Source organism: Agrobacterium sp. 10T429, from assembly GCF_056393925.1.
In genome coordinates, this window is record NZ_JBFTGV010000004.1 from 113453 (window position 1) to 228795 (window position 115343).

General features: G+C 58.8%; 91 protein-coding genes, 1 pseudogene and 2 riboswitches (2 of these 94 running past the window's edge). Of the genes and pseudogenes, 48 read left to right on the top strand and 44 right to left on the bottom strand.

Going from position 1 to position 115343, the window contains the following annotated elements; translation table 11 throughout:
* The 9 genes and pseudogenes from proB to AC1DCP_RS11965 form a co-directional block, all read left to right on the top strand.
* A protein-coding gene (proB, locus tag AC1DCP_RS11925; RefSeq protein WP_065688708.1) for a glutamate 5-kinase crosses the window boundary here: on the top strand, window positions 1-162 show its final stretch. It extends 1008 nt beyond the left edge of the window; the window shows 162 of its 1170 coding nt (coding positions 1009-1170); its start codon lies off the left edge, out of view; it ends in the stop codon at window positions 160-162.
* Window positions 155-1441, top strand: coding sequence for a glutamate-5-semialdehyde dehydrogenase (locus AC1DCP_RS11930; RefSeq protein WP_065688707.1), 1287 nt, complete (start codon window positions 155-157; stop codon window positions 1439-1441). The genes proB and AC1DCP_RS11930 overlap by 8 nt, the downstream gene beginning before the upstream one ends.
* 42 nt (window positions 1442-1483) lie before the next feature.
* Window positions 1484-2068, top strand: a complete 585-nt coding sequence (locus AC1DCP_RS11935) for a nicotinate-nucleotide adenylyltransferase (RefSeq protein WP_075807713.1) — start codon at window positions 1484-1486, stop codon at window positions 2066-2068.
* Between the two features lie 94 nt (window positions 2069-2162).
* A pseudogene (gene rsfS, locus AC1DCP_RS11940) lies at window positions 2163-2607 on the top strand (ribosome silencing factor).
* A 158-nt stretch (window positions 2608-2765) separates the two neighbouring features.
* Window positions 2766-3248, top strand: coding sequence for a 23S rRNA (pseudouridine(1915)-N(3))-methyltransferase RlmH (rlmH, locus tag AC1DCP_RS11945; protein ID WP_003516464.1), 483 nt, complete (start codon window positions 2766-2768; stop codon window positions 3246-3248).
* A 160-nt stretch (window positions 3249-3408) separates the two neighbouring features.
* Window positions 3409-4815: a murein hydrolase activator EnvC family protein gene (locus tag AC1DCP_RS11950; RefSeq protein ID WP_065660031.1), complete on the top strand. Its 1407-nt coding sequence runs from the start codon at window positions 3409-3411 to the stop codon at window positions 4813-4815.
* On the top strand, window positions 4805-6130 hold the full coding sequence (locus tag AC1DCP_RS11955) for a S41 family peptidase (RefSeq protein ID WP_003516467.1): 1326 nt from the start codon (window positions 4805-4807) through the stop codon (window positions 6128-6130). Before AC1DCP_RS11950 ends, AC1DCP_RS11955 begins: the two co-directional genes overlap by 11 nt.
* A 63-nt stretch (window positions 6131-6193) precedes the next feature.
* Window positions 6194-7393 carry a divergent polysaccharide deacetylase family protein gene (locus AC1DCP_RS11960; protein WP_476774297.1) on the top strand — a complete coding sequence of 400 codons (1200 nt, stop codon included), beginning with the start codon at window positions 6194-6196 and terminating at the stop codon, window positions 7391-7393.
* A gap of 58 nt (window positions 7394-7451) precedes the next feature.
* Window positions 7452-7964 (top strand): RNA pyrophosphohydrolase, encoded by a 513-nt coding sequence (locus AC1DCP_RS11965; protein ID WP_013636972.1) that lies wholly within the window; start codon window positions 7452-7454, stop codon window positions 7962-7964.
* 48 nt (window positions 7965-8012) lie between these two features.
* Here the strand turns inward: AC1DCP_RS11965 and bfr are convergent, their stop codons facing one another.
* The 4 genes from bfr to AC1DCP_RS11985 all read right to left on the bottom strand — a co-directional run bounded on the left by bfr (window position 8013) and on the right by AC1DCP_RS11985 (window position 11069).
* The gene (gene bfr / locus AC1DCP_RS11970) at window positions 8013-8498 is read right to left on the bottom strand and encodes a bacterioferritin (RefSeq protein ID WP_003516472.1); all 486 of its coding nucleotides are present in this window, start codon (window positions 8496-8498) and stop codon (window positions 8013-8015) included.
* A complete protein-coding gene (locus AC1DCP_RS11975; RefSeq protein WP_013636971.1) occupies window positions 8464-8775 on the bottom strand; it encodes a (2Fe-2S)-binding protein in 312 nt (103 codons plus the stop codon). Before AC1DCP_RS11975 ends, bfr begins: the two co-directional genes overlap by 35 nt.
* 262 nt (window positions 8776-9037) lie before the next feature.
* Window positions 9038-9763 (bottom strand): acetoacetyl-CoA reductase, encoded by a 726-nt coding sequence (gene phbB / locus AC1DCP_RS11980; protein ID WP_065688705.1) that lies wholly within the window; start codon window positions 9761-9763, stop codon window positions 9038-9040.
* A gap of 127 nt (window positions 9764-9890) precedes the next feature.
* On the bottom strand, window positions 9891-11069 hold the full coding sequence (locus tag AC1DCP_RS11985; protein WP_038492527.1) for an acetyl-CoA C-acetyltransferase: 1179 nt from the start codon (window positions 11067-11069) through the stop codon (window positions 9891-9893).
* Window positions 11070-11310: 241 nt separating this feature from the next.
* Between AC1DCP_RS11985 and phaR the strand changes: the two genes are divergently transcribed.
* Entirely contained in the window at window positions 11311-11886 is a 576-nt protein-coding gene (gene phaR / locus AC1DCP_RS11990; protein WP_065688704.1) for a polyhydroxyalkanoate synthesis repressor PhaR, read from the top strand.
* A gap of 51 nt (window positions 11887-11937) precedes the next feature.
* On the opposite strand, the gene AC1DCP_RS11995 is transcribed toward phaR, so the two are convergent.
* Both AC1DCP_RS11995 and AC1DCP_RS12000 read right to left on the bottom strand, forming a co-directional pair.
* On the bottom strand, window positions 11938-13314 hold the full coding sequence (locus AC1DCP_RS11995; RefSeq protein ID WP_065688703.1) for an MFS transporter: 1377 nt from the start codon (window positions 13312-13314) through the stop codon (window positions 11938-11940).
* A 108-nt stretch (window positions 13315-13422) separates the two neighbouring features.
* A complete protein-coding gene (locus AC1DCP_RS12000) occupies window positions 13423-18183 on the bottom strand; it encodes an NAD-glutamate dehydrogenase (protein ID WP_065688702.1) in 4761 nt (1586 codons plus the stop codon).
* A 541-nt stretch (window positions 18184-18724) separates the two neighbouring features.
* Between AC1DCP_RS12000 and AC1DCP_RS12005 the strand changes: the two genes are divergently transcribed.
* Entirely contained in the window at window positions 18725-19294 is a 570-nt protein-coding gene (locus AC1DCP_RS12005) for a CarD family transcriptional regulator (protein WP_003492641.1), read from the top strand.
* A 62-nt stretch (window positions 19295-19356) separates the two neighbouring features.
* Here the strand turns inward: AC1DCP_RS12005 and AC1DCP_RS12010 are convergent, their stop codons facing one another.
* Window positions 19357-19860 carry a L,D-transpeptidase family protein gene (locus AC1DCP_RS12010; protein WP_112153256.1) on the bottom strand — a complete coding sequence of 168 codons (504 nt, stop codon included), beginning with the start codon at window positions 19858-19860 and terminating at the stop codon, window positions 19357-19359.
* Between the two features lie 286 nt (window positions 19861-20146).
* On the opposite strand from AC1DCP_RS12010, the gene AC1DCP_RS12015 reads away from it, so the two are divergent.
* Window positions 20147-20830 (top strand): response regulator transcription factor, encoded by a 684-nt coding sequence (locus AC1DCP_RS12015; protein ID WP_003492637.1) that lies wholly within the window; start codon window positions 20147-20149, stop codon window positions 20828-20830.
* A 117-nt stretch (window positions 20831-20947) separates the two neighbouring features.
* Window positions 20948-21403, top strand: coding sequence for a cyclic nucleotide-binding domain-containing protein (locus AC1DCP_RS12020; protein ID WP_013636965.1), 456 nt, complete (start codon window positions 20948-20950; stop codon window positions 21401-21403).
* An 18-nt stretch (window positions 21404-21421) separates the two neighbouring features.
* On the opposite strand, the gene AC1DCP_RS12025 is transcribed toward AC1DCP_RS12020, so the two are convergent.
* The 6 genes from AC1DCP_RS12025 to tesB all read right to left on the bottom strand — a co-directional run bounded on the left by AC1DCP_RS12025 (window position 21422) and on the right by tesB (window position 28937).
* A complete protein-coding gene (locus AC1DCP_RS12025) occupies window positions 21422-22225 on the bottom strand; it encodes an exodeoxyribonuclease III (RefSeq protein WP_013636964.1) in 804 nt (267 codons plus the stop codon).
* 164 nt (window positions 22226-22389) lie between these two features.
* On the bottom strand, window positions 22390-23064 hold the full coding sequence (locus tag AC1DCP_RS12030; protein WP_013636963.1) for an outer membrane lipoprotein carrier protein LolA: 675 nt from the start codon (window positions 23062-23064) through the stop codon (window positions 22390-22392).
* A gap of 155 nt (window positions 23065-23219) precedes the next feature.
* Window positions 23220-25895, bottom strand: a complete 2676-nt coding sequence (locus tag AC1DCP_RS12035) for a DNA translocase FtsK (protein ID WP_476774298.1) — start codon at window positions 25893-25895, stop codon at window positions 23220-23222.
* 217 nt (window positions 25896-26112) lie between these two features.
* Window positions 26113-27462 (bottom strand): ammonium transporter, encoded by a 1350-nt coding sequence (locus AC1DCP_RS12040; protein WP_003516494.1) that lies wholly within the window; start codon window positions 27460-27462, stop codon window positions 26113-26115.
* Window positions 27463-27490: 28 nt separating this feature from the next.
* On the bottom strand, window positions 27491-27841 hold the full coding sequence (locus AC1DCP_RS12045; protein ID WP_019565993.1) for a P-II family nitrogen regulator: 351 nt from the start codon (window positions 27839-27841) through the stop codon (window positions 27491-27493).
* A 211-nt stretch (window positions 27842-28052) separates the two neighbouring features.
* Complete coding sequence (tesB, locus tag AC1DCP_RS12050; RefSeq protein ID WP_003516499.1) at window positions 28053-28937, bottom strand: acyl-CoA thioesterase II; 885 nt, start codon at window positions 28935-28937, stop codon at window positions 28053-28055.
* Between tesB and AC1DCP_RS12055 the strand changes: the two genes are divergently transcribed.
* The 4 genes from AC1DCP_RS12055 to fdxA all read left to right on the top strand — a co-directional run bounded on the left by AC1DCP_RS12055 (window position 28886) and on the right by fdxA (window position 34703).
* Window positions 28886-30238 carry a ubiquinone biosynthesis hydroxylase gene (locus tag AC1DCP_RS12055; protein WP_404944509.1) on the top strand — a complete coding sequence of 451 codons (1353 nt, stop codon included), beginning with the start codon at window positions 28886-28888 and terminating at the stop codon, window positions 30236-30238. The genes tesB and AC1DCP_RS12055 overlap by 52 nt on opposite strands.
* A gap of 461 nt (window positions 30239-30699) precedes the next feature.
* Entirely contained in the window at window positions 30700-33786 is a 3087-nt protein-coding gene (locus AC1DCP_RS12060) for a helicase-related protein (protein ID WP_065688699.1), read from the top strand.
* A gap of 3 nt (window positions 33787-33789) precedes the next feature.
* Complete coding sequence (locus AC1DCP_RS12065; RefSeq protein WP_003516506.1) at window positions 33790-34206, top strand: RNA-binding S4 domain-containing protein; 417 nt, start codon at window positions 33790-33792, stop codon at window positions 34204-34206.
* A gap of 158 nt (window positions 34207-34364) precedes the next feature.
* A complete protein-coding gene (fdxA, locus tag AC1DCP_RS12070) occupies window positions 34365-34703 on the top strand; it encodes a ferredoxin FdxA (RefSeq protein ID WP_003516508.1) in 339 nt (112 codons plus the stop codon).
* Between the two features lie 86 nt (window positions 34704-34789).
* Here the strand turns inward: fdxA and holA are convergent, their stop codons facing one another.
* The 3 genes from holA to leuS are packed head-to-tail and all read right to left on the bottom strand — an operon-like array spanning window position 34790 to window position 39007.
* A complete protein-coding gene (holA, locus tag AC1DCP_RS12075; protein WP_003516510.1) occupies window positions 34790-35827 on the bottom strand; it encodes a DNA polymerase III subunit delta in 1038 nt (345 codons plus the stop codon).
* An 11-nt stretch (window positions 35828-35838) separates the two neighbouring features.
* Window positions 35839-36330, bottom strand: a complete 492-nt coding sequence (gene lptE / locus AC1DCP_RS12080; RefSeq protein WP_003516512.1) for an LPS assembly lipoprotein LptE — start codon at window positions 36328-36330, stop codon at window positions 35839-35841.
* 46 nt (window positions 36331-36376) lie between these two features.
* Window positions 36377-39007 carry a leucine--tRNA ligase gene (gene leuS / locus AC1DCP_RS12085; RefSeq protein WP_003516514.1) on the bottom strand — a complete coding sequence of 877 codons (2631 nt, stop codon included), beginning with the start codon at window positions 39005-39007 and terminating at the stop codon, window positions 36377-36379.
* A 193-nt stretch (window positions 39008-39200) separates the two neighbouring features.
* Between leuS and AC1DCP_RS12090 the strand changes: the two genes are divergently transcribed.
* On the top strand, window positions 39201-39860 hold the full coding sequence (locus AC1DCP_RS12090) for a YggS family pyridoxal phosphate-dependent enzyme (protein WP_476774299.1): 660 nt from the start codon (window positions 39201-39203) through the stop codon (window positions 39858-39860).
* 106 nt (window positions 39861-39966) lie between these two features.
* On the opposite strand, the gene AC1DCP_RS12095 is transcribed toward AC1DCP_RS12090, so the two are convergent.
* The gene (locus tag AC1DCP_RS12095) at window positions 39967-40671 is read right to left on the bottom strand and encodes a DUF1013 domain-containing protein (protein WP_003516519.1); all 705 of its coding nucleotides are present in this window, start codon (window positions 40669-40671) and stop codon (window positions 39967-39969) included.
* Window positions 40672-40903: 232 nt separating this feature from the next.
* Here AC1DCP_RS12095 and acs point away from each other — a divergent pair, with 232 nt between their 5' ends.
* Window positions 40904-42859, top strand: a complete 1956-nt coding sequence (acs, locus tag AC1DCP_RS12100; RefSeq protein WP_003516521.1) for an acetate--CoA ligase — start codon at window positions 40904-40906, stop codon at window positions 42857-42859.
* A 105-nt stretch (window positions 42860-42964) separates the two neighbouring features.
* Here acs and AC1DCP_RS12105 read toward each other — a convergent pair whose 3' ends face one another.
* The 6 genes from AC1DCP_RS12105 to AC1DCP_RS12130 all read right to left on the bottom strand — a co-directional run bounded on the left by AC1DCP_RS12105 (window position 42965) and on the right by AC1DCP_RS12130 (window position 49586).
* On the bottom strand, window positions 42965-43972 hold the full coding sequence (locus AC1DCP_RS12105) for a TRAP transporter substrate-binding protein (protein WP_003516523.1): 1008 nt from the start codon (window positions 43970-43972) through the stop codon (window positions 42965-42967).
* A gap of 36 nt (window positions 43973-44008) precedes the next feature.
* A complete protein-coding gene (locus AC1DCP_RS12110) occupies window positions 44009-45286 on the bottom strand; it encodes a TRAP transporter large permease (protein ID WP_019566002.1) in 1278 nt (425 codons plus the stop codon).
* Between the two features lie 4 nt (window positions 45287-45290).
* The gene (locus tag AC1DCP_RS12115) at window positions 45291-45821 is read right to left on the bottom strand and encodes a TRAP transporter small permease (RefSeq protein WP_003516529.1); all 531 of its coding nucleotides are present in this window, start codon (window positions 45819-45821) and stop codon (window positions 45291-45293) included.
* 116 nt (window positions 45822-45937) lie between these two features.
* Window positions 45938-47098 carry a fumarylacetoacetate hydrolase family protein gene (locus tag AC1DCP_RS12120; protein ID WP_065688698.1) on the bottom strand — a complete coding sequence of 387 codons (1161 nt, stop codon included), beginning with the start codon at window positions 47096-47098 and terminating at the stop codon, window positions 45938-45940.
* A 206-nt stretch (window positions 47099-47304) separates the two neighbouring features.
* On the bottom strand, window positions 47305-48021 hold the full coding sequence (locus tag AC1DCP_RS12125; protein WP_003516533.1) for a FadR/GntR family transcriptional regulator: 717 nt from the start codon (window positions 48019-48021) through the stop codon (window positions 47305-47307).
* Between the two features lie 119 nt (window positions 48022-48140).
* The gene (locus AC1DCP_RS12130) at window positions 48141-49586 is read right to left on the bottom strand and encodes an FAD-binding oxidoreductase (RefSeq protein ID WP_003516535.1); all 1446 of its coding nucleotides are present in this window, start codon (window positions 49584-49586) and stop codon (window positions 48141-48143) included.
* Window positions 49587-49786: 200 nt separating this feature from the next.
* On the opposite strand from AC1DCP_RS12130, the gene denD reads away from it, so the two are divergent.
* The 4 genes from denD to AC1DCP_RS12150 all read left to right on the top strand — a co-directional run bounded on the left by denD (window position 49787) and on the right by AC1DCP_RS12150 (window position 54568).
* Window positions 49787-50773, top strand: a complete 987-nt coding sequence (gene denD / locus AC1DCP_RS12135) for a D-erythronate dehydrogenase (protein WP_038492495.1) — start codon at window positions 49787-49789, stop codon at window positions 50771-50773.
* Entirely contained in the window at window positions 50770-51672 is a 903-nt protein-coding gene (locus tag AC1DCP_RS12140) for an NAD(P)-dependent oxidoreductase (RefSeq protein WP_065688697.1), read from the top strand. The genes denD and AC1DCP_RS12140 overlap by 4 nt, the downstream gene beginning before the upstream one ends.
* A 9-nt stretch (window positions 51673-51681) precedes the next feature.
* Window positions 51682-53466 carry an IlvD/Edd family dehydratase gene (locus tag AC1DCP_RS12145; protein WP_003516539.1) on the top strand — a complete coding sequence of 595 codons (1785 nt, stop codon included), beginning with the start codon at window positions 51682-51684 and terminating at the stop codon, window positions 53464-53466.
* Window positions 53467-53593: 127 nt separating this feature from the next.
* A complete protein-coding gene (locus tag AC1DCP_RS12150; RefSeq protein ID WP_013636952.1) occupies window positions 53594-54568 on the top strand; it encodes a threonine ammonia-lyase in 975 nt (324 codons plus the stop codon).
* A gap of 12 nt (window positions 54569-54580) precedes the next feature.
* Here the strand turns inward: AC1DCP_RS12150 and AC1DCP_RS12155 are convergent, their stop codons facing one another.
* Window positions 54581-55684 carry an NAD(P)/FAD-dependent oxidoreductase gene (locus tag AC1DCP_RS12155; protein WP_013636951.1) on the bottom strand — a complete coding sequence of 368 codons (1104 nt, stop codon included), beginning with the start codon at window positions 55682-55684 and terminating at the stop codon, window positions 54581-54583.
* Between the two features lie 452 nt (window positions 55685-56136).
* Window positions 56137-57315: a M20 aminoacylase family protein gene (locus AC1DCP_RS12160; protein WP_003516543.1), complete on the bottom strand. Its 1179-nt coding sequence runs from the start codon at window positions 57313-57315 to the stop codon at window positions 56137-56139.
* A gap of 567 nt (window positions 57316-57882) precedes the next feature.
* Between AC1DCP_RS12160 and AC1DCP_RS12165 the strand changes: the two genes are divergently transcribed.
* Complete coding sequence (locus tag AC1DCP_RS12165; RefSeq protein WP_019566007.1) at window positions 57883-66378, top strand: glycoside hydrolase family 94 protein; 8496 nt, start codon at window positions 57883-57885, stop codon at window positions 66376-66378.
* Between the two features lie 416 nt (window positions 66379-66794).
* Here AC1DCP_RS12165 and AC1DCP_RS12170 read toward each other — a convergent pair whose 3' ends face one another.
* On the bottom strand, window positions 66795-68558 hold the full coding sequence (locus AC1DCP_RS12170) for a glucan ABC transporter ATP-binding protein/ permease (protein ID WP_013636948.1): 1764 nt from the start codon (window positions 68556-68558) through the stop codon (window positions 66795-66797).
* Between the two features lie 337 nt (window positions 68559-68895).
* On the opposite strand from AC1DCP_RS12170, the gene AC1DCP_RS12175 reads away from it, so the two are divergent.
* The 6 genes from AC1DCP_RS12175 to AC1DCP_RS12200 all read left to right on the top strand — a co-directional run bounded on the left by AC1DCP_RS12175 (window position 68896) and on the right by AC1DCP_RS12200 (window position 77449).
* The gene (locus AC1DCP_RS12175; protein ID WP_003516548.1) at window positions 68896-69633 is read left to right on the top strand and encodes a LuxR family transcriptional regulator; all 738 of its coding nucleotides are present in this window, start codon (window positions 68896-68898) and stop codon (window positions 69631-69633) included.
* Window positions 69634-69739: 106 nt separating this feature from the next.
* Complete coding sequence (pyc, locus tag AC1DCP_RS12180) at window positions 69740-73201, top strand: pyruvate carboxylase (RefSeq protein WP_038492474.1); 3462 nt, start codon at window positions 69740-69742, stop codon at window positions 73199-73201.
* A gap of 144 nt (window positions 73202-73345) precedes the next feature.
* The gene (locus AC1DCP_RS12185) at window positions 73346-74146 is read left to right on the top strand and encodes a DeoR/GlpR family DNA-binding transcription regulator (RefSeq protein ID WP_065659965.1); all 801 of its coding nucleotides are present in this window, start codon (window positions 73346-73348) and stop codon (window positions 74144-74146) included.
* Window positions 74147-74158: 12 nt separating this feature from the next.
* Entirely contained in the window at window positions 74159-75349 is a 1191-nt protein-coding gene (locus AC1DCP_RS12190) for an MFS transporter (protein WP_065659964.1), read from the top strand.
* Window positions 75350-75469: 120 nt separating this feature from the next.
* Complete coding sequence (ispG, locus tag AC1DCP_RS12195; protein ID WP_038492469.1) at window positions 75470-76720, top strand: flavodoxin-dependent (E)-4-hydroxy-3-methylbut-2-enyl-diphosphate synthase; 1251 nt, start codon at window positions 75470-75472, stop codon at window positions 76718-76720.
* 66 nt (window positions 76721-76786) lie between these two features.
* The gene (locus AC1DCP_RS12200) at window positions 76787-77449 is read left to right on the top strand and encodes a YiaD family glycine zipper/OmpA-like lipoprotein (RefSeq protein WP_003516557.1); all 663 of its coding nucleotides are present in this window, start codon (window positions 76787-76789) and stop codon (window positions 77447-77449) included.
* Window positions 77450-77481: 32 nt separating this feature from the next.
* Here the strand turns inward: AC1DCP_RS12200 and AC1DCP_RS12205 are convergent, their stop codons facing one another.
* Window positions 77482-78396 (bottom strand): polyprenyl synthetase family protein, encoded by a 915-nt coding sequence (locus AC1DCP_RS12205; protein ID WP_065688696.1) that lies wholly within the window; start codon window positions 78394-78396, stop codon window positions 77482-77484.
* A gap of 135 nt (window positions 78397-78531) precedes the next feature.
* Here AC1DCP_RS12205 and mtgA point away from each other — a divergent pair, with 135 nt between their 5' ends.
* Window positions 78532-79278, top strand: a complete 747-nt coding sequence (gene mtgA / locus AC1DCP_RS12210) for a monofunctional biosynthetic peptidoglycan transglycosylase (RefSeq protein WP_081308600.1) — start codon at window positions 78532-78534, stop codon at window positions 79276-79278.
* Between the two features lie 15 nt (window positions 79279-79293).
* Here mtgA and AC1DCP_RS12215 read toward each other — a convergent pair whose 3' ends face one another.
* Complete coding sequence (locus AC1DCP_RS12215) at window positions 79294-80313, bottom strand: aldose epimerase family protein (protein ID WP_065688695.1); 1020 nt, start codon at window positions 80311-80313, stop codon at window positions 79294-79296.
* A 74-nt stretch (window positions 80314-80387) separates the two neighbouring features.
* Entirely contained in the window at window positions 80388-81314 is a 927-nt protein-coding gene (gene metA / locus AC1DCP_RS12220; RefSeq protein ID WP_003516567.1) for a homoserine O-acetyltransferase MetA, read from the bottom strand.
* Between the two features lie 82 nt (window positions 81315-81396).
* Window positions 81397-81473, bottom strand: a riboswitch (SAM riboswitch).
* Between the two features lie 90 nt (window positions 81474-81563).
* On the opposite strand from metA, the gene AC1DCP_RS12225 reads away from it, so the two are divergent.
* From AC1DCP_RS12225 to AC1DCP_RS12255, 7 genes are all read left to right on the top strand, one after another.
* Window positions 81564-82217: a thiamine diphosphokinase gene (locus AC1DCP_RS12225; RefSeq protein WP_065659962.1), complete on the top strand. Its 654-nt coding sequence runs from the start codon at window positions 81564-81566 to the stop codon at window positions 82215-82217.
* Between the two features lie 4 nt (window positions 82218-82221).
* Window positions 82222-84048, top strand: a complete 1827-nt coding sequence (locus AC1DCP_RS12230) for an ABC-F family ATP-binding cassette domain-containing protein (protein ID WP_065688694.1) — start codon at window positions 82222-82224, stop codon at window positions 84046-84048.
* 91 nt (window positions 84049-84139) lie between these two features.
* Window positions 84140-84532 (top strand): VOC family protein, encoded by a 393-nt coding sequence (locus AC1DCP_RS12235; RefSeq protein WP_065659960.1) that lies wholly within the window; start codon window positions 84140-84142, stop codon window positions 84530-84532.
* Between the two features lie 45 nt (window positions 84533-84577).
* Window positions 84578-84688: riboswitch (TPP riboswitch) on the top strand.
* Window positions 84689-84726: 38 nt separating this feature from the next.
* Window positions 84727-85740, top strand: coding sequence for a thiamine ABC transporter substrate binding subunit (gene thiB / locus AC1DCP_RS12240; protein WP_065659959.1), 1014 nt, complete (start codon window positions 84727-84729; stop codon window positions 85738-85740).
* A gap of 19 nt (window positions 85741-85759) precedes the next feature.
* Window positions 85760-87385 carry a thiamine/thiamine pyrophosphate ABC transporter permease ThiP gene (thiP, locus tag AC1DCP_RS12245; RefSeq protein WP_065688693.1) on the top strand — a complete coding sequence of 542 codons (1626 nt, stop codon included), beginning with the start codon at window positions 85760-85762 and terminating at the stop codon, window positions 87383-87385.
* The gene (locus AC1DCP_RS12250; RefSeq protein ID WP_013636936.1) at window positions 87382-88098 is read left to right on the top strand and encodes a thiamine ABC transporter ATP-binding protein; all 717 of its coding nucleotides are present in this window, start codon (window positions 87382-87384) and stop codon (window positions 88096-88098) included. Before thiP ends, AC1DCP_RS12250 begins: the two co-directional genes overlap by 4 nt.
* Before the next feature lie 307 nt (window positions 88099-88405).
* The gene (locus AC1DCP_RS12255; RefSeq protein WP_041694569.1) at window positions 88406-89866 is read left to right on the top strand and encodes a M48 family metalloprotease; all 1461 of its coding nucleotides are present in this window, start codon (window positions 88406-88408) and stop codon (window positions 89864-89866) included.
* A gap of 61 nt (window positions 89867-89927) precedes the next feature.
* Here AC1DCP_RS12255 and leuC read toward each other — a convergent pair whose 3' ends face one another.
* The gene (leuC, locus tag AC1DCP_RS12260; RefSeq protein WP_019566018.1) at window positions 89928-91337 is read right to left on the bottom strand and encodes a 3-isopropylmalate dehydratase large subunit; all 1410 of its coding nucleotides are present in this window, start codon (window positions 91335-91337) and stop codon (window positions 89928-89930) included.
* Between the two features lie 428 nt (window positions 91338-91765).
* On the opposite strand from leuC, the gene AC1DCP_RS12265 reads away from it, so the two are divergent.
* Entirely contained in the window at window positions 91766-93043 is a 1278-nt protein-coding gene (locus AC1DCP_RS12265; RefSeq protein ID WP_013636932.1) for an MFS transporter, read from the top strand.
* Window positions 93044-93166: 123 nt separating this feature from the next.
* On the opposite strand, the gene AC1DCP_RS12270 is transcribed toward AC1DCP_RS12265, so the two are convergent.
* The 4 genes from AC1DCP_RS12270 to rplS form a co-directional block, all read right to left on the bottom strand.
* Window positions 93167-94129, bottom strand: a complete 963-nt coding sequence (locus AC1DCP_RS12270; RefSeq protein ID WP_019566020.1) for a hypothetical protein — start codon at window positions 94127-94129, stop codon at window positions 93167-93169.
* A 180-nt stretch (window positions 94130-94309) separates the two neighbouring features.
* Window positions 94310-95623, bottom strand: coding sequence for an HlyD family type I secretion periplasmic adaptor subunit (locus AC1DCP_RS12275; protein ID WP_019566021.1), 1314 nt, complete (start codon window positions 95621-95623; stop codon window positions 94310-94312).
* Window positions 95616-97280, bottom strand: a complete 1665-nt coding sequence (locus AC1DCP_RS12280) for a type I secretion system permease/ATPase (protein ID WP_236759198.1) — start codon at window positions 97278-97280, stop codon at window positions 95616-95618. The genes AC1DCP_RS12275 and AC1DCP_RS12280 overlap by 8 nt, the downstream gene beginning before the upstream one ends.
* 321 nt (window positions 97281-97601) lie before the next feature.
* Window positions 97602-98141, bottom strand: coding sequence for a 50S ribosomal protein L19 (gene rplS / locus AC1DCP_RS12285; protein WP_003492508.1), 540 nt, complete (start codon window positions 98139-98141; stop codon window positions 97602-97604).
* 267 nt (window positions 98142-98408) lie between these two features.
* Here rplS and AC1DCP_RS12290 point away from each other — a divergent pair, with 267 nt between their 5' ends.
* Complete coding sequence (locus AC1DCP_RS12290; RefSeq protein ID WP_003516607.1) at window positions 98409-99155, top strand: sulfite exporter TauE/SafE family protein; 747 nt, start codon at window positions 98409-98411, stop codon at window positions 99153-99155.
* Here AC1DCP_RS12290 and trmD read toward each other — a convergent pair.
* From trmD to ffh, 5 genes are all read right to left on the bottom strand, one after another.
* Window positions 99152-99841 (bottom strand): tRNA (guanosine(37)-N1)-methyltransferase TrmD, encoded by a 690-nt coding sequence (gene trmD / locus AC1DCP_RS12295; RefSeq protein WP_038492438.1) that lies wholly within the window; start codon window positions 99839-99841, stop codon window positions 99152-99154. The two genes, AC1DCP_RS12290 and trmD, sit on opposite strands and share 4 nt — an antisense overlap.
* A gap of 4 nt (window positions 99842-99845) precedes the next feature.
* Window positions 99846-100412: a ribosome maturation factor RimM gene (gene rimM / locus AC1DCP_RS12300; protein WP_003516610.1), complete on the bottom strand. Its 567-nt coding sequence runs from the start codon at window positions 100410-100412 to the stop codon at window positions 99846-99848.
* 204 nt (window positions 100413-100616) lie between these two features.
* The gene (rpsP, locus tag AC1DCP_RS12305; protein ID WP_003516612.1) at window positions 100617-100994 is read right to left on the bottom strand and encodes a 30S ribosomal protein S16; all 378 of its coding nucleotides are present in this window, start codon (window positions 100992-100994) and stop codon (window positions 100617-100619) included.
* 33 nt (window positions 100995-101027) lie between these two features.
* On the bottom strand, window positions 101028-101345 hold the full coding sequence (locus tag AC1DCP_RS12310; protein WP_013636924.1) for a chorismate mutase: 318 nt from the start codon (window positions 101343-101345) through the stop codon (window positions 101028-101030).
* 11 nt (window positions 101346-101356) lie between these two features.
* Window positions 101357-102928 carry a signal recognition particle protein gene (gene ffh, locus AC1DCP_RS12315; protein ID WP_003516616.1) on the bottom strand — a complete coding sequence of 524 codons (1572 nt, stop codon included), beginning with the start codon at window positions 102926-102928 and terminating at the stop codon, window positions 101357-101359.
* 282 nt (window positions 102929-103210) lie between these two features.
* Between ffh and AC1DCP_RS12320 the strand changes: the two genes are divergently transcribed.
* The 7 genes from AC1DCP_RS12320 (at window position 103211) to AC1DCP_RS12350 (ending at window position 110637) form a co-directional block, all read left to right on the top strand.
* Window positions 103211-104326, top strand: coding sequence for an MBL fold metallo-hydrolase (locus AC1DCP_RS12320; RefSeq protein ID WP_065688691.1), 1116 nt, complete (start codon window positions 103211-103213; stop codon window positions 104324-104326).
* A gap of 121 nt (window positions 104327-104447) precedes the next feature.
* A complete protein-coding gene (gene dapF, locus AC1DCP_RS12325) occupies window positions 104448-105350 on the top strand; it encodes a diaminopimelate epimerase (RefSeq protein ID WP_025594586.1) in 903 nt (300 codons plus the stop codon).
* Complete coding sequence (gene mtaB, locus AC1DCP_RS12330; RefSeq protein WP_065688690.1) at window positions 105347-106621, top strand: tRNA (N(6)-L-threonylcarbamoyladenosine(37)-C(2))-methylthiotransferase MtaB; 1275 nt, start codon at window positions 105347-105349, stop codon at window positions 106619-106621. The genes dapF and mtaB overlap by 4 nt, the downstream gene beginning before the upstream one ends.
* Window positions 106622-106651: 30 nt before the next feature.
* Window positions 106652-108082, top strand: coding sequence for a signal recognition particle-docking protein FtsY (gene ftsY / locus AC1DCP_RS12335; protein WP_065688689.1), 1431 nt, complete (start codon window positions 106652-106654; stop codon window positions 108080-108082).
* A gap of 2 nt (window positions 108083-108084) precedes the next feature.
* Entirely contained in the window at window positions 108085-108735 is a 651-nt protein-coding gene (locus AC1DCP_RS12340) for a septation protein A (protein ID WP_003516625.1), read from the top strand.
* On the top strand, window positions 108732-109328 hold the full coding sequence (locus tag AC1DCP_RS12345; RefSeq protein ID WP_003516627.1) for a DUF2585 domain-containing protein: 597 nt from the start codon (window positions 108732-108734) through the stop codon (window positions 109326-109328). The genes AC1DCP_RS12340 and AC1DCP_RS12345 overlap by 4 nt, the downstream gene beginning before the upstream one ends.
* A gap of 121 nt (window positions 109329-109449) precedes the next feature.
* Complete coding sequence (locus tag AC1DCP_RS12350; protein ID WP_065688688.1) at window positions 109450-110637, top strand: GGDEF domain-containing protein; 1188 nt, start codon at window positions 109450-109452, stop codon at window positions 110635-110637.
* Between the two features lie 18 nt (window positions 110638-110655).
* Here AC1DCP_RS12350 and AC1DCP_RS12355 read toward each other — a convergent pair whose 3' ends face one another.
* From AC1DCP_RS12355 to ccmA, 5 genes are all read right to left on the bottom strand, one after another.
* A complete protein-coding gene (locus AC1DCP_RS12355) occupies window positions 110656-111261 on the bottom strand; it encodes a DsbE family thiol:disulfide interchange protein (protein ID WP_065688687.1) in 606 nt (201 codons plus the stop codon).
* Window positions 111258-111431: a heme exporter protein CcmD gene (gene ccmD / locus AC1DCP_RS12360; protein ID WP_013636916.1), complete on the bottom strand. Its 174-nt coding sequence runs from the start codon at window positions 111429-111431 to the stop codon at window positions 111258-111260. Before ccmD ends, AC1DCP_RS12355 begins: the two co-directional genes overlap by 4 nt.
* 4 nt (window positions 111432-111435) lie before the next feature.
* Window positions 111436-112197 (bottom strand): heme ABC transporter permease, encoded by a 762-nt coding sequence (locus AC1DCP_RS12365; protein WP_065688686.1) that lies wholly within the window; start codon window positions 112195-112197, stop codon window positions 111436-111438.
* 74 nt (window positions 112198-112271) lie between these two features.
* A complete protein-coding gene (gene ccmB / locus AC1DCP_RS12370; RefSeq protein ID WP_003516632.1) occupies window positions 112272-112931 on the bottom strand; it encodes a heme exporter protein CcmB in 660 nt (219 codons plus the stop codon).
* 202 nt (window positions 112932-113133) lie between these two features.
* Window positions 113134-113775: a heme ABC exporter ATP-binding protein CcmA gene (gene ccmA / locus AC1DCP_RS12375; protein ID WP_038492420.1), complete on the bottom strand. Its 642-nt coding sequence runs from the start codon at window positions 113773-113775 to the stop codon at window positions 113134-113136.
* Between the two features lie 272 nt (window positions 113776-114047).
* Here ccmA and acnA point away from each other — a divergent pair, with 272 nt between their 5' ends.
* On the top strand, window positions 114048-115343 hold the 5' portion of the coding sequence (acnA, locus tag AC1DCP_RS12380) for an aconitate hydratase AcnA (protein WP_003516634.1). 1398 nt of this gene lie beyond the right edge of the window; only the first 1296 of its 2694 coding nucleotides appear in the window; it begins with the start codon at window positions 114048-114050; its stop codon lies beyond the right edge, outside the window.

Here is a 115343-nt window from a genome sequence, read left to right on the forward strand (position 1 = left end):
GATGCGGAAGAGGCGCGTCTTATCATCGGTCACAAGTCGAACGAGATCGAGGCGATCCTTGGTTATGTCGGGCGTGCGGCGATGATCCATCGCGACGATCTGGTAATGACGGGTGCCGCCGTGAAAGTTAAAAATAGTGAAAAGGATGAGGTCCATGCCTGAACAGGCCGTGAAGCAGAGCCATGATATTGATGCACTGATGATGACCATCGGTGCACAGGCAAAAGCTGCTTCGCGACCGTTGTCCATAGCAGGTACGGATCAGAAAAACCGTGCGCTTCTCGCCATGGCGTCCGCCATCGAGGCGTCGAGGGAAACGATCCTTGCCGCCAACAGGAAAGATCTGGCGGCGGCGGATAATAGCGGCCTTGCCGCTTCCTTCATCGACAGGCTTACGCTTGACGATTCGCGGATCGCCGGTATCGCCGAAGGCATCCGCTCGGTTGCCGCGCTGGCTGATCCGGTTGGCGAAGTTATTGCCGCCTGGGATCGCCCGAACGGTCTGAAGATCGAGCGCGTGCGCACGCCGCTTGGCGTCATCGGCGTGATTTACGAAAGCCGCCCGAATGTGACGGCAGATGCCGGAGCGCTCTGCCTCAAGGCGGGCAATGCGGTCATCCTGCGCGGCGGCTCGGATTCGCAACATTCATCGCGTGCTATCCATGCCTGCCTCGTCGAGGGCCTGAAGATCGCCGGTCTTCCCGAGCACGCTATCCAGCTGGTGCCGGTCACCGACCGCGCTGCCGTGGGCGCGCTTCTTGGTGGATTGAATGGCGCGGTTGACGTGATTGTGCCGCGCGGCGGCAAAAGCCTGGTTGCGCGGGTGCAGTCTGAGGCGCGGGTTCCGGTCTTTGCGCATCTGGAAGGTATTTGCCATATCTATGTCGACGGATCGGCCGATCTCGACATGGCGAAACGCATCGTCGTGAATGCCAAGATGCGCCGCACCGGCATTTGCGGCGCGGCGGAAACATTGCTGGTGGATGCCGCTGTTGTTGCCACGCATCTTGAACCGCTCGTCAAGGGCCTGATCGAGGCCGGTTGTGAAGTGCGCGGTTCGCAGGCCGTGCGTAATGTTGTCGAGGGCTTGAAAGCCGCAACCGAAGATGACTGGCGCACCGAATATCTCGATGCGATCATTTCGGTTGCTGTCGTGGACGGTATTTCCGGCGCGATCGACCACATCAGCACCTATTCGTCCAACCACACGGAGGCGGTGATCGCCGAGGACCCAGCGGTGGTCGAGCGTTTCTTCAACGAACTCGATTCGGCCATTCTGCTGCATAACGCTTCCACGCAATTTGCCGATGGCGGTGAATTTGGAATGGGTGCGGAAATCGGCATCGCCACTGGCAAGATGCATGCACGCGGCCCGGTTGGTGTCGAACAGCTCACGTCGTTCAAATACCGCGTGCATGGCACCGGTCAGACGCGGACCTGATAGTTGCTGGTCGAAACACGCCTCGATAGACGTTATCTCACCATGCCGCATGCGGAGCGCGGCATGGTCGTCGGGCTGTTTGGCGGCTCCTTCAATCCGCCGCATGCCGGCCATGCCCTTGTTGCCGAAATAGCGCTTCGCAGGCTGGGTCTAGACCAGCTCTGGTGGATGGTGACGCCAGGCAATCCGCTGAAAAGCCGCTCGGAACTGGCGTCTCTGGAGGATCGTATCGCTGCCTGCGAAAGGCTGGTCAGCGATCCCCGCATCAAGGTGACGGCTTTTGAAAAATCGCTGGGGATCAGCTACACGGCCAATACGCTTGCCAAGGTGAAAGCAAAAAATCCGCATGTTCGCTTCATCTGGATCATGGGAGCCGACAATCTGAAAAGCTTCCATCGCTGGCAACAATGGCGAAGGATCGCCGAGACCTTTCCGATTGCGGTGATCGACCGGCCGGGTTCCACCCTCTCCTACCTCTCCTCCACCATGGCGCAGGCCTATAGCCAGGCGCGGATCGATGAGGATGATGCGGGTGTTTTGTGGAAAAAAAAGGCGCCTGCCTGGGTCTTTATCCATGGTCCGCGTTCGACGCTCAGTTCGACGGCGCTCCGCAATAATCACAAATGATGTATGCGACAGCCGTTGAAGGCTCCATATCTTGAAAAGTTAATGCTTTGGTGCCACCTTAATCTAGTGACGCACAGATTCGCGTCGCCAGTGCCTGTTTTGTCATTCTTGGAAAGGGAAAACCTCTGACAACAGTACACGCCAAGGGAAGAGCATTTGTTGCTATCCCGAAGGGTCAGGACAGTGGCGCCGATGCCGCCGACCACGCCCTCGAAACCGTCCTCGCGAGCCTCGAGGACTCCAAGGCTGAAGATATCGTATCTCTCGACATTGCCGGAAAATCGGCGCTTGCGGACTACATGGTGGTGGTCTCCGGGCGATCGAACAGGCATGTCTCGGCGATCTGCGAGCATCTTCTCAAGGATATGAAGGATGAAGGGTTTGGAAGCGCCCGCGTCGAAGGTCTCGAGACCGGAGATTGGGTGCTGATCGATACCGGCGATATCATCGTTCATGTGTTCCGTCCGGAAATCCGTGTCTTCTACAACATTGAAAAAATGTGGGCGACGCCGGAAATGCCGGAAGACACGCTGCATTGATGCGGTGAGCCTTTGACGTCGCACATCGGGCCTCCCGAATATCATTTTTGATTTCGGGTCGATGTGTGTGGTCGGAAAGAAAGCCGGCCGCATAGGAATCCGTGGGCTATGCTGTTAAGAGCGTGACCCTGTTGGGTCACGATGGATGCAGGTTTGCGATGCGGATTTCGATTTTTGCGGTGGGACGGCTGAAATCCGGCCCAGAAAAGGATCTTGCGACCCGTTATATCGAACGCCTTGCCAAGACCGGCCCGGCGATCGGGTTGGAGTTTTCGCGCGTGATCGAGGTCGCGGAAAGCCGGGCATCGAACGCGGAGACGCGCAAGCGCGAAGAAGCGGCGATGCTGGAAAAACATCTGGCTGATGGTACCGTGCTCGTGCTGCTGGACGAGCGCGGCAAGGCGCTGGATAGCCCGGCCTTTGCCTCGTTTTTTGGCGATCTGCGTGATAGCGGCAAGCGCGACCTCGTGATCGCGATTGGTGGCGCCGACGGCCTAGATCCTGCACTTTACGACAGAGCGGCGGCCGTTCTTAATCTCGGCAAGCTCACATGGCCGCACCAGATCGTTCGTATTCTGATCGCCGAACAGCTTTACCGCGCCGTCACCATCCTCTCCGGTCATCCCTATCATCGCGTTTGAGCGTGATCTTCATGTGGAAAATTGTCTCAATTTCAACATGAAGCTTCGCGAGACGGAAAGGCGTGGAAGGCTTTGCAGCCAGCCTGTTTCTGGCCTCTTGGAAGATTGGGGCAAAATCCCTAATATCGGCGCTCCTGCTTCGGCGTCAAAGAAAGTTCAAATGGACAAGAGGTCTCAACGAAAACGCCACGCTGCCCTTGCGGGCGCGGTTTTCGCTGTCCTTGTCCTGGGGATTTCCCCCGTTGAACGCGCCTTTTCGCGCGATGATGCGGGTGCTGCGCCTGCTGGTGAGGGTGATTCGTCGCCGGAGGCGCTTCAGACGCTGGAAAAGCGCCGTGATCAGAACCGCCAGGATCTGGAGGAGCTGGTCGACAGCATCGGACTTTCGGAAGACAAGACCCGAAATCTCGAGGAAAGCATTGCTTCCCTTAATCAGGATAGCGCCCGTATCCGCGACGAGCTGATAGCGTCGGCTGCGCGCCGCAAGGCGCTGGAAACCAAGATCAGCGATGGCGAGGATCGTCTGGCCAAGCTTTCGGTCCGCGAAGATGGCGTCAAGGCATCCCTGCGCGAGAGGCGTGGTGTGCTGGCGGAGGTTCTGGCGGCGCTGCAGCGTATGGGCAGAAACCCTCCCCCCGCCCTTCTCGTTTCGCCTGATGATGCGCTGGCTTCGGTGCGCAGCGCCATTCTTCTCGGCGCCGTCGTGCCCGGCATTCGCGGTGAGACCGACAAGCTGGTTTCTGCTCTCAAAGAATTGACCGACGTCAGGCAGGCAATCGCTCGCGAAAAGGACGATCTTACGGGTATGATGACGGCAAGTCTGGAAGAGGAAAAACGCCTCGACCTGCTGCTTGCTGAAAACGACCGCAGAAATTCGCAGACGGCCGCGGCGCTGGAGGCGGAACGCAAGCGATCCGAGGAGCTTGCAAGCAAGGCGACCAGCCTCGAGGGTCTGGTCGGTTCGCTTGAAAGTGAGATCAGTTCGGTGCGGGAAGCTATGGAAAGGGCGCGTGCGGAAGAGCAGCGCGTGGCCCGTCTTTCCGAAGCGGAACGTGAGAAGGAGCGTGCCGCAGCCGAGGCGGGAATGCCCGATAAAAACCGTATTGCGCCCGCATATCCCTTCGCGAGTTTGAAGGCAAAGCTGGACCTGCCGGTGGCTGGAGATGTGTTGCGCCGGTTCGGCGATGCGGATGGTACGGGCCACTTTTCCAAGGGAATTGTCGTCGCGACCGGACCTGAGGCCATCGTGACGGCACCCGCAGACGGCTTTGTTGTATTTGCCGGAGATTTTCGCAGTTACGGCCGAATGATCATCCTCAATACGGGTGACGGATACCATGTGGTCATGACGGGAATGGACAATGTGAGGACACGGCAGGGAATGTTTGTGTTCTCCGGAGAGCCAATCGCCTCCATGGGTGCAAAAAGAGTAGCGAGTGCAGCAGCATTGGCGCTGGAAACCGACCGGCCAACGCTCTACATTGAGTTCAGGAAAGATGGTGTGCCGGTTGATTCCCAACCTTGGTGGACCGCAAAAAATACCGGAAGGGCGCACAATGATTCGTAAGGTTTCGCTTCTCCTTATCGGTGGGCTTATGGGCGCCACGGCGATGAGTGTGATTTATTCGGCGAGCATGCCGGCACAGGCGGCCGGGCCTTCGACCTATAAGGAACTGTCAATCTTTGGCGACGTGTTCGAACGTGTGCGTGCGCAATATGTGACGCCGCCGGATGACGAGAAGCTGGTCGAAAATGCCATTAACGGCATGCTCAGCTCGCTTGATCCGCATTCGAGCTTCATGAATGCCAAGGACGCCAACGACATGCGCACCCAGACCAAGGGTGAGTTCGGCGGTCTCGGCATTGAAGTGACCATGGAAAATGAACTGGTCAAAGTCATCTCGCCGATGGACGACACGCCGGCTTCGCGCGCAGGCATTCTTGCTGGCGACTATATTTCGGAAATCGACGGTACGCCGGTTCGCGGTCTGAAGCTGGAGCAGGCGGTCGAGAAGATGCGCGGCGCGGTCAAGACGCCGATCAAGCTGACGATCATCCGCCAGGGCGCCGACAAACCGCTCGAATTCACCGTCATGCGTGATGTCATTGCCGTACGTGCGGTCAAGTCCCGTGTCGAGGGCGATGTCGGTTATCTCCGCGTCATCTCATTTACCGAGAAGACCTATGACGATCTCGAAAAGGCGATCAAGAAGATCAAGACGGATGTGCCGGCTGACAAGCTGAAGGGCTACGTGCTCGATCTGCGTCTCAACCCCGGTGGTCTGCTCGATCAGGCGATCAATGTTTCCGACGCCTTCCTCCAGCGTGGCGAAGTCGTTTCGACCCGTGGCCGTAACCCGGACGAGACCCGTCGCTTCAATGCAACGGCTGGCGATCTGACCGATGGCAAGCCGGTTATCGTGCTCATCAACGGTGGCTCTGCTTCGGCGTCTGAAATCGTCGCCGGTGCGCTGCAGGATCTGCGTCGCGCGACTGTGGTCGGCACGCGCTCCTTCGGTAAGGGCTCGGTCCAGACGATCATCCCGCTCGGCGAGGCCGGCGCGCTGCGTCTGACCACGGCGCTTTATTACACACCGTCTGGCAAATCGATCCAAGGCACGGGCATTACGCCTGATATCAAGGTCGAACAGCCGCTGCCGCCGGAATTGCAGGGCCGTGTTACGACCGAAGGTGAATCCAGCCTGACCGGCCATATAAAGGGCCAGAGCGAAACGGACGAAGGTTCGGGTTCTTCCGCTTACGTTCCGCCGGAAGCCAAGGACGATATCCAGCTGAATTATGCGCTGGATCTGTTGCGCGGTGCCAAGACCGATCCGTCGTTCCCGCCGAACCCGGACAAGGCTGTGGTCAACAAGCAGTAAGATGGATGCGCCGGCCAGCCGGCGCATTTTCTCGATTGCCTAACCGTTTGGACGGATCGTTCATTGCCTTCTGACCTGCGAAAACCGCTTCTGGGTCGACAGAAAAAAAGCGCCGGTATCAACCGGCGCTTTTCCGTCATTATGGTTCTGTCCGCGCTTGCAGTTCTGACGATCGGCGGGCTTTCCGTCTATACGGCCCTGTCGCCCGGCAATCTGCAGAAGACGGCTTCCGGGCCGGACACCCAGCCCCAGCTCCCCGAAGATGCTCCGAAAACAGCAGCAGCCGATGTGGCGGATCCCAACGACACGGCTGGTCTGAAGCCGGAAAGCGGCCGCTCCGGCGCCAATATAAATCGGGCGACGATGCCGGATGGCAATGTGGTATCGGTCTATTCTCCTCGCCCCCGTGACAGCGACGGACCGGTGCTGATGAKCGGCCAGACCTACGGTCAGGATCCGCGCATGGCCACGCGGCCGAATGATGCATTGCTGGAAGAAACCGCATTCGGCAGATTGCCGGTCGTCGGTGCCGATGGTTTGCGGCCGATGGAGCAATATGCCCGGCCATGGTCCGGCGCACGCGGCACCCGGGTGGCGATCGTGGTCGGTGGTCTCGGCCTCAGCCAGACGGGTTCGCAAAAGGCGATCCGGGAACTGCCGCCGGAGGTGACGCTCGGTTTTGCTGCAAGCGGCAACAGCCTGCAGCGCTGGATGCAGGAAGCGCGCCGTGAGGGGCATGAAATCCTTCTCCAGATACCGCTGGAGCCCTTCGGGTATCCCGGCACCAATCCCGGCCCGGACACGCTGCTGGCGGGCGATCCCGCGAAGGTCAATATCGACCGGCTGCATCGCTCCATGGCGAAAATTACCAATTATACTGGCATCATGAATTATCTCGGCGGGCGTTTCCTTTCCGAGCAGGCGGCGCTGGAGCCGGTCATGCGCGATATCGGCAAGCGCGGGCTGCTTTTTCTGGACGATGCCTCTTCGGCGCAGTCGCTGAGCGGCGGGATTGCCAAAGCCATTTCCGCGCCGCAGGGCTTTGCCGATGTTCTGCTTGACGGTGAGGTCACCGAAGCCACTATCCTGCGCAAGCTGGACGAATTGGAGCGGATCGCGCGACGTAACGGTCAGGCGATCGGCGTTGCCTCGGCTTTTGACGAAAGCATCGCTGCAATCTCGAAGTGGTCGCGGGAGGCGGGCGGCCGCGGTATCGAGATCGTTGGTGTTTCTGCGCTTGTTTCGCAGCAGGCGGGGCAGTAAACCTTCTGCGCGGCCATTCCTTAGCGCCTTTTCGGCGCGCAGACAGTGCGGGTTTCCAATGACAATCAAAGCAGAAGATTTGCCTTACCGTCCCTGTGCGGGGATTATGGTTCTGAACGCCGAAGGCCTTGTCTGGGCCGGCCGGCGCATCAGGGAAGGCAATTCGGAATATGACGGTTCACCGCAATTGTGGCAGATGCCGCAGGGCGGCATCGATGACGGTGAACGGCCTTTGACGGCCGCCATTCGCGAACTTTACGAAGAGACGGGGATGAAAACGGTGACGTTGCTGGCGGAAGCGAGCGACTGGATCCATTATGATCTGCCGCCCGAACTGATCGGCATCGGCCTGAGAGGCAAGTATCGCGGGCAGGCGCAACGCTGGTTTGCCTTCCGTTTCGATGGCGACGAAAGCGAAATCCAGATCGACCCACCTCCAACAGGGCATACGGCTGAATTCGACGCCTGGGACTGGAAGCCGATGGAAAGCCTGCCAGAGCTCATCGTGCCCTTCAAGCGCGCGGTCTACGAGAAAGTGGTTGCGGAATTCCGGCACCTTGCCGGCAAGTAATAAAAAAGGCGGCCACTGGCCGCCTTTTCTTTGGTCGATTGCGAAAGCTTATTCTGCTTCGTTGGCGGAATCGGCGTTGAGTTGGCCGTATTTTTCCGCACCGATCTTGCCGAGCAGTTCGAGCTGGGTCTCAAGGAAGTCGATGTGACCTTCCTCGTCGATCAGCAGTGCTTCGAAGAGCTTCATCGAGACATAGTCTCCGGCCTCGGAACAGATGTCGCGCGATTTCTTGTAGGACGTCCGTGCGTCATATTCGCCCGCCAGATCGGCTTCGAGCACTTCCTTGACGTTCTGACCGATGCGCAGGGGAGCCAGGGTCTGGAGGTTGGGATGACCTTCCAGGAAAATGATACGATCGATGATCTTGTCGGCGTGCTGCATCTCTTCGATGGATTCCGCACGCTCCTTCTTTGCAAGCTTGGTGTAGCCCCAGTCATTCAGAAGTCGGTAGTGAAGCCAATACTGGTTTACCGCACCGAGTTCTAGAAAAAGGGCTTCGTTAAGCCGCTCGATGACTCTTGTGTCGCCTTTCAATGTCCGCTCTCCTGTTCTCTTCATGGAATCGCTTCAAGCGGGACATAAAATCAAAAACATCTGCTTCCGTCGAGTGGCGACGGGCGTGATATTCTTCGGTTGTCTGTATGATCAGGTCGACGACAGTCGGGAAACAGCCGCAGCAGCGGCCACGTTTTTCCATGGCATGATACACTTTTGCCGGAACGATAAGCTGCCAACAGTCCTCATCAAGGAGCTCGTTAATGACGTCCCGGATATCGTGGTCGGTGATGTAATTGCAGCTGCAAACCAGCATGATCGACTGCCTGTATGACGCAACACGTTGTTTTCGTTCTTAAACCAAAACAGGACACCCACTGTCAAGAAAAACCTCCGAGGATATCCGAAAGTGAACTCTGGATTCATTCTAAACTATACGAAAACTGTCGTATTTTCATTAGTTTAGCAGTTCCTATATTGCGGTATTTTTCGATCAAGTTTTTGTGCGTGGCGATATTACCAGGGCGGATATCACGAAAAGTTTACCTGCTTCCTTCCCGTTAGAAGGGGTCCCGATCTCAGGCGAAATATTGCCCGCCATTTGCGGTCATCGTGGAGCCGGTTATGAAACCAGCCTCGTCCGACACGAGAAACAGAACGCAGCGCGCGATTTCTTCCGGTTCGCCCAGGCGCCCGACCGGGATTTGCGGCACGATCCGCTCGGCCAGCACTTTCTCCGGTATAGCCCTCACCATCTCCGTGCCGATGTAACCGGGGCAGATGGCGTTGACGGTAATGTTGCGGCTTGCGCCTTCCTGGGCGAGCGCCTTGGTGAAGCCGATATCGCCAGCCTTTGAGGCGGAATAGTTGACTTGGCCAGCCTGGCCCTTCTGGCCATTGATGGAGGAAATATTGACGATGCGACCGAAGCCGCGGTCGCGCATACCCGGCCAGACGGGATGCGTCATGTTGAAGACGCCGGTGAGGTTGGTGTCGATCACCTCGCGCCATTGCTGCGGTGTCATCTTGTGAAACATCGCATCGCGGGTGATGCCGGCATTGTTGACGAGTACCTCGACGGGGCCGAAGACCTCTTCAACCTGGGCTATGCCTTTTGCGCAGGCATCATAGTCTCGCACGTCCCACTGAAACGCGGGTATGCCGGTTTCTTTCTGGAAGGCCTCTGCCCTATCGGTCGTGAAGGCGTAGTTGACGGCCACCTGGTAGCCGGCTGCCTGCAAGGCGCGGGCTATTGCTGCGCCTATGCCGCTTGTCCCGCCCGAAATCAACGCAACCCGGCTCATATGGCCTCCATTTCCTGAACTATTTTAGCCGTGCTCAACGGCCACAGAAATGCGGCCAATGGGAGACCGCTTCTACCCTATTGGCCGCTGAACCGGAATTGCTTTTTGGAAGGCCGCACGGCGGTTTTCAGAGCGCCTCGATGCACATGGCAACACCCATGCCGCCGCCGATGCAGAGCGTTGCGAGGCCCTTCGATACGTTGCGGCGGCGCATCTCGAAAATCAGCGTGTTCAGCACACGGGCGCCGGATGCGCCAATCGGATGGCCGATGGCGATCGCACCGCCATTGACGTTGACGATATCAGGATCAAGACCAAGCTCACGCACGACAGCGCAGGACTGGGCGGCAAAGGCTTCGTTGGCCTCAACGAGGCCGATATCGCCGATCGACCAGCCTGCCTTGGCCAGCGCCTTGCGTGAGGCGGGGATGGGGCCGGTTCCCATGATCTGCGGATCGACACCCGCCGTCGCCCAGGAGGCGATGCGCGCCAGCGGTTTGATACCGCGCTTTGCCGCTTCCTGCTCCGACATCAAAAGTGTGGCAGCAGCGCCATCATTGAGGCCGGAGGCGTTGCCGGCCGTTACCGTGCCCTCCTTGTCGAAGGCGGGGCGCAGCTTTGCCATGGTTTCCAGCGAAACACCGGTACGGATGTGTTCGTCAGCATCGATGATAATATCTGCCTTGCGGCCCTTGACCGAGAAAGCCACGATCTCATCTGCAAAACGGCCGGCGCTCTGCGCGGCTTCGGCCTTGTTTTGCGATGCGACAGCGAACTGGTCCTGTTCATCACGGGAAAGCTGCCATTGCCGGGCGATGTTCTCGGCGGTTATGCCCATGTGGTAGCCGTAAAAGGCATCCGTCAGGCCGTCTTTCAGCATGGTGTCAATCATCTTGAAATCGCCCATCTTCACGCCACCGCGCAAATGGGCGCAATGCGGCGCCATGGACATGGATTCCTGCCCGCCGGCAATGATGATGGCCGCGTCGCCGGTAACGATCTGCTGCATGCCGAGTGCGACAGCGCGCAGGCCGGAACCGCATAGCTGATTGATGCCGAAGGCGGTTGCTTCCTGCGGAATGCCGGCTTTCATTGCCGCCTGCCGCGCCGGGTTCTGCCCTTCGCCTGCCGTCAACACCTGACCGAGGATGACCTCATCGATCTCATGGGCTGCGACACCGGCGCGCTCCAGGACGGCGTTGATGACGGTTGCCCCAAGCTCGTGGGCGGGCGTATTGGCAAAGCCACCATTGAAAGAACCGACGGCAGTGCGCGCAGCGCTGGCAATCACGATTGAAGGCGTCATATGTTTCTCCTCACTTGCGGGCGGAGACTGGCAAAGCTTTGAATACAAGTCAAATGCCGAAAGTTGCTTTAAAAGATGTTGCTAAATCAAGCCGGAATCTTGCGGAAAATTGCTGCGCAAAAAACAAACTGTTGCGATGCACAAAACATTTGTCACGAGGCTTGTTTTGCGCATACACTTCGCGCGGGAAGAGCAATAACACCAAAAAACAAGAAAATACCATCATCGCGAGGAGGCGGGCATGGCAAAACACGACGGCGAAACAATCATTAAAAAATATGCCAACCGGCGGCTCTACAACACCGGAACCAGCACCTATGTGACGCTGGATGATCTGGCGCAGATGGTTAAACGCGGCGAGGACTTCAAGGTTCAGGACGCTAAATCATCCGAAGACATCACCCATGCGGTTCTGACGCAGATTATTGTTGAACAGGAAGCCAAAACCGGCAATACGCTTTTGCCAACGGCGTTTCTGCGGCAGTTGATCTCCTATTACGGTGACCAGATGCAGATGGTCGTTCCGACATTTCTCGAACATTCGATGAAAACCTTCTCCGATCAGCAGAGCCAGATGCAGGAGCATATGACCAAGGCGTTCGGTGACGGGTCGCTTGCCCGGAATTTCCAGGCTCCACTGCAAATGATGGAAGAGCAGATCCGCCGCAATACGGAACTGTTCCGGCAGGCAATGCAGGGGTTCACGCCTTTTGCAATGCCGCAGGCGCCCAAGGAAACGCGCAAGCCGAATGCATCCGAAATCGATGAGCTGAAGTCGCAGCTGCGCGCATTGCAGCAAAAACTCGATCAGCTCTGAAGGAGGCTGGAGCATTTCGGGTGAGACCCCTCAAATGCTCTCTCCGGTTCTTCAGTTTGCTGCCCGTTCCGGGACGCGCAGCAACAGAACAAACCCCAACCCCAGAAACACGATGAGGGTGGCCATGCCGATGTGTGCGGAGCCACTAAGGTAGGTTGCTATTGAAAAGGACAGCGTCGCCATGAAGCTAGTGGCGCGGCCCGATAGCGCATAGATGCCGAAGTAGCGTCCCGCCTCGGCAATGGTGATGTTGCGCGCCAGATAGGAACGCGACGAGGCCTGAACGGGACCGAAGGCGAGGCCAATTAATATGCCATAGAGCAGATAGGCCTTTTCCGCGCCGGTTGCGAAGATGCCGCCATTGTCCGCTGTCGGCAATTGGATCCAGCCAAACAGTGTCGAGCCCTTTCCTGTCGAGACGATGCCGACCGTCGCGATGAGCAGAAGAACCAGGCTGATGAGGATGGTGATCCGCGAGCCAAGTTTCTGATCGACGCGCCCGGCCGCAAAGCAGCCCACGATGGCGACAACGTTGAGCAGGATGCCGAAGAGGCCGATTTCCATCGTCGCCCAGCCGAACATTCCCGCCGCAAATACGCCACCCAGAATGAGCACGCCGTTGACGCCGTCCTGATAAAGCATACGTGCAATCAGGAACCGCAACAGGACGGGTCTGTCTCGAAGTTCGCGCAGGGTTGTCTTGAGCTCCGCAAGGCCAGAGCGGATCGCCGCTCCGAAGGGTAGGCCGCTGTCCGCATCCGGGGTCAGCAGAAACATCGGCAGAATGAAGAGCAAATACCAGATTGCGGCTATCGGGCCGGTTATTCTGGCGTCCTCGCCGGTTGCGGGATCGAGACCGAAAAGCGGCTTGATACCGGCGATAGTCAGCCCTGTCTGTGGATTTGCGGCCAGAAGCGTCACCACGGCAATCAGCACCACCATGCCGCCGAGATAACCGAGCCCCCAGGCGAGATTGGAAATGCGTCCGACATTCTGCGGATTGGTCAGTCGCGGCATCATGGAATCGTTGAAGACGATCGAAAACTCCGCCGCGATGGATGCGAATATCATGCAGACGATGGGCAGAATGATCGGCGAACCCGGTGCTGCAAACCAGAGGAATAAAAGACTGACGATCTTGATGGCGGCAAAAAAGGCGATCCACGGTTTGCGCGCGCCGGACTGGTCGGCAATGGAGCCGAGGATGGGCGAGAAGAGGGCGATGATGATCGAGGAGACCGTCGCCATATTGCTCCATGTCGCCTGCGCCGAAATAGGATCATCGGTGAGGCGGGCGACAAAGTATGGTCCGAAAACGAAGGTCGTAACGACCGTGAAAAAGGGCTGTGCCGCCCAATCGAACATGACCCAGCCCCAGATGCCGCGTTTGGCAACCACTGTTTCCGCATTTGGGGAGGGGACAGTCATTCATCGTCCTATCGGATATGGGGGGGATAAAATGCGTGATGCCGGCGCAACCGCTTCATTTATGGCCATCCGGGCCAGTCACCCGGATGGTGTTTTTCGAATGGTCGATCAGCGCGTCTGAACGATATCACCAAGCAGCCCCGCCGCCACTGTCAGGCGGGCGAGATTGGTATCGCCGCTTTCGCTCAGTGCACCGAGTTCCGAGACGATGCGATTGACGCGCACGCGGTCGGCCGCATACCAGGCCTGAACCGGGTCCTTTTCCTTCGCATACTCGGTTAGGGCCGAGATGACGATCCGGCGTCTCGACAAGGCGATCTGGTCCTGGCTGCGCAGAAGAGCCAGGCTCTCGTAGTGATCGGCCGGCGTGATGCGCTGGCTGGCATCCAGCAGCCGCGCGACACGGAAGGTCGATGAGACCGTGGCGTAGCTTTCGGCGGCGCGGGCAAGCGTCGTGCCCGCATTTTCGGCGATACGCATGATCTCTGGCACATAGACCAGCAGGGAAAGCGTATCCAGCTCTTCCAGAAGGCCAGAGGGAACACCGTCGATTTCCGTGACCCCAAGCTCGCGGCGATATTTCGCCGCTGCCGGCGATAGCGTCTTGATGGCAGTTTTCAGGCGCTCGATTTCGGTTGCCATGTCGCTCGTTCCAGCGCCCACGCTCCCGGTTTGCAGATAAAGCCTGCTTGCATCGGAGTAGATGCGGGTGATCGTGGCATAAAGTCCGTTCTGGACTTCTCCGCCGATTTTTCCGTCAAGCGCGTCGACCTCGCTCCAAAGACGTTTGAGGCCGAAACCATCCTCCACGATCACCGCTGCCTTGACGACATCGGCCGACAGGAGGCCGCTCGCATCGGCGAGTTTCTGCACGAAGCCAGGGCCGCCGCGGTTTACCACGGCATTGGCGAGCGCTGTCGCAACGATTTCGCGGTGTAGGCGATGCGCCTTGATATCGTCTGCATAGTTCTTCTGCATCTTGGCCGGGAAATAGTCTGCGAGCAGATGCTGGAGATAGGGTTCGTCGGGCAGCGGGCTTGCCACCAGAGCGTCGAACAGCGTCAGCTTGGCATAGGAAAGCAGCACGCCGATTTCCGGCCGGGTCAGCGGCTTGCCGGTGGCATATCTTTCGCTGAGCTCGGCATTGCTCGGCAAGGTTTCGACCTTGCGGTTCAGTTGGCCGGTTGCCTCCAGCGCGCTCATCAGGCGGCCGAGTTCTTCCCGGTTTGCAAGCCCAAGCCGCTCCGTCAGCGAGATTGCCAGCGATTGCAGGTAGTTGTTGCGCAGCACCAGCTGCGCCACTTCCGGCGTCATGGAGGCAAGAAGCTGGTTGCGCTTCGGCATCGTCAGGCGACCGCTATTGACCGCGGAGGCGAGGGCGATCTTGATATTGACCTCGACGTCGGAGGAATTCACGCCGGCCGAGTTGTCGATGGCGTCCGAATTGCAACGCCCACCCGCCAGCGCATAGGCGATACGGCCCTTCTGGGTAATGCCGAGATTGGCGCCTTCGCCGATGACCTTGGCGCGCAGCTCGGTGGCGTTGACGCGGATGGGGTCGTTCGCCCTGTCACCCACCTCGGCGTTGGTTTCCACCGCCGCCTTGATATAGGTGCCGATGCCGCCGAACCACAGAAGATCGGTTGGCGCCTTCAGAATGGCGGTCATGATCTCGAAGGGTGTAGCGACGGATTTGTCGATGCCGATGGCAGCGACGGCTTCCGGTGTCAGCGTCACCGATTTTTCGGAACGCGAGATGATCATTGCGCCTTTAGAGAGCGTCGAACGGTCGTAATCCTGCCAGCTTGAGCGTGGCAATTCGAAAAGCCGCTTGCGCTCAGCGAAGGATTTGTCGGTATCGGGATCCGGATCGATGAAGATATCGCGATGATCGAAGGCTGCGATCAGCCTGATCTTTTCCGATAGCAACATGCCGTTGCCGAAAACGTCGCCGGACATGTCGCCGACACCTGCCACTGTGAAGGGCGTGGTCTGGATGTCGGTGTCCATTTCGCGGAAATGACGCTTTACCGTTTCCCAGGCACCGCGTGCGGTGATTCCCATCTTCTTGTGGTCGTAACCGGCGGAACCACCCGATGCGAAGGCATCGTCCAGCCAGAAGCCGGCGTCGTGGGCGAGGCCGTTTGCCGTATCGGAGAATGTCGCGGTCCCCTTATCGGCGGCGACGACGAAGTAGGGATCGTCCCCATCAAGCCGCAACGTATCGGCCGGCGGTACGACGGCGTCGTCGACGATATTGTCGGTGATGGACAGAAGAGTGCGGATATAGGTCTTGTAGGCTTCACGGCCTGCATTGAAGACCTCGTCGCGAGAGCCGCCAACAGGCAGGTTCTTCGGGAAAAAGCCGCCCTTGGCGCCAACGGGAACGATCACCGCATTCTTGACCTGCTGCGCCTTGACGAGACCGAGCACCTCCGTGCGGTAATCCTGGCCGCGATCCGACCAGCGCAGACCGCCGCGCGCCACTTTGCCAAAGCGCAGATGCACGCCTTCTACTTCGGTTCCGTAGACGAAGATTTCGCGGAAGGGACGCGGATCGGGCAGGCCGTCCAGATGTTTGGGATCGAACTTGAACGCCAACAGGTCACGCGGCGTGCCATCGGTGTTTTTCTGGAAGTAGTTGGTACGAAGCGTGGCGTCGATGGCGTTGACATAACGCCGCAAGGTGCGGTCTTCATCGAGATTGGGAACACCGCTCAATGCCGCTTCGATCGTCTTGTGCATCTCTGCCAGTTTCTTCAGCCGCTTCTTCTCGTCGATGGACGGATCGAAGCCAGCCTTGAACAGCGCGAAAATATTCCGTGAAATGGCCGGATATTTAAAGAGCGTTTCGGAAATATGCTCCTGGGAATAAACGATTCCGGTCTGGCGCAGATAACGGGCATAGGCGCGCAGGACGGACACTTCGCGCACGGTAAGGCCGCAGGCGAGGATCAGCCGGTTGAAGTTGTCATTATCGACCTTGCCCGAGAAGGCAGCAAGGAATGCTTCTTCGAGTTTCTGTCCGTATTGCGGCAGATCCAGCGTCACGCCCTTGGCGACGGCGAGTTCCATATCATGCAGCACGATGTCGCGCTTTTCGCCATCCGAGATGACACCGATGTCGAAGGTGCGCTCACTGATGACGTTGAAACCGAGGTTTTCCAGCAGCGGCACACGGCGCGACAGTGGCAGATGGCCATCCCGATGGAAGATTTTCAGCGACAGCGTCTCAGCTGACTGACCTTCCTGCTGGTAAAATTCGATGCGGACCGGCTCACCCTTCACAGTGGCCAGAATATCCGCCATGTCGCCAATCGCCTCTTCCGGCGTGAAGGCTTCCTGATAGGCCTGATCCACCTCCAGCACCGGTGCACCCGGTTCGGAAAGGGCAACGAAATGGTCTATCCAGCGTGCTGCGATATCGCTGACGGCATCCTCCAGCTTGTCCTGCGCGATACGCGGCGTCTTGCCTTCCGTGCGGCCGACGATGAAATGGACGCGGGCGACAGCGCCTTCCGGGAAGGCCGGGTAATAGGCGGAAATATGCCCGTCATAGACCTTGCTAAGATAGTCGCCGATCTTCTCGCGCACATAGGAATTGTATTCCTCGCGCGGCACGAAGATGATGGCCGAGACGAAGCGGTCGAAACGGTCGATACGCGCAAGGACACGCACGCGTGGCCGGTCGCTCAGTTCCATGATTTGCTCGATGAACCGGATCAGAAGATCCGTTTCGATCTGGAAGAGATCGTCGCGCGGATAGGCTTCCAGCGTGTTCTGCAGGATGCGGCCGGAGTGGCTGTTCGGATCAAAACCGAAATGCCGCTCGACATCCGCAATTTTGGCACGCAGCAGCGGGATGTGCTTTACCGAACGCGTATAGGCGGTGGCGGTGAAAAGGCCGACGATGCGCAATTCACCGATGACATTGCCATCCTCGTCGAAGCGCTTGATGCCGATATAATCCATATAAGCGCGGCGATGCACGATGGACTTCACATTTGCCTTGGTGACGATGAGGAAATCCGGACCGTCGAGGAAGGCGAGGATTTCAGGCGTCGTCGTCACGGCGTCCTTGCCAAGGCGCAGCACGCGCACATCCGGATCGCTCAAACTGCCGAGGCCGACGCCGTCACCGCGTTCGATTTTCGCGTTCTTTCCCGTTCCGGAATAGGTGTAATCGCGCATGCCGAGGAAGGTGAAATTGTCGTTGCGAAGCCAGTTGAGAAACTCGACGGCTTCCGCGCGCTCGGTCTTGCGCCGCGAGAAGCCGCGTTTCGACAATTCGTCTAGGGCTTCGTCGAGTTTCGACAGCATGGGCCGCCAGTCTCTGTAGGCGGACTGAACCTGCGCCAGCACGAAACGCAATCTTTCTTCCAGCGCCGTTGCGGCCTGCTGGGTCAGTGGGGCGATGTGCAGCTGGATGAGGCTGATATTCCCGGCGGGATCGTCATCAGGCTCCGCAAGGCGATAACCCGCCTGCGCCGTTGCATCCGGCACCAGAATGGGGTGGACCGCGAGATAGAGGCCGCGATAGCTGCTTGTGACCTCACCCATGACGGAATCGTAGAGGAAGGGCATATTGCGGCCGATAATCGTCAGAACCGTTACCGGAATATCCCGCGGGGTGACGCCCTCCACCTGGGCGATGCTGATATGGGGCGCGTCTCCAGTCCAGCGCGAAAGAGCCTCGAAACTGTGCGCCGCGCTTGCGGCCAGCATTTCGGCGGAATAATATTCTATGTCGTCGGCGCTTGCTCTTCCATAGAGTATACCCGGATCAAGAAATGGCGCGTTTTCGGCAATTGCCTGCTGTCGTGCTTTTTCGATCTGTTTTTCGCGTTTTGGATTATTTCTGTAGCCCATTTGATGTGGATTCCTCCAAAAATCACACTTTAACGTAAAAAAGCACCGTCAATTTGCGGATTTTGCCTTTTCATTCGAATCGGATATTGGCGTGTAATTACGAAGAGTTTAAGAGGCTTTCGTGTTTCTTCAGTTGGGAAGTGAAATTTTTTTGCTTCTTATACGGTAGGGACCGGTTACGAAGCATTTGACAGTATTCCGGTAGCCCATTTATAGGTGGTTCTTTGGCCGCCATGTGATGTTGCGGCCACGGTCGAAGCAAATTATTGATTTGTGCCTATTTTTGTGGTACACCAACGATACTGATCCACAGCGTGGCATTTGTGTGCCCAAAAACACCACGAAAGCAACACCTCTTTTGCACGCGGTTTCCGTGACATATCGAGCGTTTACGTTATCGAAGCCCGCAATGCGGGAAGGTGTGTTTTTGCGTGCACGGCTGGACCAGTGCGGAGTCACCTGACGGTTCCCCCGTCTCATCAGGGCCTGACCGACCCAACCCCGGCGTTGCCGGGTATGTAACAGGGAGTTTTTAGAACGAATGACGACCCAGCAGAAGAAATCTCCAGCACATCACGGTTTCAAAACCGGTGAAGCGATTGTGTATCCCGCTCATGGTGTCGGTACCATTTCTGCCATCGAGGAACAAGAAGTTGCCGGCATGAAGCTTGAGCTTTTTGTCATCGATTTCGAAAAAGACAAGATGCGTCTTAAAGTTCCCGTCGCTAAAGCCGTGAGCATCGGCATGCGCAAGCTTTCCGAAGGCGATTTTGTCGAGCGGGCGCTGAAAGTGGTGCAGGGCAAGGCGCGTGTGAAGCGTACCATGTGGTCGCGCCGCGCCCAGGAATATGATGCGAAAATCAATTCCGGCGATCTTATCGCGATTGCTGAAGTTGTGCGCGATCTTTACCGTGCGGAAAACCAGCCGGAGCAGTCCTATTCCGAGCGTCAGCTTTACGAAGCTGCTCTTGATCGCATGGCGCGCGAAATTGCTGCTGTCAACAAGATGTCTGAAACCGAGGCTGTTCGCCTGGTGGAAGTCAACCTTGCGAAGGGTCCGAAGCGCGGCAAGGCCGTCGAAGAGGACGATTCTCAGGAAGAAGCCGCGTAATCACCGGCTTTCTCCTTTTTTAAAAAAACCCGCCAAGAATGGCGGGTTTTTTTGTGCCTGATCTACACGATGCGAATTTTCGTACCCTTGCGCATATAAGGCAGAATGCGCCTCATGTCGCGGGGATGGAGAGCGACGCAGCCGGCGGTCGGCTCATATCCCGGGCGGGTCATATGCATGAAGATTGCCGAACCGCGGTTCCGACTTCTCGACGTGATGTTCCAATCGAGCACGAGGCAAACGTCATAAAGGCCGTCCTTTCGCATCATCTCCTCGTGGCTCAGTGCGAAAGGGGACTTGACCAACCTGTTGTAACTGGCGCTGCGTGGCTCGTCGCACCAAAGCATGGATTGCTGCGTCCGTTGCATCGGCAATGTCGTGGCGATGGCGGGGGTTCGGTCGCCGCGATAAAATCCGTGCAGCAGGCGCGTGACGGAAATCGGTGACTTTCCATCTCCCTCGCGTTTGAGCACGGTACGGCCGTTGCGCCCGATCGCTGCGGGAAAGGTGAGATGCCCGAGCTGAACGATGGCCCGGCTTATTTTCAAAGGCGCCGGCCGAACCATGAGCGTCGATGCGCGTTTATGTTGCTTTACGGGCTGTCTGCTCATGTTTTTCACGAGATTTTGCTTTGCAGGTTATCTAACGTGAAGTCATAGCACTTCGTAATATCATGGCAATGGGTTGACCTTTTATCGGCAAACCGCTGAATTGGCTGACAATTAGAGCGCCGTGCCTTATTTCGGAGGCACAATGGATGCTCTAACTCTTTTAAACTACGCATTGCGCTTTCCGAAAATCAACGGCGATTTTTGGGCCGATGCGCTAAAGTAAGAAAGGCTGAGAATCCGAATGACGGCTCGCACTATCCTTTTGGTGGACGACGACGACGATCTTCGGGAGACGCTGACTGAGCAACTATCTCCCTACGAGGAATTCTCGCTTCTGAGCGGCGCAAACGCTGCGCAGGCGATGCAGACCGCAAAGACTGCCCAGGTCGATCTTCTGATCATGGATGTCGGTCTTCCTGACATGGATGGCCGCGAGGCGGTGAAGCTGCTGCGCAAGGGTGGCTTCAAGGCACCGATCATCATGCTGACCGGCCACGATACCGATTCCGACACTATTCTCGGTCTCGAAGCGGGCGCCAATGATTATGTGACGAAGCCATTCCGCTTCGCCGTCCTTCTGGCCCGCATCCGGGCGCAGCTGCGTCAATACGAGCAGAGCGAGGATGCGGTTTTCACCGTCGGTCCCTATCAGTTCAAACCCAGCCAGAAGCTGCTGACGACTGAAGACGGCAAAAAAATCCGGCTGACGGAAAAGGAAGCGGCGATCATCCGTTATCTGTACCGCGCCGGGAGCGCCGTCGTTACCCGCGACGTCTTGCTGGAAGAGGTCTGGGGTTATAATTCCGGAGTGACGACGCATACGCTCGAAACGCATGTGTATCGTCTGCGCCAGAAGATCGAGCGAGACCCCTCCAATGCCGAAATTCTGGTGACCGAGAACGGCGGATACAAGATCGTTCCCTGAACGAACGCCCTTTCTGCGTCCGAGAGGACGCAGAATATTCTAACATCTTGTATTTTGAAGGCCGATATCCGAAAACCGCTATAGTGGTGCAGGCGGTTTTCTGGAGTAGCAATCGACATGGCCTTGACGGATGACATCATGCTTCTGGGGCAAGTGCCGTTGTTTGCGGGCTTCAGCGACGATCAGTTGCGGCTGATCGCCTTCGGCGCGGAACGCCGCCGCGTGGCGGCGGGTCAGACTTTGTTCCGGGAACATTCCCCGGCCGAGTGCGCCTTTGCGGTGACGTCAGGCCATTTCGAGCTATTTACGGCCGGGCGGGATGGAAAACCCGCGTTGCAGGCGACACCGGGCAAGGGGGCGCTTCTTTCGGAGCTGGCGCTTTTCACGCTCTGTGAGAGGAAATTCACCGCCATTGCCGCGGAGGATTCCGAGGTCATCCGGATAACGCGCATTCTCTTTCACCGGCTGGTGGAGGAGTTTCCCGAGGTTGCCGATATCGTGACGGCACGCATTCGCGATAATATCGCCGCACTCGCTGCGGGCGCGGCCCGTTTGCAGAACCGCTTCTCCTGATTTTAAAGAGCCAGCGCTTCAGAAACGGAAATGGGCCGTAACCGGAACGTGGTCGGATGGCCGGTTCCAGCCGCGTGCTTCGCGCAAGATATCGATCTTTTCAAGCGAAGGGCCGAGATCCTGCGACGACCAGATATGGTCGAGACGGCGGCCACGGTCTGCGGCTTCCCAATCCTTGGCGCGGTAGCTCCACCAGGTATAAATCTTTTCACTATCAGGCACGTTCAGCCGCATCAGGTCGAGCCAGTTGCCCTTCTTCATGATATCGAGCATGCCGTCGGTTTCCACCGGTGTATGGCTAACGATCTTCAGCAGTTGCTTGTGCGACCAGACGTCATTTTCAAGCGGCGCGATGTTGAGATCGCCTACGAGAATGGACGAGGTGCCGGGCACGCCGTCGGCGCGAAGCGCCTTCATCTCTTCGATAAAATCCAGCTTGTGGCCGAATTTCGGGTTTATCGACCGGTCGGGTTCGTCACCGCCAGCCGGAACATAGAAATTATGCAGCCGTATGCGGCGCGATCCAACCTGAAAAATCGCGGAAATGTGTCGTGCATCGCCTATACCGCAATAGTCCTGACGGTGATCTTCTGTCAGCGGAATTTTCGAAGCGATCGCCACACCGTGATAGCCCTTCTGGCCATGGATGATGACGTGCTCGTAACCGAGCGCCTTCAGCGGCTTCATCGGAAACTCGCCATTCGGGCATTTCGTTTCCTGCAGGCAGAGAATGTCGGGTTTGTAACGCACCAGAAACTGCTCCACGATCGGCATTCTGAGCCTGACCGAGTTGATGTTCCAGGTGGTTATCGAAAACGACATGCATGTGCTCCGCTTCTATAGCCTCGAAGCCGATTGTTTCGAGGCATGTTTCCGGGGCGCAGGCTTATAACATCGCGATGAAAACGGGAATGCATTTTAGCGGCAAAATAAAAAAGGCGACCGCAGGGCCGCCTTTTGAACTGTCGCCGTGGACCGCCCGGCCTTTAGCCGCGTTTGCGGACTTCTTCGTAGTTGATGTTGAAAACGCGTTCGTCGAGGTTAACGCCCGTCTGCACGTTGAAGATCATGACAGTCGTGTCCTTGTTCTGGGCATCGGTCGTCGTCCATTGCCTCAGATCGAAGGTTTTCGGGTCAAACATCAGGGTAATGGTGGAATCGCCGAACACGCTTTTGTCACCCAGTACGATGGTGGTCAGGTCCGACTCTTCCTTCACGTTCCGGACCTTCTGGTTGCTCAGATCGATCTTGTCGGACAAAAGTAGGCTTAGCGGGGTCTTTGACAGTGGATACAAATCCCATGTCTTCAGCTTCATGTTGCCGATGACGACATTCTTGCCGTCGGAGATGACCCGCATGGGCGAGGGGTCTTCATAATTGAATCGAAGCTTGCCGGGCCGTTCGATGTAAAATTTGCCGCCGGTCTGTTCACCGCGCGGGCCAAACTGGACAAACTCTCCCATCATGGTTTTGACCGACGAGAAGTGATTGGCAATTTTCTGCGCGGTCGCGCTGTTACCGGCAGCCTGAGCAAATGCGTTGAGCGGCGACAGGCCGGCCATGACCGCAGCCATGGAAAACGCCGTCAGCACGCCACGTCGCGTCACGCCGTTCTCTGGTGTGTTTGCGGTGGCAATCTCGCCGGTAGTGAGGTCGTTCATTCTGTTCTCCTTCATCGCAGCGATTTTCCGCATAAAGGCGGCGGCTTCATGACGTTGAAAGCGTGTATTAACGCTTCTTCGCCCCGCTTGGTTGCCGTCTTCGCCTCACGCATGTCGTTATCCCGAAACCACGACAGCCTTTTGGGCGACGTGCATTACCGCTCGATGATGTCTGCTTCCGTTGGTACGAGTATTTCGCGTTTTCCGGCATGATTGGCGGGGCCGATAATGCCTTCCTGCTCCATGCGTTCGATCAGCGAGGCGGCGCGGTTGTAGCCGATGCCGAGACGCCGCTGGACGTAGGAAGTGGAGGCCTTGCCGTCCCTCAGCACGACAGCCACGGCCTGATCATAGGGGTCTTCCRAATCGGAGAAATTGCCGGCGCCGGCCGGGCCGCCGCCATTGCCTTCCTCATCGTCTTCCTCGGTGATCGCTTCCAGATATTCCGGCGTGCCTTGCGTCTTGAGATAGGCGACGATCTCTTCCACTTCATTGTCGGAGACGAAGGGACCGTGCACGCGCTGGATGCGGCCGCCACCGGCCATATAGAGCATGTCACCCATGCCGAGCAGCTGTTCGGCGCCCTGTTCGCCCAGAATGGTGCGGCTGTCGATCTTCGACGTTACCTGGAAGGAGATGCGGGTCGGGAAGTTCGCCTTGATGGTGCCGGTGATGACGTCGACGGACGGACGCTGGGTTGCCATGATGACATGGATGCCGGCGGCACGCGCCATCTGAGCGAGGCGCTGTACGGCACCTTCGATATCCTTGCCTGCCACCATCATAAGATCCGCCATTTCGTCGATAATGACGACGATATAGGGCAGGGGCTTCAAGTCGAATTCTTCCGTCTCGTACATTGCCTCGCCGGTCTGGCGGTCGAAGCCGGTCTGCACCGTGCGGGTGAGGATTTCGCCCTTGTCGATCGCCTGCTGCACACGGCTGTTGAAGCCATCGATGTTGCGCACACCGATCTTCGACATTTTCTTGTAGCGCTCCTCCATCTCGCGCACCGTCCACTTCAGCGCCACGACGGCTTTTTTCGGATCGGTAACGACGGGGGAGAGCAGATGCGGAATACCGTCATAGATCGATAGTTCAAGCATTTTCGGGTCGATCATGATCAGGCGGCATTGCTCCGGCGACATGCGGTAAAGCAGCGACAGGATCATGGTGTTGATGGCGACCGACTTGCCCGAACCCGTGGTACCGGCAACGAGAAGATGCGGCATCTTGGCAAGATCGGCGATGACGGGTTCGCCGCCGATGGTCTTGCCGAGCGCCATGGCGAGCTTGGCCTTGCTGTTTTCAAAGTCGCGGCTGCCGACCAGTTCACGCAGGAACACGGTTTCACGCGTCTGGTTCGGAAGCTCGATGCCAATGGCATTGCGGCCAGGCACGACTGCAACGCGCGCGGCGATCGCGCTCATGGAGCGGGCGATGTCATCGGCAAGGCCAATGACGCGCGAGGATTTGATGCCGGGTGCTGGTTCCAGTTCGTAGAGCGTGACGACCGGGCCGGGGCGGACGTGAATGATTTCACCCTTGACGCCGAAATCCTCGAGAACCCCTTCCAGAAGGCGGGCATTCTGCTCCAGCACTTCCTCGTTCAGCGTATGGTCGCGAACGACGTTCTTGGGTTCCGCCAGAAGATGCACGGTGGGCAGCTGGAAACCGTCTGCGGCAATAAAGGAGGCCTGCGCTTCCCTTGCCACGCGCTCGCTGGGCTTCGGGCGTGCGGAAGGGGCGGTTATTCTGGGTTGGCCGCGCCCAGGTGCCTGTCTTGCCACGAATTTCGGGTCGTTCTCGTCCAGGCTGTGGTCGTCCGAGAGAATGCCGTTGGGCAATCGCCGACCGTCTGCGTCTAACGACGGTTCGTCGTCCCCGTCCGCATCATGATCGGGCGCGATGGAGGGAGGCGACATCTGGCGACGGGATGCGGCGCGTTCTTCGAAAGACGGTTCCGCGCGCTGGTCGAGGCGGTTGATCGCCGTCTTGAGGCGGGAGGGTTCGTTCAGCGTGCCGAATTCATATTCGTTGAAATCGTAAGGGTGTTCGAATTCGCCGTGCAGGGATTTCGACTTCAGGCCGAACAGGCGGCGAAGGCGGGCCTGCGAGATGTACCAGTAATGTGCGATTGCGCCGAAGGCGAGAATATTTGCGAAGAAGCCTTCGCCCTCGTCATCGTCTTCTTCCTCGACCTGACGGGTGGCGCGGGCCTTGTTTGCGACCGGCGCGCGTTCCTCCTGTTCCAGGTCATCTTCCGGGCGTCCCACGAGACCGGCGGCAAACAGCATCATCAAGGCGGCGGGAGCAGCGAATATAGCGCCCAGCACCGTCGCAATCGTGCCGGTGGGGTAAGCGCCGATGAAGAGAGCTGGGAAGCGCAGGATCATATCGCCGATGACGCCACCGATGCCGTTCGGCAGCGGCCATGTCACGGGCGCGGGAAAACAGCCGAGCGAGGCGGCGCAGACGATGGCGCCGGCGATCCAGGCGACAAGGCGGGCGGGTATCCGGTTGAACTTGCGACCGGCGATCAGGGCGATCGCCCAGGCAATCACCGGCAAAAGCGCGATGATTGCGGAAAGGCCGAGGAACTGCATCACGATATCGGCGAAGATTGCGCCGCCGTAACCGAGAAGATTGGTGGGTTGGTTGCCTGTTGCATAGGACAGGCTCGGGTCCGCCACGTTCCATGTGGCAAGTGCGGTAATCCCCAGCGCAATCGTGGCAAGCAAGGCAAAACCGGCAAGAGCCATGACCTGCCGCACGAAAAACGCCGTCAGCACGAAACGCGTGTGACGACCGTCGAATGTCGGAGAATTCATTCTGCCCATGTCCCTGAACCCGTAGTTTTTGTGGTTTCGGCAAGATCCGGCAGTTGACCAGATCCCGGATTGACAGGGAAAACTAACAGCTTGCTGGTTAATGTCGTGTTAACCATGCGGTTTTTTAAAAGCCGCTTCCGAATTTGCGGCAAAGAAAAGGCCCGCCGAAGCGGGCCTTCTTTTGGGAGAGGGGATGGAGAACCCCTTTTCCCGGATATCAGGAGTGGTAGGCGGCTTCGCCGTGGGTCGCAAGGTCGAGACCTTCGCGTTCCGCTTCGACCGGAACCCGCAGACCAACGATCACGTCGACGATCTTGTAGAGGATTGCCGAGACGACTGCGCACCATACGATGGTGATGGCGACGGCAACGAACTGCGTCCAGAGCTGCGAGGAGATGGAGAAGTCCGCCTTACCCGTGCCGCCAAGCAGCGGAGACGTGAAGATGCCGGTGCCGAGGGCGCCGATGATGCCGCCGATGCCGTGGACACCGAAGACGTCAGCTGTGTCGTCGTAGCCGAACTTGTTCTTCACAACCGAGACGAAGAAGTAGCAGATCGGCGAGACGATGAGGCCGAGAACGATAGCGCCCATGGGTCCGACGGAACCGGCCGCAGGCGTTACGGCGACGAGGCCGGCGATCATGCCCGAAGCTGCTCCCAGCATGGAAGCCTTGCCGCGGGTGAAGCTTTCAACCAGCGACCAGGAAACGATGGCTGCTGCAGTGGCGAGGAAGGTGTTCATGGTTGCAAGAACCGCACCGCCAGATGCTTCGAGGTTGGAGCCGGCGTTGAAGCCGAACCAGCCGAACCACAGCATGGCTGCGCCAACCAGCGTCAGCGTCATGGAGTGCGGGGCCATCATGTCCTTGCCGAAGCCAGTACGCTTGCCGACCATGATCGCGCCGATCAGACCGGCGATACCGGCATTGATGTGAACGACCGTGCCGCCGGCGAAGTCGAGAGCGCCCATGCCGAAGATCAGGCCGTTCGCGTCCCAGACCATGTGAGCGATCGGGAAGTAGACGAAGGTGGCCCACAGGATGGTGAACAGGATGACTGCCGAGAACTTCACGCGTTCCGCGAATGCACCGATGATCAGCGCGGGCGTGATGGCCGCAAAGGTCATCTGGAAGGCGATGAAGGTGTATTCGTAGATCACGACGCCCTGGGAGAAGGTTGCCGAGGTGCTGTCAAGCGAAACGCCGGACAGGAACAGCTTGCCGAAACCACCGAAATACGGGCCGGTGCCGCCGCCGAAGGCGAAGGAGTAACCGTAGATTACCCATACGAGCATCATGACCGCGCCGATGACCGTGCACTGCATGAGAACGGAGAGCATGTTCTTTGTGCGCACGAGGCCGCCATAAAACAGGGCGAGACCCGGAATGATCATGAAAAGCACGAGGATCGTCGCGACATACATGAATGCGGTATCGGCTTTTTCCGGAACGGGGGCCGCCGCTGCTACTGCCGGCGCGGCATCCTGCGCAAAGGCGATTGCCGGGGCCATCAGGGCTGCCACACCGGCACCCAGTTTGCCGAGCGTTGAAAACTTGTTGAGTTGCATAGCTAGAAAACTCCCTGTCAGCCGTGCTTCAAAGCGCTTCTGTGTTGGTTTCGCCGGTACGGATGCGCACGGCCTGTTCGATAGAGTAAACGAAGATCTTGCCGTCACCGATCTGCCCGGTTTTTGCAGCCGACGCGATTGCCTCGACAGCCTTGTCGACGACGTCTGATGCAACCGCGATCTCGATCTTCAGTTTGGGAAGAAAGCTCACCGCATATTCCGTGCCGCGATAAATCTCGGTATGTCCCTTCTGGCGTCCGTAACCCTTTACCTCGGTCACGGTCAGGCCTTGGATGCCGACGCCGGTGAGCGCTTCGCGCACTTCATCCAGCTTGAACGGCTTGATAATGGCCATCACAATTTTCATCTGGTTTCCCATCCTTTGTTTGTCCTCGGCACGGAGCCGACTCTCCTCGCGCTGGCAGATCAGTAACAGCGACTACGGACATACATTCAAAGGGCGTGCCAGTTTTGATGCGGCATCTAAGTTATTGAAATATAGAAATTATATGACAGGCGTCTGAAAAACGGGCATTGGGTGGCGCAATTTTCGTCTATTAAATGTGCGATTTTTTAAAAAAGCGCATTATTTAAGCATTTGCCCTTTTGCGGATCAAACCCTCCTGTGCGACGGAGGCAATCAGTTCACCCTGTCTGGTGAAAATATTGCCACGGGTCAAACCGCGTGCTCCCGAGGCGCTGGGGCTGTCCTGCGTGTAGAGCAGCCAGTCGTCCAGCCGGCAGGGACGGTGGAACCACATGGCGTGATCGAGGCTCGCCACCTGAATGGCCGGATCGAAGATCGTCGTTCCGTGGGCATAGAGCGACGTGTCGAGCAACGTCATATCCGAGAGATAAGCGAGAATGGCTGACTGGAAACGTGGATCGTCCGGCACATCGCCGACAGCGCGAACCCAGATATCCTGCTGCGGTTCCAGCTTTTCCTTCGAAATATAGTGGGTCAGCGAAACCGGCCGGATCTCTATCGGGCGCTTGTTGCTCCAGTATTTGCGGATCGAAGCGGGTGCGTTGGCGAGGAAGGCCGCCTGCATCTCATCTTCACTCATCAGCCTTTCGGGCGGCGTCACATCCGGCATTCTTATCTGATGATCGAATCCGTCCTCGACGATCTGGAACGACGCCGACATGGAAAAGATCGCCTTGCCATGCTGGATGGCGACCACGCGCCGGGTGCAGAAGCTCGCACCGTCGCGAATGCGCTCCACCTGGTAGAGGATGGGCACCAGCGGGTCGCCGGGGCGCATGAAATAGGAATGCAGTGAATGAACGAAACGGTCGTCATCCACGGTTCGTTGAGCTGCGATCAATGCCTGCGCGATCACCTGGCCGCCGAAAACGCGCTGCCAGCCGATTTGCGGGCTTTCACCCCGAAACAGGTTTTCTTCCAGCTTCTCGAGATCGAGTGTGGATATCAGATTGGCCATCGGATCTGACGTTTGCGAGGGATGCGACATTTTTTCGGCCTGCTCCGGCTGTAGGAAGACGTCACATGGTCTATAGTGCGCCGATGATGCGTGCACAAGATTTGAGGAGAAGCGCGATGCTGGACGTGGTGGTGGCAGGCGGCGGTTATGTCGGCCTTTCCGTTGCTGTCGCAATTAAGCAGGCAGCCGGACATCTTAATGTGCAGGTGGTTGAAGCCGCTCCCGGGGATGTCTGGAAGAAGGACGTCCGCGCCTCCGCCATTATCGCGGCGGCCACGCGCATGCTCGACGTTTTCGGCGTATGGAACGAGATCGAGCCGGAGGCCCAGCCGATCCACAAGATGATCGTCACCGATTCGAAGACCGCCGATCCGGTTCGCCCGGTGTTTTTGACATTTGATGGCGCGGTGGACGAGGGCAGGCCCTTCGCTCATATGGTCCCGAATGTCGCGATGGTGGGTGCGCTGCGAGGCCTGTGTGAGCGCCTCGGCGTCGAAATCCGCCATGGTCTCAGTGTTTCCGGCTTTTCCGCCGGCCCGCAATCGACGGCTATTTCACTTTCCGACGGCTCGTCGCTTGAGGCGCGACTGCTCATAGCCTGCGATGGGGTCCGCTCGGCTTTGCGGGATATGGCAGGAATAAAAACCGTGCACTGGAATTACGATCAGTCCGGGATCGTCACCACCGTTGAACACGAGCGGCCGCATGAGGGCTGCGCGGAGGAACATTTTCTGCCGTCGGGGCCTTTCGCCGTGCTTCCCTTGAAAGGGAACCGCTCCTCGCTTGTCTGGACCGAACGTACGGCCGATGCCGACAGGCTGGTTGCTGCCGACGATCTGGTGTTCGAGGAGGAACTTGAACGCCGGTTCGGCCACAAGCTCGGTCCGGTCCGTCCCGTCGGTCCCCGTCGCGCCTTTCCGCTGGGCTTGACGCTGGCGCGTTCCTTCGTCGCGCCACGTTTTGCACTTGCCGGCGATGCGGCGCATGGAATTCACCCGATTTCTGGTCAGGGCCTCAATCTCGGCTTCAAGGATGTTGCGGCACTGGCCGAAACCGTGGTCGAGGCCGACCGCCTCGGCCTTGATATCGGCTCTCTCAACGTTCTCGACCGTTACCAGTCCTGGCGGCGTTTCGACACGTTGCGAATGGGTGTGACGACGGATGTGCTGAACCGGCTTTTCTCCAATGATGTCGGTCCCATTCGCGTCATGCGTGATTTCGGTCTGGGTGTGGTCGATCGTTTGCCGGGTCTGAAATCCTATTTCATCGGTCAGGCTGCCGGTACGACAGATGCGGGCGCGCCGCGCCTGCTTGCCGGCGAGGCGCTCTGATACTGCCGTTCCTGCCTGTGCCGGAGCGGCTTTTCAGCGATTGCCGCTTGACAGTCGATTCCGGTATTTTCCGCCGGAAGCTGGTGCCGCAAAGCTGAATCCGGACAAGGACTTATCCGGATTCACAATCTGGTATAGGGCAGGCATCTGCCAACCAGATGTTGCGGAGAACAAAAGCTGAATCCATTGGAGTCAGCGATTCGTATTCGATTCGTTCGCAGACTGTTCCGTATCCGAATCGATTCCGGTTTCGCCGGATTCTTTTTAATATTTCAACTATCTGAATCAAAAAGGAAAATTCCGGCGGGGAAGGACCTGTTACCACTTTGCGGACAAGGCCTATTGCCTTTGTCGGCGGGCGTTGCCATGTGTGTTGCGTGTGCGGCCCGTATCAGTGAATGGCGGGCGGTACAGCAAGCAGATGAAGTCGATTCACGGATAGTACGTTGAATTTTCGCCCCATGATCCTGAGCGGCCGCGGTGTCACGGCCGTTCTCGGCCCCACCAATACCGGCAAGACCCATTACGCCATTGAGCGCATGGTGGCACATGGCAACGGTGTCATCGGCCTTCCGCTGCGCCTTCTGGCGCGTGAGGTCTATACCCGTCTTGTCGAAAAGGTGGGCGCGCCGAATGTGGCGCTGATAACCGGCGAAGAAAAGATCGCCCCTCCTAAAGCCAAATATTCCGTCTGCACGGTGGAAGCCATGCCGCGCGAGACAACGGCCGCATTCGTCGCCATCGATGAAGTGCAGCTGGCGGGTGATCTGGAGCGCGGGCATATCTTTACCGACCGCGTGCTGCATCTGCGCGGGCGGGAGGAAACGCTGCTTCTGGGTGCGGGCACGATGCGCCCGATCCTCGAAAAGCTGCTGCCGGGAATTACCGTGGTCGAACGTCCGCGCCTGTCGCAGCTTTTTTATGCGGGCCAGAAGAAGATAACCCGCCTGCCGCAACGCACGGCAATCGTCGCCTTTTCGGCGGAAGAGGTCTATGCCATTGCCGAGCTGGTGCGTCGCCAGCGTGGTGGCGCAGCCGTTGTGATGGGCGCGCTTTCGCCGCGTACGCGCAACGCCCAGGTGGGGCTCTACCAGTCCGGCGACGTCGAATATCTCGTGGCGACGGATGCCATCGGCATGGGTCTCAACCTCGATGTCGATCATGTCGCCTTTGCGCAGGACCGCAAGTTTGACGGCTATCAGTTCCGCAATCTCAATCCGGGCGAGATCGGCCAGATCGCCGGCCGCGCCGGCCGCCATCTTCGCGATGGCACCTTTGGCGTGACGGGGCGCGTCGATCCATTTGACGACGAGTTGGTGGAGCGTATCGAAACCCATCAGTTCGACTCGGTGAAGGTGCTGCAATGGCGGACGAAAAATTTCGATTTTTCCTCCATCACCAATCTGCGTCTGAGCCTCGAAGCCGCCCCGGCGATCCAGGGACTGTCACGGGCCTTGCCGGCGATCGACCAGCAGGCGCTCGAATATCTGTCGCGCTACCCTGAAATCATCGACGTGGCGACGACGGAGGCGCGGGTGGAAAAACTCTGGGAGGCCTGCGCGCTTCCGGATTATCGCCGCATTGCGCCCGCTCAACATGCTGATCTGATCTCAACGCTCTATTTCGATCTGGTAAAACGTGGCACGGTGAACGAAGATTTCATGGGCGAACAGGTGCGCCGCGCCGATCGTACCGATGGAGAGATCGATACCTTGTCTGCAAGGATTGCGCAGATCAGAACATGGACTTATGTATCGAACCGCCCAGGATGGCTTGCCGATCCGACACACTGGCAAGAAAAGACGCGGGAAATCGAAGATCGATTGTCCGATGCTCTACATGAAAGGTTGACGAAACGCTTTGTTGATCGCAGGACATCTGTGCTCATGAGGCGCCTGAGAGAGAATGCGATGCTTGAAGCTGAAATCAGTGTAAATGGTGATGTCTTCGTAGAAGGACATCACGTCGGCCAGTTGGCCGGGTTCCGGTTCACGCCGGTGCCGGGAATGGAAGGGCCGGATCAGAAGGCCGTGCAGGCTGCTGCGCAGAAGGCGCTCGCGCTCGAATACGAGGCGCGTGCCGCGCGTCTGCACGCCAGCGGAAACGGTGATCTCGCTTTGAGCTCCGATGGTCTGGTTCGCTGGTTGGGCGAACCGGTGGCCCGCCTTTCGGCAGGCGACAATATCATGAAGCCGCGCGTGATCCTCTTTGCCGACGAGCAGTTGAGCGGCAATGCCCGCGATCATGCGCTGGCGCGCGTCGAACGTTTCGTCAATCATCAGATTGCGACCGTGCTGAAGCCGCTGGACGATATTTCGCGCGCCGAAGACCTTCAGGGTCTGGCGAAGGGGCTGGCGTTCCAGCTGGTCGAAAATCTCGGTGTCCTGTTCCGCCGTGACGTCACCGAAGACGTGAAGTCGCTGGATCAGGATGCGCGTGCCTCCATGCGCCGCTACGGCGTGCGTTTCGGCGCCTATCACGTCTTCCTGCCCGCGCTTCTCAAGCCCGCTCCGGCGGAGCTTGTCACGCTGCTCTGGGCGCTGAAGAACGATGGTCTCGGCAAGCCGGGTTACGGCGATCTCATTCCGGTGCTGGCCGCCGGTCGCACCTCTGTCGTGACGGATCCGACTTTCGAGCGGATGTTCTACAAGCTCGCCGGTTTCCGTTTCCTCGGAAAGCGCGCCGTGCGTATCGACATTCTCGAGCGTCTGGCCGATCTCATCCGTCCACTGTTGCAGTGGAAGCCCGGTCAGCAGCCGCGTCCGGAAGGCGCTTATGACGGCCGCCGTTTCACGACGACGACCGCAATGCTTTCCATTCTCGGCGCAACGCTCGACGACATGGAGGAAATCCTCAAGGGTCTCGGTTATCGTGCCGATCAGGTAACGGCGGAAGAGGCGCAGGCCTTCCTCGCCAACCAGACTGGTGCTGCCGCTCCGGCCGCTTCTGAAGCGGTGACGGAAGACGAGAGCGCAGAGACCGAACACGAGGAACCGGCTTCGGAAGAGCAGGTTTCCGAGACGACGACTGTCGAAGCTGCTGAAGAAGCGCCGGTTGCGGAAGCTGTGGGCCAAGAGGCTGCTGTTAGCGAGGCTGCGCCGACGGAAAGCGCCGAGGCTGCCGAGCCGAAGCCTGTTCTTCTTTGGCGTCCGGGTGGTCGCAACGAAAACCAGCGTGGTGAAAACCGTCGTCCCGGCAACCGCGGTCAAGGCCGTGGCGAGGGTCGCGATCAGGCGCCACGCGAACAGGGTGAACGTCGTGGCGAAGGCCGTCGCGATAATCGTGACGGAGCAAATCGCGAGGCTGCCAATCGTGGCGGTGACGGCGAGCGCAAGCGTGATGGCGGACGTCCCGACCGTGGCAACAACCGCAATAATGATCGTCAGGATCGCGGGGAGCGCAAGGACAGGCCGGACCGCAACGACCGTGGCGGGAAACCGCAGGGTCAGCAGCGTTTCGAAGCCAAGCCGCCGCGTAAGGAAAAGCCGATCGATCCGGATTCGCCCTTCGCCAAGCTTGCTGCTCTCAAGGAGCAGCTGAAGAAGTAAGCTATGGGGAGCAACGAACAGCCACTCGAAAGCACGCGTCAGCGTCTGGACAAGTGGCTGTTCTTTGCCCGCATGGCCAAATCCCGTTCACTTGCCCAGAGCTACATTCAGTCGGGCAAGGTCAAGGTCAACGGTGTCTCCATTCGCCAGCCCAGCCATCTGGTAAAGGCTGGTGACAGGCTCGATATCGGTTTCGAGCGCATGGACAAGGTGCTTGTCGTCAAATCCGGGGGCGAGCGGCGCGGGCCCTATGAAGAGGCCAAACTTCTCTACGACGATCTGACGCCGCCGCGCGAGCCTTCCGACAGGCTGAGCCCGCTGGAGCAGGCGATACGTCAGCCGGGAAGCGGTCGCCCCACCAAAAAAGAGCGCAGGGCGCTCGACAGGTTCCTGTCGGACAGCGACGGAAACAAAGAATAGAATAAACCTTCAAGTCTTAGCGGTTTTTCAGAATTGTTTATCCTTGCTATCTGAAGGCAAAGGCATTACCTCACTTGCAAAATTGCCCTGTCTGAATTCCGGGCGACGGCTTGTGTTCCGAAGCCCACAGACCCGGCCTGCATATTCTGGAGTTCATCATGACATATGTCGTGACCGACAATTGCATCCGCTGCAAATACACCGATTGCGTTGAAGTCTGCCCTGTCGACTGCTTTTACGAGGGTGAAAATTTCCTCGCTATCAATCCTGACGAATGCATCGATTGTGGTGTGTGCGAACCGGAATGTCCTGCCGAAGCGATCAAGCCCGACACTGAGCCGGGTCTCGACAAGTGGCTGAAGCTGAATACGGAATATGCGGCGATCTGGCCGAATATCACCATCAAGCGCGACCCCTTGCCGGAAGCCAAGGAAATGGATGGCGTGACAGGCAAGCTCGAGCTTTATTTCTCTGCCGAGCCGGGTAAGGGCGACTGAGTTCTCAACGACTGGTGTCCTTGGTATCATGATTTTAAAAGCCCTCGCAGCGTCAGCGTGAGGGCTTTTTGCCGACCTTCAGCGAGTTATCCGCCGCGGCCTGATTGCAATGTGGTCGATAGCAGGGTCAAAAGCGCCACGCTGTCTTCCAGGCTTTGGCGCTGGCGGCTTTGCAATATGGCCGCTTGCAGGCGGTTCATCTCACGGGCGATCGCCGCTGGCTGCCAGGTTCGCAGCGCCCTTTCGATAACCGGTTTCCTGCGAAAATGGATGTGGCGTCCAAGCGTTTGCATGACCTGCCCGGCCTGCTGCTTTTTCTCATCCATTTCGGCGCGCATCTGATCCAGCAACTGAAATTGCTTGAGGCATCCCTGAAGCACGAGAAAGATCGGCGTCTTCGACGAGACGATCTTCTGGGTGGCGTGGAAAAAGGCGTTTCTGTCGCCCTTCAGGATGGCATCGACGGCGTCGTCAGCCGAAACCGTGCTGGCATCGCCGATGATTGCCAGCACATCATCTTCCTCGATCACCTCTGCGCCGCGGCAATAGAGCGCAAGCTTGCGGATCTCGTTGCGCGAGGCAATCCGATCGCCGCCCAACTGCTCGATCAGCCTCTGCCGTGCGGCCGGGGCAATGCGCAGATTGTCGGCAGACAGTTCCTGATCGATCAACGCATTCAACGAACGGGCGTCATCCGCATAACACGGGATTGCTGCGATAGAGCGAGCGGGTTCTGCGATCTTGCGCAGGCCCGTGCCTTTTTTAATGTCGCCGGCCTCGATGATGAGGAAGCTGGCTTCGGGCGGCGTCTCAGCCAGAATCTGGAGAGCATCCACCAGCGCCTTTTCAGCCGAGGCACTTTTGATCCAGACGAGTTTTTCGCCACCGAAAAGGCCGATGGCGTTCACCTCGTCGAGAAGGCGGCCGGGATCGCCCTGCAGGTCGGATGCGCTCAGCTTCAACGATGCAAAGGCGTCATCCGGGTCAATGCCGGTCTTTTTGGCGATGAGGTTGGCCCGCTCCGACACGAGGCCGCGATCCGGGCCGTAGAGCACGAAAACGCGAAAGCGCTCCGCCGGATTTTCGGCGAAGCGCTCAAATTCATGCGATTTTATCTCTGCCACGGCCGCCGCTCTCAGCGGCCAAGGGTGGCAGCGATATCGGTACGGATGATTTCAGCCAGTTCCCGGGCCGCACGGTTTTCTGCGTCGCGGATCGCCCTGATCTTGGCGAATTCCTGCTGTGGCAGATCCACCTGCGCCGTTACGCTACGCCGCGCGGAGCGCAGGATCTGGCCGTCGGAAATACGCGTCAGGACGTAATTACCGTTCATCACAACACGGCCTGGGTAAGGGCCGTTATAATTGCTGTTGGTACGGGTCGTCAGATCGTAGTTCTCGACTTCCGTGGACGTGGCGCTCGAGCTTACGGATAACTTGACGTTGTACTGAGCCGTAGCCGGTTCACCCGCACCGCCGGACACCAGGAAGATCAGCTGATTGCGCACTTCCTGCGTTATGCGGTCGCCGGCATTCGAGATGCTGACAGCCGCCAGTCTCTCCTTGGTTCCGGAAGCCTCGCCGTAAAGCGGGCGGACCTGGCAGCCTGCCAGAAGACCGGCCATCATCACGACGGAAACTGCTGCCGCAACGCGGCTCCATCTCGAAAAAACGTCAGACAACAATGTTCACAATCCTCTGCGGAACCACGATGACTTTTTTGGGCTCGCCACCGGCAAGAATGGATTTGACGGCATCCAGCGCAAGGGCGGCCGCTCGGACCGCATCTTGATCCGCATCGCGCGCGATTGTCAATTCGCCGCGCTTCTTGCCGTTGACCTGAACGGGCATGACCACATCGTTTTCCTCGACCAGCGAGGGTACAAAAGTTGGCCACGGCGTCTGGGCGACGAGACCCTCGTTGCCCAGCGCCGACCAGCATTCTTCGGCCAGATGCGGCGTCATGGGGGCAATGATGCGAATGAGGATTTCGACGGCATCACGCGCCGCCGCCTTGACGTCATCAGGCTTGCCACCAGCCGCGACATCCGCCAGCGGAGCTGCGAGCGCGTTGACCAGTTCGTAGATGCGGGCGATCGCCTTGTTGAAGGCAAGCTTGTCCAGATCCTCCTGAACGGCCTTCAGCGTCTTGTGGGCTGCCTTGGATACTGCCAGGCCCTCGCCCTCGCTCGCGGGCTTCGGCGTGACGCTCTTCAGCTCGGTCGCGACTTCGCCGATGATGCGCCAGACGCGCTGTACGAAGCGGTTTGAGCCTTCCACACCGGCTTCGGACCAGATGACGTCGCGGTCGGGCGGAGAATCCGACAGGACGAAGAAGCGAGCGGTATCCGCACCGTAGGATGCGATGATGTCATCCGGGTCGACCACGTTCTTCTTCGACTTCGACATCTTCTCGATCGAGCCGATCTTCACTTCCGCACCGGAGGACAAGAGGAATGCCCGGCGGGCACCGTCAGTCTCTTCGATGCGCAGGTCGGCGGGCGCTACCCATTCACGGGTCAGGCCTTCACCGTGGCTGTAGGTCTCGTGCACAACCATGCCCTGCGTGAACAGGCCCTTGAAGGGCTCCTTGACGCCGACATGGCCGGTCTCGCGCATGGCGCGGGTGAAGAAGCGCGAATAGAGCAAGTGCAGAATAGCATGCTCGATGCCGCCGATATACTGGTCCACCGGCAGCCAGTGGTTTGCGGCCTTCGGATCCGTCGGCTCATCTTCCCAAGGCGCGGTGAAGCGCGTGTAGTACCAGCTGGAATCGACGAATGTGTCCATCGTGTCGGTTTCACGGCGTGCGTCATGGCCGCATTGCGGGCAGGCAACGTGACGCCATGTGGGGTGGCGATCCAGTGGGTTGCCGGGCACGTCGAAGGTCACGTCGTCGGGCAGCTTGACCGGCAGGTCCTTCTTCGGAACCGGAACTACGCCGCAGACTTCGCAATGGATGACGGGTATCGGGCAACCCCAGTAACGCTGGCGGGAAATGCCCCAGTCGCGCAGGCGGAAATTGACCTTGCGCTCGGCCTGCGGCGTGTTGCCCAGCGTCTGGGCAGAGAGCTTCTGCACGACCGCCTCAAAGGCGTCAGTCGTGTTCATGCCGTTCAGGAAGCCGGAGTTGATCATCACGCCATCATCGGTGAAGGCGACGTCTTCAATGGTGAAGCTGGCAGCGTCGGGGCCTTCCGGCGCCACGACGGCCACCACGGGCAAATCGTATTTACGGGCGAAATCCAGATCGCGCTGGTCACCCGAAGGGCAGCCAAATATCGCGCCGGTGCCGTAGTCCATCAGCACGAAGTTGGCGACATAGACCGGCAGTTCCCACGTCGGGTCCAGCGGATGCACGACCTTGACGCCGGTATCGATACCCTTCTTTTCCGCTGTTTCCAGCGCTGCGAGAGACGTGCCATGGCGGCGGCACTCGTCGCAGAACTCGGCAATATCAGGGTTCTTCTCCGACAGCTCTCTTGCCAGCGGATGGTCGGCGGCGATTGCCAGGAAGGATGCGCCGAACAGGGTGTCGGGACGCGTGGTATAAACGGTGATATCGGCAAAGCCTTCCGGCACTGTGCCAGCAACGGTCTGCCAGCGCAGCGACAGGCCTTCGGAGCGGCCGATCCAGTTCTTCTGCATCAGGCGTACTTTTTCCGGCCACTGATCCAGCGTGTCCAGCTCGTCCAGCAGATCCTGGCTGAAATCGGTGATTCGGAAGAACCACTGCGTCAATTCGCGCTGTTCGACCAGCGCGCCGGAACGCCAGCCGCGGCCGTCGATGACCTGCTCATTGGCCAGAACGGTATGGTCGACCGGATCCCAGTTGACCTTGGACTGCTTGCGGTAGACCAGACCCTTTTCCATGAAATCGACGAACAGCGCCTGCTGGCGGTGGTAATATTCCACATCGCAAGTCGCAAATTCGCGGGTCCAGTCCAGCGACAGGCCCATGGATTTCAGCTGGCCACGCATGGTGGCGATGTTCTGATAGGTCCAGTCCTTCGGGTGAACCTTGTTCTGCATAGCCGCGTTTTCGGCAGGCATGCCGAAGGCGTCCCAGCCCATGGGGTGCAGAACGTTGAAGCCGCGCGCGCGCTTGTAGCGCGCCACGACATCGCCCATCGCGTAGTTGCGGACGTGGCCCATGTGAATGCGTCCCGACGGGTAGGGAAACATCTCTAGAACGTAATACTTCTCGCGCGGATCGCTGTTGTCGGTCACGAAAACCTTGTCTTCGTTCCATTTCTGCTGCCAGCGCGGCTCGGCGTCGCGAGGATTGTAACGTTCGATGGCCATTGTTTAGAATTCCGGGTATCGAGGGGAAAAATTTGCGCTGACCTTCACCATGAAACGACCGGGGCGTCAAGTTTGGCGGGGCCTCCGGGCGTTCAATCTTGGCCAGCGTGCCTCAAATGGTGCTAAACCCGCTTGGCATCAAGGCAATCGGCGTCTAGTTAGCGTTCAGAATGTTTCAAATAGAGGTCCTGTGATGGAAATCGAAGCACGTCTTGAGGATGTCAGGCAACGCATAGCGGAGACAGCGGAAAAGTCCGGCCGCAAGGCGACGGATGTTTCTCTCGTCGCCGTCTCGAAGACATTCGATGCGCAAGAGATCCAGCCGGTCATCGACAGCGGCCAGCGCGTGTTCGGCGAGAACCGCGTACAGGAAGCGCAGGGCAAGTGGCCTGCGCTTAAAGAAAAGACATCGGGTATAGAGCTGCACCTGATCGGGCCGCTGCAATCCAACAAGGCGGCGGATGCCGTTGCGCTGTTCGACGTCGTACAGAGCGTTGATCGGGAGAAGATCGCCCGTGCGCTTTCCGAGGAATGCGTCAAACAGGGCCGCAGCCTTCGTTTTTATGTGCAGGTCAATACCGGGCTGGAGCCACAGAAGGCTGGCATCGATCCACGCGAGACGGTCGCCTTCGTGGCTTTTTGCCGGGACGAGCTGAAATTGTCGGTCGAGGGCCTGATGTGCATTCCGCCTGCGGATGAAAATCCCGGTCCGCATTTTGCGCTTCTGGCGAAGCTTGCCAGACGATGCGGCCTCGAGAAGCTCTCCATGGGCATGTCGGGGGACTTCGAGACGGCGATAGAATTCGGCGCCACCAGTGTGCGTGTCGGCTCGGCAATCTTCGGTGCCCGCTAGAGCATTTCCGGTAAAGCGCATAGCCGGTTTACTGGAAGTGCCCTGAAGCTCTGAAAACAAAAACCCGGCACGACGGCCGGGTTTTCATAAACGGAAAGACTTTCGATCAGTAGTGATCGTCCTCGTCTTCGTCCTTCGGAGCCGATTTCAACGAGCTGAGCTTCTTGAAGACGGCGTCCGCGTCGATCTGCTTTTCTTCTTCGTCGCGCTGGAAGTTGTAATCCAGACCTTCCGTCGCCGTTGCCGGCTGCAGCGTGTTGCCAAGCTCTTCTGCTGTCGGCAGCGGGCGGCCGCGCGATGCGCGTTCAACTTCAAGATCGAGATCGATCTGGCTGCAGAGACCAAGCGTTACCGGATCCATCGGGGTGAGGTTTGCCGAGTTCCAGTGGGTGCGGTCGCGGATCTGCTCGATGGTGGATTTGGTGGTGCCAACAAGACGCGAAATCTGCGCGTCCTTCAGCTCAGGATGATTGCGGACCAGCCAGAGAATGGCGTTCGGACGATCCTGACGCTTGGAAACCGGCGTGTAGCGCGGGCCACGGCGCTTGGATTCCGGCACACGAACCTTTGGCTCGGAAAGCTTGAGCTTGTGGTTCGGGTTGCCTTCAGCGCGGGCGATCTCGTCGCGGGAAAGCTGTCCGGTCGCGATCGGGTCGAGACCCTTGATGCCCTGCGCGGCTTCACCGTCGGCGATTGCCTTGACTTCAAGCGGATGCAGTTTGCAGAACGTGGCGATCTGATCGAACGACAGCGCGGTGTTGTCTACCAGCCATACAGCCGTAGCTTTTGGCATGAGCAATTGTTGAGCCATAGATACAGTCCTTCTGTCCGTCCGCGCCGGGGTCGCGGGCGTGGTATCAACCACTGATTTCCGGGATATTGGCGCTCTATAACCGGATTGCATCATAATTGCAATTCTTTGCGAAACAAATGCCTTTGTCTAATTGCCGTGTGCATTTGAACTGCTATGAATTCAACACATGCCTGAGGTGGGAGTCTCAAGGTCGCGCATATCAAGCCATATCTGGTTCCAGGAGGAGTTCATGTCTGCCAAAATCTACCCCGTGCTCAAATCGGCGAAAGCCCGCACGCTCATCGACAATGAGCGTTACCAGAAATGGTATCAGGAGAGCGTCGAGGATCCCGAGAAGTTCTGGGACAAGCACGGCCGGCGGATCGACTGGTTCAAGCCCTATACCAAGGTCAAGAACACGTCCTTCAAGGGAAGAGTGCCGATCAAGTGGTTCGAGGACGGCCTGACGAACGTCTCCTACAACTGTATCGACCGGCACCTGAAGACGCATGGCGAACGCACGGCGATCATCTGGGAAGGTGACAATCCCTATATCGACAAGAAGATCACCTACAATCAGCTCTATGACTATGTCTGCCGCCTGGCGAACGTGCTGAAGAAGCATGGTGTCAAGAAGGGCGACCGGGTCACCATCTATATGCCGATGATACCCGAGGCGGCCTATGCCATGCTCGCCTGCGCCCGCATCGGCGCCATTCATTCGGTAGTGTTCGGCGGCTTCTCGCCGGAAGCCCTGGCCGGCCGCATCGTCGATTGCCAGTCCACCTTCGTCATCACCTGCGATGAAGGCGTGCGTGGCGGCAAGCCGATCCCGCTCAAGGAAAATACCGACAAGGCGATCGATATTGCCGCCAAGCAATATGTCATCGTCAACAAGGTTCTGGTCGTGCGCCGCACCGGCGGCAAGACCGGCTGGGCGCCCGGCCGCGACATCTGGTACCATCAGGAAATCGCCACGGTGAAACCGGATTGCCCGCCGGTGAAGATGAGGGCGGAAGATCCGCTGTTCATCCTCTACACGTCAGGCTCCACCGGCAAGCCGAAGGGCGTGCTGCACACCACGGGCGGCTATCTCGTTTATACGTCGATGACGCATGAATACGTCTTCGACTACAAGGACGGGGAGGTCTTCTGGTGTACCGCCGATGTCGGCTGGGTCACCGGCCATTCCTACATCGTCTACGGGCCGCTGGCGAACTGTGCGACGACGCTGATGTTCGAAGGCGTTCCCAACTTCCCGGATCAGGGACGGTTCTGGGAAGTCATCGACAAGCACAAGGTCAACATCTTCTACACCGCACCGACGGCGCTCCGATCCCTGATGGGGGCGGGCGACCAGTTCGTCACGCGTTCGTCGCGCGAAAGCCTGCGGCTTCTCGGCACGGTGGGCGAGCCGATCAATCCCGAAGCGTGGGAGTGGTATTACCATGTGGTCGGCGAGGACAAGAGCCCCATCGTCGATACCTGGTGGCAGACGGAAACGGGCGGCATTCTCATCTCGCCGCTGCCGGGTGCGACGGACCTGAAGCCGGGTTCGGCGACAAGGCCGTTCTTCGGCGTGCAGCCGCAGCTGGTCGATGCAGAAGGCAACGTGCTGGAGGGGCCGGCCGACGGCAATCTCTGCATCATCGACAGCTGGCCGGGCCAGTCGCGGTCCGTTTACGGGGATCACCAGCGCTTCGTCGACACCTATTTCTCGACCTATAAGGGCAAGTATTTCACCGGTGACGGCTGCCGGCGCGATGAGGACGGTTATTACTGGATCACTGGCCGCGTCGATGACGTGCTTAACGTCTCCGGCCACCGCCTCGGCACCGCCGAAGTCGAGTCGGCACTTGTTTCGCATCATCAGGTTTCGGAAGCGGCGGTCGTGGGTTACCCGCATGCCATCAAGGGCCAGGGCATTTATTGTTATGTCACGTTGATGGCGGGCCAGAGCGGCGACTATGCGTTGCGCGAGGAGCTGGTAAAGCACGTCCGCAACGAGATCGGGCCGGTTGCGACGCCAGACAAGATCCAGTTCGCGCCAGGCCTGCCGAAGACCCGTTCGGGTAAGATCATGCGGCGTATTCTGCGCAAGATCGCCGAGGATGATTTCGGCGCGCTTGGGGATACATCGACGCTTGCAGATCCCGCGGTGGTCGAAGATCTCATCGCCAACCGGCAAAACCGCACGGCGTCCTGATTTTCTGGAAGAGGCTGCTTTGGCAGCCTTTTTCTTTTCTGTATTCGCATAAACAAAAACACCCGGAGGCTGACCTCCGGGTGTTTTAATTTTATCCAGACAGGATTACTGGCCGCGGATCTTCTTCAGGTCCGCCAGAACGGCGTCAACGACGTCGGCACCGATTTCAGCCTTGTGCTTTTCGTAAACGACCATCGACTTTTCGCGGATACGTGCCTGCTCTTCCGCAGACAGCGAGTTCACTTCAAGTCCTGCAGCCTTGATCTTTTCCAGCGACTTCTGGTTCAGTTCGCGGATGACCTTTCGCTCTTCGTCACGGCCGACGACTGCGCATTCGCGCAGGGCCGTCTGTTCTTCGGGCGTGTAGCTGTCGAAGATCGGCTTGGAGAAGAGGAAGAGGAACGGCGTGTAGGCGTGGTTCGTCTCGGTGATGTACTTCTGCACCTCGTAGAACTTGGAGGTGTCGATCGTCACATAGGGGTTTTCCTGTGCGTCGATCGCGTTGGTTTCAAGTGCCGAGAACACTTCACCGAAAGCCATCGGCGTTGCATTGGCGCCGAGGTTCTGGAAGGTGTCGAGGAAGATGTTGTTCTGCATCACGCGAACCTTCAGGCCGGAAAAGTCTTCCCACTTGTTCACGGCGTGCTTGGAGTTCGAGAGGTTGCGGAAACCGTTTTCCCAGTAGGCCAGGTTTACGAGGCCCTGTTCTTCCAGCTTCTTGTTCATCATGTCGCCGAAGGCGCCGTCCATCACGGCATCGGCTTCCTTGGCATTGGAAAACAGGAACGGCAGGTCGAAGACGCCGAGCGACGGGATCAGGCCGACGAGCGGTGACGAGGACGTAACAACCGCTTCCTGAACGCCGGAGCGCAGGGCCTGCGTCGCCTGAAGGTCGCCGCCGAGAGCGCCGCCCCAGAATGCCGTCAGCTTCAGCTTGCCGCCCGACTTGTCGTCGAGGCAGGCCTGCATGGCCTTGATGCCGTTGCCGACCGGGTGGTCCTGGTTGATGCCGTTCGAAACGCGGATGTTGCGGCTGTTGAATTCAGCCATTGCCGGGGCTGCGGCGCCCACCGCGAAAGCGATGGCCGTGGTGGTCAGAAGAAGCTTTCTCATAATATCCTCCCTTGGATTTTGGTTGAGAAGTGGCGATTAACGAAGGTACTGCAACGGAACCATCACGATGTCCGGGAAAACCACGAGCAACGCCAGAACGATGGTTTCTGCAACGAGGAAAGGCCAGACACCGATCGTGACCTTGCCGAGCGGGATGCGTCCGACGCCTGAGACGACGTTCAGCACGACACCGACCGGCGGGGTAATCAGGCCGATGGCATTGTTGATGATGAAGAGGACGCCGAAATAGACCGGGTCGATGCCTGCCTGCTTGACGATTGGCATCAGAACGGGCGTCAGGATCAGGATGGTCGGTGTAAGGTCGAGCGCGGTTCCTACGATGAAGACCAGCACCATCATGGCAACCATCAGAAGCATCGGACGATCGATCAGCGGTTCGATATAACCGGCGACTTCGTTTGGAATGTTCGCAGCCGTGATGAGCCATGCGGAGACGAGGGCTGCGCAGACAAGGAACATGATGATCGAGGTGCTCTTGGCAGCGCGCAGAAGAACGTGGAACAGATCCGCCGGCTTCAGTTCGCGGTAGATCACCATGCCGACGAAAAGAGCGTAGCCGGCAGCGACAACGGCGGCTTCCGTCGGCGTCATGATGCCTGCCTTGATGCCGCCCAGAATGATGACCGGCATGCCAAGCGCCCAGCCGGCGCGGACCGTGGCAACCAGACGTTCCTTGCCCGAGGTCTTGGGCAGCGGCTTGATGTTATCCTTTCGGACCACGATCAGCCAGGCGATGATCAGCGAAATGCCCATCAGAATGCCGGGTACGATACCGGCAAGGAAAAGCTGGGTGATCGAAACGTTTGCGGCGACGCCGAAGACGATGAAGGCCATGGAAGGCGGAATGACCGGGGCAATGATGCCGCCTGCAGCGATGAGGCCGCCGGAGCGCGGAATGTTGTAACCAGCTTTCGCCATCATCGGGATGAGGATCGCGGCAAGGGCTGCGGTGTCGGCAGCGGCCGAACCGGAGATGCTGGCCATGATGATGGCCGCGACAATCGCCACGATGCCGAGACCGCCCCTGATATGGCCCACAAGCGCAATCGCAAAGTCGATGATGCGGCGGGAAAGACCACCGGAGTTCATCAGTTCGCCAGCCAGAATGAAGAAGGGGATGGCGAGCAGCGTGAAGGTGTCCGCGCCCGAGATCATGTTCTGGGCGATGATCGCGGTGTTGAACATGCCCATGTACCACATGAGCACGACGCCACAGAACATCAGCGAGAAAGCGACGGGAACGCCAATCGCCATGGCTCCGAGAAGAGAGCCGACAAAAACGAAAAGTGTCATGGTATCAGCGCTCCGAAAGCTGTTCGATCGTGAGGTTCTCGCCGGCGAACTGGGCGATTTCATCCTCTGTCACGCGGCCCGTCACATAACGGTAGAGGCGTTCCAGAGCGATGATGAACATCAGGCCGCCGGTGAACATGCCGATGCCGTAGACCCAGATCATCGACAGCTTGGTGACAGGCGCATGCATGCTGGCGTTGATGGCGGACTGCTTCCATGTTCCCCAGAAGAAGATGGCGGAACAGCCCAGAATGATAATGTTCGACAAGACCATGCACACGACACGGGCGCGGCGCGACAGGAACATCACGAGAGTTTCGATGCCCATATGGCTGTTTTCACGGAAGGTCAGTACGGCGCCGATGAAGGTCAGCCATACGAAGAAGTATCGCGACAATTCTTCCGAGATATTGATGCCGGAATTCATCGTGTAACGCATGACAACGTTGACGAAGACCATGATCGACATGCCGGCGAGCAGCAGGACGAGAATGATTTCGAGAATCCGGTAAAAGAGATTGATGGTCTTTTGCATTTTCCCCTCCCGAAGAAATATCTGGAGCATTTTCGACGAAGGATCGCCCTCAATGCTCCACCTATGGGTTTTCGCAATTCTGGGCGCAAAACCGCGATGCAGTTTTGCTGGATTGCCTAGAGCAGCCCGCGTTTCGCCAGGTTGCGCATGAGGGCCGCGGTGCCGAATGTCCATTCCGGGCATTCGTCTGTCGTCGTGACCCAGTTGATCAGCTTGCCGAGCTTGGGCGTGGAGATTTCGACACGGTCGCCCTTGGAGTGGGTGAAGCCGAGACCCGGGCCATGGCGGTCCTTTACCGGCGCGAACATCGTACCAAGGAAAAAGACGGCGCCGTCAGGATACTGATGGTTGCGGTTCAAGAGCTGGGAAGCGAGGTTTTCCGGCGTGCGGCTGATCGCCTGCATTGCGCTTGCACCCGTCATGGTGAAGCCGTCCTCACCTTCGACCAGAAGCGATATCTGCGCCTTCTTCACGTCTTCGATGGTAAAGCGTCCATCAAACAGGCGGATGAAGGGACCGATTGCGCAGGATGCGTTGTTGTCTTTTGCCTTGCTGAGCAGGAGGGCGGAGCGGCCCTCGAAGTCACGCAGGTTGACGTCGTTGCCGAGCGTCGCGCCAACGATACGGCCGTCGGAGGCAATGGCCAGCACCACTTCCGGCTCCGGGTTGTTCCACTGCGACTTCGGGTGAACGCCGATCAGCGCGCCGCAGCCGACGGAGGCCATGGCCTGCGCCTTGGAGAATATCTCCGCATCCGGACCGATGCCAACTTCCAGATATTGCGACCACAGGCCCATTTCCTGCAGCAGTTTCTTCACTTCGGCTGCTTTTTCCGAACCGGCCTCAAGTCCCTTGAGATTGTCGCCGAGAACCGGCGCCAGCCGTCCGCGTATTTCCTGCGCGCGAAGTGGATCGCCCTTAGCCTGCTCCTCGATCACGCGTTCCAGCATGCTGTCGGCGAAGGTCACGCCTGCAGCCTTGACGGCCTGAATATCGTTGGGGGCGAGAAGTTCACCAGCGGAGCCATCCAGAAAGGCCTCGAGCGCGCCAAGCGCCACGAATGTGCCGGTGTCTGCAAGCAGCTCCACCAGATCCGTCTTTTCCAGAAGTTCCGACATGGTCGGCGAAAGAGAGGTGAGGTCGTATAGCACGCCGCCCTTTAGCAGAACGGGGCAGGGGCCGCCTTCGCTTTTCGACCATACGCGGCCGACGAGCAGGGCGTTTCCAAAGTCTTCAGGCAAAATAGCGGTAGCGTCGATGGACCTTGAGCCGGTCATATATATCCTCCCCTTCAGCCCTCCGACAGCCGCCTCCTGCGGTCATATTGTCTGGATGTCTGACAACCTAATCTCATTCTTCTTAGTATGACTTTTACAGCGAGTCTAGCGGCACCGCAGACAAAATTATCGTCTTTCGCCTCTGGATTGCCGGAAAGCAGCGAAACCTGTCCTATAGCTTTGCCGTTTAAGCTTCTGTTTGCGGCTCAGAAGATATCCAGTTCCAGATTGACCCGGCTTGCTGCCCCGAGCAGATGTTTGCGCATCGCATCCTTGGCCGCAGTCGCATCGGCGCGTTCGACGGCTTCGAAGATTGCCACATGTTCGGCGATCGTCACCTCGAGGATTTCCCCGAAAATAGCACGGGAGAAGGCGATGTTGATAGCCGAGCTGATGCGTTCTGCGATAAAGCCGAGAAACATCAGGAAATATTCGTTCTGCGTCGCTTCCGCCAGAATACGGTGAAAGTCGAGATCGGCCGCAACGCCCTCCGTCGACCAGTCGTCGGTCGTTCGCATCTTTTCCAGTGCCGCCGCCAGCCGCGCCAGCTGCTGCGGGTTGCGGTGGAGTGCCGCCAGACCCGCCGCCTCGATTTCCATCGGCATGCGAAGCTGGAAGAGATCGCGGAAATTTTCCGGATCGTTCAGACGGGACCGCTCGATGCGAATGGACAGTCTCTGCCGGGGATCGGTGACGAAAGCGCCCACGCCTTGCCGTGTTTCGACAAAACCTTCGTTGCGCAATTGCGCTATCGCTTCACGGATGACCGAGCGGCTGACGCCGAAGGTTTTCGCCAGAACATGTTCCGTGGGCAGCCTGTCGCCCGGCCCGAGTTTCGAATCATTGATTTCGCGGGCGATCTCCGCGGCGATCCGGCCGGGCAGATGATCGTTGCGATGTATCTGACTGAACTCCAGCGTCATGATTGCTCCCGTTCCACAGAAACGATTGGTCCGTTTTTTCCCGCGGCAGGCGACTTCCTCCTTCGCCGTCAGCGGGGTTTTCAGAGGCGGCGTATTCCGCCGCCTTTGCTGTTTGTCGATTAGCTATCCGGTTGCAGGGTTATCTGGCAACCGGGATTCATCCGCAAATCGGGGTCAAAGGCATTTTTCAAACCCGTGATCATCCGGCGCTGCACATCAGATAGCCGGCTTTCGAAATCGGAGCGTTTCAGGCGGCCGATGCCGTGCTCGGCGCTGATGCTGCCGACGTAACGGTCAAGGACTTCGTTGACGAGGGTTTTCGATTTGTAGATGAAGGCTTCGCGCTCCTGCGGCGTTGCTCCGTTTGGCGGCAGCACGTTGAGATGGACGTTGCCGTCTCCGACATGGCCATAGGAAACCGCCAGGCATTCCGGCAGTTTTTCCGCCAGTTCAGCCTCTGCTTCGGCCACGAACGCCGCAAGTTTTGACAGCGGCACGGAAATATCGGTGCGCATATGGCTGCCGCGCAGCGCCTGACCCTCGTTCATGCCCTCGCGGAAAAGCCACAGCGATTGCGCCTGTGCTCGCGAGGAGGCGATGACGCCGTCCAGCACCAGACCGTCTTCCATGACGCCCTCGAGGAACCGTCCCATCAGGTCGGCAGTGTCTACTAGCCCCGAGCCGGAAATTTCCATCAGCACATAGGCCGGATAATCTCCGGCGATCGGCATTTTAAGGTCAGGGATTGCTTCGATTGCGAGTGTGAAGGCGACGGGCGGCATGAATTCGAAGGCGGACATCAGGTCGCAGCATTCGCGGCGGGCGCGGCGATAAAGCTTGATGGCGTCATCCAGCGAATTTAGGCCGAGCAGTGCCGTCTCGACATGTTCTGGATTGGGGTAGAGCTTTACGGACACGGCCGTGATGATGCCGAGTGTTCCTTCCGCGCCGATGAAAAGCTGCTTCAGGTCAATGCCACGATTGTCCTTACGCAGCGTCGACAGGCCATTCCAGATCGTGCCATCAGGCAATACCACTTCGAGACCCAGCACCAGTTCGCGGGTCATGCCGTAACGCAGAACGTTGATGCCGCCAGCATTGGTGGAGACGTTGCCGCCGATGCGGCAGCTGCCCTGCGCGCCGAGCGACAGCGGAAAGAACATTCCCTTGTCCTGAACCGCATCCTTGAATTCCGACAGAATACAGCCGGCTTCAACGACAGCCGAAAAATCGTCGCTGTCTATGGTGCGGATGGCGTTCATGCGCTCGAGGCTCAGCACGACCTGACGCTTTGGCTCATCGGGAATGCCGCCGAGCACCAGCCCGGTATTGCCGCCCTGAGGGATGATGGCGAGACCGAGTTCGGCGCAGGCGCGAACCGTATCGGAGACTTCCTTGGTCGAACGGGGGCGGATGACGGCTACCGCCGAACTGGTGACGTCGCCATGCCAGTCGCGGCAATAGCGCAGCATGTCTTCCTGCGATGTCAGCAGCAACGCCTCGCCCAGCCTGTTCTTCAGCGAGAACCGCAATTCCTCGATATCGTGTTCGCTCACGATCGTCATTCCACCCTCTCCGTCCAATCCGCCCTAAAATATCCGGGCAAAGGTCTTTCGCCCTTGCTTTTGCCGGTTTGTGAAAAAATACTATTTTCAATCAAACCATATAAGGTTATCAGACAACCTTACAAGCTAATTTATCGGTTCATGAGCCGATGATGTTTTTTCGGTCTCGGGAGAATGACCGGGCCAAAGAGGAGGAAGATATGCATATCGCAATCATCGGTGCTGCAGGCATGGTTGGCCGTAAGCTGACGCAGCGTCTCGTCAAGGATGGATCGCTTGGCGGCAAGTCGATTGACAGATTCACGCTTATCGACGTGTTTCAGCCTGAAGCGCCCGCCGGCTTCTCCGGTGCGGTTGATGCGCGCGCAGCCGATCTGTCCGCGCCGGGCGAAGCCGAAAAGCTGGTCGAAGCCCGCCCCGATGTGATCTTTCATCTTGCTGCCATCGTATCCGGTGAAGCCGAACTTGATTTCGACAAGGGCTACCGTATCAATCTCGATGGCACGCGTTATCTCTTCGACGCCATCCGCATTGCCAACGGCAAGGACGGTTACAAGCCGCGCGTGGTCTTCACCTCGTCGATCGCCGTATTCGGTGCGCCGCTCCCCTATCCGATTCCGGATGAGTTCCACGCCACGCCGCTGACCAGCTACGGCACGCAGAAAGCGATCTGCGAGCTGCTGCTCTCTGACTATAGCCGTCGCGGTTTCTTCGACGGTATCGGCATTCGCCTGCCGACGATCTGCATTCGCCCCGGCAAGCCGAATGCGGCCGCTTCCGGCTTCTTCTCCAACATCCTGCGCGAGCCGCTGGTCGGCCAGGAAGCGGTTCTGCCGGTGCCGGAAAGCATTCGCCATTGGCACGCTTCGCCGCGTTCCGCTGTTGGTTTCCTTCTTCATGGCGCAACGATCGACGTGGAAAATGTCGGTCCGCGCCGCAACCTGTCCATGCCCGGCCTCAGCGCCACCGTTGGCGAACAGATTGAAGCGCTGCGCAAGGTTGCAGGCGAAAAGGCCGTTGCCCTCATTCGCCGCGAGCCGAATGAGATGATCATGCGCATGTGCGAAGGCTGGGCGCCCGGTTTCGAAGCAAAGCGCGCCCGTGAACTTGGCTTTACGGCTGAAAGCTCCTTCGAAGAGATCATTCAGGTTCATATCGAGGACGAACTGGGAGGTTCACTGAAATGAGTGTCGGCGGGGAGGAGAAGAAGCGGTCGGTTGCCTTTATCGGAACAGGCCTGATGGGCGGGCCGATGGCCCGGCGTCTGCTGGGCGCGGGCTTTTCGGTTGCGGTGTGGAACCGCAGCGTCGAAAAGGCTGAGGCGCTGGTTGCCGATGGCGCGGTTCTCGCGGCATCGCCGGCCGAAGCCGCCAGGGGTGCCGATATCGTCATCACCATGCTGAGCGATGGCAAAGCCGTGGGCGAGGTGCTGTTCGAGGCGGGTGTGGCCGAAGCGCTGGAAAAAGGCGCTGTTGTCATCGACAGCAGCTCCATTGCGCCGCCTATTGCGCGCGAACACTCCTCCCGGCTACGGGCAATGGGCATTCATCATGTCGATGCGCCGGTCTCCGGCGGTGTGCCGGGCGCAACGGCGGGTACGCTCGCGATCATGGCCGGTGGCGATGAGGCGCTGATCTCTGGTCTTTCGGATTTCTTCGCGCCGATGGGCAGGCTCACCTATGTCGGCCCCTCCGGTGCGGGCCAGCTATGCAAACTCGCAAACCAGCAGATCGTCGCCATCACCATCGGCGCGGTTGCCGAGGCGATGATGCTTGTGGAAGCGGGCGGGGCATCCCGCGAAGGGTTCCGTAACGCCATACGTGGCGGTTTTGCCGAAAGCCGGATATTGGAATTGCACGGCGAACGCATGGTGAAGCGCGATTTCGCGCCAGGCGGACCCTCCAAGTTCCAGCTCAAGGATCTGAACGGGGTGCTGGCGACGGCGAAGGATTTGTCCCTGACGTTGCCTTTGACCCAGCAGGTAACGCGGGAGTTCGATGATTTCGTCAGCGATGGTGGAGCCGATATCGACCATAGCGGTATCCTGCTTTACCTCGAAAAACTCAACAACCGGGAACAGGGCTGAGGCGGTCTCATGAGCGACGACAAGACACCCGTGCGGCGGCTGCGATCCCAGGACTGGTTCGACAACCCTGACCATCTCGACATGACGGCGCTCTATCTGGAGCGCTTCATGAATTATGGCGTGACGCCGGAAGAGCTGCGTTCCGGTAAGCCGGTCATCGGCATCGCGCAGAGCGGCAGCGACCTGACGCCCTGCAACCGCGTCCATGTCGAACTGGTCAAGCGGGTGCGCGATGGTATCCGTGATGCGGGCGGCATCCCCATCGAGTTTCCGACCCATCCGATGTTCGAAAACTGCAAGCGACCGACAGCGGCGCTTGACCGCAATCTTGCTTATCTCAGCCTGGTGGAAGTGCTTTACGGTTATCCGCTCGATGGCGTCGTGTTGACCACGGGCTGTGACAAGACCACGCCTTCGGCGCTGATGGCGGCAAGCACGGTTGATATTCCGGCTATCGTCTTATCCGGTGGGCCGATGCTCGACGGATATCATGACGGCGATCTGGTTGGTTCCGGCACGGTCATCTGGCGCATGCGCCGCAAATACGGCGCCGGCGAAATCACCCGCGAGGAATTCCTGCAGGCGGCGCTCGAATCCGCTCCTTCGGTCGGTCACTGCAACACCATGGGCACGGCCTCTACCATGAATGCCATTGCCGAAGCGCTCGGCATGTCGCTGACCGGCTGCGGCGCAATCCCGGCCGCTTACCGCGAACGCGGCCAGATGGCCTATCGCACCGGCCGCCGTGCCGTCGAACTGGTTGTCGAGAATATCAAGCCTTCGGATATCATGACGCGCGAGGCGTTTTTGAACGCGATCCGCGTCAATTCGGCGATCGGCGGTTCGACAAATGCCCAGCCGCATCTGGCGGCGATGGCGAAACATGCGGGCGTCGAACTTCGCGAGGAAGATTGGCAGGTTCACGGTTATGACATTCCGCTCATCGCCAATGTCCAGCCCGCCGGAAAATGGCTGGGCGAGAAATATCACCGTGCCGGCGGTACGCCCGCCATCATGTGGGAGCTTCTGAAGGCAGGCAAGCTTGACGGGAGCTGTCCGACCGTGACCGGCAAGACCGTGGCGGAAAATCTGGACGGGCGGGAATCGACCGACCGCGATGTGATACTGCCTTACGATAAGCCGCTCAAGGAACGGGCCGGTTTCCTCGTCCTCAAGGGCAATCTGTTCGATTTCGCCATCATGAAGACGAGCGTGATCTCGGCGGAATTCCGGCAGCGTTATCTGAGCGAGCCGGGTCGTGAGGGGATTTTCGAGGGCAAATGTGTGGTTTTCGATGGTTCGGAAGACTATCACGCCCGTATCAACGATCCGTCTCTCGATATCGATGAGCGCACCATTCTCGTCATTCGCGGGGCCGGACCGCTCGGCTGGCCGGGTTCGGCTGAGGTCGTCAACATGCAGCCGCCGGACGCGCTGTTGAAAAAAGGCATAACCAGCCTGCCGACAATCGGCGACGGCCGGCAATCGGGAACCGCGGATAGCCCGTCGATCCTCAATGCCTCGCCAGAAAGTGCCGCCGGTGGAGGACTGGCATGGCTTCGCACGGGTGATGTAATCCGCATCGACTTCAATCAGGGCAAGTGCGACGCGTTGGTACCGGATGCAGAGCTTGCTGCCCGAAAGGCCGATGGCATTCCTGCGGTGCCTGCGGATGCCACGCCCTGGCAGCGCATCTATCGTCAATCGGTGACCCAGCTTTCGGACGGTGCGGTTCTGGAAGGGGCCGCGGATTTCCGCCGGATTGCCGAGAAGATGCCCCGGCACAACCATTGACCATTCATTTGCAAGCGCATGACGAAAGATCCCCGGCCAAGACCGGGGATTTTTCTTGTCCAGCCGGTTTCACTATTAATTGCGACCTCCTAATGTACACCCAACATCCGCATTACAGGGGCAGGGCATGACAGATATTTCGATGATTGAGGCAGCGCGCCAGCGCATCGGCGAACATGCGGTGCGGACACCGCTTCTGTCGTCGCATTTTCTGGATGAGATTGCCGGGCGAAAGCTGTTCGTGAAGGCCGAGTGCCTGCAAAGAACGGGTTCGTTCAAATTTCGCGGCGGCTGGTCGGCGGTATCCGGTCTGCCGGCCGATGTGCGCGCCCGTGGCGTGATCGCCTTTTCCTCGGGCAACCATGCGCAGGGCGTCGCGCTTGCTGCTCGTCTGCACGGCGTTCCTGCCGTCATCATCATGCCGTCCGATGCACCAAAAATCAAAATCGACAATACCCGCGACTATGGTGCGGAAGTGGTGCTCTACGACCGGGCGAATGACGATCGCGACGCCATTGGCGACCGCCTGTCGAGCGAGCGCGGACTGACCCTTATCAGGCCCTACGACGAACCGCTGGTGATTGCAGGGCAGGGGACTGTCGGGCTGGAAATCGCCGAACAGGGCTTGGAACTCGGTATCGATGCGGCCGAGGTTCTCGTGCCCTGCGGCGGCGGCGGCCTCACATCCGGCATCTCCCTTGCCCTTGCGGCGAAAGCGCCGAACTACAAGGTCAGGACGTCAGAACCCGAGCGGTTCGACGATGTGGCGCGCTCACTCGCAGCGGGCAAGATCGAGCGGAATGCAACGACTTCCGGTTCGATCTGCGATGCAATCGTCACGCCTCAGCCCGGTAACATCACCTTCCCGATTATGGTTGGGCTTTGCGGAAAAGGCATTGCCGTGACCGAAGAGGAAGCACTGCGGGCCATGGTTCTCGCCTTCAACAGGCTGAAGGTCGTCGTCGAGCCGGGCGGCGCGGTGGCCTTGGCGGCGGCGCTGTTTCACGGGAAAGAGCTGGAGAGCGAAACGGTGATTGCGGTTGCCTCCGGCGGCAATGTCGATCCGGAGATCATGGCGAGCGCATTGTCCCGTTTCGGCTGAGATCAGATGGGATCAGGCCTCGAGCCGAGCCGCAACCTCGTTGGCTATCGCCAGCGAGGCGGTGAGGCCGGGGCTTTCGATGCCGAAAAGATTGACGAGACCGGCAAGGCCGTGGCTTTCCGGCCCGTCGATGCGAAAATCCATGGCCGGTTCGTCGGGTCCTGAAATCTTCGGCCGGATGCCCGAATAGGCCGGGATCAGCGCGTGTTCCGGTAGGCCCGGCCAATAGCGGCGGATCGCGTCGCCAAAACCCTCCATGCGGCGGGGATCGACGGCATAATCAATGGTGTCGACCCACTCCACATCCGGCCCGAAACGGGCCTGACCGGCAAGATCCAGCGTCAGATGCACGCCGAGGCCGTGGGTGTGCGGAGCGGGGTAGATGAGCCGTGAAAAAGGCGACTTGCCGGTCAGCGAAAAATAGCTGCCTTTGGCGAAACGCGCCTCCGGGATTGTATGCTTCGGCAATCCCTCGATCTGTTTTGCCGCCAGCGGTGCCAGAAGGCCGGCGGAGTTGACGAGTAGCCGGCATGTCAGGCTGAGAGGTTCCTTGCCGCCAACGTGAACGCGGAAACCGTTGCCGGTCGCTTCCGCGCTTTCGAATGGTGCATTCAGGGCGAGGGCTGCGCCATGGTCTTGCGCGTCGCCGAGCAGCGCCAGCATATAACCATGGCTGTCAATGATGCCGGTCGAAGGTGAAAGCAGGGCCGCTACGCAGTTGAGCGCAGGCTCGAGCGACAGCGCCTGCGTGGCATCGACCAGTTCGAGGTCGTCGCAGCCATTGGCGTTACCCTTTTCCTTGAGGGCCGCCAAGAGAGCCGTCTCGTCCGCGTTCGCTGCCACGATGAGTTTGCCGCAGCGGCGGTGCGAAACGCCATGGCTCTGGCAGAACGTATAAAGCCGCTCCCTGCCTTCAACGCAAAGGCGTGCCTTGAGGCTGCCTTCAGGATAATAAAGCCCGGCGTGAATAACCTCGCTGTTGCGCGAAGAGGTGGCGGAACCGAATTCCTTTTCGCCTTCGAGGATGATGACGGAAAGACCACGCATCGCCAGCTCGCGGGCCGTCGCCAGTCCGATCACCCCGGCTCCTATGATGATGGCGTCGATATCCGTCATGGTCCTTATCCGAGCCTGCCAATGATTTTGAACGGAAATGCCGTTTGCGACGTTGATCCTGCGCAATGGGTAGATTGATGCTTGTCCGGCGGCAAGTCGCGATCCGTATTTTTCCCAATGCGCCGAACTTATGGAATTTTATCTCTACTGAAACAGTGGGGAATAAAGCTATTCTTTACGGGAAATAAGCAGTGCCCGCTTTGACGGGCCGAGCAGGGAAGGGAGTTGTACAATGTCTTATTCCAAGGCCGGAAAAGCAAAAGACTTTGTCTCGCAGCCCCAGTCGCAGCGAAACTGGAGAGATTCGGTTCACGCGGCTCTTGTCGGCGTGTGCGTGGCTTTTGTCGCGGCGGTCATACTCGGTCTCGTTCCCTGATCCTCCCAGATTTTCTCATCAGGAAACTTGAGAAAAAAAGGCCGGTCGCTCCTCCGACCGGCCTTTTTATATTCATTCACGCCTTGAGATAATCCTCCGCCAGATCGACCCAGAAGGCGGTTCCGATTGGCAGGATATCGTCGTTGAAGTCGAATTTCGGATGGTGCAGCGGCGGGTCGTTTTCGGTGCGCGCGGTACCGAGGAAGAAGTAGCAGCCGGGCCGTTTTTCAAGCATGTAGGCGAAGTCTTCCGCGCCCATGGACGGGCGCTGCATTTCGACCACCTTTTCCGCCCCGGCAAAACGACGGGCCAGACCGGCGACATAGTCCGTTTCCGCCTTGTGGTTGACTGTCGCATTGTAGCCGCGCTCGTAATCGAGCGTGACACTCATGCCATAGCTGGCCGCCTGGCCTTCGGCTATCGCACGGATACGCTTTTCCAGTTCGTCGCGCACACCCGCGTCAAAGGAACGGATGGTGAGCAGCATTTCCGCCTTCTCGGGAATGACGTTGCTCGCAACGCCAGCATGAAATGCGCCAACAGTGACGACCGCCGATAGTTGCGGATGGATGTTACGGGACACCACCGTCTGCAAGGCCATGATGATACTGGCGCCCGCAACGATAGGGTCGGCCGCATCCTGCGGTTCGGCGCCGTGGCCGCCATATCCGTTGACGGTGATCCTGCATTCATCGACGGCGGCAAGGATCGGGCCGTCGCGCAGGACGAATTGTCCGAAGGGTACGCCGGGATCGTTATGGAGGGCAAAAACCGCATCGCATGGGAAGCGGTCGAACAGTCCGTCCTCGATCATGATGCGGGCGCCGCCGAAATTCTCCTCCGCCGGCTGGAAGATCAGATGCAGGGTCCCATCGAAATTCCTGCGTTCGGCGATGATCTTCGCGGCCCCCAGGAGCATGGCCGTGTGTCCGTCATGGCCGCAGGCATGCATGACGCCATCATTGGCGCTTGCATATTCCGCTCCGGTTTCCTCACGGATCGGCAGGGCATCGATATCGGCGCGAATGCCGAGCGTGCGGGCACTGTCGCCATTGCGGAGCGTGGCGACGATACCGGTTCCGGCAAGTCCGCGCGTTACTTCGTAACCCATTTCCACCAGCTGTCCGGCAATGAAATCCGAGGTCTGGAATTCGGAAAGACCGATTTCGGGATGCCGGTGCAGGTGGCGGCGGATTGCCACCACATCCGGCATATGGTTGGCGAAGGAGGCAATGTTTGCGGTCTGTCTGGTCATTTTCGAAGTCCCTGGTTACGCCGCTTTTTTCCAGCGCTTTTTGCAAATTTCATAGCAGCATATACGCGGGCATGTAAGGGGCGTTCCCGGAGCCGGAATGCCTTGAAATTCATCGCTTGCATCGTATCGCGACAGGTGGCATGGAACTATAGACGTCCTGGGGCATTAGCGTTTCGGATGTGGCGCAGGCCTTCTCGGCCTCGCGTTGCCCTTCAGGTGTCAAAGGGGGACTATCTGACGTTGCGCGAACAATTTTCGCCGTGGGGGAAGGTGCGAAATCCGGTTGGAACGGCATTGCCGGGCCATAGGGCGAAATTTTCCTGTCGTCGAAAATCCATTCTCCGCAGAGATCCCCGGCTTTGCATGGTCGGAGGGATCGCGCAGCAAAACGCCGTGCTTGCGGATATTCGCCGTTTGACGATGCGTTGCACACAACGTCTGATCCGGTTCACCGAAGGTTCAGGATAAGTCATAAATATAGCGTGGCCCGATTTCGTGCGTATTCCCGCCACGGACGAAACGCCGGTCAAGTCGAACAATTCTCCATAAAGTTCAGAATACGAGCCGATGTCATTTCATATTACCCCGACCGCCGCCGCCCGTGATTCCGAGACGAAGCAGATCGATCACAATGATTCGATCCGCGCGTCCTATATGACGGTCGAGGAACTGCATGATGCCGGTGCCGCGCTTTCGCGCGACGGTGCCGATACCCTTCCCGGCTTCATGGAGTTCGACTTCTTCGAGCGCCACCGTGAGAACGAGAAGGAAATCCTGCGGGTCTACCGCACAACGGCCGTCGACGCGGAAAATGGCGCGACGATAACGCCGGCGGCGGAATGGCTGCTCGACAACCACTACGTCATCGAAGAGGCGATCCAGGAAGTCCGCCGCGATTTTCCGCGCAAGTTCTATCGCCAGCTGCCGACAATGACGGTGGGCGGCGTGACGATCCCGCGGGTCATGGCGCTCGGCTGGCTTTATGTCGCCCATACCCACAGCACGGTCTCGCGCGAGAACATGACGGCGCTGGTGGATGGCTACCAGACGTCGAAGACGCTGCAGATCGGCGAATTGTGGGCGCTGCCCTCCATCATCCGTTTTGTCCTCATCGAAAATCTTCGCCGCATCTCCATTCGCGTGGAACGCTCGCGCCGCATGCGCCAGAAGGCGAATGAAGTCGTCGACGAAATCATTCGCCTGAACGATGCGGAAGCCTCCGCGGCACTTCTCAAGCAGGTCGATTCGCTGGTCGATGACCCGACCTTTGCGACGCAGTTCCTCTATCGCCTCAGAAACGGCTCGCAGACTTCGGGTTTTGCGGTGGCCTGGCTTGAAGAACGCCTGCATGCTGCGGGCACCGACGCTGAAAACGTCATGATGTCGGAACACAACCGGCTGGCCTCCGGCAATGTGACGATGGGCAATATCGTCAAGAGCCTGAGGGAAATCGACGATACCGAATGGTCGGTGTGGTTCGAGGAAGTCAGCCATATCGACAAGGTCCTGCGCGAGGAAACCGATTACGAGATTCTCGATTTCGGTTCGCGCAACACCTATCGCAACACGATCGAGCTTCTGGCGCGTCGCTCCCCCAAGACAGAGGTAGAGGTCGCGCGTGCCGCCGTGGAAATGGCGAGATCCGGCGAGCCTGCCGAGGTGTCTGAAAACCATCGCGTCAATGTCGGCTCCGTACTCGTCGGCGAGCGCCGGTTCGAGCTTGAAAAGGTGCTCGCTTACAGGCCGCTGGTCTCGCAGCATATCGTCCGGTCTATGCGCAAGTTCAACTGGCTCGCAATTGCGGCGCCAGTGTTTCTCATCACCGCGCTCGTCATGCTTGCCGTCGGCTGGTTCCTGGCCGAAGCTGGCATGCCCTGGTATGTGGTGACCGCATTCCTCTTGATGTTTGCATTGCCTGCTTCGGAAGGCGCGACCGGTCTGTTCAACACGCTCGTCACTTTCTTCGTGAAGCCGTTCCGGTTGGTCGGATACGAGTTCAAGAACGGTATTCCACAGGACGCCCGCACGCTTGTTGCCGTGCCCTGCATGTTGACCAGCCGCGACAGCGTCGATGAGATGATGCGCAATATCGAGGTGCATTATCTCGCCAATCCGCATGGCGAGATTTATTTCGCGCTGGTCAGCGACTGGCGCGATGCCCAATATGAGCAGTCCGGCGACGATCTCGAGATTCTCGAATATGCCAAGCGCGAACTGTCGGCGCTGAACAGCCGTTATGCCTTCGATGGCAAGACGCGTTTTTACCTGTTGCACCGCCGCCGCATCTACAACCCGTCCGAAGGCTGCTGGATGGGCTGGGAGCGCAAGCGTGGCAAGCTGCATGAACTGAACATGCTGCTGCGCGGCGACAAGGACACGACATTCCTCGGTGGCGCCAATATCGTGCCGGCCGATGTCAAATACGTCATGACGCTTGATGCCGATACGCGCCTGATGCGCGATGCGGTGACCAAACTCGTCGGCAAGATGCATCACCCGATCAACCGCCCCGTCATCGATCCGGTCTCGGGACGTGTGGTTGAAGGTTATGGCCTGTTGCAGCCGCGCGTTACGCCTTCGCTGACGACGGGCAAGGATGCCTCCGTCTTCCAGCGTGTCTTCTCGATCAATCGCGGTATCGACCCTTACGTCTTCACCGTTTCCGACGTTTATCAGGACCTGACCTCCGAAGGCACCTTCACCGGCAAGGGTCTTTACGACGTGGATGCCTTCGAGGCGGCTCTTAAGGGCCGGATCGAGGAAAACTCCATCCTCAGCCATGATTTGCTCGAAGGATCCTTTGCGCGCTGCGCGCTGGTGACCGATGTGGAACTGGTCGAGGATTTCCCGACCCGCTACGAGGTGGAAGTCTCGCGCCAGCATCGCTGGGCGCGTGGCGACTGGCAGCTGCTTCCCTATATTCTCGACCGCGCCCGTGGTGTTACCGCGATCGGCCGGTGGAAGATGGTCGATAACCTGCGCCGTTCGCTGACGCCGATTGCCTGGTTCTTTGCCTCGATCCTCGGCTGGTATTTCATGGACCCGCTCGGTGCGCTGATCTGGCAGATCCTGCTGATCTTCTCGCTGTTCGTCGCTCCGACGCTCTCGCTGCTTTCCGGCCTCGTGCCGCGCTCCACTGATATCGTGCCTCAGGCGCATTTCCATACCATCTGGTCGGAAATCCGCGCCACCAATGCGCAGGTTGCGCTGCGTATCGTCTTCATTGCCGATTCTGCCTGCATGATGACGGATGCAATTGTCCGTTCGCTCTACCGTCTGCTCGTCAGCCACAAGCTGATGCTGGAATGGCGCACCGCCGCCAGCATGCAGTCTAGCGCCCAGGGCGGCATCACCTATTATTTCCGCCAGATGTGGCATGCGCCTGTTGTGGCCATGCTCGGCCTGTTGTTTGCGGCGCTGCCCGGTGACAATGCCTTCCTGATCGGCATTCCCTTCACACTGCTCTGGGTTCTGTCTCCCGCCGTTGCCTGGTATGTCAGCCAGTCGGCGGAAACCGAAGACCGGCTGTTCGTTTCGGAACACGTCTCTTTCGAGCTTCGCAAGATCGCGCGTCGCACGTGGCGTTATTACGAAGCCTTCGTGACACCGCAGGAAAACCACCTGCCGCCGGACAACTTCCAGGAAACGCCGGAGCCGATTGTTGCCTCGCGTACATCGCCTACCAATATCGGCGTTTACCTGCTTTCCATCATTTCGGCGCGCCAGTTTGGCTGGATCAGCTTTGCCGATACGCTGGAGCGGATCGAGAACACGATCCAGACCGTCGAGAAGATGGAGAAACATCGCGGCCATCTCTACAACTGGTACCATACGGACACGCTGCAGACGCTTGGTCCCCGTTACGTTTCGGCGGTGGACAGCGGTAATCTCGCCGGTCACCTGATTGCGGTTTCGTCTGCCTGCCGCCAGTGGGCGGAAGCGCCTTCCGCGCATCTTCAGGGTAATCTCGACGGTATCGGCGATCTCGCCGGTATTCTGCGCGAAACGCTGAAAGCGCTGCCTGACGACCGCAAGAACCTGCGTCCGCTGCATCGCCGCCTCGAAGAACGCATCATCGGTTTTTCGAACGCTCTTGCCTCGGTCAAGCGCGAGCATGAATTCGCATCGATCCGCGTCATCAATCTTGCGGTACTCGCGCGCGACATCCAGAAGCTCGCTACCAATGTCGATCACGAAGTAAAGTCTGCGCAGAGCGCGGAAGTGACACGCTGGGCACAATTGCTCGTGGATTGCTGCGAGGCGCATATTTCAGACAGCGCCATCGACCTCACCAATATGGAGCCGCTACGCCAGCGTCTTGCGTCGCTACGCGACCGCAGCCGCAACCTCGCTTTCTCGATGGATTTCACGTTCCTTTATCGCAAGGATCGCCGTCTTCTGTCGATCGGCTACCGCGTCGAAAGCAAGGAACTGGACGAGGCCTGCTACGACCTTCTGGCGTCCGAATGCCGCCTAACCAGCTTGTTTGCCATCGCCAAGGGCGATCTGCCGACCGAGCACTGGTACCGTCTCGGCCGCCAGGTCGTGCCGATCGGTGCGCAGGGCGCGTTGGTCTCCTGGTCGGGTTCGATGTTCGAATATCTGATGCCTCCGCTTGTCATGCAGGAGCGTCAGGGTGGCATTCTCAACCAGACCAACAATCTGATCGTCAAGGAACAGATGAACCACGGCCGCCGTCTCGGCACGCCATGGGGCATTTCCGAAGCGGCGTTCAACGCCCGCGATCACAACATGAACTACCAGTACACCAACTTCGGTGTGCCGACGCTTGGCCTCAAGCGCGGTCTCGGCCAGAATGCTGTCATCGCACCCTATGCGTCGATCCTCGCAAGCCAGTACGATCCTGACGGTGCGCTGGAAAACCTCGACAAGCTGCGCAAGCTTGGCGCGCTTGGACAGTACGGCTTCCATGATGCCGTGGATTTCACGCCGACACGTGTGCCTGACGGCAAGGTCTGCGCGGTGGTCTACAACTATTATGCCCACCACCACGGCATGTCGATCGCGGCTGTCGCCAACGTCGCCTTTGACGGTGTGTTGCGCGAACTCTTCCATTCCGACCCGGTAATCGAGGCGGCCGAACTCCTGTTGCAGGAAAAGGCACCGCGCGAAGTGCCTGTCATGAGCGCCAAATACGAGCCGGAAACCCCCGGCAAGGAACAGGCAGACCTGCTGCGTGCGGAAGTGCGCTCCATCGCCGACCCGGCCGTGCGCGACCGCGAAGTGGTGTTCCTGTCGAACGGCCATTATTCGACGATGCTCACCTCAACCGGTGCTGGATATTCGAAATGGAACGGTCAGGCGATTTCCCGCTGGAAGGCCGACCCGACCGAAGATCGTTGGGGAACCTTCATCTTCCTGCGCGATACCACCAATGGACAATGGTGGAGTGCGACGGCTGAGCCGCGTGTCATCGAAGGCGAAAAGACCAAGACGATCTTCACCGACGACAAGGCCGAATTCCACAAGAATGTCGGCGATCTGCAGAGCGTCGTTGAATGCATCGTCGCCACCGAGCACGATGCCGATGGCCGCCGCGTCACGCTGCTTAATGTCGGTTCCGAGGATCGCTACATTGAAGTGACCTCCTATATGGAGCCGGTCATTGCGTCGGAAGACGACGACAACGCCCATCCGCTGTTCTCGCGCATGTTCGTGCAGACGGAGATCGGCCGGCGCGGCGATGTCATCCGCGCCTGGCGTAACCGCCGCAGCCCGAATGAGCCCGGAACGATCATCGCGCATCTTGCTGCCGATAACGCCGGCCCGTCGCGCCCGACGGAGTTCGAGACGGACCGCGCCAAGTTCATCGGCCGCGGCAGATCGCTCGGTGAAGCGGCTGCATTCGATACGGGTGCTACGCTTTCCAACACCGACGGCTTCACGCTCGATCCAATCCTGTCGTTGCGCCGCACTGTGCGCGTGCCGGCCGGCAAGAAGGTGAGCGTAATTTTCTGGACGATTGCCGCGCCGAGCCGCGAGGAAGTCGACAAGGCGATCGATCGTTATCGCCATCCGGACGCATTTGCCCATGAACTCGTGCATGCATGGACGCGCACGCAGGTGCAGATGCGCCATGTGGGTGTCACTTCGCAGCAGGCCGCCGCTTTCCAGCATCTCGGCCGTTATCTGACCTATCCGGACATGCATCTGCGCGCGGATTCGGAAACGCTGAAAACGGGCCTCGCTTCGCAGCGGGCGCTCTGGCCGCTTGCCATTTCGGGCGATTTTCCGATCTTCAGCCTGCGTATCAACGACGATATGGACATGGATATTGCCCGTGAGGCGCTCAGCGCCCACGAATATCTGCGTTCGCGCGGCGTGATCTTCGATCTCGTCATCGTCAACGAACGGGCCGCGTCGTATGCACAGGATATGCAGCATGCGCTGGATCATATTTCCGAGGCACAGCGTCGAATCAATCCCGCCGATGGTGGTAGGCCGCATGTGTTCTCCGTTCGCCGCGACTTGATGGACGAAGAGACCTGGAGCGCGCTTCTGGCGGCCTCCCGTGTCGTGCTGCATGTGAGGAATGGCAAGATTGTCGACCAGATCAACCGCGCCGTGTCGCTTTTTGCGGCGCATCGCGGTCCTGACGGCGCGACTGAGGCCGCGCAGGCTCGCCTGCCGGTGCCTGCGTTCCCCGTCGCTGAGGCTGTCGAGGATGCGGGCGATCTCGATTTCTGGAACGGTTTTGGTGGTTTCGCCAAAAGCGGAGAGGAATATGTCGTGCGCCTGCATGGTGGGCAATCCACGCCGCATCCTTGGATCAACGTCATCTCGAACGAAAGTTTCGGCTTCCATGTGTCGGCGGAAGGCGCTGGTTTCACCTGGAGCCGCAATTCCCGTGACTATCAGCTGACACCCTGGAGCAACGATCCGGTCATCAACCGGCCGGGCGAGGCCTTCTATGTTGCCGATGTGGAAACAGGAAAGCTCTATACGCCCTGTGCTGCCCTTTCGCGTGATCCGGAAGCCCTGTTCGAAACCCGTCACGGTCTCGGTTACTCCGTAATGACCGGCAAGACGGATAAGCTTGAAGTTGAGGTGACGCAGACGGTAGACCGTGAAAAGCCGGTCAAGTTCTCGCAGCTCATCGTACGCAACAAGGGTTCGAAAAGCCGCCGCCTGAAGGTCTATGCTTATGTGGAATGGGTGCTGGGCAATAATGGCCAGAAATCTGCGCCGTTCATCCTGAGCAGGCACGATGCCGGCAGCAATGCGATTTTTGCTTCCAACCCTTACAGCATCGACTATAGCACCCGCACTGCCTTCCTGACGCTCGACAGCGAGGCAAGCGGCTTCACCACCAGCCGCCGTGAATTCATCGGCCGCTTCGGTTCTGCACAGGCTCCGCAGGGCATTGTGTCCGGTGCGGCACTCAGTGGCAGCACCGAGGTGGACGGCGATCCCTGCGCCGCCTTGATGCAGGAAATCCACCTGAAGCCCGGTGAAGAACGGCATATGACCTTCATTCTCGGCGATGCCGACAATGCGGAGGAGGCGGCAACGCTGGTCGAACAAGTCCGTGCGGCGGATTTCCAGTCGGTGCTGGAGGGCAGCAAGGCGTTCTGGACTGGCTTTACCGGCCAGTTGCAGGTTACCACGCCCGATGCCGGCTTCAACCACATGGTCAATAGCTGGTTGCCCTATCAGGCGCTGGCGTGCCGCATCCTGGCGCGCACGGCCTTCTATCAGTCGAGCGGCGCCTTCGGCTTCCGTGACCAGCTTCAGGACACGCTGGCATTCCTGCTCTACCAGCCGGATCTCGCTCGCAAGCAGATCCTGCGTGCGGCAGGCCGCCAGTTTGCGGAAGGCGATGTCCAGCATTGGTGGCTGCCTTTGACCGGCGCAGGTGTCCGCACGACGATCTCTGATGACGTGGTCTGGCTCGCTTATGCGATCAACCAGTATGTCTCGGCTACGGGTGATGCGGCCATCCTTGATGAAAACATCCCCTTCATCAAGGGACCGGCATTGATGCCGGGGCAGCACGATGCCTTCTTCCAGCCGGAGACGAGCGACAAATCCGCTAGCCTCTACGAACACGCGGCGCTGGCGCTTGATCTCGCGATCCATCGCACCGGCGAAAACGGTCTGCCACTGATCCTCGGCGGTGACTGGAACGACGGCATGAACCGTGTCGGCATCGGCGGCAAGGGCACCAGTGTCTGGCTTGGCTGGTTCCTGGCCGGAGCGCTTCGCGATTTCATCGCGATCGCCGAAAAGCGCGGTGATGCAGACCGTGTCGGCAGGTGGTCGGCGCATCGCGAAAAGCTTCGCAATGCTCTCGAAACTGCGGGTTGGGACGGCAGCTACTACCGTCGCGGTTATTTCGACGACGGCACGCCGCTCGGTTCCGCCACCAGCGAGGAATGCCAGATCGATTCACTTGGCCAGAGCTGGAGCGTTCTTTCCGGCGAGGGTGAAGAAGGCCGGTCACGGCAGGCGATGGACGCTGTCATTGAGCATCTTGTCGATGAAAAGGCCGGTATCATCCGTCTGTTCACCCCGCCATTCTCGCGGGCGCCGCATGACCCGGGTTATATCAAGGGATATCCGCCGGGTGTGCGCGAAAACGGCGGACAATATACCCACGCGGCGACCTGGGTAGTGCTTGCCCTTGCCAAGCAGGGGCGTGCGCAGGAGGCGTGGAACTGCTTCAAGCTGCTCAACCCGGTCAACCATGCGCTCGACGCGGCATCGTCCGAAACCTATCGGGTCGAACCCTATGTGGTGACCGCCGATGTCTATGGTGAGGGCGCTTATGCGGGTCGCGGCGGCTGGAGCTGGTACACGGGTTCCGCCGGCTGGCTCTATCGCGCCGCGATCGAGGGCATTCTCGGTATCACCCGAACCGAAGGCAAGCTTCACATCGCGCCGTCGCTGCCGGAAGACTGGAGCGGCTTCTCGGTGAAGATCACGCTGGACGGTAAAGCAAAGGACATCGTCGTCAGCCGTAAGGCTGGCACGGCGGAGGTCTCTGTATCCGTCGACGGCAAGCCCTTGTCGGCTGACGATCGGGTGATCCCGTTCGACTGACGACCGGCTCTACGTTTGCTTATAAAATCAGGCTCCTGCGGTGACGCAGGGGCCTGAATTTATATTGTGGCTGCCCAGGTATTGTTTGTCTGTGCGGAGGTGCGGTGACAACTTTGTCCTCGCGGGTACCTCCAGCATCATCTCATGAGAGAAATGACACAGCCTCGCGACGGTCTTGCAAGGGCCAACGAGAATGTAAGCCGTGCTCCTCTCAACGTGGCACGCAGGCAGAGCAGTTTTACAGAGCCATGTTTCTGCGCTGTTGGATCGCTGAATGCTGATGGCGAGGCTAAGGCTTGGCCCTTTCCTGCATTATCAAGGCACATGTCTGCAGCTTCGCAGACCTTGGAAAACGGACAAAGAAAAAGGGCGGACACCACGGTGCCCGCCCTTATTATATTCCGTAAGCCAGAGTGTCAGGAGGCGATGGCTTTCGGCCGGGGCTGGCCCTCGTCCTCTGTCAGCAGGCCGCTGGTGCGCAGCAGCGAGGTGAAGCGTCCGCCACGCTGGCTGAGCTCGTCGAACGTGCCCTTTTCAATGATACGGCCCTGATCGAGGAACAGCACCTGATCGGCATCGCGCACCGTGGAAAGGCGGTGGGCGATGATGAAGGTCGTGCGGTTCATTCTCAGCGCGTCCACGGCGGCCTTAACCCGTGCTTCCGTTTCCACGTCCAGCGCGCTGGTTGCCTCGTCAAGGACCAGGATGGGAGCGTTCTTCAGGATAGCACGCGCAATGGCGATACGCTGGCGCTCGCCACCGGACAGGCGGTTGCCGCGTTCACCCACCTGGGTCAGGTAGCCGGTGATACGGCTGTCGATGAAATCCGTCGCAGCAGCAGCTGCTGCTGCTTCCACGACCTCCGCGTCGGTAGCAGATTCGCGACCAAGGCGGATGTTTTCGCGGATGGAGCGGTTGAGAAGGCCGGCATCCTGGAACACCGTGGCGATGGAGTTTCTGAGCGAGTTCTTCGTCACCGTCGAGATGTCGGTTCCATCGATCAGAATCTGGCCTGAATCCGGATCATAGACACGCTGCAGAAGATTGATGAGCGTGGTCTTGCCCGCGCCCGTCGGTCCGACGATGGCAATCGTCTGGCCGGCCTTGGCCGTAAACGAGATGTCGTGGACGCCCTGCTTGGTGTTGGCGAAACCGAAATTGACGTTGCGGAACTCCACGGTGCCGGAGACATTTGACAATTCGCGGGCGTCGCCCGGTTCTTCCCGTTCCTTGACGGAATCCTCCAGCACGAAGAAATCCTCGAGCTTTGCGCGCGCCTCGAAAATCTGGGTCACGAACTGACGCATCTGATCGAGACGGCCGATGAGAAGATTGGCGAAACCGATGAAGGCAATGACGTCACCGACGCGCAATTCGCCGTTCTTCACTAGCACGGTGCCGATGACGAGGATGATCATCATCGAAACGGTCGACGCAGTGCGGTTCAAGGCACTTGCGAAAGCCCACCAGTCGAGCACCGGATATTGGGCGCTCAGCAGTTTTTCGGTGAAGGATTTCAGCGCCTTCGTTTCAGCCTCGATGCGGTTGTAGCTGTGCAGGACGGACACGTTGCTGATGGAATCGCTGACATGGGCAAAAACGCTGTGATAATGCTCCTCGACCGAAGCCTGGCCATCCTTGGTGCGGCCCATCACCCACTTGCCAATGAACCAGTAGACGATGCCAAGACCGATCAGGACGAAGCTGAGGCGCAGGTCCATGGCAATGGCTGTCGGAATAAGCAGTACGAGTGCGACGAAAGTCGCCAGATGCGTGCGCATGAATTCGAGCCACAGGCCGAACAGCGTCTCGCTGGCGCGCAGAAGCGTATGCAGCGCGTTCGAGGTGCCGCGCAGATGGTGCCAGGAGAGCGGCATGGAGATGATCCGGCCGAAGGCTTCCGTCAGTAGGGTCGCGCGGCGACCGTGGGCCAGCCGGTCGGCCTCGCGGGCGACAGCGACATAAGCCACGGTGTTGAAGACGCCGAAACCCGCCCACAGGATGAGGATGGACGTGACATCGGAGCCGGAGGAGATGGCGTCGATGATCCGTCCAAACAGCACGGGTTCGGCAATGGTGATCGCTGCAAGAATGATGTTGGCGATGACAACGATCAACACCCGCCATTTATGTACGGTCAGATAGCGCAGGGCGCGTGTGTAAACCTGAAACAAAGTCAAATTTTCAATCCAGTCCAGCGTCTGTTTCGAGCGGTTGATTGTTCGGTCTCAATACAATGCTGTTTTAGCAAGGTTGCATGAGACGGCGAAATTTGTGTAATTATCGCTCTTTCAGTCTGAATGGCGGCTTAACAAACCGAGCACGCGTGCGAACCGAAAAAAAACTGAACCCGATGTTTCTAGGGAACGCGGTCACAAGATTTTGCATGTTCGTTTCAGGGATTGCTAACGACGATATGTTCAGTCTGAACCGACCGGCGCCCGAGTAACATGACGTCCTCGCGGGACCATGTCCTTCATGTCATCCCTTCCAGCCAAGCTCCGGGCATGTGTCTTTATGCATGATATTCTTCACTTCATCTCTGCGTGCTACCAGGCGGGAAACGCTGATCGTGTTCGCTCCGAATTTGTAACACTTATTCGCGAATATGGTTTCGAATATTTCCTCGTCAGCCGGCGGATGACCGGGGAGCTTGCTTCCACCGGCCAGATTCTCGCACAACATCTCCCGGAAGGGTGGATCGAGGTCTACCGCGCCAAGAAATATAATCTTGTCGATCCCGTCCGTAAGGTGATCGGCATGGTGCACAAGCCGTTTCAGTGGAAAGAGGCGCTTGAGGGCCTGCCCCGCGCGATGCATCGAAAAAGGGCGAATGTGTTTTTTCACGATGCCGGCCGTTACGGTCTGCAGGGTGGGTATGCCTTTCCGGTGCACGGGCGCGCGGGATTCATCGGCGCGGTGTTCCTTGGCGGCGAGGACCGGCAATTGCCTTCGTTGCACGTTGAGCTGCTGGATGCGGCCACGCGCGCGGTGTTCTGGCGTCTGCTCGATCTTTCAGGTCAGGTCCATAACCTCAACAACGCGCCGAATGTTTCCGCTCTTGAACTTACAAGGCGGGAAATGGAAGTGCTGACGCTGATGGCTGATGGCATGACCTCAACCGAAATTGGACGCCAGCTATCGATCTCCAATCACACGGTCGACTGGTATATCAATGGAATCCAGCGTCGGTTCAGCGCCAAGAACAGGCAGCATACTGTAGCACTCGCCTTTCGCAACGGCTTGCTGAGCTAGTTACGACAGTACGCTTCTCTCCCGAATTGCCCTTTTCAAGACCGGGTTTTGCTGCTTAATTCCGCAGTGCAGCAGAAATTCTGTTTTGGCGTGTGGGGAGACCGTCTTGAAAATATCGAAAATACTTGTTGCCAACCGATCCGAAATTGCGATCCGAGTTTTCCGGGCAGCGAACGAGCTGGGGATAAAAACCGTCGCCATTTGGGCGGAAGAGGACAAGCTGTCTTTGCACCGCTTCAAGGCGGATGAAAGTTATCAGGTCGGCAGGGGTCCGCATCTCGCCAAGGATATGGGACCGATCGAGAGCTATCTTTCGATTGAGGAGGTCATCCGCGTGGCCAGACTTTCCGGCGCGGACGCGATCCATCCCGGTTACGGCCTTTTGTCCGAAAGCCCCGAATTCGTTGAGGCCTGTAACAAGGCTGGCATCACCTTCATCGGACCGACGGCGGATACGATGCGCCAGCTCGGCAACAAGGTTGCCGCCCGCAATCTGGCGATCTCGGTCAATGTTCCCGTTGTTCCTGCAACCAAGCCGCTGCCGGACGATATGGCCGAGGTGGAGCGGCTGGCCGAAGAGATCGGTTATCCCGTGATGTTGAAGGCCTCCTGGGGCGGCGGCGGTCGCGGCATGCGCGCCATCCGCAAAAAGGAGGATCTGGCACGCGAGGTCACCGAGGCCAAGCGCGAGGCAAAGGCCGCTTTCGGCAAGGACGAGGTCTATCTCGAAAAGCTGCTCGAGCGCGCCCGCCACGTCGAGAGCCAGGTTCTCGGTGATACCCATGGCAATGTCGTGCATCTGTTCGAGCGCGATTGTTCGATCCAGCGCCGCAATCAAAAAGTGGTTGAGCGCGCGCCGGCACCCTATCTCAGCGAAGCGCAGCGTCAGGAACTGGCCGCCTATTCTTTAAAGATCGCGGCTGCGACCAATTATATCGGCGCCGGCACGGTCGAATATCTGATGGATGTCGATACCGGCAAATTCTACTTCATCGAGGTCAATCCGCGCATTCAGGTGGAGCATACCGTTACCGAAGTCGTGACCGGCATCGATATTGTTAAAGCGCAAATCCATATTCTGGAAGGGGCCGCCATTGGCACGCCGGAATCGGGTGTGCCTAAACAGGAAGATATCCGCCTCAACGGCCATGCGCTGCAGTGCCGTATCACCACGGAAGACCCGGAGCACAATTTCATTCCCGACTACGGCCGTATAACGGCGTACCGCTCGGCGTCCGGCTTCGGCATTCGTCTGGATGGCGGGACGTCCTATTCGGGGGCGATCATTACCCGTTATTACGATCCGCTTTTGGTGAAGGTAACGGCCTGGGCGCCGCAGCCGGATGAAGCGATCAGTCGCATGGACCGCGCGCTGCGCGAATTCCGAATTCGCGGTGTTGCGACCAACCTGACCTTCCTCGAGGCCATCATTGGCCATGCGAGTTTCCGCAACAACACCTATACGACCCGCTTCATCGATTCGACGCCGGAGCTGTTTGCACAGGTCAAGCGTCAGGACCGCGCTACGAAGCTGCTCACCTATCTTGCCGATGTGACGGTGAACGGGCATCCTGAAACCAAGGGCCGCGTCAAGCCACCGGCAAATGCGGCACAGCCGGTGGTTCCCTACATCGATGCGCCGACGCCTGATGGCACCAAGCAATTGCTCGACCGGCTGGGGCCGAAGGGCTTTGCCGACTGGATGCGCAACGAAAAGCGGGTGCTGGTAACGGACACAACGATGCGCGACGGCCATCAGTCGCTGCTGGCCACGCGCATGCGTACCCATGACATTGCCGGCGTCGCAAGCGTCTATGCCAAGGCCTTGCCGCAGCTTCTGTCTCTGGAGTGCTGGGGCGGCGCCACTTTCGACGTTTCCATGCGCTTCCTGACGGAAGACCCGTGGGAGCGCCTGGCGCTGATCCGCGAGGGTGCGCCGAACCTGCTGCTGCAAATGCTGCTGCGCGGTGCGAACGGCGTCGGGTACAAGAACTATCCAGACAATGTCGTGAAATATTTCGTCCGTCAGGCTGCGAAGGGCGGTATCGACCTGTTCCGCGTGTTCGACTGCCTGAACTGGGTGGAGAATATGCGCGTATCGATGGATGCGATCGCCGAGGAGAACAAGCTCTGCGAAGCGGCCATCTGCTACACGGGCGATATCCTCAATTCTGCGCGTCCAAAATACGACCTGAAATATTATACCAACCTCGCCGCCGAGCTGGAGCGTGCTGGCGCGCATATCATCGCCGTCAAGGATATGGCGGGACTTCTGAAGCCTGCCGCTGCCAAGGTGCTGTTCAAGGCGCTGAGGGAGGCGACCAGCCTGCCTATCCATTTCCACACGCATGACACATCCGGCATTGCGGCTGCGACCGTGCTTGCCGCCGTCGATGCGGGCGTGGATGCGGTGGATGCCGCCATGGATGCGCTTTCGGGCAACACGTCCCAGCCCTGCCTCGGTTCCATCGTGGAAGCGCTGGCCGGATCGGAACGCGATACGGGTCTCGATACGGAATGGATCCGCCGCATCTCCTTCTACTGGGAGTCGGCGCGCAACCAGTATGCGGCTTTCGAAAGCGATCTGAAGGGCCCTGCCTCGGAAGTCTATCTGCATGAAATGCCCGGTGGGCAATTCACCAATCTCAAGGAGCAGGCGCGCTCGCTCGGTCTTGAGAGCCGCTGGCACGAGGTCGCGCAGGCCTATGCCGACGCCAACCGGATGTTCGGCGATATCGTCAAGGTCACGCCGTCCTCCAAGGTTGTCGGCGATATGGCGCTGATGATGGTGAGCCAGGATCTGACGGTCGCCGACGTGGAAAATCCTGATCGTGAAGTGTCCTTCCCGGACTCGGTGGTTTCGATGCTGAAGGGCGATCTTGGGCAGTCGCCAGGCGGCTGGCCGGAAGCCCTGCAGAAAAAGGCGCTGAAGGGTGACGCGCCCTATACGGTTCGTCCCGGCTCATTGCTGCCGGATGCCGATCTCGATGCGGAGAGAAAGGCGATCGAGACCAAACTCGAGCGTTCCGTGAACGACTTCGAATTCGCATCCTATCTGATGTATCCGAAGGTATTTACCGATTTCGCGCTGACCTCCGAGACCTACGGTCCGGTTTCCGTGCTTCCCACCCATGCGTATTTCTATGGCATGGAGGACGGTGAAGAGCTGTTTGCCGATATCGAGCGCGGCAAAACGCTGGTCATCGTCAATCAAGCCTCTTCCGGCACTGACGATAAGGGCATGGTGACGGTGTTCTTCGAGATCAACGGCCAGCCGCGCCGCATCAAGGTGCCGGATCGCGCTCATGGCGCATCCGGCTCTGCGGTGCGCCGCAAAGCGGAACTCGGCAATGGCACACATATTGGTGCGCCGATGCCGGGCGTGATCAGCCGTGTCTTCATCAACCAGGGTCAGGAGGTCAAGGCCGGCGACGTGCTGCTCTCCATCGAAGCCATGAAGATGGAAACCGCGCTTCACGCCGAACGCGATGGCAAGGTCGCCGAGGTTCTCGTGCGCCCGGGTGACCAGATCGACGCAAAGGATCTGCTGATCGCCTACGCGGAATGATGCCCACACGGCATCGCTAGCCGCGATATTTTGTCTTTCGTTATAAACGCCCGCCCTCCCGGCGGGCGTTTTGCTGTTGCACCTTCACTAAAACTCAAATATGCATGTTCGTGCACGTTTGTTCCTGTTTATGCATGAGTCCCGATGAGCGATCATTTTGTCAGCGAGCGGCAGGCGCTCATCCTTGCACAGTTGCGGCAAAGCGGCCGAGTGCTTGCACAGGATCTCGCCCAGAATTTCGGCGTTTCGGAAGACACGGTCCGCCGGGATCTGCGGGATATGGCGGCGCGCGGGGAGTGTCTGCGCGTCTATGGCGGGGCGTTGCTTTCCGATAGCAAGACGGTGCCGCTGAAGACACGGATCGCCGAGGATGCCGATCGCAAGGCTTCGTTGGCGTGCGCAGCAATTCCGCTGCTTGAGCCGGGCATGGTCGTCTTCATCGATGCCGGCTCCACCAATCTGGCCATTGCAAGGGCTATCCCCGCCGGTCTCAAATTGACGGTGGTAACGAATACGCCTGCTATTGCCGCTGAACTCACGGGGCGCGCCGATATCGCTTTGATCATGATCGGCGGCAAGGTCGATCCGGCCGTCGGTGCGGCCATCGACGCCATGGCGTTGCGGCAACTCGAGCTGATGCGGCCCGAGCTGTGTATTCTTGGAGTTTGCGGTGTTGCGGCTGAGACCGGCCTGTCGGCGGATATTTTCGAGGATGCCGTGTTCAAGCGGCTTGCCTGCAGCGCCAGCCAGCGGATTGTTGCCGCCATCACCACGGAAAAGCTGGGCCACAAGGCGGCGTTTCACGTGCACGACTTTTCTCCGCCTCTTTCCCTGGTGCTGGAACATGACGCCGACCGCACATTGGTCGAGGCGCTGTCGGCTAAAGGCGTACAAGTTCATTTCGGCGACGATGACGCCGTCCAACTCTCTCACGGTCAAGTCTGAAGGATATTACCGATGAACGGCCCCACGACATTTTCGCCGACGGTCAAGCGCTCGTCCTATCTGACGCGGCACAGGCTCGGTGTGTCCCTGCTGTTTTTGATGAACGGTTTCATGATGGGATCGTGGGCGCCCAAAATACCGGAATTTGCGGCGCGGTTATCCCTCAGTGAAAGTGCGCTTGGCCTTATCATTCTGGTTTTCGGCGTCGGCTCGCTGGTTTTCATGCCGATCGCCGGTTCCCAGATCGCCCGTTTCGGATCGCGAACGGTCAGCCTTGCGAGTGCGGCTATTTTCTTGCCGACACTGCTTTTCATCTCCTGGGCAGACACGATCTGGGCAGGTGTGATTGCGGTTTTCCTGTTCGGTGGGCTGACAGGGGCGATGGATGTCGCCATGAACGCCAATGCGGTGGCGGTCGAGCGTGACATGCGCCGCGCCATCATGTCGTCGTGCCATGCTTTCTGGAGCCTGGGCGGCCTGATCGGTGCCGGTCTTGGCGGCTATCTCATCACGACCATTGGCGTGCAGGGGCATGCGATCGCGTTGACGGTCATCGCCCTTGTTTTGCTCGTCGTCGCGTGGCCGCGCGTTCTTGCGGATCGCCCGCATGCCGAGGAGGAGCGTCCGAAAGGTCGCTTGCCGCTGACGCCCTTGCCGTGGATTATCGGTCTGATGGCGCTGTTTTCGATGATTCCGGAAGGCGCGATCCTCGATTGGGGTGCCCTTTATCTGCGCAATGAACTCGGCGCTTCCGTGTCCCAGTCCGGTTTCGCTTTCGCGGCCTTTTCCATGACCATGGCGGCCATGCGTTTTGCCGGCGATCTGGTGCGCGACCGGTTCGGCGCGGTCAACACCCTGCGGTTCTGCTCGGTCATGTCGATTGCGGGCCTTCTGATTGCGGGTCTTGCGGGAAATTCCACGTTTGTGATCATCGGCTTCGCGATTGCCGGCATCGGTATTTCCAACATGGTGCCGATCGCCTTTTCGGCGGCGGGGAACATGCCGGGACTGGCACCCGGCATCGGCCTGTCGGTCGTCACCACCATGGGTTATTCCGGGATTCTGGTAGCACCCTCGGCCATCGGCTTCATTGCCGAACATACCGGCCTGGCCAGCGTATTTCTTGCTCTGCCGTTGTTGCATGTGGTGGTTTTGCTGCTTTCGCGGCTCGCCCGGCATGCGGATGGTGCGGGCAAGGAATAGGCGTCTCGAATTTTGCCATGATTGCGGTAAAGTAGAAGCTCTTATGCGTTGGGTGTTGACAAGCAGGCCCCCTTGTTTCACCTCAATTGCCAGACCTTGCCGCAAGCTCCAGAGACCGCCATGACGTCACACGCCGATTACGATCCAAAGCCCCGCCGTGCATCCGTTGCCGTCGACGTAGGGGGCGTCATCGTGGGTGGCGGTGCGCCTGTAGTCGTACAATCCATGACCAATACCGACACGGCGGATATCGACGCCACCGTGCAGCAGGTGGCGGCACTTTTCCAGGCCGGTTCTGAAATGGTGCGCATCACCGTCGATCGCGATGAGAGCGCTGCCGCTGTGCCGAAAATCCGCGAACGACTGCTGCGCCTTGGTATGGACGTGCCGCTGATTGGCGATTTCCACTATATAGGCCACAAGCTTCTGGCCGATCATCCGGCCTGTGCCGAAGCACTGGCGAAATACCGCATCAATCCCGGCAATGTCGGCTTCAAGGACAAGAAGGACAAGCAGTTCGGCGAAATCGTCGAAATGGCGATCCGTTATGACAAGCCGGTTCGCATCGGCGTGAACTGGGGGTCGCTCGATCAGGAATTGCTGACGACGCTGATGGACAAGAACAAGGAGCAGGGTTTTCCGCTCTCTGCCCGTCAGGTCACCCGCGAAGCCATCGTCCAGTCGGCACTGATTTCCGCAGAGCTTGCCGAAGAAATCGGCCTGCCGCGCAACCGCATCATACTGTCTGCCAAGGTCAGCCAGGTACAGGACCTGATTGCCGTTTATTCGATGCTGTCGGAACGCTCCAACCACGCACTGCATCTCGGTCTTACCGAAGCCGGCATGGGTTCCAAGGGCATCGTCGCCTCGTCTGCCGCCATGGGTTATGTGCTGCAGCACGGTATTGGCGACACGATCCGCGTCTCGCTGACGCCGGAGCCGAACGGCGACCGCACCCGCGAGGTGCAGGTGGCGCAGGAATTGCTGCAGGTCATGGGTTTCCGCCAGTTCATTCCGGTGGTTGCGGCATGTCCCGGCTGCGGGCGCACCACCTCTACCGTCTTTCAGGAACTTGCCCAGAATATCCAGAATGACATTCGCAAGAACATGCCGATCTGGCGTGAAAAGTATCCCGGTGTGGAAGCGCTCAATGTTGCTGTCATGGGCTGCATCGTTAATGGCCCCGGCGAAAGCAAACATGCCGATATCGGCATTTCACTGCCCGGAACCGGCGAAAGCCCCGCTGCACCGATCTTCATCGATGGCGAGAAGGCGCTCACCCTGCGCGGTCCCAACATCGCCGCGGATTTTGAAGCGCTTGTGATCGATTACATCGAAAAGCGTTTTGGCCGGAAAGATGCGGCGGAGTAAAAACTACCGTGAAAATGCCGAAATTCCACTGTCATACCGCCTGAACCCTTCGGAGCATCAAAACACATGATCAAAAAAATCGCGATCGTTGCCCTTTGCGGGACCTATCTTTCCGCCTGCACCACCACCGATCCCTATACGGGTGAGCAGAAGATGTCGAACACGGCGGGCGGCGCTGGTATCGGCGCTGTCGTCGGTGCTCTCGGTGGTCTGGCTGTCGGCGGTTCGCCGGTCGGTCGCCGCAACGCAGCCCTAATCGGCGCCGGCATCGGTGCACTCGCCGGTGGCGCAATCGGCAATTACATGGATGGTCAGGAATCCGAGCTTCGCGCCCAGCTTCAGGGCACTGGCGTTTCGGTTACCCGCCGTGGCGACAGCATCGTTCTCAACATGCCGTCGAACATCACCTTCGCGACGGATCAGGATCAGGTCATCCCGCCCTTCTATCAGACACTCGATTCCGTCGCCATCGTGCTGAACAAGTTCAACCGCACGCTCATCGACATCAACGGCCATACCGACTCTACCGGCAGCCAGCAGCACAACCAGGCGCTTTCCGAGCGTCGTGCGGCGTCTGTTGCAAACTATCTCGGCGCACGCGGCGTCGACCAGCGCCGTATTTCGACGCTCGGCTTCGGCCCCTCGCAGCCGATCGCTTCGAACGCAACGCCGGATGGCCGCGCCCAGAACCGTCGTGTCGAAGTGCTGATTTCGCCGCTCAAGGGCTGATTGGCTGAAAAACGGTGAGCCGGGAAACCGGCTCAGCTTTTCCGTTCGGCGATGAATCTGGCGGCCGCGATGAGTATCGCGGCCTTTTCGCCGTAGGGGGCCAGAAGTTCGGAGGCTTCCGCCACCTGTTCCTGAAGCTTGAGGCGCGCCCAGTCTTCACCGCGTAGTGCCACCAGCGTTCCCTTGCCGCGTGCGGCATCCTTGCCGGTTGCCTTGCCCATGGTGGCGGCATCGGCGGTCAGATCCAGGAGATCGTCGGCAAGCTGGAAGGCAAGGCCGATCTTTTCACCGAAGAGGCGTAGTCTTTGCCTTTCGGAAACATCGCTGCCGGCGATGATCGCGCCTGCCTCGCAGGCGAAGCGAAGCAGTGCACCGGTTTTCATAGCCTGCAATGTAATAATGCCGGTCTCATCAGGTGCGTTCTTTTCCGCAGCCAGATCGAGCGCCTGACCGCCCGCCATGCCGCCGATGCCTGCGGCGCGAGCGAGCGAGAGCACGAGAGCCGCCTTGCGGTCTGCCTGGAGAGGATTTTCGTCCGACGCGATAATGTCGAAGGCGAGTGTCAGCAGGCTGTCGCCTGCGAGAATGGCGGTCGCCTCGTCGAATTTGCGGTGCACTGTCGGCTGGCCGCGGCGCAGGTCGTCGTCATCCATCGCTGGCAGATCGTCGTGCACCAGCGAGTAACAATGCAGGCATTCCAGCGCGGCACCGACATGATGGGCTGCTTCGGCATTTCCGCCGAGCAAGGCCGTGCTTTCTATGACGAGGAAGGGCCGCAGGCGTTTGCCGCCGTTCAGCACACCATGACGCATGGCGTCGAGCAGGTTTTGCGGGCGCGTAATCTCATCCGCACGCGCCTCTGCGGAAAGCAGGCGACCAAGCAGGGATTCGGTCTGTGCCGCGTTATCGCGCAGCTTCGTTTCGAAATTCGTCATCTGAGCGTCCATGCCGCGCTCTTTGGCATGGCGCGCGGGGCCAGGCAACCTTTTCGTGATTCCTGAGGTCAACTGTTTGACCGGACTCGCCTTGAAGGCGGCAATGGACTATGAAAGGCTTCGATTGGTGCGGGGCTTTGACGAATATTGAGCAGTACGCCTGAAAGCGACGCAGATTACGCCGTGCTGGCGGAAGACCGGAGCAGTCCGAAGGTGGATTTTCGCACGTTGGCAAAGCGTATCATCATGATCTTGCTGGCGTTGCTGATCCTGCCCTATCTGCTGATCCCGGTTTACGCCCTGCCTTTCATGCGGCCGGTCTCGACGCTGATGCTTGCCGATCTGGTGACACTTCAGGGTTATGACCGGCGCTGGGTGCCGCTCGAGGATATTTCGCCGCGCCTTGTGCAATCCGTGATGATGTCCGAGGACGGACAATTCTGTTTCCACGGCGGCGTTGACTGGAACCAGATGCAGTCCGTGGTCAACAATGCGCTCGAAGGCGCGTCCACCCGTGGCGCCAGCACCATTCCCATGCAGACGGCCAAGAACCTGTTCCTCTGGAACGGCCGCTCGTTCTTGCGCAAGGGGCTGGAGTTGCCGCTGGCGATTGCTGCCGATTTCGTCTGGTCCAAAAAACGGATGATGGAGATTTATCTCAACGTTGCCGAATGGGGACCCGGCATTTACGGCATCGAGGCCGCAGCACAGCACCATTTCAAGGTACCGGCGGCAAAGCTCAGCTCCCGCCAGGCGGCACTGCTTGCCGTTTCCCTGCCCAATCCCATCGATCGCGTTGCCAGCAAGCCGGGGCGTGGTTTGCAACGGCTTGCCGGCCTTATCGAACGGCGTGCCCGAGCGTCGGGCGGTTATGTGGGATGCGTGCTGGACTGAGCCCAGCCCGCCGCCTCAACCCTTATTGAAAATATAGTCGGTTTCCTGACGCAGGGTCTCGCCGGGACGCAGGATCGCGTAGGGGAAATCGGGATGATTGACGGCATCAGGCCATATCTGCGTTTCCAGACAAAAACCGGCAAAGGGGCCATAATGGCGGCCATCGAGGCCTGGAACGGGAACATCCAGCTTGAAGGCTGAATAAAATTGCACGCCGGGTTCGGTGGTGTGAACCTCAAGGGCAATGTCGGAGGCGGGCGAATAGGCGCGGGCAACCTTGCGTTTGGCGCGACGCTCGGGCGAAAGGCAGAAATTATGGTCGTAGAGCACCTGCTCGCCATCCTCCGTTCGCCGCATCGGCGTCGGGTGGCGCAGGTCGAAGACGGTGCCTTCGACGGAGCGGATTTCGCCTGTAGGGATCTGTTTGTCGTTGGTTGGCAGATAAAAGTCAGCGGCGATGCTGATCTCATGTCCAAGTGCGGTATCAGCACCGTCGAGGTTGAAATAGGAATGCTGGCAGATATTGGCGATGGTCGGTTGGTCGGTCACCGTTTCATAGACCACCGAAAGCACGCCGCCGTCGCGGATCGTATAGGTCGCGGTCACCGTGCAATTGCCGGGATAACCGGCGCGGCCGTCGGGATCGATGATCTGCAGAACCGCATGGCTTTCGCCGTGTTCCATCAGCATCCAGTTACGTTTGCCCATCCCGTCGCTGCCGCCATGCAGGTGGCTGACGCCTTTTTCGTTCAGTTCCAGCTGGTATTCGTGCCCGTCGATCGAGAATTTTCCGTCACCGATACGGTTGGCGTTGCGGCCGGGTGTGGCGCCGAAATAGGATGAATATTTGTAGTCCTCGAATGTATCGAAGCCGAGAACGAGCGGCGGCTGGTGCCCATCGAGGCGTAGGTCCTGAATGACGGCGCCCCAAGTGATAACCTTGGCCGTCAGCCCGCCCCTCGAGATGGTGACGCGCTCAACCTTTTCGCCGGTTGCCGTGAAACCGAAATTCTCCCGTGCCGCCGCGTCGCTCATTGCGTCATTCTCCCGATATCTTTGAATTGCCGGCGGACGTTGCGTCATTTTCCGGCAATTCGCAATCCCGCAATTTACGCCGCTAGTTTGCCGATTGCTTCGAGGTCATAAGGCGTCGTCTGATATATCTCGTTGATCCAGTTGCCGAAAAACAGATGGGCATGGCTGCGCCAGCGGTTGAGCGGGGCAAGCTCCGGATCATTGTGCGGAAAATAATCATGCGGCAGCTTGATTGGGACGCCCGAGTTCACATCGCGGAAATATTCATCCGAAAGCGAGGTTGAATCATATTCGACGTGGTTGAACATATAGAGGCGGTTGCCCTCTTTTTCATGCACCAGACATACGCCCATTTCCTCTGACTCCATCAGGATTTCGAGTTCCGGGTGTTTTTCGATGTCGGCGCGGCGCACTTCCGTCCAGCGTGAGACCGGAACCTGAAAGTCGTCGGAAAAACCGTTGAGATATATCGACGAGGGGCAGAGATTGCGGTGACGATAGACACCGAAAGCCTTTTCCTTCAGTTCGTATTTCGGCACACCATGGAAATGGTAGATGGCGGCCATCGCGCCCCAGCAGACGTTCAGCGTCGAATGGACGTTGGTTTGCGTCCAGTCGAAAATCTTTTGCATCTCGTTCCAGTAGGTGACGTCTTCATAGTCAAGCATCTCGATGGGCGCGCCTGTGATGATGAAACCGTCGAACTTGCGGTGGCGCACTTCCTCCCATGTCTCATAGAAGGACAGAAGGTGCTCTTCCGGCGTATTCTTGGCACGATGGCCGCCAATGCGGATCAGCGAAAACTCCACCTGCAGCGGCGATGCGCCGACGAGGCGCGCCATCTGCACTTCCGTCTTGATCTTGTTCGGCATGAGATTGAGAAGCCCGATCTGGAGCGGGCGGATATCCTGCCGGATGGCCGCCGTTTCTGTCATGACCCGCACGCCCTCATGAACGAGGGTGTCGAAGGCGGGAAGCGTATCGGGAATCTTGATCGGCATGTCGAACTCTCTTTTCGGATGACGTAAAGAACGTTGCGAAAACAAAAAAACCGGCAGCGAAATCGCAGCCGGTCCCAGGAAATTACCCTTTTCCTCGACCCTTTAGCGACTTCTTTAAAGTGGCTGCAAGCCGGTCGGCAAATCACCACTGAGGCGTTTCATAATCCCGAAGCCGACGAAAATCAATATCGGCTGATTTCATCGGGTTTCTGCCTTTCCATTTTTGCCTGAGGTGCGATAAGGCAGGGCATGGATAGAGAACGCTTCACCATTCTGCTTGGCGGCGATGTCACCGTTACCGACCGCCTCAAAGCGGCGGTTGAGGGTAGCCGTGTGATTGCGGCCGATGGCGGCATGCGCCATGCCGCACCGCTCGGGCTCACTCCCGAGCTCTGGGTGGGGGATTTCGATTCCACCGACAAGGACCTGCTGAACGCCTGGCCCGATGTGGTGCGACAGCCCTATCCCGCTGCAAAGGCTGTGACCGATGGCGAAATTGCGGTGTCGGAGGCACTTGCCCGCGGCGCGCGTTCTCTGGTGCTTGCCGGTGCGCTTGGTGGAGCGAGAAGCGACCACGCACTTCAGCACCTTCTTTACGCGGTGGCGCTTACTGAGCGTGGTCTCAACGTTACGCTGACCTCCGGCGAAGAGGAGGCCCGCCCGCTGCTGGCAGGGTCGTTCGATCTTGATCTGCCTCCCGGTGCGCTGTTTTCCGTTGCCGGGTTTACCGACCTTGTGGGGCTCGATATCGGCAATGTGCGTTATCCTCTCAAGGATTTCCCGCTTGCTTTCGGCTCTTCCCGCACTATTTCCAATGTCGCGAATGGCGGCCCTGTGCATTTCTCGCTGAAAAGCGGAAAAGCCATCGTGCTCGCCCGCCCTTATGATCTGACCGGAGCCTGACGCCTTGGCACCCCCAATTTTGAAACTCGATGACATCAAGCTGACCTTCGGCGTGACCCCGCTGCTCGACGGCGCCAATCTTCAGGTGGAGCCGGGCGACCGCATCTGCCTTGTCGGACGCAACGGTTCGGGCAAGTCGACCCTGATGAAGATCGCCGCCGGTCTGGTCGAGGCGCAGTCGGGCGAGGTTTTCCGTCACCCCTCCGCCACCATCCGTTATCTGGAACAGGCGCCGGATTTTGCCGGTTACGACACTGTGCAGGCCTATGCCGAGGCGGGGCTGGGACCTGGCGACGATCCCTATCGCGTTACCTATATTCTCGAGCATCTGGGCCTGACGGGACAGGAACATCCGGATAGCCTGTCCGGCGGCGAAGCGCGGCGTGCGGCCCTTGCCCGCGTCATGGCGCCTGAACCCGATATTCTGATGCTGGACGAGCCGACCAACCATCTGGACCTGCCCACCATCGAATGGCTTGAAGGCGAGTTGCAGCAGACGCGTAGCGCGCTGGTGCTGATCTCGCACGACAGGCGTTTTCTGGAGAAGGTTTCGACCTCGACCGTGTGGCTGGATCGCGGCCAGTCCCGTCGTCTCAATCGCGGTTTTGCGCATTTCGAGGAATGGCGCGACAAGGTGCTGGAAGAGGAAGAGCTGGAGCAGCACAAGCTCGGCAAGGCCATCGAGCGTGAAGAACACTGGATGCGTTACGGCGTGACCGCGAGACGCAAGCGCAACATGCGCCGCGTGGGCGAGCTTCAGGCAATGCGTGCGGACTATCGCGGCCACAAGGGACCGCAGGGCAGCGTGCAGGCGACGGCTGCGGAGGTGCGGGAATCCGGCAAACTGGTCATCGAGGCAGACGCAATCACCAAGTCTTACGGCGAGCGCGTGATCATCGCGCCGTTTTCGCTGCGGGTGCATCGCGGTGATTGCATCGGTCTCGTCGGGCCGAACGGTGCCGGCAAGACAACGCTTTTGAAGATGCTGACCGGCCAGCTTCAGCCCGATAGCGGCACGGTAAAGCTCGGCACCAATCTGGAAATCGCGACACTTGACCAGAAGCGTGAAGATCTCAATCCAAACGATACGCTCGCTCATTACCTCACCGACGGTCGCGGCGACAATTTGCTGGTCAATGGCGAGTTGAAACATGTGACGGGTTACATGAAGGACTTCCTGTTCCAGCCGGAACAGGCCCGCACGCCCATCCGCAACCTCTCCGGTGGTGAGCGCGCCCGTCTTATTCTTGCGCGCATTCTGGCGCGGCCTACCAACCTGCTGATCCTTGACGAGCCGACCAACGATCTCGATATCGAAACGCTCGATCTGTTGCAGGAGATCGTTGCGGGCTTTTCCGGCACGGTCATTCTCGTCAGCCACGACCGCGATTTCCTCGACCGTACCGTCACCTCCACAATCGCGCCCGCCAATCCGGACCAGCCGGACGGACGCTGGATCGAATATGCCGGCGGCTATTCGGACATGATGGCGCAACGCAAGGGTGCTGCGGAAGAAAAGCGCAAGGCGGAGAAGCAGGAAAAGGCAAAGACCGCCCCTTCCGCCTCCGCGTCGCAGGAGCCTTCAAAGGCCAAGGGCAAGCTTTCCTTCAAGCAAAAATTTGCGCTCGAAAACCTTCCAAAGGAGATGGAGAAGGCGCAGGGCGAAATCGCCAAGCGTGAGCAGCGCATGGCCGATCCCAATCTGTTCACCAAGGACCCGGCTACCTTCAATACGCTGGCGCAGGAAATGACGAAGCTGCGCGAAAAGCTCGAAGCCATGGAAGAGGAATGGCTGGAGCTGGAGATGCTGCGCGAGGAAATTGAAGGGTGACTTGGTTGCGATTTCTTGACTGAGGTCTCATCCACCTTTGACAGGGAGGCGGAATTGCCGTTTCCTGTGCGGGTTCGGAGGAGTTCAGAAAATGCGCATGATCTTCGTCAATCTGCCGGTCAAGAATATCGAGACATCGAGAAGCTTCTTCACGGCTCTCGGTTTCACCTTCAATCCGGAATATTCGGATGACCGCACGCTCTGCATGATCGTTGAGGAGAACATTTTCGTGATGCTTCTTCAGGAGGAGCGTTTTCGCGATTTCATCAATGGCGATATCGCCGACGCCAAACGCAGCACCGAGGTCCTGACCTGTCTCACAGCGGGAAGCCGTGAGGAAATCGACCGGATGATCGAAACGGCGCTCGCCTCGGGTGGCAGCAGCTGGAAACCGGTTCAGGATCACGGTTTCATGTATGCCGGTAGTTTTCAGGATCCCGACGGCCATGTCTGGGAACTGGTGCACATGGTGCAGCAGGCCTGACGGCAGCCATCTTGCCAATCAGAGACAGCGGGACTACATCATCATCTTGATCTAACGGGGTGTCTTTTGTGCTTGCGTGCAAAAGGCTGAGAGGCTTGCCAACCCGAAGAACCTGATCCGGTTCATACCGGCGGAGGGATTAGACGGCTTAAGGCAAGCGGCTATTTCCCTTTTCGTTTTTTGAGGAGATACCCGTGCGCCGTCGTCTTTTCCTGAATTCCCTCGTTGCCGTTTCGTTGTTTCTGCCCGGTATTGCCACTGCTCAGGACAGACAGGAACTGACCGTCTATACCTATGAAAGCTTCGTTTCCGAATGGGGTCCCGGCCCCAAGGTGAAAGAGGCCTTCGAGAAGGTGTGCAATTGCACGGTCAATTTCGTCGGTGTGGCGGATGGCGTGGCGCTGCTTAACCGCCTGAAGCTTGAAGGGGCGGCGTCGAAGGCGGATGTCGTTGTTGGTCTCGACACCAATCTGGTCGCGGAAGCGAAACAGACCGGCCTCTTCGATATCAGCGGTATCGATGCATCGGCGGCCAAGGTGCCGGGCGGTTACAAGGACGATATTTTCGTCCCTTACGACTACGGTCATTTCGCCGTTGTCTATGACACGCAGACGATAAAAAATCCGCCGACGAGCCTGAAAGATCTGGTGGACGGCGATCCTTCACAGAAAATCGCCATTCAGGACCCGCGCACCTCCACGCCGGGGCTTGGCCTGCTGCTCTGGGTGAAGTCCGTTTACGGCGACAAGGCACCGGAAGCCTGGGCGAAGCTCCGGAAGCGCATTCTCACCGTCACGCCGGGCTGGTCGGAATCCTATGGCCTTTTCACCAAGGGTGAGGTGCCGATGGTGCTCTCCTACACCACGTCGCCTGCCTATCACATGGTTTCGGAAAAGACGGATCGCTATCAGGCCGCGGGTTTTTCCGAGGGGCACTACATCCAGATCGAGGTTTCCGGCCTTCTCAAAAACGCGCCACACAAGGAGCTGGCGAAGCAGTTCCTCGCTTTCACGCTCACATCAGGATTTCAGGATGCCATTCCGGAAAACAACTGGATGATGCCGGTCGCGGCAACTTCCACGCCCCTGCCCGAGGCATTTTCCAAACTCGTCGTACCGCAGAAGACCTTCCTGATGGACCCGGAAGAGGTGGCGAAGAACCGCAAGGCCTGGATCGACGAATGGCTTGCGGCCATGAGCATGAACTGAGCAAGAGGCACGCCCGCGCATGATGCTGCGTCGCGACTACAGATGGTCGATCATTGGCGGAACGGCGGCGTTTGCCGCCGTTTTCCTGTTCATGGCGCTTGCTGTATCAGCACTACTGTCGTTCGATGCCGGTACATCCGCCGCCGGAATCGTGGATGCCTACACGCTGCGAATCCTGCGCTTCACGCTCTATCAGGCAACGTTGTCCACTGTTCTTTCTATTGTTCTCGGCCTGCCGATGGCGCTTGCGCTCTCCCGCAGACAGGATTTTCCGGGGCGGATTTGGATTATCAGGTTGATGGCTGTGCCGATGGGGCTGCCGGTCATCGTTGGTGCCTTTGGCATCATCACGATCTGGGGCAGGCAGGGTGTTTTGAATACTGCCCTTGTTTTTGCCGGTGCGGAGCAGCCCTTCAGTATTTACGGCCTTTCCGGCATTCTCGTCGCCCATGTGTTTTTCAATCTGCCGCTTGCGGTGCGGCTGATGCTAGCCGGGCTGGAGCGGATTCCGGGCGAATATTGGCGGATGGCGGCAAGTCTTGGCATGGGGCCGGTTTCGGTTTTCCGCTTCATCGAGTGGCCGGCCGTCTCGCGGCTTGTTCCCGGTATTGCCGGGCTTGTCTTCATGCTGTGCGCCACCAGCTTCACGCTAGTGCTTCTGCTGGGCGGTGGACCGGCGGCGACGACACTTGAGGTCGCAATCTATCAGGCGTTGCGGTTTGATTTCGATCCGGAACGGGCAATCGCGCTTTCGGTTTTGCAGATTGCAATCACAGCAGTTCTGCTCGGCCTTCTTGCCTTTTTGCCATCGCCCGAGGCGGAAATTGCCTCGCTTGGCCGCCCTGTTCGCCGTTTCGACGGCAAGCGTGTTGGCGCGCGCCTGTGGGACGGAGCGGCAATCATTTTTGCGGTTCTGCTGGTCGGCCTGCCGCTTGTTGCCATAACCGTCTCGGGTTTGGGGGCCGATCTGCCGCGTCTTTTGTCAGCGCCGATCTTCCTGCGTGCGGCGGCGACCAGCTTTGCAATCGCTGCGTTCTCCGCAACTCTCGTCGTGCTCTGCTGCTTTGCGATCATCGGTGCGCGACAGGCCGTGGGTTCCAGACGGCACGCGGCTCAACCCTTGCGCCTTTTGTCCGCCACGCTCGGGGCGGGGTCATCGCTGGTGCTGCTGGTGCCGCCCGTCGTGCTGGGAAGCGGGTGGTTCCTGTTGCTGCGGCCCTTTGGAGATGTCAGTTTTTATGCTCCCGTTCTCGTGGCACTCATCAACATGCTGATGGCGTTGCCGCTTGCCATGCGGGTGCTGGAGCCAGCCTTTACCAGCCATTTTTTACGCACGTCCCGGCTCTCCGCCAGCCTTGGGCTTCAGGGACTGACGCGGCTGCGGTTCGCCGATCTGCCGGTACTGCGGCGGCCGCTGCTGATGGCGTTTTCCTTTGCCATGGCTCTGTCGCTCGGTGATCTCGGGGCGGTCGCCCTGTTCGGATCGGAAAATTTCGTCACGTTGCCATGGCTGGTCTATAGCAATATGGGCAGCTACCGCACCAATGATGCCGCCGGATACGCGTTGATCCTTGGCGTCGTCTGCCTGCTGCTTGCCGCGGGCGGCGTTTCACGGCAATCCCAATCAGCAAGGGCGAGCATATGACGGGTGACGAATTTGCCGTGGGGCTGGACAAGGTCAGGCTGCGGCTCGGAACGCAGGATTTCGATCTCGACTGTACATTCCCGCAAGGCCAGATGACCGCCGTTGTCGGTGCCTCCGGTTCTGGCAAGTCGACGCTCCTCAATCTCATCGCCGGTTTTGAATTGCCCGATTCCGGGCGCGTCCTGATCGGCGGGCGGGACATGAAGGCGCTCGATCCTTCCGAACGACCGGTCTCCTTGATCTTCCAGGATAATAATCTTTTCGCCCATCTCGATATCTTCACCAATGTCGCGCTCGGCATCAGCCCCGGGCTGAAGCTGGGGGAGGAAGACAGGCAGAGGATCGACGTGGCGCTCACACGCGTTGGTCTTGCGGGTTTTGACAAACGTTTGCCGGGCACGCTTTCCGGCGGGGAAAGGCAAAGGGCGGCGCTGGCGCGTGCGCTGGTCCGGAAAAAACCTGTCATGCTGCTGGACGAGCCTTTCGCGGCGCTAGATCCGGGGCTGCGGGCGGGCATGACCTCCCTGCTTCTCGACTTGCATGCCGAAACAAAAAATACGGCGATTATTGTTACGCACCATCCAGACGACATAAAAAAGCTGGCACAGCGGGTGGTTTTTCTTGATCGTGGCCGCGTTGTCTATGCGGGCTCGACCGCAGATTTCTTCGCCACACAAAATGTGAAGGCGGTCGACAGTTTTCTGAACGGCTGATCGCCTTATTTTCGACGCGTGCCGCTGGCAATCGCTTTAGATAACTTCAATGGCGTTAATTTGCACTTGCCAGTTTCAAGTCGTTGCCCGAGAAAAGACGAGAATTATTGCGTTCTTCAGGAATATTCCGGACTTGATGGATCGTTTTTACCGTTTCGACATTCATGGCTCGTTGGGGCGAATCTGTTATTCTGGTCTGCAATTAACGGATGATCAGGAACGTTAGGGGCAGGCATAGAGAATGAGAAATAGCATGACTGCGCAGTGGAGGCTTTTCTCCCGTTCAGGCCTTCGCCGTTCGGGCAGGATGGCTGCCGTGTGTTCCGTGCTGACGGCGTCTGCCGTATTCCTGTCATCGTGTCAGTCTCTCTTCAGCCCAGCCTACCAGTCCACCTTGCGGCCTTCGGACAATCCGCAGACCGTGGAAGAGGTGCAGAAGAATGATCCCCGTGCGCAGATGGGTGCGCGCGAACATCCGCGTATTGTGGCGAGTTATGGTGGCGAATATCGTGATGCCAAGACGGAGCGGCTTGTCGCCCGTATCGCCGGCGCGCTGACGGCTGTTTCGGAAAATCCGCAGCAATCCTATCGCATCACCATCCTCAACTCGCCTGCTATCAACGCTTTTGCGCTGCCGGGGGGGTATCTTTACGTGACGCGCGGGCTTCTGGCTCTCGCCAACGATGCCTCGGAAGTGGCCGCCGTGCTTTCGCATGAAATGGGCCACGTTACCGCAAACCACGGCATCGAGCGCCAGCGCCGGGAAGAGGCGGAGGTGATTGCAAGCCGTGTGGTCGCCGAGGTTCTGTCGAGCGATCTCGCCGGCAAGCAGGCGCTTGCGCGCGGTAAGCTGCGGCTTGCGGCTTTTTCGCGCCAGCAGGAATTGCAGGCGGACGTGATTGGTGTGCGAATGTTGGGTGAGGCCGGCTACGACCCCTTCGCATCGCCGCGGTTTCTGGATTCCATGGCAGCCTATGCGCGTTTCTCCTCGGCTGATCCCGAAAATGACCAGAGCCTCGACTTTCTTTCCAGCCACCCCAACACGCCGCAGCGCATCGAGCTTGCACGCCGGCATGCCCGCGCCTTCGGCCAGGACGGTCAGGTCGGGGATCGGGGTCGCGACTGGTTTCTGGATGGCATAGACGGCCTGCTTTACGGCGACAGCCCGCAGGAGGGTTATGTCCGGGGCCAAACCTTTCTGCACGGAACGCTCGGTATTCGTTTCGATGTGCCGGACGGTTTCGTCATCGACAACAAGGTGGAGGCCGTTCTTGCGACGGGTCCGGGCGATGTGGCGATCCGTTTCGACGGCGTGGCCGATCCGAAACAGACCACTCTTGCCAATTACCTTACCAGCGGCTGGGTTGCCGGCCTGATGCCGGAAACCGTGAAGGAAACGCAGATCAACGGTCTGGAGGCTGCGACAGCCCGTGCGACGGCGGACAAATGGGACTTTGACGTTACCGTCATCCGTGTTGGTCAGCAGATATTCCGCTTCCTGACGGCCGTGCCGAAGGGTAACACGCAGCTCGATTCCATCGCCAACGTGTTGCGAACGAGTTTCCGCAAGATGACGCCGCAGGAGATCGCATCGTTAAAACCTCTGCGCGTGCGCGTGGTGACGGTCAAGCCCGGTGAAACCGTGGCAACGATTGCCGCACGGATGATGGGGACCGACCGCAAGCTCGACATGTTCCGCATGATGAATGCGATGAGCGCCACCGCCACGCTTCAGCCCGGCCAGCGGGTGAAGATCATTGCGGAATGAGATGCTAACAAAAAACCCCGGATTGTGATCCGGGGTTTTTCGTTTCAGACGTTATAGATAATTACCGCCACTCGCGCACATCGACGAAATGACCGGCGATGGCCGCCGCCGCTGCCATGGCGGGGGAGACGAGGTGGGTGCGGCTCTTATAGCCCTGGCGGCCCTCGAAGTTGCGGTTCGAGGTGGAGGCGCAACGTTCGCCAGGCTTCAGGCGGTCGTCATTCATGGCAAGGCACATGGAGCAGCCCGGTTCGCGCCATTCGAAACCGGCTTCGAGGAAAATCTTGTCCAGACCTTCCTTTTCCGCCTGCTCCTTCACGAGACCGGAGCCGGGCACGATCATGGCCGAGACGGTGGGCGCGACCTTGCGGCCGTCGACGATCTTTGCCGCTGCGCGCAAATCCTCGATACGGCCATTGGTGCAGGAGCCGATGAAAACGCGGTCGATGGCGATATCGGTGATGCGTGTACCGGGTTTCAAGCCCATATAATCCAGCGCACGCCACTTGGAAGTACGCTTGTTTTCTTCCTCGATATCATCCGGATTGGGAACGATACCCTCCACGGACGTCACGTCCTCAGGCGATGAGCCCCAGGAGACGATCGGCGGCAGATTGGCGGCGTCCAGCACCACGATCTTGTCGTAGTGGGCGCCTTCATCGGATTTCAGCGTTTTCCAGTAGGCGATGGCCTGTTCCAACGTCTCGCCCTTTGGCGCGCGCGGCTTGTCCTTAATATAGTCAAAGGTGGTCTCATCAGGCGCGATCAGACCTGCACGGGCGCCGCCCTCGATGGTCATGTTGCAAACCGTCATGCGGCCTTCCATGGAGAGCGAGCGGATTGCCTCACCGGCAAATTCAATCACATGGCCGGTGCCGCCCGCTGTGCCAATCTCACCGATAATGGCGAGGATGATGTCCTTGGCGGTGACGCCTTCCGGAACCTTGCCATCGACACGCACCAGCATGTTCTTGGCCTTTTTCTGGATCAGCGTCTGGGTCGCCAGCACATGCTCCACTTCCGACGTGCCGATGCCGTGCGCCAGCGCGCCGAAAGCACCATGGGTGGAGGTGTGGCTGTCGCCGCAAACAATCGTCATGCCCGGCAGGGTGAAGCCCTGTTCCGGGCCAACGATGTGGACGATGCCCTGACGCTTGTCGCGCTCGGAATAATATTCGACACCGAAATCCTTGGCATTCTGCGCAAGCGCTTCCACCTGGATACGGCTTTCCTCGTTCTTGATGCCTTCCAGCCGGTCGGCTGTGGTTGGCACGTTATGATCAACGACGGCAAGCGTGCGGGTGGGCGAATGGACTGGACGGCCGGCGATGCGCAGGCCTTCAAAGGCCTGCGGGCTCGTCACCTCATGGACCAGGTGACGGTCGATATAGAGAAGACAGGTTCCGTCCGGGTCACGATTGACGACGTGGTCGTCCCAGATCTTGTCGTATAAGGTGCGGGGTGCGCTCATGGCTCTATGCCTTGTCATGGAAAGGTAAAATCAGGGTTCAGTAAGGCGGTGGACAGCGGGTGCTGTCAGGCGAGCCTAAGTCGGCTGTTGAGCGCCCCGGAAATGCGCGCAAAAAACCGTGCCGGCAGACGCTTGTGGTCCTGCAGCACATAAACATTCTGCGCGAGACATCCGAATTTAGATCCCATGGCGGTCTTCATAGCAGATTGCCGGTTTCGCGGCAATATGAATGCACGCAGACCGTAAAACGGTGACCCGGCGGCTTTGATGTGCGCCGCACCATGTACTCAGGGCTTTAAAATGCCGGTTTCGCAGCCTTTTCGGCATTGGTCATGATGCAATGCAACTTGCGTATCTTGCGGCGCACATATAGATGGGTCCCCTTATCATTTGCATTTCGACGAGCAATCGAAGGGAGGGAAAAGCACATGGTATCGGAAAAATCCCTAATCTCGAAGATCACCTGGCGGCTGATGCCGTTTCTTGGCCTTCTCTATCTCATCGCCTATATCGACCGGCAGAATGTCAGCTATGCCAAGCTGCAGATGGTCGATGCGCTGAGCCTCAGCGAATATGCCTACGGACTTGGCGCTTCGCTGTTCTTCATCGGCTATTTCCTCTTTGAGGTTCCGAGCAACCTTTTCCTCAACCGTTTCGGCGCCAGCAAATGGTTCGCCCGCATTCTGGTGTCCTGGGGTGCCGTCACCATTGCGCTTGCCTACACGCAGAATGCGACGATGTTCTACATCCTGCGCTTCCTGCTCGGGCTTTGCGAGGCCGGTTTCTTCCCGGGCGTGCTGTTCCTGATGACGCTGTGGTTCCCGCGCGATTATCGCGGCCGCATGATCGGCTTGTTCATGATCTTCAGTGCGCTTGCCAATGCCATCGGCGCACCGCTTGGCGGCATGCTGCTTGATCTCGATGGTTTCCTCGGTTATGCCGGCTGGGAATGGGTGTTCCTGGCGACGGGTATTCCCGCCGTGATCGCCGGTATCGTTACCTTCTTCTATCTGGACGATACGCCGGAAAAGGCGAAGTTCCTGACGCAGGCCGAGAAGGACTGGTTGAAGAACCGCCTGGCCGAAGAAAATAAGGGCATGGAAGAGCATGCGGAGGACGGCTTCAAGGCGCTGATCAATCCGCGCGTGCTGTTCATGGCGCTTTGCTATGTCGGCTTTCCGCTGGCGGCCTATGGTCTCAGCTACTGGCTGCCGACGATCGTAAAGAGCTTCGGCGTTTCCAACACCGCCAACGGCTTCATCAACATCATCCCCTGGGTGATCGTGGCTGTCGCTCTCTTCGTCGTGCCCCTGGCGGCTGACAAGGCAAAAAACAAAACGCCTTATATCGTCGGCCCTGCCTTCGTCGGCGCGTTTTGCCTGCTGATGTCGGCGCTGCTCAGCGATCCGGTATTGCAGTTCGCCTTCCTTTGCATCGCCGCTGCGGGCATTTTTGCCGGCCAGCCGGTGTTCTGGAGCCTGCCCGGCCGCTTCCTCAGGGGAGCCGGTGCCGCTGCCGGCATCGCCGCCATCAATTCCGTCGGCAATCTCGGTGGTTTCGTGGCGCAGAACGTGGTGCCCTGGATCAAGGACCAGACCGGCAGCACCATTGCGCCGATGTTCTTCCTTGCCTTCTGCCTGGCGCTTGCCGGGGTGCTCGTCATCATCGCGGCGCGAAAAATGGGCAATCAGGCCGAGGCCGCCTGATCTGCAAGATTGCGGCAGCCGGCATAATTTCCGAACCGCCGCATATGTAAAAAATCATGGCCCGGATATGTCCGGGCCATGATCCATTTAAACGGTAACCGATGAAATTCTCTTCGAGAGAAATTACGCCGTGAACCAATCGCTGCCGGTCAGGTGAACGCCGGAGAGAATGATCTTCTCACCCTTGTGCTCGCCAGTAACGTTGTAGCTGAGGACGGTATCGTTATCATAGGTCGAAACCGCCCAGTTATCGATCACTGTACCGACCAGCTTGAGCTTGTCCATGGAGGCGTTGAAGCCTTCGATGGTATCTGTGGCAAAGCTCTTCGCCATGTCACCCAGATTGAAGACGAAGGTATCGGCGCCACCGCTTGCGATGATGTGGTCGATGCCCTTGCCACCGGTGACCAGCGACGAAGCGAGCTTTACACCGCTCAGGTCGATAGAGTCGTTACCCGCACCGGCATCGATCTTGACGGAGGTGTAGCTGCCGTCGGTGATACCAGCACCACCATTCACAGCGCCGGTATTGGCGGCAAGACCGCCCGTGCCCGCAGCCGACGTGTCATTGAAGGCAGCGCCGGCCTTGACGGTGATCGTGTCGTTGCCTGCGCCGGTGTCGATGTTGAAATTGTTGACCCAGGTCTTTTCGTTCGAAACGACAGATACGGTAACCGTGTCGTTGCCTGCGCCGGTCGTGATGTTACCGCGCTTGGCATTGAGAACTTCAACGGTGGACGAACCGGTGCCGCCGAGGTGAACGTCTACCTGTACGAAATCCTTGAACTTAAGGTTTTCAGAGGTGTCAGACTGGGCGAGAGCGTTCTTTACCGAATTCCATGCCGAGGATACGTCAAATGTGAAGCCGTTTGCGTTGGGGTCGTAGCCGACATCGACAGTGCCACCAGCACCGGTACCGGCAACCGCCACAGCGCCAACGCTGACAGCGCCTGAATCGAGCGTAGAGCCGTTTTTGACCTGTGCTGTGGATTCCGTGAGGAGCTTATATGCTTCCTGATCGATCAGGCTGGTGAGCGACGAAACCGATGCCGCGCCGCCATTACCAAAAGTTACTTTTAACGCCATTTTACTCTCCTATAAATTTTTGAGAATTCGATGTATCGAAATTAAATTTAATAAATATTGCGGGTGATAATTAGTACATTATAAATGACAAGACAATATGAGAAATTGTTTTTTTTGGAAAAATTCTCGCTTTTGGTGTATTTGTGAATCGTTTCTAAGAAAACATGTAATGAAAGTCTTTTATTCCTGCAGGAACGTCTTTCTAAGCCTGTCCTGGAACGGTTTGACAAAATAGGAAAGAACGCTTCTTTCGCTTGTCTGTATGAAGACTTCGGCCGGCATGCCCGGATACAACCGTCCACCTGGTATATGGTCCATTCCAGTTTTGCTCGGCTTGATGCGCAGTGCGTAAAATGACGCACCGCTTCGGGAATCTGTCTGCAAGTCCGGGGCGACGACTGCGACTTCAGCGCTTACATCCGGCGTCGTGCTCTGATTGAAAGCCGTGAAGCGAATGGTCACTGGCTGCCCGACATAGATCTGGTCTATGTCGTTTGGAAGAACATTGGCGTCGATTGCAAGATCTTCCTTTGCCGGCACCACCAGCATAAGCACTTCGCCCGGCTGGATGACGCCGTTTATGTTGTGCACAGACAGCTGGTAGATACGCCCCGCAATCGGCGAGCGAATATCGAGGCGGTCGAGCTGGTCGCGTGTTGCCGCAAGCCGTTCCTCGTATTCCGCAACGGTGGCTTCGATAGACGTCAGATCTTTTGTGACCTCGGACTTGCGGTCCTCGTCAAGCTGAAGCGACTGCAAGTCCATTTCGCTCAGCTTGCCTACCGTCTGCGCACGCGCGGCCATATACTGGCCCTGCTGACCTTCGAGATTGGAAAGCTGCCGCTTGAGAAGGTTGAGGCGCTGAAGCGTTACCAGCCCCTTGGCATATAGCTCCCGTGTCTTTGAGACGTCTTCCCTTACGATAGCAAGTTCATTGTTGGTTGCCTCAATCTGCACGTCCATGCCCCGCGCTTCATCGGCTAGCTGATCCTTGCGCGTTACCAATTGCTTCTTCATGCCGATCAGTGCACTGCGACGGCTGTTGAAAAGGTTCTGCTCACTGTCAATGAATGTTTTGGCAGCTTTCGAATTGGTCAAGACGGCCAGATCTTCCGGCGTTGTGAAAGAGGTGGCGTCGGAGATTTCGGCACGCAGACGCGCACGGCGTGCATAAAGCTGCGCGAGCGTATTTTCGACAATGGACAGGTTTGCCTGAACGATCGTGCCACTCAGCCGCAGCAAAACCTGACCGGCCTCCACCGTGTCACCTTCCGCAACATTGATCTGGCTGACAATACCGCCGGAAAGGTGTTGAATTTTCTTGGAGTTGCCTTCGACAACGACCCGGCCCGTGGCGACGACCGCTCCCGAAAGCTTCGCGAGAGCCGCCCAGCCACCCAGGCCAAAAAGAAGGCCGGCAGCAAGAACGACTACGGCGGTTGAGTGTTTGACGATAGATGTTTTCGTCACGCCGGTTTTTTCTCCCTCAACCATTTTCACCTACCCGGCTTTCCAGCTTGCGTACTTCTTCTTCTGTTTCCGGCACCTGGCGAATATTTTGACGCAGGATTTGCGCAAGCACCTCTTCCTTGGTGCCGAAGCGAAGCATGCGGCCGTTGCTCATCACCATCACAAGATTGACGCTTTCGATGGCGCTCGGACGATGGGCAATGACGACCACGATGCCGCCCCGCGCCCTTATGTCGCCAATGGCGTTGCGCAAGGCTGCCTCGCCTTCGCTGTCCAGATTGGAGTTCGGCTCATCAAGGATGACAAAGAACGGCTCCCCAAAAAGTGCCCGCGCCAGGCCGATGCGCTGTTTTTGCCCGCCTGACAATGCCTCTCCACGGTCGCCGATATAGGTGTCGTAACCGTTGGGCAGGTCCAGGATGAGATCATGAACCTGAGCGGCCTTGGCTGCCGAAACGATGGCTTCCGCCGTTGCGTCACGGTCGAAGCGCGCGATATTTTGCGCGACCGTGCCTGGCATCAGCTCCACCTGCTGGGGCATGTATCCGATGGATTTACCGAGAACCTCGAAATCCCACTGGTTCAGTGCGGCCCCATCGAAGCGCACGGAGCCGCGCTCATAGGGCCAGATACCGGTTATCAAACGTGCCAGCGTGGATTTACCGGAAGCGCTCGGCCCAATGATGCCAAGGCCATCGCCCGCGTTCAACGTGAAGGAAATATCGGCCACGGTATCTCGCGCACCATTGGGCGGACCGCCGGTCACGCGATCGATGGCAACGGTATATTTCGGTGGCGGCAGGGAAAGCGGCTGTGCGGGTTCCGGTACGAGTTCGAGAAACTCGTTGATGCGTTTCCAGCCCTGTCGCGCAGTCATGAAGCTGCGCCAGTTTGCAATTGCGTGTTCGACAGGGCCCAGCGCTTTGGCCGAGAGGATGGAGCCTGCGATGATGCTACCCGCTGACGCATGCCCCTCGATAACCAGCAGGGCGCCGATTGCCATCACACCCGACTGTAACAAAAGGCGGAATGTTCGGGAAATCGCGGCGAGCATGCCCGCCGTGTCCGACGTCGAGAGTGTGACGGCGCGGTAATTGGAGTGCAGATCGTCCCACATCGACGTCACCGCATTCATCATGCCCATGGTTCTTATGGACTCGATGTTGCGCTGGCTGCTGCCGACGAGTGCATTTCTCTGTCCGCGCACGGTGTAGGCCTGTTTGGTCGCCCTTTCGGTCAGCCAGTTGGTTACGAGCGTCAGCACGACAAGGACCAGGGCGCCGCCAAGCACGGCAAAACCGATCCAGGGATGCAAGGCAAAACAGATCAGCAGATAGATGGGCAGCCAGGGAATATCAAAAAAAGCTGCTGGTCCCGGCCCGGACAGGAATTGACGTATCTGATCGAGATCGCCGACGATCTGCAGCCCGTCTACCTTGCCGTAGGCGGCAAGTGGTGCGCTGATTGATGCCCTGAAGAGCTTCTGATTGAGCTCGTCGTCCATATTGTCCGAGATGCGAGCCAATATCCGGCCGCGCAGAGCATCGAACCCCACAAGAAAGGCATAGAGAATAACCAGCAGAACAACGAGAGCGACCAGAGAAGGAATACTCTTGCTCGGCAGAATCCGGTCATAAACCTCCAGCATGAAAAGGGAGCCGGAAAGGTTGAGAATATTCATGAGTGCGCTGGCAAGGCCGACAGCAAAGAAAGCGCGCTTATTTTTTGTTAAAAAAGAATTAAAAAAAAACATATCAACACCTAAAACTGCGCGAAAATTGCACAATAAGTGAAACTAGGCAATGCTATTAGAGAATGTTCTAAATAAATTAGGCAAAGAGATAAGTAGCAATACGACTTTGATCTTGATCTGTCGATACGGAGATGGGGTCGAAGGCTGGACGTGACGCTATGTCGCCCACCAGAGTGTTATGGCGCATCGATGCAACAAAAAAGGCGGTCCAAAGACCGCCTTCTCCGTAAATCCATCAAAATGGAAATCTTATTCCGCTGCAGTTTCCGCAGCCTTTGCTGCTTCTTCTGCTGCCTTGGCTTCTGCTGCTTCGGCTGCTGCCTTTTCGGCGGCGAGAGCCTGTGCTGCTGCTACCTTTTCAGCTTCCAGACGTGCCTTTTCTTCGGCGACTGCCTGGCGCTCGGATTCGTTCAGCTTGCGGGCGCGCGTACCGGTGTTTTCAACGATACGGGCAGCCTTGCCGCGACGATCGCGCAGGTAGTAGAGCTTCGCGCGGCGAACCTTACCGCGACGAACGATTTCAACGCCTTCGACCAGCGGGGAGTAGATCGGGAATACGCGCTCGACGCCTTCGCCGTAGGAGATCTTGCGAACGGTGAAGCTCTCGGAAAGGCCGCCGCCGGAACGGGCGATGCAAACGCCTTCGTAAGCCTGAACGCGGGTACGGTTACCTTCGGTAACGCGCACGTTGACGCGCAGCGTGTCGCCCGGAGAAAACTCAGGCAGGGTGCGCTTTGCTTCGATCTTGGCAGCCTGTTCGGCTTCCAGCTGCTGAATGATATTGGTCATGTTAACCTCTGATTTCTTCTGAAACAGCCAGAGCGCTCAACGTTTCGTCTGTCGGTCAATGCCTTCAGACCATGCCGTGCGGCAGGAGCGGGTTCGCCATTCTTTGCTTGCGGTTAAAGGGGAAAACCCCAATTCCACGCGGGCACATACACGAGGCAGCGCCATTTGTCATCCCTTCATGACAATATTTTATCAATTGTGGGCGACGTACGGGCTGTTGCGAAGGTGCGTTTCCCCGGTTATGGCATGAAAACCTTGGGAGGGGCCATGTCCGTACTTATTATCATGATGCTGTTTGCGACCGGCTTTCTATCTGGCGTGGTCAATGCGATTGCCGGTGGTGGCACCTTTTTGACCTTCGGGGCGATGACGCTTGCAGGCCTGCCGCCGATTGTCGCCAATGCCACTTCGGCGATCGTGCAGTTTCCCGGTTACATCACCTCCGTGATCGCCTACGGGCCTGAAATCCGCGCCCACTGGCGCGAGGCGATCCTCCTGTCGGCCGTCTCCATCGTCGGCGGGCTGGCGGGGTCGCTTTTGCTCCTGTCGCTCGACAACCCCTCCTTCCGCCAGCTTGTGCCGTGGTTGCTTCTGGCCGCAACCGTTGTTTTCGCCGCTGGCCCGTGGCTGCGACCGAAGGCCAGTGCCGAGCGTTCACCCGGTAATGTGCCGAGCCTCTTCTTTCAGGGGCTCGCCTCCATCTATGGTGGTTTTTTCGGGGCGGGCATGGGCATCATGATGCTGGCCATCCTCGGAATGACCTCGGGTGGCAGCTATCATCATCTGAATGCCCTGAAGAACCTGCTCTCGGTGGTGATCGCGATCATCGCCATTACGATCTTCGTCAGCGGCGGCGTCGTTTCCTGGTGGGCCGCCCTCATCATGTTCCCGGCGGCCGCGCTTGGCGGATATGTGGGGGTGCACACGGCAAGGCGGGTGCCGCAGTGGATCATCCGCTGGCTGGTCATTGCCGTCGGGCTGGTGCTGACGGCCTATTATTTCGTCTCGGTTTAAACCTTGGCCTTTTCCAGCAAGTCGGGCCGTCTTTCCTTCGTCAACGCCAGCGCCTGCTCGTGCCGCCATTTGTCGATGACGGCGTGATTGCCAGAGGTGAGAACGGCTGGGATGTCGCGGCCTTCCCAGACCTGCGGACGGGTGTAGTGCGGATGCTCCAGAAGCCCACCCTCGAAGCTCTCATGCACGCCTGAGAGATCGTTGCCCATGACGCCCGGCAGAATGCGGACAATGGCGTCCAGAAGCGTCAGGGCGGCGGGCTCGCCGCCGGAGAGAATGTAATCGCCGATCGACACTTCCTCCAACCCGCGCGCCTCTATGACCCGCTGGTCGACGCCTTCGAAGCGTCCGCACACGATAATCGCGCCGTCGCCTGCCGCCAGTTCGCGCACTCGGTCCTGCGACAGTGGCTTGCCGCGCGGGCTCATCAGCAGACGCGGTCGCGTATCTCCATCTGAAACATGGTCAATGGCTGCGGCCAGAATGTCGGGTTTCAGCACCATGCCGGCGCCGCCGCCTGCCGGGGTGTCGTCCACGCTTCTGTGCCTGTCGGTCGCGAATTCACGGATCTGCACGGCCTCAAGTGACCATTGCTCGCGCTCCAGCGCCTTGCCCGCCAGCGAATATCCGAGATGCCCGGGAAACATTTCCGGGTAGAGCGTCAGAACGGTAGCCTTGAACGTCATGGCCTTATTTCTTGCCGAAAGGCGATGCGCCGGTTTCGTCTTTGTCGTCCGGATTGTCGATCAGGCCAGCGGCCATGGGATCGATGAGAATGCGTCTCGCCTCCAGATCAATTTCAAGCACGGCTGCTTCCGAAAAGGGGATGAGGGCGGGACGGCGGCCCGCACCTTTCAGCTCCAGGAGGTCGCCTGCGCCGAAATCGTAAACGGCGCTGACGGCGCCATAGCTTTTGCCTTCGGCATCGACGGCTTCCAGCCCTTCGAGGTCGGCATAATAAAATTCGTCGTCGTCCAGCTCGTCATCCGGCAGATTGTCGCGTTCGATGAAAAGTTCGAGCCCGTTCAGGCTTTCCGCCGCATTGCGGTCGTTGATACCCCTGAAGCGGACGACAACCACATTCTTGCCCTCGCGGACTTCCAGAATTTCGAAGACGCGGCCATCGGCGCTCACCAGATTGCCGTAATCGCCGAGCGCCATCGGTTCGTCCGTATAGGTGCTGACGCGGACTTCGCCGCGCAATCCCTGTGCGCCGCCGATCTTTGCCATGAGTATCGGGTTTTCCAGCTTTGCCATCGGGCCGTCCGTCTTCTGGTGTTGGTTGCGTCTGGTTTACAGCATCAGCGTGAAAATCGGAATCGATTTTCACAGGGCACAATGCGCAGATCCAACGCGTTAGAGCATAGTTCCTGACGCTCTAAAGTTTGTTCATACCAAAATAAACAAAAAACGGGCGGCATGGAAAACCACGCCACCCGTTCTCTAAAATTCTATCGCAGATTATTCTGCAGCAGAAGCTTCTGCTGCGGCAGCAGCTGCGTCTTCAGCCTTCTGCTTCTTTTCTGCAACGCGTTCCAGAGCGCGCTTGCCCGGCAGTGCCTTTTCCGGGTTGCTGCGAGCGGCGCGATCGGCAAGGCCTGCCTCTGCGAGGAAGCGCAGAACGCGGTCGGTCGGCTGTGCGCCCTTGGCGATCCATTCCTTGATGAGGTCAGCCTTCAGCTCGATGCGCTGCGGGTTGTCCTTGGCGAGCATCGGGTTCCAGGAACCGACCTTCTCGAGGAAACGGCCGTCGCGGGGCGAACGGGCGTCAGCAACGACGATCTGGTAGTACGGGCGCTTCTTGGAACCACCGCGTGCGAGACGAATTTTAAGTGCCATGTTATTTACTCCTTGAGATAGCTTGTCCGCCGGTTAGGCGGTCTTTTCATTACCGCCATGTTCGGCGGCTATTGCTTCATGATGCCGGATGACTTCCTTGATGACGAAGTTTAGAAACTTCTCGGCGAAATCCGGATCCAGATTGGCATCCTTTGCCAGACGGCGAAGGCGTTCGATCTGGTATTCCTCGCGCGCCGGGTCCGCCGGCGGCAAATTGTATTTTGCCTTCAGCACGCCCACCGCCTTGGTACAGCGGAAACGTTCGGCAAGAATGTGAACCAGTGCGGCATCGATATTGTCGATCGACTGGCGGTATTCGGAAAGCTGGGCTTTCACTTCTGCGTTGTTCACTGGCGTCGCCCTCACTTCTTTTTCGGGAAGCCGGGCAGGCCCGGCATGCCGCCAAGACCCGGCAGCTTTGTCCCGCCCAGACCGGGTAGCCCGCCGGGCAGACCACCGAGACCGGGCATTGCGCCCGGCTTGCCAAGACCGGCAGCTTCAGCCTGTTTTTGAAGCGCTTCGAGCTGCTTCGGGTCGATGTTCGACAGATCAGGCATGCCGCCGCCCATCATGCCACCAAGCCCCATCTTGCCCGCAAGGCCGCCCATCATCTGCTTCATGATGCCGCCCTTGCCCTTGCCGCCCATGGCTTTCATCATGTCGGCCATGCCACGGTGCATCTTCAAGAGCTTGTTGATTTCGGCGGCATCGGTGCCGGAACCGGCGGCGATGCGCTTTTTGCGGCTGTGTTTGAGGATATCGGGATTGGCGCGTTCGGCCTTGGTCATCGACGAGATGATGGCGATCTGGCGGTCGAACATCTTGTCGTTGAGGCCTGCGGAAGCCATCTTGTCCTTCATGCCGGCCATGCCGGGCATCAGCCCCATGATGCCGCCCATGCCACCCATCTTCTTCATCTGGGCAAGCTGGTCGGAGAGATCGTTGAGGTCGAACTTGCCCTTGGCCATCTTTTCGGCCATGGCGCGGGCTTTTTCGGCATCAATGTTTTCGGCAGCCTTCTCGACCAGCGAAACGATGTCGCCCATGCCGAGAATACGGTCGGCGATACGGCGCGGATGGAACTCGTCGAGTTCGTTCATGCGCTCGCCGATACCGATCAGCTTGATCGGCTTGCCGGTGACGGCGCGCATGGAGAGGGCCGCACCGCCGCGTCCGTCGCCATCCATACGGGTGAGCACGAGGCCGGTGATGCCGACGCGTTCATCGAAGTTGCGCGCCAGGTTGACCGCGTCCTGACCGGTCAGCGAATCCGCGACCAGCAGGATTTCATGCGGGTTGGACTTCTTCTTGATGTCGGCCATTTCCAGCATCAAGGGTTCGTCGATATGGGTGCGGCCGGCGGTGTCGAGAATGACGACGTCATGGCCACCGAGCTTGGCGGCCTGCACGGCGCGTGCGGCGATATCTGTAGGCGACTGGCCGGCTATGACCGGCAGCGTATCGACACCGGTCTGCACGCCCAGCTGGCGAAGCTGTTCCTGTGCGGCCGGACGACGCGTGTCGAGAGATGCCATCAGCACCTTCTTCTTGTCGCGGTCGGTCAGGCGCTTGGCGATCTTGCCTGTGGTCGTGGTCTTGCCCGAACCCTGCAGACCCACCATCATGATGACGACGGGGGCGGCCGCATGCAGATCGATCGAGACGCCTTCGGTGCCGAGCATCTCGACAAGTTCGTCATGCACGATCTTGACGACCATCTGGCCGGGCTTGATGGATTTCAGAACGGCTGCGCCGACAGCCTTTTCACGCACCTTGTCGGTGAAGGAACGCACGACTTCCAGCGCAACGTCCGCTTCCAGAAGCGCACGGCGAACCTCGCGCAAGGCGGCGGCAACATCGGCTTCCGTCAGCGCGCCACGGCCGGTCAGTCCATTCAGAATGGAACCAAGGCGGTCCTGGAGGTTTTCAAACATCGTTTCTTCCTTCTTCGTTCCGGGATCTCCGAAACGTCGGTGCTTTCGCTGCCAAAAACAAGACGCAAAGCCAAAAAGCACCCGAGGGCGCATCGCGCTGTCGGGTGTTGACCTCCGGGATCTCTTTATACCTTTGCGGGTCCCGGTCGGCGGCTTGGAGTCGTGAAACTGCCAGCTGATTGGCCGCGATAAACAGGAAAGTGCCGTGAAAGTCAAGGGAGTGCCGGTTTTCATGCGGCAAAGCATGCCTTGTCATCTTTACGTGATCAGACGAAAGCTGCGATGGCGGTGCTTGAACGGCGTCGCCTGGCTTCTTATACCTTTCCCATGAAACGTCGAAACTTCTTTCGTTTTTCCGCACTTGGTCTGCTTGCTCTTGCGGGCGGCGGCCTGTTTGCGCGCCGCTCTAACGCCAGCGCCTATTATAGTGGGCCGGTCTCCGATCATTTCGACGGGGTGCGTTTCTTCAATCCCGGCGGCTCGCCGCCCGGCAATTTCATGGGCCTCCTGAAATGGCGCTTCAACGGCGAGCGCGCCACGTGGCCGGAAAACTATCCCAGCCCGTTTCCGTTCGCAAAGCCGGAGCCCCGCATCGACGGCAAGGACATTCGCGTCACCTTCGTCGGTCACGCCTCCTTTCTTATCCAGACGGCAGGGCTGAATATTCTCATCGATCCGGTGTGGTCGCAGCGTACCAGCCCGTTCAGCTTCGCCGGTCCCAAACGCGTCAACCCGCCGGGCATCCGTTTTGAGGATTTGCCGCCTATCGATCTGGTGCTGGTGACGCATAATCACTACGACCATCTGGATATGGAAACGCTGAAGCGCCTGCATGTGGCGCACAAGCCGCTTTTCATCACGCCGCTTGGCAATGACGCCATCATCCGCACCGGCGTCGAGGCAGCGCGCATCAAGGTGGGGGACTGGGGCGATGTCCTTGAGATTGGTTCGGTCAAAATTCATTTCGAGCCGTGCCACCATTGGTCGGCGCGTGGGCTGAACGACCGGCGCATGGCGCTGTGGGCGGCCTTCGTCATTGAAACGCCTTATGGCAAGATTTATCATATCGGCGATACCGGCTTTCACGACGGCCTCAATTATCACGCCGCGCGCAAAAAACACGGTGAGTTCCGTCTCGCCAACCTGCCTTTCGGCGCCTATGAGCCGCGCTGGTTCATGAAGGGCCAGCACCAGAACCCTGCGGAAGCCGTGGAAGGCATGAAGATCTGCGGTGCGGCACATGTCTGCGGCCATCATTGGGGCACTGTGCAACTGACCGATGAAGCGGTCGAAGCTCCTCTTGTCGCGCTGAAGGCAGCGCTTGTTGAGCAGGGGATAGACGAGAGCCGCTTCCAGCCCATGCGGCCCGGCGAAGTCTTCGACGTACCTTCCGCCTGAGCGGCTCAGCGGTTTGCGCCGCAACAGTCTGGTAATTTGCCGTCCTTTCCGCCATATAGAGCGAAAGTGCGGGCAAAGCCCGTCTTTATTCCGGTTTCAGGTGGTTTTCAGGTTCAGTACGATGGCGGATACGGTCGAATTTGCGAAGATGAACGGGCTTGGCAACAAGATCCTCGTTGTCGACATGCGCGGCCGCAGGGATATGGTGACGCCTGCGGCGGCCATCGCGCTCAATGCCGATCCCGCCACGCAGTTCGATCAGATCATGGCGATCCACGATCCGCGTGTCGGCGGCACCGATGCATTCATCGATATCCTCAATTGCGACGGCACGAAGGCGCAGGCCTGCGGCAACGGCACGCGCTGCGTGGTGCAGGCGCTGTCTTCTGAAACCGGCAAGACCACCTTCACCTTCCAGACGGTGGCGGGCATCCTGAACGCCGTTGAGCATGAAGACGGCATGATTTCCGTTGATATGGGCCTGCCGCGTTTTCGCTGGAGCGACATTCCGCTTTCCGAAGAGTTCCACGATACGAGCCGCATCGAGTTGCAGATCGGGCCGATCGACGCGCCAATCCTGCATTCGCCCGCCGTCATGTCCATGGGAAACCCGCACGCCATTTTCTGGGTGGATCGCGATCCGATGGAGTTCGATCTGGAACGCTTCGGTCCGCTTCTGGAAAACCACCCGATGTTCCCTGAAAAGGCCAATATCACCCTGGCACAGGTTATTTCCGACAGTGCGCTTCGCACCCGCACCTGGGAGCGCGGCGCCGGGCTGACGCTCGCCTGCGGTTCTGCCGCATGTGCCGCTGCCGTTTCCGCTGCGCGCACCGGCCGCACGGGCAGGAAGGTCACCATCGATGTCGCCTCCAGCCCTGTGCGTGTGCCGCTGACAATTGAGTGGCGCGAGGACAACCACGTCATCATGACGGGGCCGGCCGAATGGGAATGGTCCGGCATGGTCGATCCCATCAGCGGCGCCTTTTCGCGCGATGCCGTGGCTGAGCAGGGGGCCATATGAGCGGCGTCGAGGTCATAACCTTCGGCTGCCGTCTCAATACCTATGAATCGGAAGTGATGCGGGCGGAGGCCGAAAAGGCCGGGCTCAACAATGCCGTCTTGGTCAATACCTGCGCGGTGACCGGCGAGGCGGTGCGCCAGGCGCGCCAGGCCATCCGCCGGGCAAGGCGCGACAATCCGCATGCGCGCATCATCGTGACCGGCTGTGCTGCCCAGACTGAAAAACAGACCTTTGCCGAGATGCCCGAAGTGGATGCGGTGCTGGGCAATGAGGAAAAGCTGAAAAGCGCCTCCTATCGCGCACTGCCGGATTTCGGCGTTTCGGCGGAAGAAAAGCTGCGCGTCAACGACATCATGAGCATCAAGGCGACGGCGCCGCAGATGGTCAAGCACATTGACGGGCATGTCCGTGCCTTCATTCAGGTGCAGAACGGCTGCGATCATCGCTGTACCTTCTGCATCATTCCCTATGGGCGGGGCAATTCCCGCTCCGTGCCGATGGGCGCTGTGGTCGAGCAGGCGCGCAGGCTGGTGGAAAGCGGCTATTGCGAAATCGTCCTGACCGGGGTGGATGCTACCAGCTACGGTGCCGACCTGCCGGGCGAACCTTCGCTAGGGCTTCTTGCCAAAACATTGCTGAAGCAGGTGCCGGAAATCTTGAGACTTCGGCTATCCTCGATCGACAGCATCGAGGCCGACCACCATCTGATGGATCTGATTGCCGGTGAGGCGCGTTTCATGCCGCATCTTCACCTGTCCCTCCAGCATGGCGACGACATGATCCTGAAACGCATGAAACGCCGTCATTTGCGGGCCGATGCCATCCGTTTCTGTCACGAGGTGCGGTCGCTCCGGCCGGATATCGCATTCGGTGCTGATATGATCGCAGGTTTTCCGACCGAGAACGAAGAGATGTTCGAAAACGCCGCGACGCTTGCGGAAGAATGCGGCATTTCCAGCCTGCACGTATTTCCCTACAGCCCGCGTTCCGGCACGCCGGCGGCGCGTATGCCGCAGCTCGACCGTGCGCTGGTGAAGGAGCGGGCGGCGAGGCTTCGCGAACGTGGCGAGGCACTCAGGCTCGTGCATCTGCAAAATATGGTTGGTTCGACGCAAACGATCCTCGTTGAAAACACCGGTTTTGCGCATACCGACAATTTCACGCTGGTGGCGGCGCCCGATCTTCTCCCGCGCACTCTTGCGCAGGTTGAGATTACCGGCCACAACGGCAAACATCTGAACATGAAGCTTCTCGCAGCGGACGCGGCCTGAAGCGGCACAGGAAAAGACACGGGAACGACCATGGCCCTCGGCTTCATCAAAAAAGTCTTTTCTTTCGGCAAGGACAAGGCCGGGACTGACGGCAAGCCGCAAGAGGATTCCGCGCTTGAACGCGCCAGAGAAAATGTCTCTTTCGATGAGGCATTGAGCGAAGCCGAAGCACATCCCATTGTCGAGAAAGACCCGGTTTCCGAACTGGAGATCGAGACGGCCGGTGGGCCTGCTCTGGATGCTGATGCGGCCCTTTCCGATGACCCGGAGGAAGAGGACGCGCCGCTTCTGCCCGGCGCCGAGCAGGCCGGAGACATCGGCGTTGTTCCGCTGTCGCTGTTGCAGGCCGAAGCCGCCGCCGAAGAACAGGCCGAGGTTTTGCCCGAAGCTGCCGATGCCGTGCTCGATGCAGATGCGATGGATGCGCTGCTCGATGAGGCGGAGGCTGCCGGTGCCGTCGAGCCCTCTGCCGTTTCGCCGATTTTGCCGAAAGGTTTTGCGGCGGCAAGCGAGCGCGAAGAGCCTGTCGCCGAAGCGCCGCAGCCGAAGCTCAGCTGGTTCCAGCGCCTGCGGGCCGGGCTTGCGCGCACCTCCTCGCAACTTACCACCCAGATTTCGGCGCTGTTCACCAAGCGCAAGCTGGATGAGGATACGCTCGACGAACTGGAAGACCTTCTCATCCAGTCGGATCTGGGTGTCGAGACCGCCATGCGCATCACGGGCGCCTTGTCTTCGGAACGTTACGGCAAGGATGTCAGTGGCGAGGATGTGGCGCGCATCATGGCGGGTGAGATCACCAAGGTCCTGAAACCTGTCGCCAAGCCGCTGGAACTCGATCTTTCACACAAGCCGCATGTCATTCTCGTCGTCGGCGTGAACGGCACCGGCAAAACCACGACCATCGGCAAGCTCGCCTCCAAGCTTTCAGGCTCTGGCCTCAAGGTCATGCTTGCGGCCGGCGATACGTTCCGTGCGGCGGCAATCGAGCAGCTCAAGATCTGGGCGGATCGCACCGGCTCGCAATTCATCGGCACCAAGCTCGGTGCGGATGCCTCGGGTCTGGCTTACGACGCCTATGAGCAGGCGCGTGCGCAAAAAAGCGATGTGCTCATCATTGATACTGCCGGCCGTTTGCAGAACAAGACGGAGCTGATGGCGGAGCTGGAAAAGATCGTGCGCGTGCTCGGCAAGCTCGATCCCGATGCGCCGCATACCGTGCTTCAGACACTGGACGCCACGACCGGGCAGAACGCCTTGAACCAGGTGGAGATATTCCGCAATGTTGCGGGTGTTTCGGGCCTGATTATGACAAAATTGGATGGCACGGCGCGGGGCGGTATCCTCGTGGCCATTGCCGCCAAACACAAGCTGCCGGTGTATTTCATTGGTGTGGGTGAAGGCGTGGACGATCTGGAGCCCTTCGAGGCGGAAGATTTCGCCAAGGCCATTGCGGGAGTTTGAGTATGGATATTGAAAGCAATTCCAAGGAAAGCGAAAAGATGGTGGCGGAAATCAGCCCGCTCCTGAAATTCGTGCTCGAGCTTGGCCCGCTTATGGTGTTCTTTTTCGCCAATTCCCGCGGCGAATGGCTGGCCTCCACTTTTCCGGTACTGACGGAGTTCGGCGGGCCGATCTTCATCGCCACCGGCCTGTTCATGATCGCAACCGCAATTGCGCTTTCCGTCTCATGGATGCTGACGCGCAAGCTGCCGATCATGCCGCTGATATCAGGCATTGTGGTTCTCGTGTTCGGTGCGCTGACGCTGTGGCTGCAGAACGATACCTTCATCAAGATGAAGCCAACCATCGTCAATGCGCTGTTCGGCGTCATTCTGCTGGGCGGCCTGTTTTTCGGCCAGTCGCTGCTTGGCTATGTCTTCAATTCGGCCTTCAGGCTGAACGATGAGGGCTGGCGCAAGCTGACGCTGCGCTGGGGCGTGTTCTTCCTCTTTCTCGCCGTGCTGAACGAGGTGGTCTGGCGCATGTTCTCAACCGACGCATGGGTTGCGTTCAAGGTGTGGGGCACGATGCCGATCACGATCATCTTCACCATGGCGCAAATGCCGCTCGTCATGCGTCATTCGCTCGAACCGTTGAACAAGGACGAAAAATGACAGTTGCAGAGATGCCGGCTTCCCGTCCGCGCTCGTTCAAATGGTTCGGTGTCGCTGCCGGACTTCTTCTCCTGCAGATCGTCATCCTCTATGCCATGGGCCGCATTCCCATTTGCGAATGCGGTTATGTGAAGCTGTTCGAACCCGGTGTGAACACGCCGGGCAATTCCCAGCATCTTGCCGACTGGTACACGCCCTCACACATTATCCACGGCTTCTTGTTTTACGGGCTCGCCTGGCTGCTGTTTCGCAAGAAACCCCTTTCCATGCGGCTTTCTTTTGCGGTTTTGATAGAGGCAGCTTGGGAAATCCTCGAAAACTCGCCGCTCATCATCGATCGTTATCGCACGGCGACCATGGCGCTGGGTTATACCGGCGACAGCATCCTGAACTCCGCGATGGACACCGTTTTCATGGCGCTGGGTTTCCTCTTCGCCGCCCGCGTGCCGGTGTGGCTGACGGTTGTGATCGCCATCTTCTTTGAAATCTTCACCGGCTGGCTGATCCGCGATAATCTGACGCTGAACGTAGTGATGCTTGTCTGGCCCGTCGAAGCGATCAAGCAATGGCAGAACGCGCTCCCGCCAATGTGAAGATATCTGCCCGTACGTGCGTCGGAAAGGCACGAAAACCCTGCGTTATATGCAAGTTTTCTTAAGGGCATTGCGGTAGTGTCCGGGCTCAAAGGCTCGTCTTTCCGTCCGGCAGAACACTGTGCAAGATAATTTCGCCTACCTTCTCCCCTTCATCATGCTGACATTCGGTGTGGTATTCCTGTTCCTGCAGAGGACCGGCCACGCTTCGGCGCGATATTGGGGTTTCGGATATCTTTCGGCGGCGTTTGGTTTTGCCGCACCTCTAGTGCTTGGCGGCTTGCCCTTCGAAGTACAGGCGATCGTCTCGAACCTGTTGTTTTTCTCTGCCTTTTTTCTCTACGGCCATGCGCTGCTTACCCATTTCGGACGGCCGCTTTATACGACGGCGCGACTGTCGATCGTGGCTGCAGCGGTTTTGCTGGTCTCGTTCCATGTCTTCGTCACACCGGATCTGAAACGTGAGCTGGTCATCGGTGATCTTGTCTGCGCCCTGCTGCTCGCCATCCCGGTCTGGATCGTGCGGAAGCGGCCCCTGGCGCTTGCAGACAGGCTGATGGTGGCGATTGCGTCACTCGTAGTGCTCGAAACGCTGGTGCGCATCGGCATGTTGCTGGTGATGACGCCGAACGGTTCGATGATCGAACTCAGTGAATTCTTCGAATCCGATTATGCTTTCTACATGCAGCTTGCCGCGAGCATATTCGGCTTTCTGCTTGCGCTATCCGTACTTGCGAGCCAGATTTCCGTGACTGTCGACCGGCACCTGCAAGCGGCTGAGCACGATCCGCTGACGGATGTGCTGAACCGCCGTGGATTCGACCGGCGCGTTCCCGATTTTCGCAGCGGGACACCAATAGGCGCAGTAATTGCGTGCGACATAGACCATTTTAAGCGCATCAACGATGACTATGGCCACGCCGCCGGCGATATCGTTCTCATCGGCCTTTCAGACCTTCTCCGGAAAAGCGCGCGTAGCGACGCTCTGGTGGCGCGTTTCGGTGGCGAGGAATTCGTGGTTTTCCTGCCCGGCCACACCGCCGCCGCGGCCGGTCACCTTGCCAATGCCATGCGTTTGAACCTTCTGTCGCTGGATTGGCGTAGCCGTGGCGTGGCCACCAAGGTCACGGCAAGCTTCGGCGTTTCAGCTGTCGCGAGGGGAGATCATTCAATTCACGATGCGATCAAACGCGCCGACGACAGCCTGTATGCGGCAAAGCGTGGTGGCCGCAATCAGGTCGTGCTTGAAGGGATGGGTGTGCAGGCGACAGCCGAAGGGCCGTCGCTAAGGGTTATTTCCAAGGTATAATACCGTTCGGCGCGCGGGCTACTTTCCGGCCGCAGCGGTGATCGCCGGCAATAAATCCCGCTCGACGCTGCGGGCATCGAAGGGGCCGACCTTTTTGTAGAGGATCGTGCCGTCGGCACCGACCAGATAGCTTTCAGGGATACCATAGACACCCCAGTCGATCGCGGCCTTGCCGTTCGGGTCGACGCCTATCGCGGCAAAGGGATTGCCGAGTTCGCCGAGAAAACGAAGCGCGTTGTCCGGTTTGTCCTTATAGTTGATGCCGACGACGGTGATGCGTTTGTCTTTCGCCAATTCCTGAAGGATGGGATGCTCCTGACGGCAGGGAATGCACCAGGAGGCGAAGACGTTGACCAGCGTCAGCTTACCCTTGACGGCGGCCTCGTTGAGGGCCGGCAGGTTTGAGCCTTCCAGCGGCGGCAGCGACAGTGCGGGCGCCTTGGTTCCGATGAGCGCCGATGGAATGGCGCTGATATCCAGCCCGTTGACGTCCTGATCGTAGAGCATCTTGCCGGCGATAATGGCAAAACCGCCGAAAAGCAGAAGCGGCAGAAGCGCCAGGGCATATCGTGTGCGCCCCGTGCTTTTGGCTTTGGTGTTCTGGTCCTGGCTGGCCTGCGTCATCGGGTTTCACCCGCAGAACCAGCTTTTGCCCTGCGGCGCACGCCGGATGCTTCCAGTTCTTTCAGTTCCCGTTTGCGCGCCTGACCATCCAGGATGACCCAGGCGATGAGACAGAGGACGACAAGGCCTGTCGCCGCATAGGACATGCCGATATAAAAGGCGTGTGTCATGTTCTCATGCCTCCCGGTTTGCCATGCGGGCGGCAAGCCGCCGTTGGGCTGCCACGCGCCGGCGCCAGATTTCGTTACGCATTGCGGCGATGTGCAACGTGAAGAACAGTAGCGTAAAGCCGATCGCCATGGTCAGAAGCGGCCAGAGAAACTCCGCATCGATTGCCGAGCCGCCCATGCGGATGACGCTTGCCGGCTGGTGAAGCGTGTTCCACCATTCAACTGAAAACTTGATGATGGGAATATTCACAAAACCAACGAGGATGAGCACGGCGCTGACACGGGCGGCTCTGGAAGGGTCGTCCATGGCGCGGTTGAGCGCTATCAGGCCAAGATACATCAGAAAAAGCACGAAGACGGACGTCAGCCGCGCGTCCCATACCCACCAGGTTCCCCACATGGGTTTACCCCAGAGCGAGCCGGTAACAAGCGCAATCAGCGTGAAGGCAGCGCCTATGGGTGCTGCCGCCTTGTGGCTGACATCCGCAACCGGATGACGCCAGACGAGCGTGCCGATCGCTGAGACCGCCATGACCGTATAACACATCATCGAAAGCCAGGCGGAGGGGACATGCACATACATGATGCGCACGGTATAACCCTGCTGGTAGTCGCCCTCTGTCGTGAAAGACAGATAGAGACCGGCGGCCAGCACCAGTGCCGTCAGGACCGCAAGCCAGGGCAGAATGCGTGCCGAGAGCGCCAGAAACCGCGTGGGATTGGCGAGATCACTGAATTTGGTGATGGTGAAAGTCTGCTGGTTCATGCCGTTTGTGTAACCCGAGAATGGCTGCCCCGCAATTGATCGCCGTCAATCGTAGATCGGCAATTGCGGTTTCATCAATCCATAACATTGCGCAATGCCAAAGCGGCAAAGAAAGGACCGGTCACGGCTGAAAATAACGTGATCGCGCAGAGAATGAGGAAGGGCGGCAGAAAGGGTGCCGGATCCTGCACCGCCGCATAGGACGCGCTGACGCCGAAGATCAGTACCGGAATGGCCAATGGCAGCACAAGGATGGAGACCAGAAGGCCGCCGCGCGGCAAGGCAACGGCGACAGCGGCACCCACCGCGCCGATGAAGGTAATGGCGGGCGATCCGACAAGGAGTGTGAGCATCACCGCGCCGATCGCCACTTCGTCCATATTCATGAACAGGCCGATGAGCGGCGAGGCGATGACCAGTGGCAGACCCGTTCCCACCCAATGTGCCAGGCATTTGACGAGCACGGTCAGCACAAGCGGGTTTTCCTGCATGAGTATGAGGTCTAGCGAGCCGTCATCCCGCTCTGCCTGAAACAGCCTGTCGAGGCCGAGGAGGGTGGAGAGCAGCGCGCCGATCCAGACGATGGCCGGGCCGATGCGTGCAAGCAGATTGAGATCAGGCCCGACACCGAAGGGGATGACGGCGACAACGGTCATGAAGAACAAGACGCCGATCAGCGCGCCACCGCCGGCGCGGATGGAGAGTTTCAGGTCGCGGAGGAAGAGGGCGGTCATTGGGAGTGCTCCGTGCGTGGGTCTTCACCCCCCTCTGCCCTGCCGGGCATCTCCCCCACAGGGAGGGAGATCGATCTGCGGCAAGATTTCGCCCGTCGCGCAATTTTCGGATGGAGCGGCGAAGGTGCCTCCTGCTGATCTTCCCCCTTGTGGGGGAGATGCCCGGCAGGGCAGAGGGGGGTATACCCCCCGCGCATAGCCCTCATGCCCAAGCCTCCACACCTGCAAAGCCCGTCATCTGCAATTCCCGCGCATTGTCGAGCCCAAGAGGCTGATGGGTCGCAGCCATGACGATGCCGCCTCTCCTCAGGTGGCTCTTGACCAGATCCGTAAACATGCCGTCCGCTGCTTTGTCGAGCGCCGCTGTCGGCTCGTCGAGAATCCACACCGGCCGCCACGCGATCAAAAGCTTTGCCATGGCAAAACGTCGCTGCTGGCCTGCGGATAGGTAACCGAAGGGCAGGTGGGTGATGCCCGCAAGGCCGACGATGTCTGCCGCCTCATCGATATCGACACCGGCGCCGCCGGCGAAGTCACCGAGAAAGTCTTTCCAGAACCGCAGATTCTCCGAAACCGTCAGTTCCGTTTTCATTGCGTTGCGATGGCCGAGGTAATGGCAGGCCTCCGATGGACGCATGTCCGCTTCTATTCCTTTGCCGGCTATCTTTACCCAGCCCTGCTCGGGGCGCAGCAGGCCGGCCACAGTGCGCAGAAGCGTGGATTTTCCCGAGCCGTTGCGGCCGGTCAGCACCAGCGCTTCGCCGTCACTTAACTTGAAGGAAATGTTCATGAATATGAAATCTTCGCCGCGTCGCACGCCAAGATTTTCCGCCGTCAAATCCATGCTGCGTTTCCGTATAAGATTTTCATCGTCTCGCATAAAAAAATCGATTTGATTTCCTGAATGGTCTGGCACGTTTCTGAGAAATTATCTATATGGGTGTCAACCACGCCAGCGGCCGGCGTGAACATCATCTTGCGCCGGACTTGACGATTGCGAGGAGCAATTTTCACGTGCGGACAGCGGAAATGGTCGTACCCGCATCCTGATGTGCATGAGTGCATAGGTGTCCGCACGCACGTGTTGGCTATCAGAGTAAGCGGGGTTTTTTATCCATGCCCAAATCACTCGACAGTTTTCATTGTCGTTCCGTCCTTACCGTTGATGGTAAGGACTACGTCTATTTCAGCCTTCCCAAGGCTGAGGCAAACGGCCTGAAGGGCGTTTCCAAGCTCCCCTATTCCATGAAAGTTCTTCTGGAAAACCTGCTTCGTTTCGAGGACGGCCAGTCCGTCACCAAGGAGCATATTCTGGCCGTTGCAGAGTGGCTGAACAATAAGGGCCTGACCGAAAACGAAATCGCTTATCGTCCCGCCCGCGTTCTCATGCAGGACTTCACCGGCGTTCCGGCTGTGGTCGATCTCGCCGCCATGCGCGATGCCATGGTGTCGCTCGGTGGCGACCCGGAAAAGATCAATCCGCTCGTTCCCGTCGACCTCGTGATCGACCACTCTGTTATCGTTGACGAATTCGGCACGCCGACTGCGTTTGCCCGAAACGTCGAGCTTGAATATGAGCGCAATGGCGAGCGTTACCGCTTCCTGAAGTGGGGCCAGCAGGCATTCAAGAACTTCCGCGTGGTTCCGCCCGGTACTGGCATCTGTCACCAGGTCAACCTCGAATATCTCGGCCAGACCGTCTGGACCAAGGAAGAGGACGGCGAAACGATCGCTTATCCGGATACCTGCGTCGGCACCGACAGCCACACCACCATGATCAACGGTCTTGGCGTTCTCGGCTGGGGCGTTGGCGGTATCGAGGCTGAAGCAGCGATGCTCGGCCAGCCTGTCTCCATGCTCCTGCCTGAGGTCATCGGCTTCAAGCTGACCGGCAAGGTGAAGGAAGGCGTGACTGCGACCGACCTCGTGCTGACCGTCGTGCAGATGCTGCGCAAGAAGGGCGTGGTTTCCAAATTCGTCGAATTCTTCGGCCCCGGCCTCGATTCGATGACGCTGGCCGACCGTGCCACCATCGGCAATATGGGTCCGGAATATGGCGCTACCTGCGGCTTCTTCCCGGTTGATGGCGAGACCATCAACTATCTGACCATGTCCGGTCGCACCAAGGACCGTATCGCGCTTGTCGAAGCCTATTCGAAGGCACAGGACATGTGGCGGACCGGCGACGGTTCCGACCTCGTCTTCACCGACACCCTTGAACTCGACCTCGGCGACGTCGTGCCATCCATGGCCGGTCCGAAGCGTCCGGAAGGCCGTCTGCCGCTCGAAACCATTGCACCGAATTTCGCGACGGCTCTCGAGAACGACTACAAGAAGCCCGGCCAACTCCACAGCCGCTATGCGGTTGAGGGCGAGGAGTTCGATCTCGGCCATGGCGATGTGGCAATTGCC

Bases quoted from the DNA above. Each gene is read 5' to 3' on its own strand.
- AC1DCP_RS11955 (WP_003516467.1), top strand. From the start codon at position 4,805: ATGATTCGTAAGGTTTCGCTTCTCCTTATCGGTGGGCTTATGGGCGCC.
- AC1DCP_RS12140 (WP_065688697.1), top strand. From the start codon at position 50,770: ATGAGTGTCGGCGGGGAGGAGAAGAAGCGGTCGGTTGCCTTTATCGGA.
- AC1DCP_RS11975 (WP_013636971.1), bottom strand. From the start codon at position 8,775: ATGCTGGTTTGCAGCTGCAATTACATCACCGACCACGATATCCGGGAC.
- acs (WP_003516521.1), top strand. From the start codon at position 40,904: ATGTCTGCCAAAATCTACCCCGTGCTCAAATCGGCGAAAGCCCGCACG.
- AC1DCP_RS12150 (WP_013636952.1), top strand. From the start codon at position 53,594: ATGACAGATATTTCGATGATTGAGGCAGCGCGCCAGCGCATCGGCGAA.
- AC1DCP_RS12045 (WP_019565993.1), bottom strand. From the start codon at position 27,841: ATGGGAAACCAGATGAAAATTGTGATGGCCATTATCAAGCCGTTCAAG.
- mtaB (WP_065688690.1), top strand. From the start codon at position 105,347: ATGAGCGGCGTCGAGGTCATAACCTTCGGCTGCCGTCTCAATACCTAT.
- metA (WP_003516567.1), bottom strand. From the start codon at position 81,314: ATGCCGATCAAGATTCCCGATACGCTTCCCGCCTTCGACACCCTCGTT.
- thiP (WP_065688693.1), top strand. From the start codon at position 85,760: ATGATGCTGCGTCGCGACTACAGATGGTCGATCATTGGCGGAACGGCG.
- AC1DCP_RS11965 (WP_013636972.1), top strand. From the start codon at position 7,452: ATGACAATCAAAGCAGAAGATTTGCCTTACCGTCCCTGTGCGGGGATT.
- tesB (WP_003516499.1), bottom strand. From the start codon at position 28,937: ATGTCGCATCCCTCGCAAACGTCAGATCCGATGGCCAATCTGATATCC.
- AC1DCP_RS12265 (WP_013636932.1), top strand. From the start codon at position 91,766: ATGGTATCGGAAAAATCCCTAATCTCGAAGATCACCTGGCGGCTGATG.
- AC1DCP_RS12215 (WP_065688695.1), bottom strand. From the start codon at position 80,313: ATGAGCGACGCGGCGGCACGGGAGAATTTCGGTTTCACGGCAACCGGC.
- ispG (WP_038492469.1), top strand. From the start codon at position 75,470: ATGACGTCACACGCCGATTACGATCCAAAGCCCCGCCGTGCATCCGTT.
- AC1DCP_RS12110 (WP_019566002.1), bottom strand. From the start codon at position 45,286: ATGACACTTTTCGTTTTTGTCGGCTCTCTTCTCGGAGCCATGGCGATT.
- AC1DCP_RS12030 (WP_013636963.1), bottom strand. From the start codon at position 23,064: ATGAACGACCTCACTACCGGCGAGATTGCCACCGCAAACACACCAGAG.
- AC1DCP_RS12290 (WP_003516607.1), top strand. From the start codon at position 98,409: ATGTCCGTACTTATTATCATGATGCTGTTTGCGACCGGCTTTCTATCT.
- trmD (WP_038492438.1), bottom strand. From the start codon at position 99,841: ATGACGTTCAAGGCTACCGTTCTGACGCTCTACCCGGAAATGTTTCCC.
- AC1DCP_RS12155 (WP_013636951.1), bottom strand. From the start codon at position 55,684: ATGACGGATATCGACGCCATCATCATAGGAGCCGGGGTGATCGGACTG.
- AC1DCP_RS12235 (WP_065659960.1), top strand. From the start codon at position 84,140: ATGCGCATGATCTTCGTCAATCTGCCGGTCAAGAATATCGAGACATCG.
- AC1DCP_RS12020 (WP_013636965.1), top strand. From the start codon at position 20,948: ATGGCCTTGACGGATGACATCATGCTTCTGGGGCAAGTGCCGTTGTTT.
- ffh (WP_003516616.1), bottom strand. From the start codon at position 102,928: ATGTTTGAAAACCTCCAGGACCGCCTTGGTTCCATTCTGAATGGACTG.
- AC1DCP_RS12190 (WP_065659964.1), top strand. From the start codon at position 74,159: ATGAACGGCCCCACGACATTTTCGCCGACGGTCAAGCGCTCGTCCTAT.
- AC1DCP_RS12250 (WP_013636936.1), top strand. From the start codon at position 87,382: ATGACGGGTGACGAATTTGCCGTGGGGCTGGACAAGGTCAGGCTGCGG.
- ccmA (WP_038492420.1), bottom strand. From the start codon at position 113,775: ATGGATTTGACGGCGGAAAATCTTGGCGTGCGACGCGGCGAAGATTTC.
- rimM (WP_003516610.1), bottom strand. From the start codon at position 100,412: ATGGCAAAGCTGGAAAACCCGATACTCATGGCAAAGATCGGCGGCGCA.
- phaR (WP_065688704.1), top strand. From the start codon at position 11,311: ATGGCAAAACACGACGGCGAAACAATCATTAAAAAATATGCCAACCGG.
- AC1DCP_RS11995 (WP_065688703.1), bottom strand. From the start codon at position 13,314: ATGACTGTCCCCTCCCCAAATGCGGAAACAGTGGTTGCCAAACGCGGC.
- AC1DCP_RS12130 (WP_003516535.1), bottom strand. From the start codon at position 49,586: ATGACGATCGTGAGCGAACACGATATCGAGGAATTGCGGTTCTCGCTG.
- AC1DCP_RS12040 (WP_003516494.1), bottom strand. From the start codon at position 27,462: ATGCAACTCAACAAGTTTTCAACGCTCGGCAAACTGGGTGCCGGTGTG.
- AC1DCP_RS12115 (WP_003516529.1), bottom strand. From the start codon at position 45,821: ATGCAAAAGACCATCAATCTCTTTTACCGGATTCTCGAAATCATTCTC.
- AC1DCP_RS12320 (WP_065688691.1), top strand. From the start codon at position 103,211: ATGGCGGTGCTTGAACGGCGTCGCCTGGCTTCTTATACCTTTCCCATG.
- AC1DCP_RS12345 (WP_003516627.1), top strand. From the start codon at position 108,732: ATGACAGTTGCAGAGATGCCGGCTTCCCGTCCGCGCTCGTTCAAATGG.
- AC1DCP_RS12005 (WP_003492641.1), top strand. From the start codon at position 18,725: ATGACGACCCAGCAGAAGAAATCTCCAGCACATCACGGTTTCAAAACC.
- AC1DCP_RS12175 (WP_003516548.1), top strand. From the start codon at position 68,896: ATGCATGATATTCTTCACTTCATCTCTGCGTGCTACCAGGCGGGAAAC.
- AC1DCP_RS12025 (WP_013636964.1), bottom strand. From the start codon at position 22,225: ATGTCGTTTTCGATAACCACCTGGAACATCAACTCGGTCAGGCTCAGA.
- AC1DCP_RS12000 (WP_065688702.1), bottom strand. From the start codon at position 18,183: ATGGGCTACAGAAATAATCCAAAACGCGAAAAACAGATCGAAAAAGCA.
- AC1DCP_RS12365 (WP_065688686.1), bottom strand. From the start codon at position 112,197: ATGAACCAGCAGACTTTCACCATCACCAAATTCAGTGATCTCGCCAAT.
- AC1DCP_RS11935 (WP_075807713.1), top strand. From the start codon at position 1,484: ATGCCGCATGCGGAGCGCGGCATGGTCGTCGGGCTGTTTGGCGGCTCC.
- AC1DCP_RS12120 (WP_065688698.1), bottom strand. From the start codon at position 47,098: ATGACCGGCTCAAGGTCCATCGACGCTACCGCTATTTTGCCTGAAGAC.
- AC1DCP_RS12105 (WP_003516523.1), bottom strand. From the start codon at position 43,972: ATGAGAAAGCTTCTTCTGACCACCACGGCCATCGCTTTCGCGGTGGGC.
- phbB (WP_065688705.1), bottom strand. From the start codon at position 9,763: ATGAGCCGGGTTGCGTTGATTTCGGGCGGGACAAGCGGCATAGGCGCA.
- AC1DCP_RS12165 (WP_019566007.1), top strand. From the start codon at position 57,883: ATGTCATTTCATATTACCCCGACCGCCGCCGCCCGTGATTCCGAGACG.
- rlmH (WP_003516464.1), top strand. From the start codon at position 2,766: ATGCGGATTTCGATTTTTGCGGTGGGACGGCTGAAATCCGGCCCAGAA.
- rplS (WP_003492508.1), bottom strand. From the start codon at position 98,141: ATGACCAATATCATTCAGCAGCTGGAAGCCGAACAGGCTGCCAAGATC.
- AC1DCP_RS12340 (WP_003516625.1), top strand. From the start codon at position 108,085: ATGGATATTGAAAGCAATTCCAAGGAAAGCGAAAAGATGGTGGCGGAA.
- AC1DCP_RS12200 (WP_003516557.1), top strand. From the start codon at position 76,787: ATGATCAAAAAAATCGCGATCGTTGCCCTTTGCGGGACCTATCTTTCC.
- denD (WP_038492495.1), top strand. From the start codon at position 49,787: ATGCATATCGCAATCATCGGTGCTGCAGGCATGGTTGGCCGTAAGCTG.
- AC1DCP_RS12010 (WP_112153256.1), bottom strand. From the start codon at position 19,860: ATGGTTCGGCCGGCGCCTTTGAAAATAAGCCGGGCCATCGTTCAGCTC.
- AC1DCP_RS12065 (WP_003516506.1), top strand. From the start codon at position 33,790: ATGGGGAGCAACGAACAGCCACTCGAAAGCACGCGTCAGCGTCTGGAC.
- fdxA (WP_003516508.1), top strand. From the start codon at position 34,365: ATGACATATGTCGTGACCGACAATTGCATCCGCTGCAAATACACCGAT.
- AC1DCP_RS12145 (WP_003516539.1), top strand. From the start codon at position 51,682: ATGAGCGACGACAAGACACCCGTGCGGCGGCTGCGATCCCAGGACTGG.
- leuC (WP_019566018.1), bottom strand. From the start codon at position 91,337: ATGAGCGCACCCCGCACCTTATACGACAAGATCTGGGACGACCACGTC.
- rpsP (WP_003516612.1), bottom strand. From the start codon at position 100,994: ATGGCACTTAAAATTCGTCTCGCACGCGGTGGTTCCAAGAAGCGCCCG.
- AC1DCP_RS11930 (WP_065688707.1), top strand. From the start codon at position 155: ATGCCTGAACAGGCCGTGAAGCAGAGCCATGATATTGATGCACTGATG.
- ccmB (WP_003516632.1), bottom strand. From the start codon at position 112,931: ATGACCGCCCTCTTCCTCCGCGACCTGAAACTCTCCATCCGCGCCGGC.
- AC1DCP_RS12205 (WP_065688696.1), bottom strand. From the start codon at position 78,396: ATGGACGCTCAGATGACGAATTTCGAAACGAAGCTGCGCGATAACGCG.
- AC1DCP_RS12125 (WP_003516533.1), bottom strand. From the start codon at position 48,021: ATGACGCTGGAGTTCAGTCAGATACATCGCAACGATCATCTGCCCGGC.
- AC1DCP_RS12095 (WP_003516519.1), bottom strand. From the start codon at position 40,671: ATGGCTCAACAATTGCTCATGCCAAAAGCTACGGCTGTATGGCTGGTA.
- leuS (WP_003516514.1), bottom strand. From the start codon at position 39,007: ATGGCCATCGAACGTTACAATCCTCGCGACGCCGAGCCGCGCTGGCAG.
- AC1DCP_RS11985 (WP_038492527.1), bottom strand. From the start codon at position 11,069: ATGACGCCTTCAATCGTGATTGCCAGCGCTGCGCGCACTGCCGTCGGT.
- AC1DCP_RS12275 (WP_019566021.1), bottom strand. From the start codon at position 95,623: ATGGTTGAGGGAGAAAAAACCGGCGTGACGAAAACATCTATCGTCAAA.
- AC1DCP_RS12015 (WP_003492637.1), top strand. From the start codon at position 20,147: ATGACGGCTCGCACTATCCTTTTGGTGGACGACGACGACGATCTTCGG.
- AC1DCP_RS12255 (WP_041694569.1), top strand. From the start codon at position 88,406: ATGGCTGCCGTGTGTTCCGTGCTGACGGCGTCTGCCGTATTCCTGTCA.
- AC1DCP_RS12160 (WP_003516543.1), bottom strand. From the start codon at position 57,315: ATGACCAGACAGACCGCAAACATTGCCTCCTTCGCCAACCATATGCCG.
- lptE (WP_003516512.1), bottom strand. From the start codon at position 36,330: ATGATGGCCGGTCTTCTGGCAGGCTGCCAGGTCCGCCCGCTTTACGGC.
- dapF (WP_025594586.1), top strand. From the start codon at position 104,448: ATGGCGGATACGGTCGAATTTGCGAAGATGAACGGGCTTGGCAACAAG.
- AC1DCP_RS12225 (WP_065659962.1), top strand. From the start codon at position 81,564: ATGGATAGAGAACGCTTCACCATTCTGCTTGGCGGCGATGTCACCGTT.
- AC1DCP_RS12090 (WP_476774299.1), top strand. From the start codon at position 39,201: ATGGAAATCGAAGCACGTCTTGAGGATGTCAGGCAACGCATAGCGGAG.
- ccmD (WP_013636916.1), bottom strand. From the start codon at position 111,431: ATGACACACGCCTTTTATATCGGCATGTCCTATGCGGCGACAGGCCTT.
- AC1DCP_RS12270 (WP_019566020.1), bottom strand. From the start codon at position 94,129: ATGGCGTTAAAAGTAACTTTTGGTAATGGCGGCGCGGCATCGGTTTCG.
- AC1DCP_RS12280 (WP_236759198.1), bottom strand. From the start codon at position 97,280: ATGAATATTCTCAACCTTTCCGGCTCCCTTTTCATGCTGGAGGTTTAT.
- AC1DCP_RS12355 (WP_065688687.1), bottom strand. From the start codon at position 111,261: ATGACGCAGGCCAGCCAGGACCAGAACACCAAAGCCAAAAGCACGGGG.
- AC1DCP_RS12185 (WP_065659965.1), top strand. From the start codon at position 73,346: ATGAGCGATCATTTTGTCAGCGAGCGGCAGGCGCTCATCCTTGCACAG.
- AC1DCP_RS12060 (WP_065688699.1), top strand. From the start codon at position 30,700: ATGATCCTGAGCGGCCGCGGTGTCACGGCCGTTCTCGGCCCCACCAAT.
- ftsY (WP_065688689.1), top strand. From the start codon at position 106,652: ATGGCCCTCGGCTTCATCAAAAAAGTCTTTTCTTTCGGCAAGGACAAG.
- AC1DCP_RS11950 (WP_065660031.1), top strand. From the start codon at position 3,409: ATGGACAAGAGGTCTCAACGAAAACGCCACGCTGCCCTTGCGGGCGCG.